Raw genomic sequence first — 111924 nt, 5'->3', positions numbered from 1 at the left:
TTTGAAATCAAGTCCTCGAGACGTAGCGTCTCTTGGTGAATCATCCCTAAATATTGATCGGTGCGTTCGGCAGGCATCGTTCGATAACGCAACAGCTCGGTGAAGCCGATGATGCTCGTGAGCGGTGTGCGCAGTTCATGCGACACGGTCGATACGAGCTCTGTCTTCAATCGGTCGACCTCGGTCTCTTGTGTCACGTCCCGGAAGACGAGCATCGTGCCGTGCCGGGTGCCGCGCAAATGGATTTTCTCCGCGTACATCTGGATGAATCGTGCGTCTTGATTCATCGAGAACGTCACGCTTTCTTCCATGCTCTCGCCCTCAAATGCACGGCGCATGAATGAGAAGAACGAGTCTTTCTGATCGACTTGAAGACCGAGTTCTTCTAAATCGGCGTCCAAGCGGTACAAGTCCATCTCGTTCCGTTTCGTGGCGGCTTGATTGAACATGATGAAGAGGGCCTGGTTGGCGAACTTCTCATGTGTCGTATGCTCCACATAAATAACTGCATCACGAATGGAGTGCAGGAGCCGCGCCGTTTTCTCGCGTTCTTCCTCGACTTGGTTGCGTTGTGTCGCAAGCGAAGAGGCCATTTGACGGAAGGAGTTCGTCAATTGTCCGACCTCGTTTCGCGAAGATACGGCCGCTGGAATCGGAATGATCCGTTCATCCGCCAATCGATCACTGTTGATGATCAGCTCATGAAGTTGACCGGTCAGGCGTTGGACGTAAGGTCGGGCGGCGATAAAGAGGACGAGCAAGACCGCTAGGAGTGAGAGGAGCCATAACACTTGGGCCCACTTCGTATGTGTGGCCAGTTGTTCGCGTAGCTGATTCTCTTCTTCGTTCAACGAGTTGCGATATTCCGTGAACACCGTCTCCATGTCGACGATGCTCGCGCTCATGTCAGCCGCACTTTTCGAGTTGATCTTGAATTTGCGCTCAGCAGGTGGTTCCGCTTGCGGATTCACTTTACCGAGCGTCGGCATTTTCAAGAACGGTTCGGTGACCGTTCCTTCGCGTTTGGCGACGACGTAACGCTCAAGGCTCGGCATGACGCGTTGTTGATAGGCCGAGAAGAGCGTCCGGGCGTCACTGGCATACGTTTTTTCTTTTTCCGTGACCGCGTTCGTCTCGAACCAGGCGGTCTGCGTTTCAATCAATTCTTGTTTATCTTTGACGCGGGCGAGCATCGCCTCGTCGCCGAGGATGACGTACCCGCGCATTTCATATTGCATCGACTGCCATGTCTCGAATAGCTCGGTCGCGTTCGTGCGCCGTTCGCTAATGTTCTCGAGCGATGACGTCGTCTGCTCGATTCGGTTTTCCGTATACATATAGACGGCGAGCGAGGTCAGGAGGATCAGTCCGATGAATAAATAGAAGACGAATAAAAACTGTCTTCCGATCCGCTGGTCAATCCATGCTTTCATAAAGACCGGTCCTTCCCGGAACTGCGTACATTCCTACTGTGACAAATATCCTGCGAGTGTCGTTCTTTCATTGTACAGATTTGAACCAGTTGTTTCCACCAATCAAGAAATATGCGGAAATTCACTATTATTTATTGAATAATAGTGAATGATAAGCTATTGTTTAATATATAGTAGAGGAGGCGAGGGAATGAATCCTCAATTTAAGAAAGGCGTGCTCAACTTGTGCGTGCTCGCACTTGTCGAGACACATGATCGCTACGGCTATGAGCTCGTGCAAGCCATTTCGGCGAAAGTCGCCATCTCGGAAGGGGCCGTCTATCCGCTCCTCAGGCGCCTCACGTCAGACGGATACTTCACGACGTACTTAAAAGAGTCGGCAGAAGGACCACCGCGGAAGTATTACGCGATCACGGAGCAAGGGAAGGGCCATTTGGCGGAATTGCGCGCGGAGTGGGAGGTGTTCACGACCGGCGTCAACGAATTGATCGAAGGGGGAACGGACAAATGACAGAAGAGCAGTATTTATTGGAACTCGAACGGTTGCTGATGGGGATGAGCGTCATCGACCGGGTCGATATTTTACGGGATGTGTCGGAGTACTTTGCGAGCGGGCGACTCGATGGGAAAAGTGACGCTGCGATGGTCGAAGAGCTCGGGACGCCGGATGCGCTTGCGAATGAGTTACTCGGCACGGTCGAGCCACTCATTGAAGAGCGTAAAGAACCGGCTATGGTGAAAAGTCCAAACGTGGCGTTCCGTAACGTCTCCATCAACGTCCTGCAAGCGCACGTCAAAGTCGTTCCATCTGATGACGGTTTTGCCTACGCGACGCTTGAGACAGAACGAGATCACGGGGTGACGATGGAGATTGTCGGGGACACCCTGGAGATTCGAATCGAATCAGAGCGCCGGTTCGGTCTGTCGAACTTGTTCGCCTGGGCAGTGACAAAGGCACCGGTGTTACACGTCGAGCTACCACGCCATGCATATGAGCAAGTCGTCTTGAAAAATCGTCTCGGCTCCTGTGATGTGCGCAATCTCGAGGCCGCATCGATCGAAGTTGAGAGCGAGAACGGGACCATCACGGCCCATACCGTTAGCGCCAAGCGAGGCTCGTTCCGCTCTTCGAACGGGAAAGTCAGTCTCACGTCGATGACAGGCCAGGACCTTGACGCGCAATCTTCGAACGGACGCGTGGAAGTTCTTGGCTCGACTGTGGATCGTCTCGAGGTTCAGTCGTCGAACGGCCGTCTCGATATCCATGACGTGACAGGGGCAGTCGAGGCGAAGACATCGAACGGACGCATCGACTGTGTCATCGATGTGCTCGAGCAACCGGTCCGTCTGAAAACGAACAACGGGCGCATCGATGTGCGTCTGAATCGAGATCCGCGTGACGCCGTCATCCGGGCGAAGACAAGAAACGGCAAAGTCGAGTTGTTCGGCGATCGGGCGAACGAGCGGACGTTCGGAGACGGAACGGTCGAACTCAAACTGACGAGCTCGAACGGGAGTATCACCGTCGAATAAGCAATAAAAAGACTCGCGCGTGAGCCATTCACGTGCGAGTCTTTTGGTTTACAAATCGTGGACGAGCAAGTAGGCGACACGGACTGGTCCGTGCACCCCGACAATCAAATTCATCTCGATATCGGCCGAGTTCGATGGGCCGGAGATGAAATTAACGCCGTTCGGCGAGTTGAGGTCACCGGTGCGGTCAAGTTCGGCTAATTTTTTAGCTGCCTGTGTCATCCGCGGCACGAGCACCGATTTCGGGATGATGGCGATATGGTCGCGGGGCAATAAGCTGATCGTGCGTGACTTCCCAGGAGCCGCGTATTGGACGATGGTCGCACTCTCAGCGAGCGCCTGATCGGCGATGGTGATGCCGATATCCGCCTTTACGGCGAGGGCACGGCTGTCTTCCGGCCGCTCCGCATCCCACCAGTCGAATGACTCACTCGTCTGTGGCGCCCACGCCTGAATGCGATCGTCATGTTCGGCGATGATGGTGCTCCCGTCATACCGTTCAATCAACAGCCGGAGCGTATCGTCGAGGTTGGCGGATTCGCATTCGATGACGTCGGTGTGGATGCGCGTCGCGACCATCCGGAACGTCTCGAGCAGCTCCTCATCAGAGGCGTCCTTCAACACCTCGTCTTGCGGTCGGTGCTTGTAAACGCGTTTCGGCGGCGTCAAGTCGACGTCACGTCCGAGCTGTCCCGCGATTCGTTTTAGAAAATCTTCGCGATTGGTGATCGTTCCTGGATTCATTTTGCATTCCCCCGTTTCTTGAACCAATCCCGTACCGTCTGCTTGGCGGGTTGTGGCAAGTTTTTCGAATCCGTCCACGCCGGCAACCCTTTGTCGATTTGTCCCGCTTTCGTGAACGGGGACGATGCGAACGGCGCGATGTGTTCGGCCGCTTCGAACAAGAACGGACTCGACGACGTGACCGCGAAGCCTTTCATGGCGATGCGCTCGACGAACGGTGACTGTTTTCTCTCTTCGACGATGACACGGCGATGTTCGATCAATAGCTCGTGGAGCGGAATCTTGACCGGGCAGGCTTCCGTACAGGCACCGCATAGACTCGAGGCGTACGGCAACTCTTTATAATTCTCGTAGCCGTCGAGGAGCGGGGCGAGCACAGCGCCGATCGGACCCGGATAAATCGAGCCGTAGGCATGACCGCCGATGTGGCGGTACACGGGACAGACGTTAATACAGGCCGCACAACGGATGCATTGGAGCACAGATTGGAACTGTGTGCCGAGGATGCCGGAACGTTTGTTGTCGACGATGACGAGATGGAACTCCTCGGGTCCATCGACTTCGCCGTGGCCGCGCGTGCCAGCGAACGTCGTGATGTACGAGGTGAGTCGTTGACCGACAGCGCTCCGGCACAACATATTGACGAGCACCTCGAACTCCTCGTATGACGGGACGATCCGTTCCATCCCCATGACGGAAATGACCGTGTCCGGAAGCGACGTCACCATGCGGCCGTTCCCTTCGTTCGTCACGAGCCCGACGGCACCGCTCTCGGCGATGGCGAAGTTACAGCCGGTGATGCCGACCTCCGCTTTCAAAAAGTCTTTCCGCAACTCACGGCGTGCATAGCGCCCGAGCTCGGTCGGGTCGTTCGATCCTTCGTAGCCGTGGGCTGTGAACGTCTCGTGGACGGCGTTCCGGTCTTTATGGAGGGCCGGGGCGACGATATGCGACGGCGGGTCATTATCGAGTTGAAGGATCCATTCCCCGAGGTCGGACTCGACGACCGTGCAACCTTCCTCATGGAGCGCCTCGTTCAAGCCAATCTCTTCTGTCACCATCGACTTTGATTTGACGACGTGTTTGGCATTCTTAGCGCGCACGACTTCCCGGATATAGCGGTTCGCTTCTTCCGGTGTCTCGGCGAAGAAGACGTTGCCACCTCGTTTCGAGATGTTCTCGCTCAATTGATATAAGTAATAGTCGAGATGTTCGAGCACGTGTTGGCGAATCTCTTCCGAATGGTCCCGGAACGCTTCCCAATCCCCGAGTTCACCTGCCGCGTTTAAACGACCGTCACGCAGACGGTTTTGCGCCGAACTGACAGCCTGACGCATGAACGGATTGTCGATTCCGTCTTTGCGTCGATCCTGAAACTTCTCATCTAACCGAATCCCCATACTCATGCTTGTCTCACCCCTTCGTTCAACACTTCCGCGATATGCATCACTTTGATTGGGTGCCCTTGTTTATGCAGACGCCCCCCGATATTCATCAGACACGACGCGTCAGCCCCAATCAACACCTCGGCCCCCGAGTTCAAGATCGACTCGACTTTCTCATCGACCATCTGCACCGACACATCTGGCATTTTGACGGAGAACGTTCCCCCGAAGCCGCAACAGTTATGGACGTTGTCGAGCGGGAGCATCGTCAAGCCGTCGACATTTTTGAGCAACTGGCCTGGAGCCGCCTCGATCCCAAGCAACCGTGTCATATGGCACGAAGCGTGATATGTCGCCTTGGCCGGAAACTTGGCCCCGACGTCCGTCACTTCAAGTACGTCGACGATGAACTGCGTCAACTCGAACGTCTTCGCCGCATGAGCCTCGGCCCGCGCCTTCCAAGCGGGATCATCTTTAAATAGATGTGGATAGTCGCGCATCATCATGACACACGAGCCGGACGGACCGACGATGTACTCGGCATCCGCCTTCTCGAACGTCTCAATCATATGCTTCGCAATCTTTTTCGTCTCTTCATGGTAGCCACTGTTGTAGGCGGGCTGCCCGCAACATGTTTGCTCAAACGGAAAACTGACGTCACAACCGAGATGTTCTAATAGTTCGACCGTCGCTTGTCCTACCGATGGGAATAACGTATCAGAGAGACAAGTGACGAACAGCGCCACGTTAGGCATGTCCATTCCTTCTTTCCTGTTCATTAGTCAAATTCGAAAACGGTTTCACAGTTATTATTCCATAACAAACAAGGTCAAAACAGAAAAATGGAACGATTCTCTCAAAAAATTGTCAAATCCTGTCTAATTGAGAACGGAATGATAATGAATCAATATTCAGAAGACAACTGCTATAAAACAGCATTACCCTGCTTGATAACAGAAAAACCCTCGTCGGTCGACGAGGGTTCGAATCTAACTTATAAGAAAAACATTTCCAGTATGAATAGCGCGCCGAACAAGTAGATGAGCGGGTGGACCGTCTCTTTGTTCATCGCTTTAAAAATCGGATACAGGATGAACCCAAAAGCGATTCCGCGTTCGATACTGCCTGAGAGCGGCATGATGAGAATCGTCATGAACGCCGGGAAGTATTCGCTGAAGTCGGTCCAGTCGATGTAACGGACGTTCGTCAACATGAGCGCGCCGACGATGATCAAGGCCGGTGCCGTGATGGCAGCAACGCCAGAGATGGCACCAATGAGCGGACTGAAGAACAACGTCAATCCGAACAAACCGGCAACGACCGCTGTCGTGAGACCGGTCCGTCCACCTTGAGCGACACCGGCAGCTGATTCAATGTAAGCCGTCGACGGGCTCGTTCCTACGAGCGAACCACCCATCGTCGCGAGTGAATCGGCGAACAATGCGCGGTGCCCGTTCTCGATCGTCCCATCTTCTTTCAACAGGTTGGCCTGTTTTCCGACTCCGACGAGCGTCCCCGTCGTATCGAACAACGTGACGAGGAAGAACGACAAGACGGCACCGAACAAACCGTATTGGATGACGTCCGAGAACGCCGTGAGCGGATTGACCATGAGTCCTTCCGGCAACGTCGGCATCGCCGTCACGCCTTCAATCTTCAATAGACCCATGAAATAGGCCGCGATGCCCGTGAGTACCATCCCGATGAGGAGTGAGCCCGGGACGTTCCGTGAGAACAAGAGGGCCGAGACGATCAACCCACCGAGGACGAGCAGGACGCTTGGCGACGATAAGTCCCCAAGACGAACGAGATTCGCCTCATCGGCGACGATGAGACCTGATAACTTCAACCCGAGCGAGGCGATGAACAAGCCGATGCCGGTCGTGATTGCGTGCTTGAGTGACGCCGGGATCGCTTGAATCAGTTTCGTCCGAATCGGTGACAACGACAAAATCAAGAAGAAGACCGACGACACGAAGACGACGCCGAGCGCTGCGGACGGCGTGATCTGTTGCTGGGCGACGAGCGTATACGCGAAGAACGCGTTCAGTCCCATCCCTGGGGCGACGGCAATCGGAAGGTTGGCGTAGAACGCCATGAGCCCGGTACCGATCAAGATGGCGATGATGGTCGCCGTGAACGCCTGGGCGAACGGGATGCCGGCATCTGACAGAATTGCCGGGTTGACGACAGAGATGTACGCCATCGTCACGAACGTTGTGATACCCGCCATCACTTCTTGTTTAACGTTCGTTCCATGTTGTTTTAATTGAAAAAAGTTCATGAATAAAACTCCCTAATCTATTTAATTTCCGAACATTATTATTCGTTAATCGTTGAATAAACGTTATCAACCTGATGACTATACAAAATGAAGCGGCTATCGTCAATGATTTCGAACGAAAAAACCTGAAATTTTATTATTTGACTATTGAATGTTCGGAATTAGACGAAATGAAAATAGTACTTGCTCTGAAACGCGTTTCAGACTGTACGGTTAAGTCAAAGGAGGGATTGCTCATGAATCCGACAACGTGGAAAACATGGTGCGGTGGGGTCGTCTACGAACTCGTCATCAATCAGTTGTATACGCCGCTCGGAAGAATGTTGTGCGCCCGTTTCCAAGACGAGTTTCTTCATTTACCAATCGAAGAACGGTTTCGTCTCGTCCAAGCCATCCGGAAACAAGTGATTGCGAAAGGTGACAGTCAGGAGGCAGAGTGGGTACACTATATGCAAAGACTGACAGATTGAGGTGAAACGAGATGGCGAACATTCGAGATATCGCAAAATACGCAGACGTATCCGTGACGACGGTGTCGCGCGTGCTCAATGAGCACCCGTACGTGTCGAAAGAGAAGCGGGAACGGGTGCGACAGGCGATGGCCGAACTCGGCTATTTACGGAATCAGCAGGCGCTGACGTTATCGACCGGTCGCACGCAGCGTTTCGTCGTCGTGTTGCCGTATTTGGATCATCCGTATTATGGACTGTTCGTCAACGGGCTCGCGAAAGCTGCCCTCCAAAGAGATTACCGACTCGTCATGTGGCAGACCGAGTATCAACTCGACCAAGAACGGCAAGCGCTTGATTTATTGAAGCACCGTGAAGTCGATGGGGCGATTCTGTTATCCCATACGATGTCATTCGATGAAATGGAAATGTATCGGCAGTTCGGCCCAATCGCGGTCGCGACCGTCGGGGCACCAGAGACGATTTCTTCGGTTCACGTCGATCACTATGCCGCCTTCGTCGCCGGTTTAAATGTGCTGGCGCAAGCTGGATATATTGAAATCGGCATCGTGTTGTCACGACAAGACAGTCCAAGCTCCATCGCGCGTCAGCAAGCGTACTTCGATGAAGTCGAACTTGCGCGTGAGCGATGGGTCTGGACCGGCTACTTGACGAGCGAGGACGGAATCCGGCTTGCCGATGAATTTCTGCGTCAACAAGAGCGTCCTCGAGCGCTCTTTTTCTCGTCAGATTATGTGGCGCTTGGTTTTTTAGGAGAGTTGCGCCGTCGCTGTGTCCGCATCCCGGATGAAGTCGCCATCCTCGGCTTCGATGGCCATCCGATCGGTCAGGCGTTCGGGTTATCAACGATGTATTCGCCAAACGAGGACATCGGCCGGACGTTGTTCGATGTGACGTTCGAAGAGATGAACGGGGCCACTTCTATCACGAACAGTTTGACGGTCACCTACTTACCAGGTACGACGCTCTAGGCAACTTCCTCGCTCGGTTTTTCTGAAACGATTAGAATGAAGACAGAAGTCGAGAGGAGGATGACAGATGAAGATTAACGTGACAGATGAAGCACTCCAGTTTTTCAAAGATGAGATGGAGGTCGAGGCAGGCCAGACGGTGCGCCTATTCGCCAAATATGGGGGTTCGACCGATTTGACGCACGGTTTCTCGGTGGGCGTCATCACAGAAGACATCGACAACGCGGCCGTTGAAACGGAAGCGGACGGCATTCGCTTCGTCGTGGCTGAACAGGACGAGTGGTTATTCCAAGGACAAGACGTCAACGTCGAAATCCGCGGTGACGAGGTCGTCTTCGTTCAAGCCGACTGATATGACAGTTTGTTTACGGATGAGAGACATCTGTTTGGCTAGAGCGCGCTCAGGGAACAGTCTACGACAAGACTCAGTACCGAAAGGATGAGACAGATGTCAGAACAAGATAAAAAACGTGAACAAGAAGAACAAGAGAAGTTAAAACGAGACCAACCGGATATTTCGCATGAAGAAGATTCAAAAGGCGATCATTCGGACCTCGAAGAGACGGACGAAGACGAACAAGCATAAAGAGCCCTTGCTGGCTCTTTTTTGTTTGGGAATTGAAAGAATGAGTAGAGACGGTATAATGGATAAGGGAAAACTATCATAGTGAGGAGAATGTATCATGAGTACAGTACTAGTCTTCGGACATAAAAATCCAGACACGGATACGATTTGTTCGGCGCTCGCTTACGCGGAGCTGAAGAAAAAGTTAGGGATGGACGCTGAAGCGGTTCGACTCGGCGAAGTGAACGGAGAGACGCAATATGCGCTCGACCACTTCCGTGTCAAAGCACCGCGCCTCGTAGAACGCGTGTCAGACGAAGTAGAATCTGTCATCTTGGTCGACCATAACGAGTTCCAACAAAGCGCGGAAGACATCGCAGACGTGCGTATCCTCGAAGTCGTCGACCACCACCGGATCGCCAACTTCCAAACAGCGGATGCGCTCTATTACCGTGCGGAGCCGGTCGGTTGTACGGCAACGATCTTGCTCAAACTCTATAAAGAGCACGGTGTCGAAATCGCGCCTGACATGGCAGGATTGATGCTATCGGCCATTATCTCGGACTCGCTCTTGTTCAAGTCACCGACGTGCACGGACGAGGACATCAAGGCGGCAAAAGAACTCGCAGCCATCTCGGGCACAGACATCGAGACATACGGTCTTGAGATGTTGAAAGCGGGAGCGGATCTTAGCCAAAAAACAATCCCAGAACTCATCTCGCTCGACGCGAAAGAGTTTGCGATGGGCGACTACCGCATTGAGATTGCTCAAGTGAACACGGTCGACGCAAACGATGTGTTGAGTCGTAAAGACGCTGTTGAATCGGCGATGGCAATCAAGATGTTAGATAAAGAGCTCGACTTGTTCGTCTTCGCCATCACGAACATCTTGACGAACGACTCGGAGGTTCTCGTTGTCGGTAAGAAGACGGACCTATTCGAGCAGGCGTTCAACGTCAAATTGGTCGATGGTCTGGCGACACTTCCTGGTGTCGTTTCACGCAAAAAGCAAATCGTACCGGTGCTCACAGCAGCGGCGACGAACTAAGAAACGAGAAAGGCCCGAAGCAGACGCTTCGAGCCTTTTTTTGTGGTTAAGATGCTTGTTTTTGTCGTCCATACGTTCCGATGCGCCATAATTTCTCGAACGGACCGTATCGATGCGATTTCAGCCACCACATCGAGAAGAACGCTTGGGCGATCAAAATCGCGATACTCAAGAACAATCCTTCCGTCAACGACAGGCGACCGTAGTAGCCGAGGGCGATGACCGGGATGACGACGACGAGCGTGTGCGTCAAATAGTTCGTCAGTGCCATACGGCCGAGCGCCTGCAACGGACGGAATGCGCGCCCGTTACGGACGGCAATCGTAAAGAGACAGACGTACGTCGTCGCGAGCAGTTTGCCGGAGACGAGGACGGCCGCAGAGTTCGTCGCCGAGTACTCGGCACCGCCACCGTAGTGATGCCAAATAATGACTGCGAAGAACGGCAGGGCCGCTACCGTACAGATGATGGCCGTCCGCGTCAATCCTCGGATACTCCACGTGAGGAGTTTCCGTTCACGTCCGATATAAAGTCCGAACAAAAACAGGCTGAAGATTTCAAAACCGGCGAACAACGAGTTTTGGAACATGTCAAAAATCTCATTATCCAAGCGATAGTCGAACCAGGGTCCGAATCCGAAATTGAATGCGGTCGGGAATGGTCCTGCAATAGACGTATAACCTAACGCCCATTCCAGATAGATTGATGAGCCATAAAACAATACATAGCTTGTGATCAACAAACCCCATGCCCACGTTAAAATCGCCCGGTTGCTTAATCCATAAAACAACGGGAGCAACAAGCCCCACATCGCATACGTATGTAAGATGTCACCCGACCAAATGGCCAGGTGAGCGAGTCCGAATAGAAACAAAATGGCGATGCGGCGGATATAACGGCCGACCGAATCCCCGCGCGCGTACGAGCGCTCGAGGAAAATCGAGAAGCCGATTCCGAACAAGAGCGAGAAGATCGTGTAAAACTTCGTCTGGACGAACAAATCGAACAGCGTCCTGACGAAGAGGTCGCTTCCTTCATATATCGGATTACCGAAAATCCAGTCGCTCCCGAGCATGCTTGGGATGTTGACGAGGAAGATGCCGCACAGGGCAAACCCTCGAATGATGTCATATAGAACAATGCGTTCATTTAATTGAATCGGGCCAGCCATACGCCACTTCCTCTACACGGATTAGAATACTTTTGTCGTCCACGATTCACAGTTCCAGACGTCGGTGACGATGTCTTGATAGAACTCCGGTTCGTGACTGATGAGTAGGATACTGCCTTTATATTCTTTCAATGCGCGCTTCAACTCTTCCTTCGCGTCGACGTCCAAGTGGTTCGTCGGCTCATCGAGGAGGAGCAAGTTCGATTCGTTGTTTTGGAGCTTACAGAGACGGACCTTCGCTTTCTCTCCACCACTGAGGACCGCGATTTTACTCTCGATATGCTTCGTCATGAGACCGCATTTCGCGAGCATGGCCCGGACTTGTTGCTGGTTGAGTGATGGGAACTCGCTCCAAATCTCTTCGATACACGTGTTGTTGCTGACGGCCGCTTCTTGTTCGAAGTACCCGATCTCCAAGAACTCACCGCGTTCGACGGTTCCTTCAAGCGGGTTGATCATGCCGAGAAGACTCTTCAACAGCGTCGTTTTCCCGATCCCGTTCGCACCGACGAGGGCGATCTTCTGACCGCGCTCCATTTGGAGGTCGAGCGGGCGTGAAAGCGGCTCATCGTAACCGATGACGAGATTTTTGGCGTCAAAGATGAGACGACCTGACGTGCGTGCCTGCAAGAACCGGAACTCTGGTTTCGGACGTTCCGCACTCAATTCGATGACGTCCATCTTATCGAGTTTCTTCTGGCGTGACATCGCCATGTTCCGCGTCGAGACACGGGCCTTGTTGCGGGCAACGAAGTCTTTCAGGTCGGCGATTTCAGCTTGTTGGCGTTTATAAGCCGATTCGAGCTGCGAGCGTTTCATCTCGTACACTTCCATGAATTTGTCGTAGTCCCCGACATAGCGTGACAAGTCTTGGTTCTCCATATGGTAGACCAAGTTGATGACGCTGTTTAAGAACGGGATATCGTGCGAGATCAAGATGAAGGCGTTGTCGTAGTTTTGGAGATAACGCTTCAACCACTCGATATGGGCTTCGTCCAAATAGTTGGTCGGCTCATCGAGGAGAAGGATGTCCGGCTTCTCGAGAAGCAATTTCGCGAGCAATACTTTCGTCCGCTGACCACCCGAGAGGTCCGTGACGTCACGGTCGAGTCCGACGTCTAAAATACCGAGACCGCGTGCGACTTCTTCGACTTTCGCGTCGATGATATAGAAGTCGTTCGAATCGAGCATCTCCTGAAGTTCGCCGACTTCGGCGAGCATGTCGTCCATCTGTTCAGGCGTCGCATCGCCCATCTCCATATAAAGCTCACCGATTCGTGTTTCGGTGTCAATCAAGTATTGGAACGCGCTCTTTAATACGTCCCGAATCGTCATCCCGCGCTCGAGGACGGCGTGCTGGTCGAGGTAACCGACACGGACGTTTTTCGCCCACTCGATTTTGCCTTCGTCCGGCTGGAGCTTACGCGTGATGATGTTCATAAACGTTGATTTTCCTTCACCGTTGGCTCCGATGAGACCGATGTGTTCGCCTTTCAATAGACGGAAAGACACATCATTCAAAATGGCGCGGTCACCGAAACCGTGGCTTAAGTTTTGTACTGTTAATATACTCATAATTCTTATTCGTTCCCTTCAAAGTTGACTATCCGATATTGTAGCATGGAATCCAAAAAATTAGTACGCCAGTCCGATCGATTGGCGGATGAAGAGTTGGTCTTCGACGGCGTTCAGCATGAACTGGGCAACATCGGCCCGTGAAATCTGTTTTCCGTTGTCTGGAATGCTGTCGAGGGACGTGCGATACACGGAAGTCCGGGGACCGTCCGTCAATTGCATCGGCCGCACGATCGTATAATCGAACGACGAGTTGCGCCACAGATCGACCGCGGCCCGGTGGTCACGGAGTGGCTTCCGAAGCATGAACGTCACGACCGTACCAGCAAGGCCCGGAATTTCTTTATCAATCCCAGCCGAGGCGAGATAGACGACGCGGGTGATGCCGTTCGCTTTCAGTGCCGGGACGAGCGCATCGGTGACACGGGCCAAGAAGTCCGAGTCGCTCAAGTCAGTCCCGAGACAGCTGATGACGGCATCATGACCAGCTACAGCGTCTGTCAAAGAGGCACTGTCCGTGACATCGCCTTCGATGATTTCAAGTTGCGGCGTCGGAATCAATTTTTTCTGTTCCCGCACGAAAGCGGTCACGTGGTGGCCATGCTCGATGGCCTGGTCGATAAACTGATGACCGGTCCGACCGGTGGCACCTAAAACGAATAGCTTCATAATGGACGTGGCTCCTCTCGATTTTCCAGTATCTTTAGTATACAGCAGTTTCAGAAAAATCGAACTTTTAGCCGTCTTTTCGGAAACGGGTTGCATTTTACGAAATATCGTCTAGAATAAGTCCTATCTTATATAAATAAAAGATTCGCACTCGTATATCAGCGGGAATATGGCCCGCAAGTCTCTACCGAACCACCGTAAATGGTTCGACTACGGGTGACGCTTGTCGTGTGCATTCGTTTTGTTTCCATGCGGTTCGTCGTCCCCGGGTTGGGGTGACGAATCGCATTTTTTTGTTGGAGGGAAAACAATGAAGCAGCTAGAAGACAAAATCAGAAATGAAGGACAAGCGTTGTCCGAACACGTATTGAAAGTCGATGCCTTCTTGAACCATCAAGTCGATCCTGTCTTGATGCAGGCGATTGGTCGTGAGTTCGCGGACCGGTTCCGTGACGCCAGAATCGACCGCATCGTCACATTGGAGTCGAGTGGGATCGCTCCGGCGATGATGACGGCACTTGAGATGGACATTCCGTTCGTCTTCGCCCGCAAACGCAAATCACTCACGCTTCAAGACGATCTCGTCGAAGCCGACGTCTATTCGTTCACGAAACAAGAAACGAATCGCATCAGTTTGAGCCGTCGCTTCGTCCAACCTGGGGAGCGCGTGCTCGTCATCGACGATTTTCTCGCCAACGGCGAAGCAGCACTCGGTTTGACACAACTCGTCGAGTCGGCTGGTGCGGTCGTCGCCGGTGTCGGCATCGTCATCGAGAAGTCGTTCCAACCAGGACGGGACAAGCTGCTCGAGCGAGGCTATCAAGTCGAGTCACTCGCCCGGATCGCCAAACTTGAAGCGGGTGAGATTTCCTTCGTGGAGGTGGTCCGATGAATACGTTCAAGACAGCCAGCCTCGGATTCCAACATTTACTCGCCATGTACACGGGCGCGGCCATCGTCCCGCTCATCGTCGGCGGAGCCATCGGGCTCGGTCCGACAGAACTCGCTTACCTCGTTGCGATTGATTTGTTCATGTGCGGCGTCGCGACACTGTTGCAAGTATGGACGACTCGTTTCACCGGTGTTGGTCTGCCAGTCGTACTCGGTTGTACGTTCACCGCGGTCGGTCCGATGATTGCCATCGGTAGTTCGAGCGGCATCACCGCTATTTACGGGGCACTCATCGCGAGCGGAATCATTGTCATCTTCATTTCAGGCTTTGTCGGGAAACTGGCCCGTTTCTTCCCGCCGGTCGTGCTAGGCTCGGTCGTGACGATTATCGGTCTCTCGCTCATCCCAGTCGCTGTCAATGACATCGGTGGCGGGATGCCGGGTGAGCCCGGCTTCGCTTCGATGCAAAACTTAGCGCTCGGTGGCTTGACTATCGGTTTGATTCTCATCTTGAACCGAATCGGTACCGTGTTCACGCGTGCGGCAGCTGTCTTGTTTGCCGTCTTGATCGGCACAGGTGTCGCCGCGTTCTTAGGTCTCGTCGACTTCAGCCCGGTGCGTGAGGCGGGCTGGTTCCAAATGGTGCAACCGTTCTATTTCGGGATGCCGACGTTTGACGTCTCGGCCATCCTCGTCATGACGCTCGTGGCCATCATCTCGATGATTGAATCGACGGGTGTCTTCTTGGCATTGAGCGATATTACGAAAAAACCGATTGGCTCGAACGAGTTGACGAAAGGGTATCGGGCCGAAGGTGTGGCGACGATTCTCGGTGGGATTTTCAACAGCTTCCCATACACGACGTTCAGTCAAAACGTCGGACTCGTCCAATTGTCAGGCGTCAAATCGCGTCGCGTCATCTTCTGGACGAGTGGACTATTGATTTTACTCGGCTTCTTGCCGAAAGTCGCGACGTTCACGACATTGATCCCGAAACCGGTACTCGGTGGGGCGATGCTCGTCATGTTCGGTACGGTCGCCGCGTCAGGGATTCGGATTTTGAGCCAAGTCGATTTCGCGAAAAATGAGAACTTGATTACAATCGCCTTGTCAATCGGTGTCGGGCTCGGCATCACGGCCAACCCGGCCATCGTCGCAAATATGCCGGAAGCGGTGCAGTTGTTCACGGACAGTGCCATCGTCGCTGGCTCATTCACAGCCCTGTTCTTGAACGGTTTCTTCCGTCTCGTCGACCGGTTCCGTCCGGCCGAGGTCGTTGCCGATAACCGGCAAGTCAGCTAGACTGAAAGGAACTACGTAACTAGGGGGAACAAGCATGGGGAAAACTGCATTAGTCGTTGGCGCCACCGGATTGATTGGACGCGAACTCGTCGAACAGTTACTCGAACAGGAACGGTATGATCAAGTCTGGATTGTCGTCCGTCGCTCGAAACGATGGAGTCACCCGAAACTGCATGAAGTCGTCGGGTTCGAAGGGATGGACGAGGCGTTGCCGCACATTGATGACGTCTACTGTGCACTCGGGACGACGATTGCCGTCGCCGGCTCACGTCAGGCGTTCAAACACGTCGACCTCGAGTTGCCGCTCGAAGTGGCGCGCGTCGCGAAGCAGCACGGTGCGACACGTTATGCCGTCGTCTCGGCACAAGGCGCGTCACTTCGGTCACCTTTCTTCTACAACCGGGTGAAAGGAGAGCTCGAGAACGGGCTCAAAGTGTTCGGCTTCGAACACTTGATTATCGCCCGTCCGTCGCTCCTGCTCGGAGATCGGGAAGAGTTCCGTCTCGGCGAGAAAGCGGCCGAAGTCGTCAGCCGTCCGCTCCAACCGTTGTTACTCGATAAACTACCAGATGCCGCACCGATTCAAGCGCTCCACGTGGCGCGTGCCTTGATCATGGCCGCGGAAGAAGGACAAGGCATCGAAGTATTGACGTCTGGCATGATGCAGAGGATGAGCCAATGAAGCGACTAACGAAAAAGCGGACGCAAGCCGTGTTGATGGATAGCGTCATCGCTGGATTGGTCAGTTACGGTGTCGAACAGATTGTACGTAAGAAAGTGAAGAGCGAGTTCGTCCATACCGTCATCACGCCGATGCTCGTCGCCTATGCGCTCGAGGCATGTCAGATGCGTCGCGGCGGACAGACGCTCGGCTATAAGCTGATGGGTCTCGAGTTGACGAACGACGACGGGACACCAGTCACGGCCGAGCAAGCGTTCAAACGGGCACTGCACCGCGATACGCGCTCGATTGTCGCCTACGTCAAGGACCGTGCGCATTTCGAGGCCGAAGCCGGTGCCGTCTTGCCGCACGATGCAGCGTTCCATATGCACGTAATCGAAAAAAACTGACCTCGCGAGGTCAGTTTTTTTAGTCTTTGATGCGGCTGAGAATGGCCGTCGTCAAGGCGACGATCGTTCCGAGGACGAGTCCGTTCGAGAATACGGTCGCCAAGAGCGGTGGCAAATCGTTCATTGCCCCAGGTGGGAGCAACATCGCGCCGGCTCCGATCACGAGCGGGAGACCGACAGTGAGTGACGCCGTCTTTTGGTTCAATTCGAACGCCGCCTCGTTGATTCCGATGATGATCATCGTCGCGATGAGCGGGGTGACGATGGCGTATCCGACGGCGGCCGGGATGCTCGCGATGAGCGAGACGAACGGACCGATAAGGGCGAGCACCATCATCACAGCGTGGGCCACGAGATGTGGTGAGCGATGGACGCTCTCCGTCGAGGATAAGAAACCAGCCGTTCCAGAGATGGCGACCGGTCCCGGTGTCCCGAACATGCCCGCGACCATTTGACTGATGCCGCTGACGACACCGGACGCCGGGACGTTGCCTTCGATTTGACGCTTCTCGCGCGAGCTGACGATGCGTTCAATCAACTTGATATTGGCGAGGACGTTCGTCATGAGCAGGAGCGTGATGACGAAAGCCGTCGGGAGCAAGTTCCAATCCCACACCCACGTTCCGAACGGGAATAGTTCAGGTACGAGGAAGAATGACTCGGAACGGACGATCGGGTTGCCGAGTCCGAGCAGGTTGAACAACCAAAATCCGGCGATGAGCGTCATGACGAGTCCGTACTGTTTGAACCGGCTCCGCTCGAGCGTGAGCGCGAACAAAACGAGACCGGCCGTCGCGACGGCCTGAACGACGTTAATGCCGTCCTCGGTCACGCCGAAGCCACCTTTAATGACGGCGCCCGACAGTTGCAAGACGAGCAGAATCATATAGACGCCGAGTACTTGTGGGGTGAACAACGACAGCATCCGTCGCAACAGGCCGGTGACGGTCATGACCACACCGAGCACACCACTCAAGAACAACATGAAACCGAGCGCTTGGAGTGTCTCTTGTCCGCTACCGTAAAGCGCCGGACCGATGGAGGCATAGAGTGTGAACACGCCCCACCATATCCCGGCCGGTCCTTCTAAAATCGGTAGACGGTGGCCGAGCAGTGTTTGGATGATGCTGAAGAGGGCGAAGATGAACAGCGAGCGCGAGATGAACGTCATCGTCTCGGCTGGTGACAGTTCAAATAAGGCAGCGATCGAGAGCGGTGGTACAATGTTTGTAGCTAAAATAAAAATAAACCACTGAATCGTCGTGGTTACAGAACTTTTCGTCATGGTGTCCCCCTGATATTTCCCTTTTTTACTACTAGTGTACCGTGATGGGGAAGTGGATGCAAATGGAGGTCTTATAATGAAGAAAAAATTGAAGTGGATTGGCCTTGGCCTAGTAGGAATCATCTTGGTCGCCATCATCGGATTCCTTGTGTGGACACAACTGACATACGGACCGACGGATGAGGCGCTCAGCTACGCGGCGGAGGCGACGGAAGTGGACAATCGTCTCGAGTTCGGGCAGACGGACAGCGAGGTTGGGTTCATCCTGTATCCGGGAGCGAAAGTCGAGAAAGAGGCATACGCCTATTATGGCACCAGACTGGCAGAAGAAGGTGTCTTCGTCGCCATCCCATCGTTGCGCTTAAATCTTGGGATAGCAGATATCGATGCAGCAGAAGAGATCATCGCCGCCCATCCAGACATCGAACGTTGGGTCGTCGGGGGGCATTCACTCGGTGGCTCGGCTGCGTCCGGTTACGCGCTTGAGCATGAGGAGCAAGTCGACGGGGTCATCTTCCTCGCATCGTATCCAATCAGTACGATGGCGGACAGCGATTTACGTGTCTTGTCCGTCTCCGGGGAAATCGACGGTCTCGCCACACCGGCTGATATCGAGGCGAGTCGTGACAACGTGCAGGATGACGCCGTCTTCCATCAAATCAAAGACGGCAACCACGCTAACTTCGGGATGTACGGACCACAGGACGGGGACAACGACAGCCCGCTCAGCGCCAAACAACAACTCGACGAGACGATCGATCAAATCTTGGATTGGTTATAAAAACAGCGTGCCCACATCAAGGGGCACGCTGTTTTAACGTTGGTCGAGCTGATGACTGACCGCGGTCAGCAAAGCTGTCACGAGCGCGACGGCACCACCGACGAGGGCGAGCGTCATGACGGGTGCGTTGGCATAGACAAGACCACCAAGCGCCGAGCCCATTCCGATCCCGACGTTGCTTGCGACCGGCATGAGCGATGAGGCCAGGCCTTTGGCGTCAGGATTGAACTTCTCGGCCAAATCGATCAAATAGATTTGCGTCGACGTCGTCAGTAGAATCGCCATGAACGACATGAGCGCGATATTGATCAGACCGAGCGTCACGCTCGATGTCGTCACATACAAGGCCGCTAAGATGAGCGCTTGGATGAGAAAGACGAACCGTAGCCGTCCGATTGGATTATGGCTCGCGATCTTTCCAGCCGCCAGATTGCTGAAGATGGAGATGAACCCGTAAGCGAACAAGATCGGGCTGACCCAAGCGACAGGTACGCCGAGGACATCTTTTAAGATTGGGACGAGATATGTATAGACGACGTACGTTGCACCGAAGCCGAACGCGGGGATGAAGAACGCGATTAAAATCCGCGGGTTCGTCAAGAGGCGCAATTGATCGGCAATCGACGTTTTGACGCTCGTTAAATGGCTCGGCACGACACGGTAGACGGCGAGAAATGCGACGACGCCTAAAGCGGTCGTCAACAGGAATGTCGTTTCCCATCCGGCCCGTTGCCCGATGAACGTACCGAGCGGGACGCCAAATACGTTCGCCATCGTGAAACCGCCGAAGATGAAGGAGACAGCGATGCCGCGCTTCCCGGTTGGTACCGATTCACTGGCGACGAGCATGGCGAGTGAGATGAGTACGCCGGTCACGACGGCGGTCATCATCCGGAGCACGAGCAATATCCCGTACGTCGGAGCGAGGCTGCTGAATAAGTTGAAGACGATGAACCCAGCTGTGAGCGTGAGCATCAATTTTCGTTTCGGCAAATGGCTCGTGAACGACATCGTGAGCGGGGTCCCAATGGCAAAGGTGATGGCGAACGCCGAGACGAGCGTTCCGGCCGTGGCAATCGAAATCGATAGGCCATCGGCGATATCGGGTAAAATCCCGACGATGACAAACTCACTCGTTCCGAGCACGAACGTGAGCAAGGCGAGCGATAAGATCAGCGTCCAGTCGGTCCGACTGAGCGATGGGGTGGTCGTCAAAATAAATCACTACTTTCAGAAATATAGTCATTAGACATCAGTCGTTTCCAACCATACCGAATTTTCGCCAAAAGCAAAACCCTTTTCTCTCACATTGTGAAAGAAAAGGGTTAAATTAACGCCAGAATGCAGTCGCTTCGACACCGGCATGATCCGAGACGATCGGACCGTTCTCGCCGTCAAAGACGACGGCATGGCGCGAGACGTGAATCGGGGCGTTCGTCAACATCAAGTCGATGCGAAGCGCCTGCTTGTTCTCGTCCCAGCCGGCAATCTTGCCTTGGACGGTCGCATCGCCTTCACGCTCGGTCGCCAAGTGGAACAAGTCTTGGAGACCGTGCTCGATCAAGTAATCATACCCTTCGCCACGAATGAACGCATCGTTATTGAAGTCGCCGAGCAGTAAGGCGCGATCGTCATCTTCGACGCGACGAAGTAGTTCATCGAGCTGATGGCGTACCGGTTCATCGGCATCATGCCACCAACCAAGGTGACAGGAGTAAATCGCCATCGGTGCGTCCATACCGTCTACGACCGCCTTGACGATTTTCCGAGATTTGTAATCGTTCGGGTCGGTCGTCTGGGAGACGAAGAACGATTCGGTCGACACGAACGGAGTGCGCGATAAAATCGCGACGCCTTCTTCGTAGATATCATAGCCATAATGAGCAAAGTCCCACGTCATGTAGTAATCGACGCCTTGCTCTTTCAAACGCTCGACGAGCACGTAGGCGAAGTTGTTCTCTCGAATCAAGCCGTCGATGTGTGGGGCCTCTTTATGTTGATTCACTTCTTGGAGTGCGATGATGTCGTATTCCTCGCTCGCGATCCGTTCGACGATCGAGTCGATTTTCTCTTGTTGACGGTCTTCTAACCAGGCGTGACAGTTCAGCGTTAAAATATTCACGATAGTCCTCCTTTAGAAAAAACAGGCCAACTCGTACGAGCTGGCCTGTTGATTATGCACCGATGACGTCTTGAATATCAGACTTCAATACGTCGGCTTTCGGGCCGTAGATTGCCTGGACACCACGGTCTTTCAAGATGAGACCCATGGCGCCGTTCTTTTTCCACTCGCTCTCTTCTGAGACGAGCGACATGTCTTTGACTGTGACACGGAGACGCGTCATGCAGGCATCGACGTCCTCGATGTTCTCTTCCCCACCGAGTAGCGCGATAATCCCCATGACCTGCTCGTTGCCTGTCACGTTCGATTTCTCTGTCACTTCTTCCATATAGTTCCCGTTACGGCCAGGCGTCGGGAGGTTCATCTTCTTGATGAAGAAGTTGAACACACCGAAGTTCAAGAAGAAGAAGGCAGCCGAAACGAGGAAGAAGTTAATCAAGTCTTGCAACAGTCCCGCTTTGACGATCATCGGGATGCGTGTGAGTAATTCAATCGCACCGAACGCGTGGACACGAAGGTCGATGACATCCGCTAAAGCGAAGGCGGCACCGGCCATGAGCGCGTAGACGACGTAAAGGACTGGAGCGACGAACATGAACATGAATTCGATTGGTTCTGTGACACCCGTCAAGAAGACGGCGAGACCAGCCGACAAGAACATCGGCTTGTATTGTGCTTTCTTGTCTTCGTCGACGTTGCGGTACATCGCGTAAGCGGCACCGATCAAGGCAGCGAATGACAAGATGACTTGACCGACTTTGAAACGGGCCGGTACGACGTCAGCGAGCAACGCGTTGTAAGCAGCCGTATCACCCGCAGCGCGCAGGTTAACGAGGTCAGTGACCCAAGCCAACCAGAGCGGATCTTGACCCGCAACGACCGAACCGGCTGTCGCCCCTGTCAAAATCGTGTACGTGCCACCGAGTTCCGTGTAGTTCATTGGTACCGTCAACATGTGGTGAAGTCCGAACGGCAAGAGGAGACGCTCGAGTGCACCGTAGATGAACGGCGCGAGAACCGGCGCCGTGTTGCGCGACGTCGCGATCCATTCACCGAAGCTGTTGAGCGCGCCTTGAATCGTCGGCCAAATGATGGACAACGCGATGGCGGCAACGACCGAACCGAGGATGACGACGAATGGCACGAAGCGCTTCCCGTTGAAGAACGAGAGGGCATTCGGTAATTTGTTGAAGTTGTAGAACTTGTTATAGAGGGCACCACCGAGGAAACCGGCGATAATCCCGACGAACACGCCCATGTTGAGGGCAGGTGAACCAAGTACAGATGTGAAGTAGTCAGCGACGACAAGGTCAGCTCCGAAGAGTGACTGGACTGTCGCTTCCGGGTCTTGGAGCATCGTTCCGTTGACGGCGAAGATGGCGCCTGTGACACGGTTGATCAAGATGAAGGCGATCAGCGCAGCGAAGGCACCGCCGGCTTTATCTTTCGCCCATGAGCCACCGATGGCGACTGCGAACAAGATATGTAAGTTGACGATGATTCCCCAACCGAGGTCTTCAATGATGCGGGCCGTCGTGAGCAAGATGCTGACGTCTCCGGCTGACATGCCAATCAATTTACCAATCGAAATCATGAGACCTGCGGCTGGCATGACGGCGATGACGACCATTAAGGCCTTACCGAGTTTCTGCCAAAAGTCGAACGAGATGAGTTGTTTCATGTGATACGCTTCCTTCCTATACGGAACTTTTTATCTGTCTATGGCGACTGTCAATGCAATCGCTTGCATAGATGATTGTAATCGATTGCATAAATTTGTGCAACCGTTTTCCTAATTTTCATAGATTTTCATACCGAGAGGATATTCGAGTCGTTTCTCGCCCAACTTGTCAGTCGGAACGAATCTCGCTACAATACTAGAGGTTGAAAGGGGCGAGAACGATGGGATGGAGACAGACGACATCGGCATTATCAAAAGAAGAGCAGGCGGCACTACTCGATGAATTGTTGCAGTCGGGCCTGTTATTAGAAGAGGACCGACTGCTGTACAGCATGTTGATGCCTGACCGCGTCAAGCGCATGCAGGAAGTGCTGGATTTACGAACGAACCATATCACGATTTTGACGGAAGGGGTCGATGACCCGCACAACCAGTCGGCCGTGCTCCGTTCGGCGGACGCGTTCGGTGTCCAGACGTTGCACGTCGTCGAGGGACGGGCCAAGTTCAAGCCAAACTCGATTATCGCCAAAAGCGCCGATCGTTGGGTCGACGTGGTCGAACACCCTTCCATCGAGGACGCGATCGATCGGTTGAAGGCGGACGGTTACCAAGTGCTTGCGACGGCACTTAGTGAGAAGGCGGTCCCGCTTGAGAATCTCGACGTGTCGAAACCGACTGTACTCTTGTTCGGGAATGAACATCACGGCGTATCGGAACGGGCGCTCGCCAAGGCGGACGGCAATTACTTGATCCCGATGCAAGGATACGTCCAAAGCTTGAACATCTCGGTCGCTGCCGCCATCTCGTTGTACGATGTGACGACGCGGGCGCGCCACGTCGTGACGGACGGCTATGGACTGAAGGTGGAAGAGAAGCAGCGCATCTTAAAAAATTGGATGGTGAAGAGCCTTCCGAAGCGGTCGCTCGGCGTGTATAAGCAAAAAGGTTTGACCGCTTTTGCGCGCGAGACAGGAAAAACGGAGTAAACGGCGAAAGGTACAGGCGTACGAACAACTTGTCCATATACTGAAAGGGGATGGAAAGATGAGTACGACCAGTTCATTTATCGTGAAAGATGTGACGACGAATTTCAAAGACTATGAAGAGGAATTCTTTAATCTGTACCGGACGCTTTACGGGGACATCGATCAACTGCGTTTTAAAGAACGGCTGTATCGTCATGCGAACCCGCTCGTGTTGCTCGCGTTTTCAGACGAGCGTCTCGTCGGTTTTAAAATCGGTTATGAGGCCGAGCCGTATCGCTTCTATAGCTGGGCCGGCGGTGTCCACCCTGAGTTTCAAAAGCATGGCATCGGCCGCAAGCTGATGGACACGCAACTCGAATGGGTGAAGGCGCAAGGGTTCCACTCGATTCGAACGAAGGCACGCAATACGAACAAAGGGGTCATCATCTTGAACCTGTTGTGCGGATACGACATCATGGGGGCGTATACAGAGGATAACGAGCCTCGTATCATGATGGAGAAACAATTGAACTGACCGAAAAGCCGTGGCGAATGCCACGGTTTTTTTATTGGCATGAAACCAAATGGGGCTACATTCGTATGATAGAAAAAAGGGGGAGACATTATGGTCCATGCGTTTGCATTTGGAGAAGAAGTATACATCGATTCGGGAGGAATGGGGGATTCATTTTTTAGTGGCGTGCCCATCATTTTTCCGATTTTCTTTTTCTTGATTATCGGTATTATCGTATTCGCTGTTATCGGGGGGGTCGGTAAGCAAGTAAAGACGAACAGCCTGTTGAAAGATATGCAACAGTTCGCGTCAGACTTGGCCGACCATCCGAGTGACGAGTCGGCGAACCGTCTCGCTGACTACTTGCGAGACGTGACGTCGTTCCCGGTCGAGCGGACACAGATGGAGCCGTTCCGGGTCGCGCTTGGCAGTTACCATTTGGTCATGGAGTCGCCGCACGTGCACGACGAGACGAAAGAGCGGGTCGACCGCCAATATAAACGGCTCGGCATCTTGGACGGGGAGAAGTTCGCCGATGAGCCGGTCCCGCGACGCCGTTCGAGCTCACATCATCACGACCACCATAATCATCACATGTAAAAACGCGCCGGGAAAAATCCCAGCGCGTTTTCGTTACATATAACGACTTGCGTCAAACTCGATCTCGGTTCGATGATTGGCGGAGTCGATGGCACTTCTGATGCGGGTAGCTCGTTTCTCGACGTCGCGGGCTTTCAAGCGATACAGTTCCGGGTCATAGAGCGCATGCTTGATGATGGTCGTCGCTTCACCGTAACCGGTTTGAAATTCACGTTTCGGGCGTTCGGCCAAATCTTGATACATCCGGGCTTGAGCCCGTAATTGAACGGCGAACTCCATCGCTTCGACGAGTGGGAGCGGTCCGTCATTCGTCTCGATGATGGTATGCAGGTTCGCCTCACAGACGAGGCGGTCGAGGCGACGTAAATCGGTCCGAATCGCCTCGAGCTCAACTTCGATGTCTTCGAGTGAGCGGGATTGAATCGTCGGGAGTGGTTCGTCTTTCTCGAGTTCGATGAACGCGACACGTTCGATTTCTTCAACAAGTTTATCAATCTGCTTGATGAGCAGGCTCTTCAGTTTAATGGCATCTGCCAAGTACATAGGGATTCCTCCTTCTGCTTTTTCTAACCGTACCATAATGTGATTCCTAAAAAAAGGAAGGCGTTACTTTTCCAAGAGGAGGCGATATGATGAAAGAAAGAGAGGTGGTCGACCGATGAACAAGTGGAAAACGCAGTGGATTATTGCCATCGTCTTGCTCGTCTTCGGTATCGCGACGTTCCTTTATCAGTGGATTGATTTGCGACCGGGTGAGATTCGCGATTATATCGTTCAATTCGGTTGGCTCGCCCCGCTCGTCTACATTTTACTGTTCACCGTTCGTCCGTTGATCTTATTCCCGACGTCGGTCTTGTCCGTCGCCGGTGGGTTGGCGTTCGGGACGTTGCCTGGTGTCGTCTATACGGTCATCGGGGCCACACTCAGCGCGCTCGTCGCTTATTATATTGCGATTCGTTTCGGCGACCGTTTTCTCCACCATTTCGAGACGAGTAGCTATGAGAAGGTGCAACATAAGATTGAAGAGGACGGGTTCTTCTACGTCTTGATTTTGCGCTTGATCCCGCTCGTCAACTTTGACTTGGTCAGCTATGCCTCAGGTTTGGCGAAAGTGAAACTCCCGGGTTATGTCTTTGCGACCATGGTCGGGATGATTCCAGGAGCGTTCGCCAACAACTTCCTCGGCAGTAGCCTCGCGAGCGGAGACGTTAAGCTAATCATCCTCGCCCTCGTCGTCTTTGTCGTCCTGACGCTCGTGGCGACCGTGTTCCGCGAACCGATTAAACGACAAATTAATCGCTACAAAAAGAAGTAGGCGTTCCTAGGAAGGGACGCCTACTTTTTGGTTAACGGTTGTCGACCGTCTCCGGATACAAGTCGTGATTGAACAAGCGATGCTCCGCCATTCTTTCGTATTTCGTGCCCGGCTTGCCGTAGTTGTAATATGGATCGATCGAGATGCCGCCGCGTGGCGTGAACTTGCCCCACACTTCGAGATAGCGTGGCTCCATCAATTTGACGAGGTCTTTCCCGATGACGTTGATGCAGTTCTCATGGAAGTCCCCATGGTTACGGAAGCTGAACAAGTACAGCTTGAGTGATTTCGACTCGACGAGTTTCTCGTCTGGGATGTATGAGATGTAAATCGTCGCGAAGTCCGGTTGGTTCGTGATCGGGCAGAGTGACGTGAACTCCGGTGCGTTGAACTTCACGAAGTAGTCGTTCTCCGGGTGACGGTTCGGGAATGCTTCGAGGACGTCCGGTGCGTATTCAAAAATGTATGGGACGCTCTTCTGTCCGAGGAGCGACAAGTCTTGTAAGTCTTCTGGTCTCATAGATATTCTCCTTAGACGCCACGTTCGTTGGCGTATAGTAATGTGTGCAGTTGCGGCAGGACACGGACGCTTTGCCATGACGGGTCACGGGCGACGTCCTCCCACAATTCTTTTAAGCGACGGAGCTGGGCGTCGGTGATGTCACCGTCCGCACCGGGCTCAGGATTGCCGGCCGATAAGTACATGACGTCCGGCGTGTAACGTGCCTGGACTGATTTCGCATAGGCGAGGTCAATCTCGTCAAAGACGGCGACTTTGAACGTTGTTTGTTCGGGGCGCAGCCGTTCGACGATGACATCGAGTTTCTCCCAGTCGGTCGCCATGCCGGAAGACGGTGGTTTCGGACTGAGCGTCACGTCGTCGATATCAGCGAGCCAGTCCTGATAGCGACTGCCTTGCGTCTCGACGGCGAGTTTGACGTCGCGCGCCTTCAATTTCGTCACCAAGTCTTTCATCGCGGCAATGAGGAGCGGGTTGCCTCCCGAGATGGTCACGTAGTCGTAACTACCTAGGGCGTCGAGCCGTTCGATGATCTCATCGGCCGTGAGCATATCTGGTTTCTCCGAGCCGTCCCACGTGAAGGCGGAGTCGCACCATGAACAGCGATAATCGCAACCGGCGGTCCGGACGAACATCGTCTTTTGCCCGATGGCACGACCTTCACCTTGAAACGTCGGGCCGAACACTTCGAGAACAGGGATTTTCATCAGTCCACCAACCATTCGCGTCGGAACTCGGCGTACGATGTCGGCGTCTCGTACAATTTGACGAACTCGACACGGACGTCACGCTCGTCAGGTAAGTGTTTGGCGAGCTGCTCGAAAATCCAGTAGCACATATTTTCAGCGGTTGTATTCATATAAGGTAACGACTCATTCAAATAACGATGGTCGAGGTATGGTTCGAGTTCTTCTTTAAAGATGGCTTTTAAATCGCCAAAGTCGAGCGTCATGCCACGGTTATCGAGAAAACCGCTGATGCCCATTTGCAATTTATACGTATGTCCGTGCAGCGCGCGGCATTTACCGTCGTAATCGAACAAATGATGCGCGGCATCGAATGTCACTTCTTTGACGATTTGGACGCGGTGCGGACAGTAGATGAGCGAGCCGTCTTGTTTGGCTTCGACACTCGTCGGGGCGAGGAATGGAGCGTTCTTCATACGCGCACCTCCTCATAAGCGGCGAGGCCGTTTTGACGGAGCACGCACGCCGGACATTCGCCACAACCTGATCCGAGGATACCGTTATAGCACGTGAGCGTCCGTTCTTTGATGAAGTCGAACGCACCGAGTCGGTCCGCGAGTTCCCACGTCTGTTTTTTGTCGAGCCACATGAGTGGTGTATCGATGACGAACGGATAGTCCATCGCCAAGTTGAGCGTCACGTTCAGTGATTTGACGAATTGGTCCCGGCAATCCGGATAACCAGAAAAATCGGTCTCACATACGCCCGTGACGATGTGATGCATACCGAGCTGTTTGGCCATGACGGCCGCAAAGGATAAGAATAAGTGATTGCGTCCATCGACGAACGTGTTTGGGACGTCCGCATTGTCGATGTCGAGATCGTGTCTCGTCAGCGCATTGGAGGTGAGTTGTCCGAGTAAGGACAAGTCGAGGATGTGGTGCGGGACATCGAGTTCGGCCGCAATTTCTTTCGCGACCTCGATTTCCGCGTCGTGGCGCTGCCCGTAGGCGAACGTCACCGCTTCCACATGAGAGAATTGTTGTTTTGCCCAGAACAGGCAAGTGGTAGAATCTTGACCGCCACTAAAGACGACCAATGCTTTTTCGTGTTGCAACGTGCACACTTCCTTTTTCGCTAGTTTTGATGTCGGAGGAGGTTACGAACTCCGGAGGTCACCCTCGAGCGTTTACTTTACCATAAAAAGACGTTTGACAGGGAAAAGAGAAGCAGGTATAGTAAAGAACATCACTGAAACACTTTCGCGCATAAAAGCGTTTAAGCGGTTAGGTAGAAAATAATGGAACTGAAAGGAGGGGACGTCGATGCAGATGAAAGGAAAAGAGGCTGTATTCGTCGTGCTGCTGAGCGGTATTTCCCTGCTCGCACTGATGTTTTTGGCCAAAGCGACGCCACATATGGCGATCTTTGGCACAATGGTATTAATAGGAGGTTACGCGTATTATCGCACGCGTGATTTCAAACGAATCGAAGCCGCGATGATTAGCGGGATTCGCGAAGCCATCATGCCGGTCTTGATTTTATTGTTGATCGGGATGTTGATTGGCGTATGGCAAATGTCTGGCACGGTGGCGACAATCCTCTCCATCGGTTTAGATACAATTTCAGCGCAATGGTTCTTGCCGAGCGTCCTGCTCATCACGATGATCGTCTCGTCGTTTACGGGTAGTGCCTTCACGACAGTCGGTACGGTCGGGGTCGCCTTGTTCGGAATCGGGATGGCGCTCGGGATCTCTCCGGCGCTTGCCGCCGGGGCAATCGTTTCGGGTGCATTGTTCGGCGATAAAATGAGTCCATTGTCAGATACGACGAACTTTGCGCCGGCCGTGGCCGGTGTCAAACTGTTTGATCATATCCGCTTCATGATGGGAACGACCGTCCCAGCCTTCCTCATCACACTCGTCTTATTTACGATTCTCGGTCGGAGCGGTCAAGCAGCGGATACGGCCCAAATCGCTGAAGCACAGGCGGCACTCGCCGGGCGATTCAACTTATCTTGGTTGACACTCCTCGCACCTGTTCTCGTCGCGGTGCTTGCGTTCCGCCGGATGCCGGTCTTGCCGACGATGCTCGTCGGGATGTTCGCCGGTGTGTTGACGGCAGGGTTTGTTCAAGGTAACTGGAACGTCACGAACTGGTTCGGCGTCATGCAGGCCGGCTTCAAGTCGGGCGTCGAGAACGAGACGATTGCGGCCGTACTGGACCGTGGTGGACTCGAGTCGATGCTCTGGTCGGTCAGCCTCGTCTTGATTGCGCTCGCCTTCGGTGGGTTGCTCCGTGAACTCGGTGTGTTCCAAGCGATTGTCGACGCATTGCTCGAACGATTGAAGTCACCGGGCAGTTCCGTGCTCTCGGTCGTCCTCAGCTCGATTGGTGTCAACTTGCTCGCGGGCGAGCAGTACTTGTCAATCTTGCTCCCAGGTCAGGCGTTCAAGCAAGGGTTTATCGACCGCGGCATCGATCCCCGTTACTTGTCACGTGCCCTCGAAGATGGCGGGACGGTGATCAACCCGCTCATCCCATGGGGCGTGTCGGGTGCGTTCTTCGCGGCCACGCTCGGTGTGCCGGTGCTTGAATACGCACCGTTCGCCTTCTTCCTCTGGCTCAGCCCGATCTTCTCGATTATTCTCGGATACGTGAAGTTGGGAAAGCAACGTGAGGCGATGCGAATCGCATCTTAATCGAATGATTCCAAAAAGACCATCCAGGACAATTAGCTGTCCTGGATGGTTTTTGAGTGTCTCAGATAAAAGAGTTCTCGAGTTGCCATAACGCATCCCCGAACTGGTCGATGAGCGCCTGCGCTCTGGATTCGATATCCGTCGGCAAATCAGCTCTTGAGAAATACTGCAAGTCCAGACTTTCTCCGTCGTTCATGGCTAACGTCCCTTGCACGCGCTTCGCATGGAAGAGGTTGATGACACTGTGCGTCTCATCCCCGTTCGGGTACTTGAAGTAAAACTTCGGCCCCGAACAGACACCGACGAGTTCAAATTGATCGGTTTCAAGCCCTGTCTCTTCATTCAATTCACGAGCGGCCACTTCTTCTAACGTCTCGTTCAACTCCATCGATCCCCCAGGCAATCCCCAATCATGCGTATCGGAACGATGCTGAAACAATAGCTCATGCCTGTCATTCAAGACGAGCACGGTCGCCCCGACAGTGATTAATGGCCTGTTGCCGACTGTCTTTCTTAATTCTAATAGATATCCCACCTTGGTTCGCCTCACTTTCCTGTACATACATTCCGGTCATACCCTTGAAACTCCTGCCTGAGCCGACTTGATTGTCATCGGGCATCTTCTTTGTGTCACCCCGTCTTCATTTGAGAAAATAAACCGAGGGAGGGATGATGATGAAACGACTCGATCCATCATTTTATGAACAACCGACGCTCGAACTGGCCCGGTCACTACTCGGTCATTATCTCGTCCATGATCATCTCGACGGTCAAATTGTCGGGAAAATCGTCGAGACGGAAGCGTACCTTGGTGCCATCGATCGAGCGGCCCATAGCTTCGGGGGCAGGCGGACGAATCGGACCGAGGTCATGTTCGGGTTACCGGGACATGTCTATACGTATCAGATGCACACACATACACTCTTGAACGTCGTGAGCGGTCCGGTCGGCACGCCGGAAGCCGTCCTCATCCGAGCCATCGAGCCGATTGAAGGACAGGCCATCATCGACATGAATCGACCTGGCATCAAACGGTTCGATCAGACGAACGGTCCCGGCAAGCTGACGAAAGCGCTCGGGATCACGATGGACCTGTATGGGCATTCGCTTCAACATGAACCGCTTTATATCGTCGAAGGGAGCGCCATCCCGGATATCGAGGCCGGTCCGCGGGTCGGCATTCCGAATACGGGCGAAGCGCGTGACTACCCGTACCGCTTCTTCGAACGAGCCAATCCGTACGTCTCAAAGTTCCGCTGAATGTTTAATGGTCCGTTACGGGTGGAACAGTCCTTATGTGCATAAAACAAAAACTAAGGAGTGTTTCCGATATGGCAAAAGTAGCAACGCTAATCACAGATATGTTTGAAGACGTAGAGTTTACAGGTCCACGCGACGCATTGGTGGAAGCGGGGCACGACGTTGTCACGATCGAGAAGAAAGCCGGCAACACGGTCGAAGGCAAACAAGGGGAGTCGAAGGTCACAATCGACAAAGCCATCGATGACGTGTCACCGGAAGATTTTGACGCACTACTGTTACCGGGCGGATTCTCACCTGACTTGTTACGCGAAGATGACCGTTTCGTCCAATTCGCCAAGGCGTTCATGGACGCGAAAAAGCCGGTATTCGCCATCTGTCACGGCCCACAGCTGTTGATTACGGCGAAGACGCTCGAAGGACGCGACGCGACCGGCTACAAGTCGATTAAAGTCGACATGGAATATGCCGGTGCGAAGTATGCCGACAAAGAAGTCGTCGTCTGCCAAGAACAGCTCGTGACGAGCCGTCAACCGGATGACATCCCGGCGTTCAATCGCGAGATGCTCAATCTGCTTAAATAATGTGCAAGCCACGGAATTTTCCGTGGCTTTTTTTGTGGAAGCGGGAATAGGTGAATAAGGAGGAGATTCAGATGAAACGAGCACGTTCACCTAGTTAAGTCGGTCGAAACGTCGTGTTGCTCGGCTGGATGCGTTGGTTCGATGCGCTCATCCCAGCCTACACGATTGAACGTCTGTTTTGGGAGTCGCGGACGATCACGCTTCAAGAGGTTGTCTATCTCGAGATGATTTATGCCGTCCTCGTCGTGATGCTCGAAGTGCCGACAGGTGTGTTGGCTGATCGCTTGGAACGCCGACGTCTGTTGCAAATTGGGACTGCACTCGAGTGGGGTTCCTTTGTCGTGTTGCTTGTTTCCTTTTCGTTTGGTGGTTTCGCATTAGCCATCGCCTTATCAGGCATTGGGGCGGCGCTCCGGAGTGGGGCGGAGAACGCACTGCTCTATGAGACGCTTGAGCAAGATGGGAAGACGGAGACGTTCGAGCGCTCGGTCGGCCGATTGAATGTGATTGGAATCGTCGCAGCCGTTCTCGCTGCCATCAGTGGTAGTCTGCTGGCCACACGCTTCCCGTTTGAACTGAACTATGTGCTGTCGATTGTCAGTTTGTTCATCGCGACGTGTTGCAGTTGCGGGCTCGTCGAACCGAAACGAGTCATGTCAGACGAACGCTTGACGTGGGCGGATATCGAGGCCGGTTTCCGCTTCGTCTGGCAGCTTCGGCAATTGCTCATCATGACGTCGATGTTTGTTGTGACGTTTGCCGCCTTCAATTTCATCGATGAGTTTTGGCAGGTATATGCCCGCGACGTTGAGGTGCCCATCTATTGGTTCGGAATGATATCGACCGTTCTGTTGCTCATTCAAGTACCGGGGCAACTGCTCGCACCGATCTTGTTACAAATCGCGACGGCCGATCGCTGGTTGAACGGAATCGGCTGGGGCATCGGCATCGGTTTCGTCCTACTGGGCCTTTTCCCGGGACAAGCCGGTCTCGTCTGGATGGCAGGCATGGCGTTTCTTGTCGGCATGGTCGAGCCGCTCTATCTCGGCGTGCTGCATCACCGTGTCCCGTCCGTCATCCGGGCGACGACCGAGTCATCCGTCTCGATGTTGCTACACGGGAGCATCATTCTCATCGGACTAGTGTTTATTGTTGGAGCTGGTATGACGCTATTCATCGCATTTTTGTTCATCGGTGTGGTCGTCTGTATGCATCAGCTGGTCGTCATATTCATAGGATGGAGAGGGGATGCGTAAGCGAGCATCCTCTTTTTTACGCCTCAAGACCGAGGCGGGCGGAGAAGCAACCGTGTATGATAAGAAACAATACAGAAGTAGGAGACAGAAGATGGAATGGTATGAACTACTGATTGGGTTTTTGTTAGGTGTCGTCGAAGGACTGACAGAGTTTGCTCCGGTATCGTCAACGGGACATATGATTCTCGTGGACGACCTATGGCTCAACTCGAGTAGTTTCCTCGGTCAAGAGGTGGCGAACACATTTAAGATCGTCATTCAGCTCGGTTCGATTTTAGCGGTCATCGTCGTATTTCGAAATCGGTTCAAAGAGTTATTGAATCCGAAGGAGTTGCTCGCGATTCGTAGTAGCGGACCGACAAAGAAACTGAACTTGCTACATATCTTCATCGGTCTGCTCCCGGCAGGCGTGCTCGGGCTATTGTTTGAAGACTATATCGATGAGAACTTGTTCTCGATCAAAACCGTCTTAATCGGACTCGTCATCGGGGCATTCTTCATGATTGCCGCGGACTTGTCAGGCGTAAAGCGTCAAACGACTGCAACGCTTGATGAGATTACGTATAAGCAGGCACTCGGTGTCGGCCTGATTCAATGTTTCTCGCTCTGGCCAGGTTTTTCACGCTCAGGTTCGACCATCTCGGGAGGTGTCCTCTTAGGGATGAGTCACCGGGCAGCGGCAGACTTTACATTCATCATGGCTGTACCGATTATGTTCGGTGCTAGTGCGCTGTCGCTCTACAGCAAATGGGAGTACTTTACGATGGCGACCCTCCCGGTCTTCGTCGTCGGATTCATTAGCGCGTTCTTATTCGCGCTGTTGTCGATTAAATTCTTCTTGAAGTTGATCAACAAAGTGAAGTTGACGCCGTTCGCGGTGTATCGCATCGTGCTGGCGGCTGTGATTTACTTCTTGTACTTCTAAGCAAAAAAGCGCATGTCAGCACATGCGCTTTGAAACCAATGATCCATCAAGTTCGTATAACCAAGTAGAGGTGAGAACATGGAACATATCGTTGTCGTATTGGGAACGTTGATCGGCCTCGGGGCTGTCGGTGCACTATTGTACATGACACGTCTCGCCTACGAATCATGAGAACGGATAGTGATAGAAGCGCTCACGTTGGAGTAACTCCATGACGTGGGCGTTTTCTGCGTTATCAATCGCACGGAGCAGGCCTTCCGTCTGGGAGCGGTGGGCGAGCAACGCCTCGCGTTTCGCGGCGCTCTCGTCACCGACTTCGATGATGACGTGCGGTTTTCCAAGTTCTGCTTCGGTGCGGTGGTCGAACGCGACCCCTAAAAACTCAGGACGATTCGCTTCATCCATCTCTTGGAGCGCTCGAACGACCGCCCGTGCCGTCGCCTCGTGATCGGGGTGGACGGCGTAACCCGGGTAGAACGAGATGACACGAGCAGGATTCACTTCTTCAATCAAGGCACTAAACCGTCCGGCAAGTTCCGCTTCGTCTTCGAATTCGACGGTCTTGTCGCGGAGTCCCCACATGCGGAGGTCGTCGATGCCCATGACGGCACACGCTTCCTCGAGCTCATGCTTGCGAATCTTCGGTAACTCTTCTCGCGTCGTGAAAATCGGCGAACCCATATTGCGGCCCATCTCACCGAGCGTCAAGCAGACGTACGTGACCGGGAATCCGTTTTTTTGATGTTGGATGATCGTCCCGGCGGAGCTGAACGCTTCATCATCGGGATGCGGAAAAATGACGAGTAATGGTCCATTCATTGGCTTTCCACCTCCGAGGCTCCTTGCGGGAGCGGTTTGATGTCTAAGTGTAAGGCGCAGGCGAGACGACCGAGGCGGTCGTGACCGGCGAGCAGGAGTTGATCCCCATGCTGTTCGTAGTCGGTCAAGCCTTCGACGTAAAGCCACCCGTGATCAAGCTTCAAGCCGACCCGGTATGGGCCGTTGCCTTTGATTTGGCCGATGCTATATTCGATGACGACGTTGCGAATAAACATGCCGGCGTTATGGAAATCAGGGTCGTTATGCGTCGCATACGCCCCGTTCGTCGTCTCGACATGGACATAGAGCGGCATGGATACATGCGCGTCTAAGTAGGTCTGGATGGTTGTAGGTTGAATCGATTTCACGCGGTTCCCTCCAATGGAAACGATGACCCGAGACATGCGTCCCGGGCCACCCGTTAAGATTGTGTTGCTAATTTTTTACGGTACCCGGTATGGTTCGTCGGACCAACGTATTGGTTGAGACGGAACGAATGACGGACCGCTTCCGTGATGAACTCTTTTCCGATTTGAATCGCCTCGTCGACAGAGTGACCGTTCGCGAGTGATGCCGCAATTGCTGATGAGAACGTGCAACCCCCACCATGTGTGAAAGCTGGTTCGATTTTCTCACTCTCAAGGAGACGGTACTCGTTGCCGTCGTAAAGCACGTCGAACGCTGTATCGAAGCCGAGCTTGCCACCGACTTTGACGATGACGATTTCAGCGCCGAGTTCATGGATCAAGCGTGCGGCCTCTTTGATTTCTTCCATCGTTGAAGGTGTTTTATCAAGGCCAGCGAGCATACGCGCCTCGAACAAGTTTGGTGTGATGATTTTAGCGACCGGCACGAGGTGCTTGCGCATCGCGACCGCGACGTCCGGATTGAGAATTTCATCAGCACCTTTGCATGCCATGACCGGATCGACGACCGCGTTTTGGATGCCGTACTCTTTAATTTTACGAGCGGCGAGTTCGATGATCTCTGGCGTCGGGAGCATGCCGGTCTTGACAGCATCAACCCCGATTCCGGCGAGGACCGTATCGATTTGTTTCTCGATCAACGTCGTGTCAATCGGGAACACTTCGTGGTGCCACGCGTTATGCGGGTCTTGCGCTACGATGACTGTGAGTGCGGTCATCCCGTAAACACCGAGCTCTTCCATCGTCTTCAAATCAGCCTGGATGCCTGCACCGCCGCTCGTATCCGAGCCGGCGATCGTTAACGCTTTTTTCATTGTCATAGTCGTTCAATCCCCTTTGTCTGTTTGGATAGTTTCACTATAACGACTTTTTGACGATACGACAAATCCCGAGGTCGCATCGAGACAGGAATAAGTTTTGAAATTTGGTGGCAGGATTTCAATCATATTTGGGGAATAGTAATGAATAGGGTGTAGACCACTTTCAATTGGCTAGGAGGAAAACCGCATGTTAGTGCATAGCTTATGCATTCCGAAGAAAGATGTCGTCACAATCAGTGAAAAGGCGACATTACGCGAGGCGCTCGACACGCTCGAAAAGACAGGCTACCGCTGTGTCCCTGTGCTCGATGAGACGGGAACGTTTTTCCGCGGTAATATTTATAAAATGCATATTTATCGCCACGGGATGAGTGGGGCGAGCCTAGACGATAACGTCATGGAGCTCATCAAGAACACGCAAAAGTACGTCCATGAATCGGACGGCTTCTTCAAAGTGTTCTTCTCGATCAAAGAATTACCGTATATCGCTGTTTTGAAAGATGAGAGCAACGAATTCTACGGGATTTTGCCGCACGGGAAGATGCTCGGCATGCTCGAAGAGGCATGGAGCCGTGATACGGGGAGTTATGTTGTCACAATCGCACTTAGTGAGCAGGCGGGGGCGCTTGAGAAAATCACGAAAGTCATCAGCAAATATTCATCGATCGCTAGTCTCATGACGCTTGACGCCAAGAGTAAAGTCTTGCGCCGGGTATTGATCACGTTGCCACCGGACTGTGACGAGAAGACGAAGGACAAAATCGTCGCGAAACTTGAACAAAAAGGGTTCCGCGTCGTCGAAGTCGAAAACTTGAACAACTGATTAAAGACCTTCCTCGTGCTTGAGGAAGGTCTTTTCAGTCCAATCGTTTTTCCATTCGAATATCTGGCCAAAACCGGCCGTTCCAATAGGTGAACGCCTCGATGCGGGCAATTTCCGTGTAGCCGACCTTTCGATAAAGGTGATGAGCCGCTTCATTGAACCCAAACACACCGAGCTCGATGCGAGGCACGCCTTGCGCACGCAGTCGTTCTTCTAACAGGGCGAGGGCCGTTGTGCCGACACCTCTCCCGCGACCGCTCGGTTCTCCAATCACAAGCCCGAGCCAAGCGCTTCCGGGCTCTTTGTCGTAAAGATGCGGGGCATCATAGATCACGTTCACCTCCCCAACGAGCGTGTCGTTTGTGTAGATGAGGAAGATGTCATGTGTCTGGAGGCGGTTCGTCAAATCGTGTACCGTCATGTACTGTTCGGCGACGAGCTCTTCTTCCGACCGGGCCGGACGAATCAAATGGACGATTGTCGGGTCATTGTTCCAGCGATTAAACGTCGCGACGATGGCGTCCGACGCTTCTTGTAAAGGGACGAGCGAGATGGTCATCATTTCCCCTCCTTTCCGTAACATGCTTTCGCGCTTGAGAGGAAAAGTCCTTGTCTCACTCGATCGGTTTCAAGACGTTCAAATGGCTTGGGAGCACTTCAAACGTGAGCGGGAGCTTGCCACCTGTGTCGCCGTCGGCATTGACTGGGAGTGACTCTGGTGAGTCGACATGGATTCGTTTCGTCGTGAACGATGTGACGCTGTCCGTCTCTTTCAATTTTCCTGTGAACAGGGCCGGGGCAAGTTGGACCGCGTCTTTGAAGCCGAGGTTTTCAAATAAGTAAACGTGAAGCAAGCCATCGTTCAGTTCAGCATCCGGTTCGAAGTTCTCAAATCCGCCGACCGAGTTCGTGAGGGCGATGACGACCAAATACGCGTCTCCGTCGAACGTATGCTCGTCCGATTGGACCGACAGCGCGTATGGACTATGTTCGCGGAACGCTTTGATGCCTTCAATCAAGTAGGCGAACGGTCCCCATTTTGTTTTCTCCTCGACACTGACCTCATCGACCGCCTCGGCGATGAGACCGATGGCGATGACATTCATAAAGTAGCCATTCTCATATTTGCCGATATCCATCGGTGTCGGTTGCGCGGTTTTTAGCGCCTCAATTGCCGCCTCGGGATCGCTCGGGACTCCGAGGGCGCGGGCGAGATCGTTGACGGTACCGAGCGGGATGATCCCGAAATCGGGACGGTGGTCGGCTTCGGCGAGACCGGTCACCGCCTCGTTCAACGTTCCGTCGCCACCCATCGCGATGACGGCTTGATAGTGTTTCGCTGCCGCTTCTCGGGCGAACTCGGTCGCGTCATCTGCTTTTTTCGTAAAGCGGACATCGACGTTGCCGTACCGTTCCCGCAGCACTTCTTCAGCGAAGGCAGCGTGCTCGTTTCCTAACTCTTTCCCAGACGATGGGTTAACGATTAACATGACTGTATCCATCTAACAACATTCTCCTTTTCACATTCGGATATTGTCATCTATTCCCGTCATGTGACTCGACTAGTCATAAAAAAAACAACACAGACGTGTTGTTCAGTAGTGCCGGAACGCCGACATATCGAGATGGCTTGCATCCGACTCGTCGACGGCGAGTTCGATTTTCAAATGTTCATGGAACGGTGAGTCGAACGCGCCCATACAGGCGACCGGTTCATGGTCAGGGACGGGAGACTTACGTTTCGTTTTGACGAACAAGTAGTCCTCACGTGATAACGTCAACAAGAAACGTTCGACCGCGTGGGGCTCGCGTGTGACGTTTGGCCATGGTAAGTGGTTGAACAATAAAAAGACCGCTCCTTCTTTTTCGAGCGCATAATCTGGAGCAATCCCTTCCCGGTTCAACAACTCGATGACCGTACCCAAATAGGCTTGTTTAATCGTCAATGAAATTTCATAATACTCGCGCATACCGTCCATCCTTTCTAAAAATCGCAATAATTCCATTCTAAACGTTTCAGACAGGGGCGACAATGAAGAAGTTTCTTGACGAAGTGTTTTTCCCACCGTATACTGCTCATGTCCTGCTATACTAAAGATAAATGATGAACGAATTGAGGTGAAACCGACATGATTGAATCACTCGAATTGAAGGCATGGATCGTTTTGGCACGGACAATGGACGCAATCAGTGACCGTGTAAAAGACGACCTGAGACGCCACCAATTGAATTCAACAGAGTTCGGTGTTTTATCCGTATTGTATAAACGAGGGGATACCCCGCTCCAGCAAATCGGAGATCAAATTTTGATTACGAGCGGCAGCGTCACATACGTCATTGATAAGCTTGAAAAACGTGGCTTGATTGAGCGTGTGGCTTGTCCGTCTGACCGACGTGTCACGTATGCCTCGCTGACCGAGGAAGGCAAGCGCTTGATGGACGTCGTCTATCCGGAGCATATTGAAATCTTTAAAGATATTTACGGTCCACTCAGTGAAGAGGAGACGGAAATGCTGATCGACTTATTGAAACGGGTCGGTTATAACGCGGCAGGCAAATGACGCCTGCCTGTTTTTTACCAATTTATCTTGAAGTTAAAATAATTGACTGTGAGATATACAGGTGATATAGTTCATACTGTTGTTACAAATAGAGATTACATTCATGGAGGAACCCATTATGAAAAAGGTATTATACGTATCGGCTAACCCGAAACCGACAGAATTGTCATACAGCAAACAAGTCGCTGAAACGTTCATGACGACACTCACGAACGAGAACGCGTCACTCGAAGTCGAAGCGATCGAACTTTACGATGTCGATGTCCAAGAAATCGACGGCGACGTCCTCAGCGCATGGGGCAAATTCGCATCAGGCGAAGCCCTCACAGACGTTGAAGCGTCTAAAGTCGCGACGATGAGCGGCATGCTCGAGAAGTTCATGGAAGCTGACATGTATGTGTTCGCGACACCGATGTGGAACTTCTTCTTCCCAGCACGCATGAAGATGTTCCTCGATAGCGTCTTGACTGCCGGTAAAACGTTCCGTTACACAGAGCAAGGTCCAGTCGGCCTTCTCGAGAACAAACAAGCGATCCACATCCAAGGTACGGGTGGTATCTACACAGGTACGGACCTCAACTTCGCAGACGCTTACCTCCGTCAAGCACTCGCATTCGTAGGCGTGACAGAAGTGACGACACTTCCGGTTGAAGGCATGAACCAATACCCAGACAAAATCGAAGAAATCGTTGCTGACGCAAAAGCGAAAGCCGAAGCACTTGCGAAAGAAGTCGCAGGCGCAATCACAGTATAATCATCAAGGCGAGTCCAATCGGGCTCGTCTTTTTCTGTGCCATCGATTCGGGTATGATAAGACGGAAAGGGGAGAAGAACATGGGAGAAACGTTATCAGATCGCTTGCTCGGCGATTGGAGCGACATCATCGCGACCGAGATGAGCGAGCCATATTTTGCTGACTTAAAGACGTTCGTCGATGAGGCGTATGCCACATCGACCGTGTATCCGGTCCGAGAAGACATTTGGAACGCATTCGTCTACACGAAGTTCAAGGACGTCAAATGCGTCATTCTCGGACAAGATCCATACCATGGGCCGAACCAAGCGCATGGACTCAGTTTCTCGGTCCAAGACGGCGTCCGCCTTCCACCGTCACTCCGTAACATTTTTAAAGAATTGCAGGACGATATCGGTTGTCCAGTGCCGACTAGCGGGAATTTGGAAAAATGGGCCCGACAAGGTGTGCTGTTGCTCAACACCGCGCTCACGGTCGAAGCGGGTAAGGCCGGGTCACATCGCGGGCAGGGATGGGAGCAGTTCACTGATTCCATCATCGAGCGACTCGGGCAGCGGGAAGAGCCGATCGTATTCGTCTTATGGGGCAACGACGCGAAGAAGAAACAGAAATGGATTGGCCCGCAACACGCCGTCTTGACGTCGGTCCATCCGAGTCCGCTCTCGTCCCATCGCGGCTTTTTCGGATCGAAACCGTTCTCGCAAGTGAACGCCAAGCTGAAGGTGTGGGGACAATCGGAAATCGATTGGTGTTTGTAACAGTCTGCAGATGCGGACTGTTTTTTTGTTGACGGCGTCCGAATCGTCTGTTATTGTTACTAGCAACAAGACGCTTTAGCACTTAAAAGCGAATGTGCATAGAAGCATAACTGTATAACAGTATAAAAGCAACGACCAAACCGAAGTAGAGACATCTTCCCTGGCCCAGAGAGCGTGTGGTGCTGTGAACACGCCCAAAGGATGAATCGAATTACAGTTTGCGAGCTCTCACTTGTTGAGCGGTCCCCCGTTATCGGATTAGAGTGACTAGACTCCGTCTAGTAATCAGGGTGGTACCGCGGCAAAGTCGTCCCTATCGAGTAACTCGATAGGGACTTTTTTACGTTCAGTCAATCAAAGGAGGAAACATCATGCTCACACAATCGATCCCACGCCATTTGGCCCCTCATATTTCACCACAGTTCTACGACGAGTACACGCCGACCGACCATGCCGTCTGGCGCTTCGTGCTACGCCTGAATTTGCATACGCTCGAAGGAAAGGCCCATCCGTTCTACATCGAAGGCCTAAAGAAGACAGGCATGGGGCCAAATCGCCTTCCCGACGTTGAAAAAATGACCGAGGAGATGCGGACGGCCGGTTGGTCGACGGTCGCGGTCGATGGACTCATTCCAGGCGTCGCTTTCTTTGATTTCCAAGGGAACGGGATGTTGCCGGTCGCGACCGACATTCGGAAAGTCGAGAATATCTTGTACAGCCCGGCGCCGGACATTATCCATGAGGCGGCCGGTCACGCACCGATGTTGATGGATCCGGAGTTCTCACAAATTGTGAAGCGGTTCGGTCAGCTTGGGGCGAAAGCGTTCATGAATCGGGAAGAACACGCCTCGTTTGCAGCACTAAAACGATTGACCGTCGTGAAGGAGAATGCGAACTCGACGGATGAAGAGATCGCGGCAGCCGAAGCGGCGGTCCATGCGGCCAAAGCGCAAGTGACCGGTTTCTCTGAAGCGCAACAAGTGGCCCGCATCTTTTGGTGGACGGTCGAGTTTGGTCTCATCGGTGATGTGGACAGTCCGCTCATTTACGGGGCCGGCCTGTTATCTTCGGTCGGAGAGAGCCGTCACTGTTTGACTGACGCCGTCACGAAACATCCGTTCGACTTGGAGCACGCACTTGAGACGAAGCAGGACGTGACGAATATGCAACGTGAACTGTTCGTCATTCCAGACTTTGAGGCATTGAAGGACGCGCTGGATGAGCTCGAGTCACGGATGGCGGTCAACAAAGGTGGCATCGCCTCGCTCGAGAAGGCGCTCGCCTCGGGTAGTCAATCGACCGTCCGACTTGAGGACGGGACAGACCGCGTCGGTGTGATTCGTCATGTGACGCGCTCTGGGGCGCACGCGCTCGTCCAATGGGACGACTGCGTGAACGTCAACCACGGTCAATTGACGAACTTACACAATCACGGCCTACTCGTTCTCGACGGACCGCTTCAAGAGGTGTTGGCGACAGCGGGAATCCAGTTAGATGGTCAAGTCGTTAACGAGACGGCAGAAGCGTTGCAGCTTGAAGACGTCGTCGTGACCATCGAAGGTCGACAGATTAAACTGGCCACACTTGAAGTGAGACAAGATACGCTCCCATCGATTTTCCCGGGCACCGAGATTGACGAACTCGTCATCTTGGAGAAACCGGTCCACATCGAGCGTGACGCACGTGTCTGGACGAAGGATGACCCGATGTTCAATCAAGTTCGTAATATGCGGGAGCAAGGTGAATCGATTGATGAGCTCGTACCGACGATTCTGGCCGACCATCCCGATGCATGGCTGCTCCACATCGAATGCTTGGAGCTCGTCGAGTCCACCGAACTTCGACAGGCGTTGACAGAACGCCTTCACGCGTTACGCGAGACGTCACCGTCGCGGCATGAGTTGATTGGCCGCGCGCTTCGCTTACTCAACTGACAAAAAGAATCCCCGCCCTGTGATGGGCGGGGATTCTTTGTTTAGCGTGTCGTCTCACGCAAAAACGTGATCAAACGGCGATACGTCGCACTAGCGGCTGGTTGATCCATCTCGAAATGGTAGTCATGGCCAAGTGTGTGTTCGTTTCGGTCGTAAAAGACGCTCGTGACGTCAGTACGACCTGAAAGAATCGTCGCGAACTCTTTCGCTTGAATCTCGAACGACCCGCTGTTGCCGTCAGTGATAAACGTCGGAACGAACGTGGCCGGGATGTTCACGAGCGGCGACGCCTCGGCGACGACCGGCAAGTCTTCCCAGTTGTATGTCCCAAAGTAAGCCCAACCGATCCGTTTGAACAAGAAGCGATTGAGCGCCTTCGATGACTCGACGATGCTTCGTTTCAAGTCGTACGGCCCCGACATGAGAACCGTGCCGAGGATGGACGATTTCGGGACGACTTGATTCACTTCGGCAGACGGCGCGTAGTCGTCATTCAATTGAATACCGACGAACTGGGCGACGAGTTGTGCACCGTTCGAATCGCCCGCAAAAAAGACGCGGTCGAGGTCGAGCCGGAAGCGGTCATTGTTTTCAGCGATATACGTGTACGCCTCTTCGAGTTGTTGGAGCGGTACCGGGTACGTGACGTCAGGGGCGAGCGCATAATTGACGCTAACGACGTTATAACCGTTGCTCGCGATCGATGTCGCATACTTGAAGACGTCGGCCTTATCGCCACCGACGAACGAACCACCGTGCACCCAAAAGATGGTCGGGACAATCTGTTTCTCGCCTTCATAACGAATCAAGTCGAACGTCCCGTGCTCATAAGCAGAATGGTAGTCGATGTCTTTCCGGACCGACGTTTTTTGAACGACCTCCTCAAACCCTTTGATGGCCACTTCGTTCCCGCCGGCAAATGAGGTCTTGACGAGGCGTGAGGTCGGTTTCGGGGACAAGAATACATAAGCGGCACCGGCGACAGCCGTCCCGATCAGTCCAAGTCCTGCTCGTTTCAATCCTTTATTCATCGTAATTCCTCCTTCAGTTCAACCTAAGCTGTCCGCTTACCGATCGGCGAGGACAGTTCCCATGAATGTTTCGACGACGTGCGCGATCCCGTCTTCATTGTTTGATTTCGTGATGAAGTCGGCTTTGCCTTTGACCGTCGCGTTGGCATTACCCATCGCGACACCGAGGCCGGCCCATTCGATCATCGTCAAGTCATTGTTTCCGTCACCACAAGCGATGACGTGGGCTTGCTCGATCCCGACGTGTTCGGCGAGGAAGGCAAGACTCGTCCCTTTGGTCACACCCGCTTCTGTGAACTCCAGGAAGAACGGCTTCGATCGTGCGACGGCGAGTTTTCCTTCGAGCTCGACTTGAAGTTTCGTTTCAATCGGGGCGAGCGTGTCTCCGTCACCGAGCATAAGACACTTGACGACAGGCGTCGTGACCGCTTCTTTGAAGTCATCGACATGGATGACCGGCATACCTGTCAACTCACCTTCGATATCGGTATATGGGTTCGGTTGATCGGTTACGATTTCGTTACCGATGTACGTATGAATCGCGATTTCTTCCCGGACACTGATATCATGGAGATGGGCGACCGTTTCCGGAAGCAACGTACTCGAAAAGATTTCTTCATTTGTCTCCCAGTTGATGATTGAGGCACCGTTAAATGAGAGAATATAGCTGCCGTATTTGGCGAGCTCTAGCTCTCGGGCTGCTTCCCACATCGCGTACGTCGGACGTCCGCTCGCGAGCACGACCTTGTGTCCACGTTCTTGTACATCCAGCAATGCCGCTTTCGTCTTGGCGGAAATCGTGTGATCGCTCGTGAGGAGCGTATCGTCCATATCTAAAACAATCATCTTGTAACTCATAATGGTAAGGAGTCCTCCTTCAGAATCTAATGACTCCATCCTAATACGATTTGAGGTCAATTGACAACCTTGTCGCAAAAACGTAACTATTAAGAAGTAGTGAACTTCAGAAGAGGTGGAATGATGAATCGAATATTAGTAGCCGAAGATGAGCATGCGATTCGCAGCTTTATCATCGTTAATTTAAAGCGAGCCGGATTTGACGTCTTTGAGGCGACGAACGGACGCGAGGCGGTCACGGCGTTCGATCGTGAACCGTTTGATATCGTGTTATTGGATGTGATGATGCCCGAGATGGACGGGTTCGAAGCTTGTGCGGCCATTCGCGACTTAGATGAGAACGTCGGCATCATCATGCTGACGGCGCGCACACTCGAAGAAGATAAAATCGAGGGACTGGGCAGAGGGGCGGACGACTATATCGCCAAGCCGTTCAGTCCGGGTGAGCTCGTCGCACGGATTCAAGCGCTCCTCCGACGTGTCGAGAAAGTGAAACGTAAAGAGAAGAAACGATTGAAGTCAGGGCCGTTCGCGATCGATTTGGCGGCGAAGCAAGTGACGAAGTATGGACAGTCCATCGATTTGACCCCGACCGAATACGATTTGATTTGTCATCTCGTTCAAAACGAGGAAGTCGTCTTATCGCGTGACGCGTTGTTGGATGCTGTTTGGGGCATCAATTACTTCGGAGACAGAAAGACGGTCGACGTCAATATTCGTCGTCTCCGTCAAAAAATTGAAGACGACCCGAGTCATCCGGCTTATATCGAGACGCTTTGGGGACACGGGTACAAATGGCGGAGACATGACGGATGAAGCAACAGCTCGTCATTCGGATTATGCTCGTCATGACGCTCGTGCTCGTCTTGCTCATGAGCGTCTTGTCGTACGGAACGTACCGCTACTACTATGAATATGAATCAGAGGCCTTACTTAGCCATGCGACGACGAGTGCCTATCTCTATCCGCAGGCGCAGGTCGGTTTTGAGACACCGAGCGCGTTCTCGGTTCTCGTCCGGACGTTCGGGTATCCCGGCACCGATTTGACGATTGTCGACCGCGCCGGTCAAATTATAAAAACGACAGGACAGCGGGTGCAACAGTCGGCTTTCACGCCGGAACAATTGCAAGACCTCGCACGCGGCGAGTCCGTCGTCCAAGATTACGATGCGGAAGGGAACCACTACTTGTCGGTGACGAGTCCCATTATGACGGACGGCACAAGTGAGTTCGCCATCAGCTTCACGCGACCGCTCGCCGATCTCGACACGTTAATCCGTGAGATTTGGATGGCTGTTGTCATGATTGGGGTTTTGATTTGGCTGGTCGCACTCTATGCCGTCATTCGGATTGCAGACCGCTTCGTACGACCGATTCGGGACATCATTGAAACGGCCGATGAGATGGCGCAAGGTGATTTCGACGTCGAAGTCTATTCCAATGAAAAACATGAGCTCGGGGCACTGGCTCGGACACTCACGTATTTAGGGGCAAAAGTACAGCAGCACCAGTCGACGCGAAATGAATTTCTATCAAACGTGTCGCACGAGTTGCGGACACCGCTCACTTCAATCAAAGGATGGACCGAAACGATTCGCGGCGGGGACGAGAAAGTATCGGATGAGACCGAACTCGGTTTGAGCATCATTCACTCGGAGACAGAGCGGATGATCGGGCTCGTCGAGCAGTTGCTCGATTACACAAAAATCGAAGAGAGCCGTCTCGTCTTGTATCGGCAAGAACTCGATCTCGTATCGCTGTTACGGAAAGTGACAATTCAGTTGAAACAGTCGCTCGAAGACAAACAGATCACGCTCATCGAACGGTACCCGCAAAAATCGATCGGTCTGTTTGATGAGAACCGGTTGAAACAAGTATTTTTGAACTTGCTCGAGAACGCGATTCGCTTCTCGCCGGAAGGTGGGACGTTGACGGTACGCTTTGTTCAGTCGGAACGGGTCGCGTTCATCTCAATCATTGATGAGGGGCCTGGTATCTCACGGGAGCATCTGCAGCGCATCACGGAAATGTTCTATCAGGCACAAGTGACGAAAGGAAGCAGTGGTCTTGGTCTCGCCATCGCCAAAGAGTTGATTGAGGCGCACGAAGGGAAGCTCGTCATCGAAAGTGAAGTCGGTCATGGGACGACGGTGACCGTTTTATTACCACTTGACCCGAGTGAACTGCATTAAAAGGGTTAAACTTCCCGAATTCAGGATACATGTAATTGTATGTAGAATGAGGGAGGTTTTTTTGTGGCAACGAAACCGTTGAAACCGTTAAAAGGTAGTCCGAACGCTGTCTCGACCGAAACAACAATCGAAGCGCTGCGCATGGACCCGCTCCCATACAGGGGAGACCGCGCTGAGAGCATCGAGACAATAAAGATGGTCATGGGGCAACTGCCTCGGACCGAGCTCGTCAAGGAGACCGATGACACGCTCCATTATGTCGTCACGTCGAAATTGATGCGCTTTAAGGATGACGTTGAATTCCGATTCGACGATGAGACGAGACAAATTGAATTTCGCTCGGCATCACGACTTGGCCATTCTGATTTTGGGGTGAACCGGAACCGGATGCAAGATGTAAGTGAACGCTATCGGAGGTTGATGAGATGAAGGATTATCAGTTGATTGTGATCGGTGGTGGCGCGGCTGGAATGACGGTCGCGGCTGGTGCCGCCAACTTAGGTGCAAAAGTCGCCTTGGTTGAAAAGAAAAAGCACCTTGGTGGTGACTGTCTACACGTCGGATGTGTCCCGTCGAAAGCGCTGATTGCCGCTTCGAAAGAAGCGAGTAGCATGATGCAGGCTGCCCGTGTGCTCGGAGCTGAGTTTGACGGCCGCGACCATTACCAGACGACGAAGGCGCGTGTCGATCGTGCTCGTGCCATCATCCAAGATCATGACGGCACGGAGCGTTTCGAAAAACTTGGTGTCGATGTGTATATCGGCGAGGCGTCATTCCAAAGCCCGTATGAACTTAAAGTCGGAGACGACTTATTGATTGGGAAAAAATTCGTCATCGCGACCGGGTCGAAACCGACGGTGCCGCCGATTGATGGCTTGGACAGTGTGCCGTACTTAACGAATGAACAAGTCTTTGAAGAAGAGACGTTGCCAGAAAGTATTATCGTTATCGGTGCCGGTACGGTCGGACTTGAACTTGCCCAATCGTTCGCTCGTCTCGGAAGCCAAGTGACCGTGCTCGAGGCACAGGACACATTTTTGCCGAAAGAAGACGAGTCTGTCAGCAAGTTGCTCCGCTCACAGCTCGAGATGGCGATGCGCCTTAAAATCGGGGTGAAGGTGAAGCAGATTGCAGAAGCGGGAGGACGTATTCACGTCACGACTGAAGTCGATGGCGAGACCGTAACGTATGAGGCCGACAAACTGCTCATGGCGACGGGGCGTAAACCGCGAATCGATGAATTACGGCTCGACCGGGCCCATGTGAATGTGAAAGACGGATATATCGATGTCTCTTCGACATATCGGACGTCCCAACCGCATATTTTTGCGATTGGCGATACGATTAAGACGTTACCGTTCACCCACGCGGCCGGAGAAGAAGGGAAGGCGGTCGTGGCGAACGCCTTGTTCGGACTTTGGAACAAGGTCGACTACACGAAAATGCCGTGGATCACGTTCACCGAACCGGAAGTATTCCACGTCGGCATGACCGAGGCCGAGGCACGTGAGCGTCACGGCGACGACGTCGAGGTGTTTGAAGCAAAACTGTCCGATGTCGATCGGTTCGTCGCGGATCGTCAAGAAACAGGATTCGTCAAAATCATCACCCGGAAGAACGGCAAAATCATCGGCGGACACGCGGTCGGGATGACGGCCGGGGATTGGATGCAAATTGTCGTCTATGCGATGCAGCGGGGCGATAAGATCGGCAAACTATCACGCATGATTTATCCGTATCCATCGCGGAGCGAGGCCGTGAAAAAAGTGTCCGACCTTTATTGGCGGAAGCGTTTATTCAACAGCCCACTCACAGATTTGTCCCGCAAATACTTTGAATGGACCCGTTAACGAAAAATCCCACTCTCGATAGAGTGGGATTTTTTTATGGCAAGACGATGGTTTCAATCATTTTAGGTGATCCTTCTGACAAATCGACGAGTGGTTTAATCAACACTTCGACGCGGCGGTTTTTTGAACGTCCGTCTTCCGTGTCGTTCGTCGCAATTGGTTTATATTCTCCGTAGCTCGCAAGTGTGAATTGGCCAGGGTTCAAGGCGTCGTTCGTCAACAAGCCACGCATGAAAGCCGTGGCCCGGGCCGAACTGAGTTCCCAGTTCGACGGGAAGCGGGCCGTGTTAATCGGGATGTTATCCGTATGACCCGATACGACGATTTCACGATTGCCGGCCTGTTCGAGAATCCCGCTGATAGAACGGGCGACCGCTCTAGCATCGGCGTCGAGTGTCGCTTCCCCCATACTGAACAGAGCCCGGTCCTGAATCGTTAAGACGAGACCGCTCGAGTTGATGGTCGCTTTGATTTCATCCTCGAGTCCATTCTTTTGAATGTATTGATTGACCTCTTCTTTCAGCTCATCAAGTTTGGCGAGTTCGTATGTCCGTGGGTTCGAAGTCGTGTCCGTTTTAGTCGTGCGGCTAATATCGCTATTCGAGGCGGTTGAGGCTTGAAACACGCTCGTCCCGCCCGAGAACACTTGACTAAAAGACTGGGACATCTTTTCGAGTTTTGTCTGGTCGACGTTACTTGAGGCGAACAAGACGATAAACAAAGCGAGCAGAAGCGTCAGGAGATCGGCATAAGGGATGAGCCAGCCTTCAGGGATATGTTCTTCATGATCATGCTTCTTTTTGCGCTTCATAGGTCGCTCGCTCCTTTGGAGACAAATACACGGCTAACTTATCTTCTAACGTCTTTGGTGATTCTCCGCCTTGGATGGATAAAATCCCTTCAATCATCATTTCTTTGACGACGACTTCGCTCTTCGAATATTGCTTTAACTTGTTGGCGAATGGGAACCACAAGACATACCCACTGAAAATACCGAACAACGTCGCGACGAAGGCGGCTGAGATGGCATATCCGAGTTTATCGATGTCCGATAAATCTTTTAGTGCGGCGACGAGTCCGATTACGGCCCCGAGTACTCCGAGTGTCGGGGCGTAGGTACCCGCTTGCGTGAACACATCGGCGTTCGCTTTATGACGTATTTCCATATTCTCGATATCACGAGACATCACTTCGGCGATGTACTCGGACGGTTGGCCATCGATGACCATCATCATGCCTTGTTTCAAGAATGGTTCTTCGACTTGTTCTAAGGCAGTCTCAAGCGATAACAGTCCTTCTTTACGTGCTTGCGTCGATAAATCGACGAATTGTGTCAACAGTCCAGCTTTACTCGGCAACTCTTGCTTCTTGAATAAGATTTTAAAGAGTTGCGGTACCGTTTGTAATTGTTCTTTTGATACGGCGATACTGACCGCGGCGGCTGTACCGACAAAAATGATGACGAGTGCTGCCGGGTTGATGAGCGGTGCGACCCCCGCGCCTTTCAAAATCATTCCACCGATAAGCGTGAAGAAACCGAGTAAAAGTCCTATTAAAGTGACGACATCCATGTCTATGTTTTCCACCTTTCTAAAGAGATCGGGAGACAAAAAAAGCGAGAGACTTAACTCGTCTCCCGCAAATGCGTTCCCGATGGTTAAGCGCCGTTTTCGTCAATCAGCAGTTGAATGCTGATATTTCGTTCTTCACGCTCTATATCGGTTAACACGTCGTATTTTTTTAATAATGCGTACAATTGATTCACAACTTCTTGATCGAGTGACCAATGCAGCAGTTCTTCAAGTTGGAAATAAAGATGGGCGGGCATACATTGTGACTGACGCTCCAACCTTCGCGAGACATCCGTTAGCGAATGATCCACCGTACTAGGGTCCACGGTTTCATTCAACCTCCTCAACTATCTAAAAGTCTATCTCTCATATTACCAAAAAATCGAACGAACAGTTAGTGATTCATTTTTCTAGTTGGCAATTTTAAACGTGAGGAGTAATATGAGCCTTAGAAAACTTGATGCGAAGGAGATTGCGAGATGCGACATCGATTGACCGTGCGTGAGATGCGCTTAAAGCGGATTGAAGCGCTGTACCGGCTTGTGTTTGAGAAGCCGGCCCGTTTTATCGCGACAGGATTTTTGCTCGCCATCTTGACGGGGGCGACATTACTTTATATGCCATTTGCACAGACGCAGCCCGTGTCGTGGATTGACTGTCTATTTATCGCAACGTCGGCCGGCACAGTAACAGGATTATCGACAATTGATATCGGTTCCTCCTTCAACACGTTCGGGGAGCTCGTCATCGTCGCGTTGATTCAAATCGGCGGGTTAGGTTTCATGACGGTCGCCCTCATGTTGCTCAGTGTGCTCGGCAAGAAAATCGGCTTGAAACAGCGGATCCTTCTCCAAGAGTCGCTCAACTTGTCGGGGCCCGGGGGCACGGTCCGTCTCGTCCGCAACATCGTCTTTACGACACTTATCGTCCAATTTATCGGCATGCTGTTTTTGACATTCGAACTGTACAGCACCGGTGATTATCGTTTTGGTGAGGCGCTTTATTATGGCTTCTTCCATGCGGTGTCGGCGTTCAACAACGCCGGGTTCGCGCTTTGGCCCGACAGTTTGATGCAGTTCGAACAAAATACTGCCATCGTCGTCACGATTGCCGTCCTTTTGATGATCGGAGGGCTCGGCTTCACGACGATTGCGGATGCGACCGAGGTGAAACGTTGGAAACGGCTCGCGCTCCATTCGAAAATTATGATCGCCTCGCTCGCCATCGTCAACGGGATTGCCTGGTTCGCACTTATGCTGTTCGAGTGGGTATCGGTTGAAGGGAGCTTATATGGTCGCCCGTTCGGTGAAGCGTTGCACGTCACCTTTTTCCAGGCGGTGACGACACGGACAGCCGGCTTCAACACGATTGATATCTCGATGATGGCTCCTGTCTCCATCGGCGTCATCTTGATTCTCATGTACATCGGAGCGGGGGCCGCTTCTACCGGGTCCGGAATCAAAGTGACGACTGTGGCCGTCATCTTGGCGGATATGTGGGCGTTCATCGTCGGCAAAAAAGAGACGGTCATCTTGGAGCGGACGATTGATGCGTTCCAAATCAAAAAAGCATATATGGTGGCCATTACAAGTTTCTTCTTTATCTTATTGATCACCGCGCTGACCATTTTGACGAACGGGCACATTCCGGCAACGGCACTCTTGTTTGAGACGGTGTCGGCGTTCGGGACGGTCGGGTTATCGCTCGGGATCACAGCGGAACTGAACGGTGCAGGGAAGAGCTTCATCATGTTCATGATGTTACTCGGACGCGTCGGGTCATTGACGATTCTATTCACGGTCGCGCGACAAATGGACCGGAAGATTCGCTATCCAAAAGAGAAGCTGTTAATCGGATAACACACAAAAAGCCCTATTAGGGCTTTTTGTGTGTCTCGTAATAGGACACGACCTTCGGCAAGTAGTCTTTCAAGTCGGGACAGACGATATCTGTCCCACTCAGTGCGCGGAGCGTCTGGGTCGTATCGAAATGGACTTGGTGTCTGAAGTAGGCGAGCAGCTCGCGCGGAACACCGTAACGTTCTGATAGGTGTAATGCCGAAAAACCGGTCTCGGCGACCGTATGCGGGATCGTCCCGCGTGGTGGCCGATCGAACATCGCTTCGTGAATCATGCGGTACACTTCGCGTGCGCCGTGTGGGAACGGGTCCGTCAAATGGAACGTCCGCTTTAAACCGACCGGAGCGTGGGCGAGATAAGCGGTCGCCTCGACGACGTAATCGTACGGGACGAGGTTCACTTCGATGTTTTGGCGACCGATGTACGGCAGCGGCGCCGCTTGGCGGAGCTGGTCCATCAGTTTCAAGACGAAGTAGACGCCGTCAAATTTTTTCGTCTCGCCCGTCTGGCTATGGCCGATGACGATGCCGGGACGGATGATGGTCACAGGCATCGAGCCGAGCTCGCGCGAGACGATGGCCTCGGCTTCATACTTCGTCGCCTCATAATGGTTTTTAAAGCGGACGCGGTGCCACAACTCATTCTCGTAGACGGTGCCTTGACGCCGCCCGGACACGTAGGCGGTGCTGAAGTAGACGTAGCGCTTCAAATGCGGGGCCCGTTTCGCGAGCGAAGTGATGTGTTTCGTCCCGAGTAGGTTGATGCGATACCCGACGTCATACGGGATGCTCAAATCGTAGGCGGCGGCCAAATGGAACACATAGTTCACTTCACGCTCGATGACAGAGCGCATGATTGGATCGAGCACGACTTCCGGCAGTGTGATATCGGCCTCGACGAGCACGAGCTGGTCGTCTCGTAACGACGTGGTATCCAATAGCTCCTGTTTTAAAGCGAGTGCACCAGAACGTTCGGTCGGGAGGTGGAGCGCGTAAATCGTCCCGATTTGATGCGGCAATGACGCGAGATGCGTAATCATCTTCCCGGCTAAAAAGCCGGGGAAACCGGTGAAAGCGTAATGGTTCATGGTGTCTCCTCCGCTAAGTCCAACGTGAACGTGAATGTCGAGCCAACTCCTACACTCGACTCGACCTCGATACTACCGCCGTGTGATTCGATAATCTCCTTACAAATCGATAAACCGAGTCCGGTTCCACCGATTTGGCGCGTATCTGAGTTATCGACGCGATAAAATTTCTTGAATAATTCGTCAAACGCATGCTCGGGAATCCCGATGCCGAAGTCTTGAATGGAGACGTGGGCTTGGTTCTGTTCACGGCGGACCCGTACCTCGACTTCATGGTGATGAGGCGAGTATTTGATCGCGTTCGAGAGCAGGTTGATGATGACTTGCTCGATGCGATCTTTGTCGGCGATCAGGTGAAGCGATTCATCGGCATCATCGAAATGAATCGAGTGATTGCTCGTCTCGCGGAATCGTTCGACGACCTCACGGACGAGTGCGTTTAAGATAAAGTGATCTTTTTTATACTCTTGATTGCCGTCTTCCATCCGTTGAATGTCGAGAAAATCGTTCAACAGGTCGGTCAGGCGCTTCGCTTCTTTCGCCATTGTCTTTAAGTAGCGCTCGCGCTTCTCTGGGTTCAAGTCGCGAGTGAGCATCAATTCGATATAGCCTGACAGCGACGAGAGTGGGGTTCTCAGTTCGTGTGACACGGTGCTGACCAATTCGTTTTTGATTTGGTCCATCCGTTCTTCCTCGGTCCGGTTACGGAACACGAATAAGAAGCCACTGTCCATTCCGATTTGGCGTTTCGTGTCCATGCCCGTCCCATACATCTCGTAATATTGTTCGTCCCGGTCGTTCGGTTGCGGGATCGAGAAGCGCATCGACACTTCGCGAGCCGAGCCGTCGAGCAACAAATCGATTTTTTTCAACATCTCGGTCCGATCGCGCGCATGGAACGTCGTCAAGAGTGGGATTCGCTCTTGCATCTTATTCGGGGCGATACCCGGTAAGTCGAGCAGACGACGGGCGTGTACGTTCATGAACAGGACGCTACCGTTCGACTCGGTCAACACGAACGCTTCATTCGATGCCTGTAAAATCGATTGGATGATATCCCGTTGCCGAGCGATGGCATTCTTCTCCCGTTCAAGCATCCGCTCGACTTTCTTCCGATCGCTGATGTCACGCATGACGGCGACGCGGAGCGTCTGGCCTTGGAACGTCACTTCTTTCGGGTACACTTCCATCTCGAGAAACGTCCCGTCCTCACGACGACCGATGACCTCATACGGTGTTTGGATATGGTTCCGGATTCGGCGCAACACGTCGGCCCGGTACCCTTCGGCGATAAACTCGATTGTTTGGCGACCGACCATCTGTTCGGCCGGGATTCGGAAAATCGTCTCGGCGGCCTTGTTTGCGTCTAAGATCGTCCCACCTTCGTGGAAAAGGACGGCTTCGATGACTGATTCGGCAAACATACGATAACGCTGTTCTTTATGAAGCAACTCGCCTTTCAGCGCCATCTCAGGACTGACATCGAATACGAAAAAGAAAAAGCCGATGACACGTGCTTGTTCATAGACAGGGTGCATGAACAGTTTTCCGACGAAATGGGTCCGGTCTTTTCGTTGGAACTTCCATTCACGGTCGCCTCGATCTAACGCCACACGAAGCATCTGTTCAAATGACAACAATCGCTCCGTCTTGTCTTGGTAATAAGTCCGCTTCTCGCTCAGTTCTCTTGACTCGAATAGACCGAACGGGGTCATTTCATAAAGTACTTCGTGCGGCGCATACCCGAATAGCTCGGTCGCGCCTTTATTGAAGCGACTGATTAACAGGTTCGCATCGGTCATGATCATCGCCATATCAAGTTCGGTGTGCATCATCGCCTCGAACGCGTTGTGTTGCACCGTCACACGTGTATCGAGCGGGAGTGGCTCGATTGAGAGGATGTAGACGTCGCCGTTCGGGATGGCATGAATCCGGATTGTCGGCATCTCATACGTCCAGGAGCGTCCTTGCTCCATCCGTCGTGACAGTTCCATCGTGATGGGTGACTGGTTCACCATATGAAAGATGTTTGATCGCGTTTGTAAGTCTTCAGGGAATTGCTCTAAAAACGGACGGTTTGCTTGCACAATCGTCCCATCCGTCGTGATTAATGCTACACCGTAAGGCAAGGCGTGCAGCAGTTCGCTTTGGAGATGTCCTCGGTTCTCCATTAACGATGATCCCTCCTTCTCTATATCAAACGGGTACATCTTCAATACATTCGACAGCTCCCCCTTTGTTTTCCTGCCTTCAAACGGTAAAGTGAAGACAAGCACACATAGAGAGGACGATGGACGTGAAAGGAATGGGGCTCAGCTTGTTGATTGCCCTCGGATTATGGTGGTGGGACGCGCCGATTTGGAGCATCATCGTATGCGTAGTCGTCGGTCTGCTCTGGCTCATTTGGCGGATGCGTCTCTCGACGATCGATCGCATCGATCGGATGGACGGTCGTGAATTTGAATTATTTTTAGAGGAAGTGTTCACCGCACTCGGTTACACGGTGACGGTGACACCGGCGTCACGTGATTTCGGGGCGGACTTGCTCCTTGAAGCAGAAGACGGATGGACGATTGCGGTCCAAGCAAAACGGTATGAAAAGGCGGTCGGACTCGAAGCGGTCCAGCAAGTGGCGGCGTCCGTTCCGTACTACGGTGTGAACGAAGGCTGGGTCGTGACGAACTCTTCTTACACCGACAGTGCGTACGAATTGGCAGAACCGAATCAAGTTCGTCTGATTGCAAGAATGGAGCTCGAACAGCTGCTGAAAGAGGCCGGTTTCAAGCGATAACATGAGGCGTGTTCACAACTTTGACAGAATGGCGGATTGTGTCGAAGAAAAAGGGGTTGTCTTTTTCATCAATCGATGCAATAATCATCTTCGTCATATGAAATATGTAGTCGCTGAAACGAGAAAAGGCGGCTGACAGTACCAATTTGGGGGTTTCATAGAAAGACCAACCAAACACACACAAATTCAAGGTTGGAACGTATTAGGAGGAAAAGCGGTGCGCAAATTAATTTATGTAAAAGGTTGCGTCTTTACGCAAGGCGAAGCAACCATTTATGACGAGACAAATGATGCGATCGGATCTGTTCACCGCGACGCGGAGGGCAGTGTTCAAGTGCACAACTTGTCAGGCCGTCAAATCGCTCACGGGAAGTACATCCCGAACTGTCAAAAGTGGGTCGTCATGAACCACGACGGGCAAGCGATCGGTCAATTGAAGGACAAATTCTCGTTATTCGGGAAAAAGTGTGAGTACAACGTCTATGAACGCGGTCTCTATACGATTCAATACGATGTCGAGCGTTATAAGTTTAGCGTTCGGGACAAAGCGGGCAAGCTTGTAGCGGAACTTCGCAAACAAGAGGATGACTGCTTCTGTTTGACGAAAGAGGCCGATCAACTCTCGATGTTCGAGTTGTTGTCTGTCCTTAAAACGTTAACAGTCAAATCACGGATGCCAATCGCGGTATCGGTGTAACCAATATGACGAACACCAGTCACCGAGACTGGTGTTTTTTTATAAAAAAAGCTCCATTCGACGAGGTCAAATGAAGCGGTTCAAATAATGTTTGGCCTCAATCTCGAGCGTCGTCACGCGGTGCGCGTATAAACAGAGTTTAAGGACGTGCAAGATGTTCGGGTGGGTGTAGCCTATCTTCTCGATCGAACGCTTCGCACGGGTGTCTAGGAGCTCGATGGGGCTCGTTGATTTGGCGTACTCGGCGTAGAGGCGATAAAAGTCGATTGGTGAGATGAGGTCGTCTTCATCACGATCAGGGTTGTTGAAAATGAGCGCGAGGAGCGAACTCGTCTCTTCTAGCGAGAACAAGTGCTTCAAGTCATCCAGTAAATAAATGATGGCCGCTTGTTGGAGCGAGTATTTTTTGCCAACCCGAGGCACGCCGATGATTTTCCGGACTTCTCGTTTCGTCCAGTTTTGAATCGTGGTGGCGGATAAATGTTCCCCCGTCAACGTGTTCGCCAAAGCGACGATTTGATTGATCGACAATCCGTTCTTTTCAATATGAAACAAATGGATTTTACGCAGTTCTTTCGGGAAATGCTCACGCACGTCCTCGGGGAAGAGGGAGATGGCCCGGTCTACATCGCCAACCCGCATATAGTGAAGGCAATCAGCCAAAGTTTGAATCGAAATTGCGTCGCGCATACAGGCATCCTTTCTATAGCCACCTACGTCCGTTGGCTATACAGTCATTTGACCTCATTCTACCAAATGTTTGAAAAGGAAGCTAGGCTATCGCCTGATTAAGGTATAATGGAAACGTATAAAAAATTGTAGATAAAGGTGGTGCTACGATGAATGAATGGGTCAGTTCCATCCTGTCCATCGTCATTGTCCTAGTGTTTCTCGTCGGTCTTGAACAGATTGGCAAACGCCTCGGCTGGACGGATGAGACAATTCGTAAGAGTGTACATATCGCGGTCGGTCATTGGTCGCTGCTCGCAGTCTGGTTAATGGAGACATGGTACATCGCTGCTGTTCCGCTCGTCTTTTTCACGTTCGCGAACGCGTTCCTTCTTTATAAGAGTCCGTCACCGGTTCACCAGACGGAGCGTAAATCACTCGGTACCGTCTATTATCCGATCGCCTTGCTCGTCATCCTGTACTTTTTCTTCGAATCCGAGCCGCTCGCCTTTTTAGCGGGATCACTCGTTTTGGCTTGGGGCGACGGCTTGGCCGCTCTGATCGGACGCAAATACGGTACAGTGACGTACGACCTATACGGACAGAAGCGATCGTTTCAAGGCAGTATGGCCATGTTCCTCAGTTCATACGCTGTCCTCTTTTTATTATTTTTGTGGGATGATATTCCACTGTGGCAAGTGGTAACATATGGATTTATTATCTCCATTATCGCTACGCTAACAGAAGCGATTTCATATCGGGATTGGGATAACTTTACAATTCCGATTGTCGTAGCGGTAGCGACATCACTATTGCTCTAAACTAATTGCTTTATTGTAAAGAAAACGTTGCTTGTCACCCCTGTCAAAGATTTGTATACTGTGTTTCGTACTGAAATCATTCAGTGACGTGCCTGCCTCTCTCTTGACGAACCGAGGCATGCTTTAAAATTGAACGTAAAGGATTGAGGCAACGCATGAGCTTTTTAGATCAACTACTCACTATCATTCCGGCCGATCGCGTGAAGCAAGATGAACCGCTGTCGGCACACACGTATACAAAATTAGGTGGGCAGGCCGATTATTTTGTGGCCCCGCACACGTATGAAGAAGTTCAAGCCGTGCTTGAGCTCGCCCATCGCGAGAGCGTGCCGTTCATGATTCTTGGCTTTGGATCGAACTTGATTGTCCGTGACGGAGGCCTTCGTGGCATCGTCTTAAACTTGAACGAGTTGAAAACGATTCGTCGAGACGGGAATCAACTGATCGCTCAAGCTGGCGCGGCCATCATCGACGTCTCGCGTCAAGCGTTGACGGAGGAGTTATCAGGCTTAGAATTCGCCTGCGGCATCCCGGGAACGGTCGGTGGAGCGGTGTATATGAACGCAGGTGCTTACGGCGGAGAGACGAAAGACGTCATCATAAGCGCGGTCGTGTTGTCGCCTGAAGGCCAACTCATGACGCTCACGAAAGATGAACTCGATCTCGACTACCGGACGAGCCGGATCTCGAGAGAGGGCTTGATCGTACTTGAAGCGACGTTCGAACTCGAACCGCTCGGCTACGAGGCGATCAAAGAAGTGATGGATGACTTGACGTACAAGCGCGAGTCGAAACAACCGCTCGAATATCCGTCATGCGGCAGCGTCTTTAAACGACCGCCGGGTTATTTCGCCGGTAAGTTGATTCAAGACTGCGGCCTGCAAGGGAAGCGGATCGGTGGAGCGGAAGTCTCGCTCAAACATGCCGGATTCATCGTTAATATCGACGAGGCGACGGCGACCGAGTACATCTCGCTCATTCGTCACGTCCAAGCGACCGTGAAGGAGAAGTTCAAGATTGAGCTTGAGCCTGAAGTGAAAATCATCGGTGAGGACATCGCCGTCGAGAACGCATAAATACGCAAAACGCTCGAACCGATCGGTTCGAGCATTTTTAATGGGGTGACGACATCAAAAAGCCGCCAGCTACGATGCTGGCGGCTTGACGTTTACGCTTGTAATTGCTTCGTGATCGCTTCAGCAGGCGCGACGAACGTGTAGCCGAGGTCACGCGCGACGGCCTCGTACGTGACCGTCCCGTCGATGACGTTCAAGCCTTTGAGCAAGGCGGCGTTTTCACGGAGCGCCGGGAAGATTCCTTTTTGTGCACACTCGACGATATATGGCATCGTCGCGTTCGTCAAACCGAGTGTTGACGTACGTGGGACGGCGCCTGGCATGTTGGCGACCGCATAGTGTTGTACCCCGTAACGCTCATACGTCGGCGCGTCATGCGTCGTAATATGGTCGATTGTCTCGCAAATCCCGCCTTGGTCGATGGCGACATCGACGATGACCGATCCCGGTGACATCTGTTGGACCATTTCTTTTGTGACAAGCTTCGGTGCTTTCGCGCCCGGGATGAGGACGGCCCCGATGACGAGGTCACTCTCGGCTACTTGTTTGGCGATGTTGTAGCTGTTCGAGATGAGCGTGTTGATCGTATTGCCGAACTGGTCATCGATTTGGCGCAAGCGGGCCGGGCTGATGTCCATGATTGTGACGTTGGCACCGAGACCGATGGCGATGCGAGCTGCGTTCATTCCGACGACGCCGCCCCCGATAACTGTGACATTCGCACGAGGTACGCCAGGCAGGCCAGACAACAGAATCCCTTTTCCGCCGTGTGGCTTTTCAAGGATTTGCGCTCCGATTTGGGCGGCCATCCGTCCTGCGACTTCGCTCATCGGTGTGAGGAGCGGTAACGTCCGCTCGACTTCGACCGTCTCGTAAGCGATCGCCGTCATCCCTGAATCGACGAGTGCTTTCGTGAGTTCTGGTTCGGCCGCCAAGTGCAAGTACGTGAAGAGCGTCAAGTCCGGACGGAAATGACGGTATTCAGATGGTTGCGGTTCTTTTACTTTCAACGCCAATTCGACGTTTCCCCAAACATCCGCGGCTGTATCGACAATCGTCGCCCCGGCATCGATATATTCCATGTTCGTGAAACCGCTCCCGACTCCGGCTTCGGTCTCGACGAGTACCTCATGTCCAAGTTCTGTTAACATGGATGCACCCATCGGCGTCAAAGCGACGCGGTTCTCGTTATTTTTAATCTCTTTCAATACCCCGATTTTCATGTATAGCTCCCCTTTCTCTCTACTGACACAATTTGTTCACACTTCTAGTATAGACCCATCCGAAAACGCTGTCTTTAGCATGGATTCTAAAAATGACAACGTCCACTTTGTGAAAAAACACAAAGTGGACGTTAATCGTCTTGTCGGTATTGGCCAGCCTTGATGGCGAGGTAGACGGCGGCTCGTTCGGGAAGGGAGACTTGCGTAATGTTCGTCAGCTCCTCGATGCGTCGAATCCGATAGAGCACGGTGTTCGGGTGGATATGAAGATGAGATGCGACACGTTTGACGTTCCCATCAAAATAGAAATACCATTCGAGCGTCGTGACGAGCTCGGTATGATGGGCGACATCATATGTTTGCAAACGTTCGATGGTCGGATGCGTCTCGAGTCGCAGCCCGATGCGGCGAGCGAGATCTGGGACGAGTTGATAGATGCCAATCTGTTCGAACGTGTGCGTCGTGGCAAGTTCATACGGAAACTTCCGGCGAAGCGATGTGACCCGTCGTGCCTCTTCCATCGCGGCATACAGCATGTCGCTCTCAAAGAAACGACGGCTGACTCCAAGACGCGGCTCCACCTCGTTAAATTTATCTCGCAGCTGGGTCTCGAAGCGGATGGCCCATTGCAAGAGGGCCGTCTCTTCCTCGGCCAACTCCGATTTCATATAATGCCAGACGAGTAACTGTTGACCATCGATTGCGTGCAACACGACCTCAATCGCTTGTTGGGTCGCAAGGACGTAAAACAATCGTTCCGCCAGCTGTGGGGTGATCGGTTGACTGCACTCGATGATCGTGAGTCGACTGGCGACGGCAATCGGGGCGAGTTCATCTAAGCGCTCGCGATGAGCGGACGACAAGTTAGGGGTGGCCAACACTTCTAAAAAGAAACGCTCGAGCTCGGCATCGATGCGTCGTTCATGCATGGCGATGGTCATCAGCAGCTTTTTAGCGATACTTGCCCCTTCTTTCAACACGGTGAGCTCTTGGTCAGAAAACGGGGTCGTTCGGGCGAGACTCCAAATATAACCGAGCACATCGTCCTGTTGCTTGATAACGACAGCGGCACGTTCCCCTAAACCGACGGCCATCCGGGCCGGGATGACGACCGGTTCGTCGCGATCGATCACTTCTTGCAGGATCCCACTTTCCCATAAATCCTCGATGACGGCTTCCGGGACGCGGCGACCGATAATCGTCGCGATTCGTGCCGGATCGGTCGAGTCGGGATGGGTGCTATAGGCGAGTAACTGGTGGTGGCGATTTTCAATCGTGATCGGAGCCCGAATCGCCTGTCCGATGGCTTCGGCGAGCGTATCGAGCGATTCGTAAGATTTCTGCAAAAAAGGCATGTCGATTCCTCCTCTCTCTCACTATACCGTCTCTGTTGTGAAAGTTCACAAAAAGATGAGGTGTTTGGAGAAGAAGGGGCGACATGCCTCCACAATTCATATTAAATCGGGAAAAACAATCCGATGACGAGACCGAGCAAGGCACCGACAATGACTTGGAACGGGGTGTGACCGACCAACTCATTTAAGATCGGCGTCTCATGTTTGATGCCTTTGAAATAGTCATTCAATAAACGAGCCTGGAATCCGACCGCTTGCCGGACGCCTGTCGCGTCGTACATGACGATCGTTGCGAAAATCAAGGCGAGGGCGAACATACTGGAGTCGAGTCCTTCGATGCGCCCGATGACGGTCGTCAATGCGACGACGGTCGAGGAGTGGGAGCTTGGCATCCCACCTGAGGCAAACATGATTTCGAGTTCAAAATCTCGTGTTTTAATGAGTTCGGTTACGAGCTTGGCCGCTTGGGCGATGAACCACGCGAGCAAGGCGGCGAGTAAAGGTTCGTTAAAGAGCAATCGATTCACTTCCTGTCTGACAATGGTATCTACACTATACCCGATTCTGTCAGGCACTAGACGTAAAGTTTTTGTCAAAAAAAGCACCCCGAGCATAGGCTCGAAGTGCTTCTCGGTCGATTTTTGTTACCCGACGACGCCTTCAGTCTCCTGAAGTTTGTCCGCGATATTCTCGATGATATAGCGGTTACGTGGATGCTCCTGGCACTCTTTCGAGCATGAACGCATTTGCTTCGGTTCACACGCTTCACAGCAGAAATGTTGAGCATTACACACCGGGTTGGCACAATTAACGTAACGGACCGTCTTTGTCCCGCAGTGCATGCACTCAGAGACGACCGACGGGTTGACCGTGTTGACGGGGACGTTGATGCGCTCGTCAAAGACGTAAAGCTCGCCTTCCCAGTCTTCGCCTTTCGTCGCGTCGTCTTTGCCGTACATGGCGACGCCGCCTTTAAGGTGGAAAATGTTGTCGTGACCTTGGTCACGCATATATGCGGTAAATTTCTCGCAACGGACGCCTCCGGTACAGTACGTGAGTAACGTTTTCCCTTCGTAGAGGTCCTTGTTCTCTTCGAGCCAATCTGGCATGTAACGAGAAGCCTCTACATCGATTTTGATCGCATTTTTGAAGTGACCAAGATCGTACTCGTAGTTGTTACGAACATCGAGGATGACGACATCGTCGCGATTCATCATCTCTTTCCATTCTGCCGGTTCGAGGTACGCACCGTGCTGTTTAGGCACGTCGAATTCCCCATCAAAGCGCCACGTCACAAGTTCTTTTTTATGACGGACAAAAATTTTCGAGAACGCATGCTCTTCGACTTCATCGATTTTGAACTCGATGTCGCTGAAGTACGGATTCGCTTTCAAGTCGTTCATGTACTGCTCGGTCTGTTCCCAAGTCCCAGAGCACGTGCCGTTGATTCCTTCGGAAGAAATCAAGATGCGTCCTTTGATTCCAAGGTCCTTGCAATACTTCAGATGCTCTTGTGTGAGCGTTTCTGGGTCTTCGATATTGACGTACTTATAGTACAGCAAGACCCGCATTGGTTTTGTTTCCATTTGTGTTACTCCCCTGTGTTCAGTTTTTTGCAGGAAAACGAACGTTGGGTTGTGTCGTTCGACAAACGGACTTGCCTGCAACCACAAGTCCATATTATATGATAGATATCACAGCGGAATTTCGCAAATACTTTTTATTTTTTTTGAAGGCGTGCAGGGGGATGCGTCTTCCTGAGCGAAATCGGGTAAAAAGGTATTAATGAAAGTCGAAGGTGGAAACTGATATGCTCACATCACTCCAACAATGGATTATCCAATTGATTGAATGGCTTCAAGAACTTCCGGGAGGCCCATGGGCAGGACTCGGGGCACCGTTTCTTGAAGCGATCTTCCCATTTCTTCCGCTCGTGCTCATCATTTCAGCGAATGCAGCCACGTACGGGTTCTTGCTCGGGACGTTATTGTCTTGGGTCGGCAGTTTACTTGGGACCATTCTTGTCTTCGCGGCCGTGCGCTACGTATTCCGAAAACCGATGACGCGGTGGCTCGAGAGGCACAAACAAGGAGTATACTGGCTTGAACGAATCAATCATATGAGTCCGATCTCACTTGGCTTTTTATATTCACTCCCGTTCATCCCCGTCAGCTTGATCACGTACTTACTCGCCCTCATTCAAATGCCGCTCCGGACGTTTATCATGGCGGCCGGGTTTGGGAAATTGCTTGTCGTCTTGATTTTCTCCGTCATTGGCGACCAGTGGGAGGAGTTTATTCAAAGTCCGCTCCGCTTATCGATGCTTGGGCTGTTGCTGTTCGTCCTTTGGGCGATCAGCCGTGGTCTCGAAGAACTGCTCAAGCGGCGCGCCTTCAAAAAACGAAACGAACAACTAAAACGTGAACGTGACGCAAAACGTCAAACGACCCTTCGAAGCTAATGCTTCAAAGGGTCGTTTTGGTTAGGCGCGCTTTTTGAAACGCGGGAAGTTAAAGACAATCGCCAATCCGCCACAAATGAAGAGGAGGAACGGATAGAACATATACGGGACGAGTGCCGGTGACGCCGTGTTCGTCAGTTCGGCGGCGATGAGGAGCTGCGCGCCATAAGGCAACAGGCCTTGGACGCCGCACGAGAAGATGTCGAGTACACTCGCTGACTTTTTACGCTCGATGTCATAATCGTCGGCGATGTTCGCCGCGAGCGGTCCGGCGACGAGAATCGAAATCGTGTTGTTCGCCGTCGCGACGTTCGTCGCACTGACGAGCCCGGCGATGCTCCATTCGGCGCCGGCCCGTTTTTGAATCCGCGACGTGAGCGCGTCACGCAAATAAGTGAGTCCGCCGTTATGCGAAATCAGTCCGACGAGTCCGCCCATGAGGAGCGTCAAGATTGAGATTTCGGCCATACCCATCATCCCGTCGGCCATAGCCGTGACGTATGACGTGACAGCCAAACTCCCATCGATCAACCCGATGATGCCGGTCAAGGCGATGCCGCCGAGCAAGACGAGGATGACGTTCAACCCGGTCAAGGCGAGAGCGATGACGGCGAGATAGGGAATCAGCTTGTACCATTCAAACGCGGCCACATCGACAGTCGATTCACCGCTCGACAAGATGGATAAGAGCACGATTGTGATGAGTGCGGCCGGTAGGACGATCCAAAAGTTGGTCCGGAATTTATCACGCATATTTGTGCGTTGGGTCCGGACGGCGGCAATCGTCGTGTCCGAGATGAACGACAAGTTATCCCCGAACATGGCACCGCCGACGACGGCTGCCGCCGCGATGGCGATATTGACGCCGCTCTCTTCATGGATACCGAGTGCGATTGGGGCGAGGGCGGCAATTGTGCCCGTCGATGTTCCCATCGCCATCGAGATGAAAGCCGCGATGACGAATAGACCGCTCAGTAAGAGCGAGGACGGTAAAAAAGTCAGTGCCGCATTGACGGTCGCATCGATGGCGCCGATTGCTTCCGCGACGTTCGAGAACGCCCCGGCGAGCAAGAAGATGAAGACCATGATCAAAATACTAGGGTTCCCCGCACCTTGGGCGACACGTTCAACCGTCTGGGTGACGCTACCTTTCGTCATCATCGCCGCGACGATGACCGCGATCAATGCCGCGATCAAGACCGGAAATTTATAAAAGTCGTCATAGTAGATGCCTGCCCCAATAAAGAAGACGAGGAAGACGAGTAAAGGCAAGAGCGCCCATTTGTTAGCTGTTGGTTGTTCCAATCGATTCACCTCATTTGATTAAAATAAAAAGAGAGCCTTCTGAAAAAAGGCCCCCTCTACAAGAAAACACTTTTTTCATCTTTCGAGCAGACTGCTCGCTGGATTTGGCACAGGTTACCCGCTGCCGAGACGTCACTGGGCCAGTCCCTCAGTCTCTCTTGATAAAAAAGTTGTGATATTCAGTTATTAGACACGTTCCCTAACGTACCTGTTTCACATCCGCTTGTCAATAGCAAACCCCCACGCGGTGAACGTGGGGGATGCGTCAAGTCGTCAAGAAATTGTAATGGGCGACACGGTTGCGTCCGGCGTACTTGCCGCCGACGTAGAGGGCCCGGTCAGCGTTACGAATCGTATCATCGAGGCGTTTATCACCGAACATCAGAATCGTATCAACACCGATCGAAGCGGTTACCGAGATGTCAATCCCGTCGACATGGAACGGTTTGCTCTCGATTTGTTGACGAATCCGTTCGGCGATTTCGATGGCTTGTTCGACATCGCATCGGTTCAACAGCAAGATGAACTCCTCGCCGCCGTAACGGGCGGCAAAGTCGTCGGTACGCAATACTTGGCGAATCCGTCGCCCGAACTCTTGGAGCACACGATCCCCGACTTGATGTCCATGCGTGTCGTTGATTTTTTTGAAAAAGTCGATATCGAGCATCGCGACCGAAATCGGATACATCGACCCATCCGAGATTTGTTGAATCCCGTATTCATAAAAAGCCCGCGCATTGGCGAGAAGCGTCAAACTGTCCGTCCGGCTCTCCGTGTAGAGACGGTCGCGTTCGTGGCAACGACTGATCGTCCGGTTGAACGACTTGAGCAGTTTGACGATCTCGCGTTGAATGATCGGAGGATAGCCGTAGACGTGCTCGCCGGTCATGACGAGCCACGTGCGAATTCCTTCAATCTCCTCGGATCGGACCGAGATGAAACTGTGATAGTCGTCGTTAAATTCCTTCGACAGCGGTGCGTCCCATTCGAAGCGCATCTCATACTCGACTGAGGCTTCGTTCGGATAAGCGTGATCAAGCAAATCAAACACGAGGTGACGGTCAATCGGCTGACGCGTCTTCAAATCAAAGTACAGCGTGCGGTCGAACAATTTAAACTCGACGAACCCCTCGTCATAGTGATTGAGTCGCTCGCATTGACTGAGAAACACTTCGATGGCTTGGGCCTCGCTCTGCGAGAGCGAAACGGCTTCTTTCGCTTCATCATACTGCTCAATCAATGACTTGAAAGCGTCTTGTCGACCTTTTTGGATGACGAGCCGCTTGATCAAAAACGTGAGCGCGGCGGCGATGCTGCTGACGACGAGCAAGTTCGTCTCTCGGAAGAACGATGCCGCCAAAATGAAGATGAGACTGACGATATACGTATAAAACGCGATGTTCAAAAAATCGCGGACCGGGATATCGACCCGGAACCACCAACCGACTTGATACTTTTGGATCACCGTATTCAAAATGATGGCAACAATCAAACCGGCGAGCGGGAGAAACGAGTCTTGGGAATAAAAGCCGAGACCGGTCTCACCGCCGAGTGCAACATACACGCTGGCGGGGATCGCGATTTCTAAAAACGATGTGATCGCGTTCCACGGATACGTGAAGCGGAAGCGCCGAAGCGCGACGCGTGGTTTCAAGTTGACGAACTGAAAGACGAGTAGGCCGATTTGGTTGACGAACAGGGCCGTCTCGAAATCGAAAAACAAGAAAATGATGAGGACGATACTTTCTGAAAATGTGAAGTAGACACCTTTCCGTTCGATGGAGTCCATTTGAAAAATGATGACGAGCAACGCGATTAAAAAGAAATGCAACGGCTCGATGGCCGGTATGTTCAATACGCCTGTCGCGAACAAGGAAATCGTCAAGATGAATAAAGCACTCCAAATACTCCAACCGAGGACGGACATCTTGCGAAAATAGTTCATGGTTCCCTCCTATGTGGGAAAAATTCAATTATGTATGGTAGAAGATTCGGCACTAGCGCGCCATAGTCCTGCCTATCCACCATAATGGCGGAATTCTAGCATTGAGTCTATATGAAATTTCCTCTATAATGAAATTGCTTTTCAACCACATAGACGAAAGTCGATGAAAAAGAGAGTAACGATCGTTCCGTCAACAAAGCGACCTAGGAATTGGTGAGAGCCTAGGCTGACAAACATCGCGAAACGCACTTTTGAGATGCTATCCGAAGCGAGTAGGCGTAGCCGGGGGACCCCCGTTATCACCGATAAAGCGGTCTGCGTCAAGCAGGCAAGAAGAGTGGTACCGCGGGTCATCCCGTCTCTTTGCATCTGTGCAAAGGGCGTTTTTTTTATGAAGAATTTATTAAGGAGGAATTGTAATGAGTTATGAACGCAAATATGCAGAAGCCTTGTCCCGTGTCATCGGGGACGAGTTGACGCTCGACCAGATTGAAGCTTTGATTGAAAAACCAAAACATGAGGCGCACGGGGACCTTGCTTTCCCTTGTTTCCAACTTGCGAAAGCCTACCGGAAAGCGCCGGTCATGATCGCGACGGATATCGCAAACGACTTGAACGACGAATTGTTCACGAAAGTCGAGGCGGCCGGCCCGTACGTGAACGTCTTCTTGAGCCGTGACGTCGTATCACAAGAAATCATCAACACCGTGCTCGACGAAAAAGCGGACTATGCGACGCACGCGACCCGCAACGAGACAATCGTGACCGACTTCTCGTCACCGAACATCGCTAAGCCGTTCTCGATGGGACACCTCCGTTCAACTGTGATCGGGAACGCCATCAACCAAATCGCCCGTAAGAACGGCTACGATGTCGTCGGGGTCAACCACCTCGGAGACTGGGGGACACAGTTCGGAAAACTGATGGTCGCCTACAAAAAGTGGGGCAATGAGGAAGCAGTCCGTGAGAATCCGATTGCTGAGCTCTTGAAGCTTTACGTCCATTTCCATGAAGAAGCGAAGACGCAACCGGAACTTGAGGATGAAGGCCGTGCGTGGTTCAAGAAACTTGAAGACGGCAATGAGGAAGCGACAGAGCTTTGGACGTGGTTCCGCGAAGAATCACTCAAAGAGTTCCAAAAAGTATATGACCTCCTCGGTGTCGAATTCGATAGCTTTAACGGGGAAGCGTTCTATAACGACAAGATGGACCGCGTCGTCACTATGCTCGAAGAGAAAAACCTTCTCGTCGAAAGTGAAGGGGCGATGGTCGTCTCACTCGAGGACGAGAACTTGCCACCATGCTTGATCAAAAAGAAAGACGGCGCGACGCTTTATGCGACACGCGACTTGGCAGCTGCCGTCTATCGTCATGAGACGTACAACTTCGTCCAAGCGAACTACGTCGTCGGCGGCGAGCAGGCGCTTCACTTCAAACAATTGTTCTCAGTTCTGCGCAAGCTCGGCTATGACTTCGTCGATGGCATGCATCACGTGCCGTTCGGGTTGATTTTGCAAGAAGGGAAGAAGATGTCGACACGTAAAGGTCGCATCGTCTTGCTCGAAGAAGTGCTGAAAGAAGCGATTGAGAAAGCTCAAGGCAATATCGCCCAGAAGAACCCGGAACTTGCGAACGCGGACGATGTGGCACGCATGGTCGGTGTCGGCGCGGTCATCTTCCACGATTTGAAGAACGAGCGCATCAACAACATCGAGTTCGACCTCGACAGCATGCTCAAATTCGAAGGGGAGACAGGGCCATATGTGCAGTATACGAATGCGCGTGCGAACTCACTCCTCCGTAAAGGCAACTACGACGGCTCGACGTTCACCGGTGCAGACGACGACCACACATGGGGTGTCGTGACGATGCTCAACGCGTTCCCACATGTAATCACGCGTGCCCATGAGCGCCGTGAACCATCGATCATCAGCCGTTACGTCCTCGACTTGGCGCAAGCGTTCAACAAGTATTACGGTCATGTCCGTGTCCTTGAAGAAGATGCAGGCAAACAATCGCGTCTCGCCCTCGTCAAAGCAGTGACGATCGTATTGACAGAAGGACTCCGTTTGATTGGCGTTCAAGCTCCAGAAGAAATGTAAGCACAAAGAAGGGACCCTTTTAAGGGGGTCCCTTTTCTTACGCCTTCATTCGTGTGACCGTCCGGGCTTTCGTATCATACAAACACCATTCCCGGTCGAAGATGACGGCACCGACGTTAATGACGTAACGCTTTTTCTTTAACGTGAACGGCTTCCCGATTTCCCAGGGGATCGAGCGGCCTTTCCGGTAAATTCCCGGGATGTGGCTGTGTCCGATAAAGACGAGCGGATACTTGCCCTTCTCGACGATCGGTTCCCAGGCTGGGCTCCAGTTCACTTGATGACCATGTAAGAACAACGCCTCATCGAGCGTCGTCTGTTCCGGTAATAACGAAATCCGGGTCTTGATCGGATGCGACACGACGAGCACCTCATCAATTCGTTCCTCTTGATTGCCACGCAGGCTCGGGAACGTGAGCAGCGCCTCGTAGTCCGGGTCGTACGACACGACGTCGGGTACTTCGTGGAACCGTTCGTTCCGTCGCTTCTTGCCGATATGACATTCATACAAATCGCCGAGGCAGAGGATATGTTCCGTCTCACGCCGGACCGAATCGAGGACGGCCTTCAAATCATCAAACGAACCATGCGGGTCACTGATGATGGCGAGTTTCATCGGTAGTTCGTGAATTGGGCATCGACGGACAATTCGAGCTCACGAACGAGTTGCATGACGGCTTGAAGATCGTCGCGTGACTTGGCCGTCACTCGGATTTGATCGTCTTGGATTTGCGACTTCACTTTCAATTTCGATTCTTTAATGGCGTTGTTAATCTTTTTCGCATCGTCTTTATCGATGCCGCTCTTCAGCTTGACGCGTTGGCGTACGGTGCCACCGAGGGCGCGCTCGACTTTTTGATAGTCGAGGTTTTTTGTCGGCACGCCGCGTTTGATCAGTTTCGTGATCATGACGTCCTTCAATTGCTCGAGCTTATAGTCGTCATCTGAGACGAGGACGAGATCGCCGTTGTCGAGTGACATCTCACTCTTCGATCCTTTAAAGTCGTAACGGTTTAAAATTTCTTTCTCCGCGATTTGAATCGCGTTCTTTACTTCTTCGAGGTTCATTTCTGACACGATATCAAAAGAATTGTCTTTTGCCATGTTTCATCCATCCTTTACAAGGGTTTTGTTATAATGATAGCAGATTTGAAGTAGTGAAGGAGTGAAAGAGATGGAACATACTATCGATCAACAGACAAATGTAGATTTAGACCATATGGCGTATCACGGCAAAGACCTTGGGGTGACGTTTAAAGGTGATATCATCCGGTTGCGGGTCTGGTCGCCAGTCGCCGAAGCGATGACCGTAAAATTATACCGGACGCCGCGAGCACGAAAGTTCGAACGGATTGAACTCGAACGGGCTGAGAAAGGGACGTGGGTCCTTGAGCTCGACCGCGCCTCATTCGAAGGATATTTTTACGTGTTTGAAGCGGTCGTCGCCGGCAAGCGCGTCGAGTCGCTCGATCCGTATGCGAAAGTCGTTGGTGTCAATGGGAAGCGCGGGTGTCTGCTCGACCCGTCAGCGCTCAACCCGGACCATTGGGTCAAAGAACGTCCGCTCTTCCACTCTTCACAAGAGGCGGTCATTTATGAGGCGCACGTCCGTGATTTGACAAGCCATCCGGATAGCGGCGTCATGCATCGCGGGAAATTCCTCGGGATGACCGAGGTCGGCACGAAAACGTCGAACGGTTATCCGACCGCACTCGACTATATCACCGCGCTCGGTGTCACCCATCTTCAACTTATGCCGTTCTTCGATTACGGTTCAGTGAACGAGTCACGCGAGAGCGAGGCGAATTATAACTGGGGCTATGACCCGGTCCATTACTTCGCTGTCGAAGGGTCGTACGCCTCGTCCGCCGATGACCCGGCCGCTCGCATCATCGAATTGAAGGCGATGATTCAGGCACTGCACGACCGTGGCATCCGTGTCATCATGGACGTCGTGTTCAACCACACGTACGACGCCTTGACGACACCGCTCGGCCAGTTCGTACCGGATTACTATTACCGGTTGAACGAGGACGGGACGCTGGCCGATGGTTCGGCGTGTGGAAACGATACGGCGTCAGAACGCGCGATGATGCGTAAATTGATTGTCGAATGCGTCTCATACTGGGCGAAAGAGTTCATGATTGATGGCTTCCGCTTCGATTTGATGGGTCTCCATGACGTCAAGACGATGAATCAAGTCCGGAAAGCGCTCGACCGCATCGACCCATCGATTCTCGTCACCGGGGAAGGGTGGGACCTTGACACGCCGCTCTCGGTCCGCAAGAAAGCGAACCAACATAATGCCCATAAGATGCCACGCATCGCTCAGTTCAACGACGCGATTCGCGACGGCGTGCGAGGGGATGTGTTCATCGAGGACTTGCCAGGTTGGATCAGTGGCAACACGGATTTGACGGCGGACGTCAAGCGCGGTATTGCGGGCGCGGTCACGAGCCAGAGTTTTGCTGATGAACCGAACCAAGTCGTGAACTATGTCGAGTGCCATGACAACTTGACGCTTTGGGACAAGCTTGCCGCCACGAACCCGGACGATGATGAGACGACACGTCGCCGCCGGCATCGCCTTGCGACATCAATCGTGTTGCTCAGTCAAGGTCTTCCGTTCCTGCATAGCGGTCAAGAGTTCTTCCGCACGAAAGATGGGGACGAGAACAGTTTCAACTCGGGTGAGGTCGTCAACCAATTGGATTGGACACGTGCCGAACAAGAGACGCCGAGCGTCGAGTACGTGAAAGGATTGATCAGTCTACGCAAACAATATCCGTTGTTCCGTCTCGAGAACGCGGAGCAGATTCGTAAACACTTGCGCTTCTTCGACGAAGAAGAAGGCGTGATCGCCTTTGAATTGAGCCGCCACCTCGAAGGATACGTCGAACGTCACCTCGTCTACCATAACGGGCTCGAGGAAGCGGTTGAGGTGAAACTGCCGGCCGGTAAGTTCGAGGTTCACGTCGAAGACCATACCGTCAATTTGACAGCGCCGCGCCTGATTGAAGAGCGTCACGTCACGGTGGCACCGCTATCGACGCTCGTCGTGACGGAACGCCGCCCGGATTACAGCAAATATGCGGTCGCCGGTGGGGCTGCCTTGGCCATCCTCGGTCTCTGGTACGTTGCGAAGAAACGCAAGAAAAAACAACAGTAAACAAAAAAGGAGACGTTATTCCGTCTCCTTTTCCTCGTTTGTTTCAGTATTGGCTGCCTCGAGTTCCATCATCTTCTTGACGAGGATGTGTTTTGGCATATGCATGAGCTCCTCGAGCGGAACGTTCAGCTTGTTCGCAAGCTCGACCGCCGTCTCGGGAGAGAGTTGAAGTGGGCGCATGGAGGTCCCTCCTTTCTACTTACAAGTCTGTTACTGCCAGTATACAGGAAAATCAGACGTATTGAGAATGTGTTCGGTGAACACATTCAAAATCGAAAAATACGTCGGGCGTTGCTAAGCTGAAACTAGGAAGTGATCAAATGTACAAACAAGTAGCAGACTATCAATTTCATCAAACGGTTGAATGGTTGGAGCGCGTTGGTGAAGGATGGATGTTGTATTTGGCGCAAACGGGTTTTCTGTTTTTCGATGAGACGTTCCAAATCCGATGGGACCTCGAGTGGAAATGGGCACCGTGCGCACTATATATTGAACCACATGGAAGAAGAGCCATCGCGCTGTTTCGAGATTTACAGACTTACGGAGTCATGGATGTAACAAATGGGACGATGGAACAATATCCGATTCCACGGACGTTTCATGACGATTGTTTCAGTAACCTGTACCATTGGTCAGGAGACGACTTGTATCTTTACTCAGCCGAGTCAGATATCGTCGCCTTGAACTTGAACGACCACACGTTCCGGTATAGCCGTTACGAAGAAGTTCCAGAGTTCGGAAATATCCTTGAGCTTGCTTATCAGCCAACCTATGATTTCGAACGATTCACGGCACCTGGCCTTGTGACCTTGTACGATGAACCCAATCAACAGTTCATGGTCGAAAACGTCACAGCAGGGGAGCGTTGGACGATTCCGTACGGGGGTGACCGCGATTTGGTCATCGTCGATCAAATCGGCGAAACGACCGCGATTACTTCGATGACGTCGTTCCAACTGTTTGAGCGCGATCGTGAAGTGTTCTCATCTGAAGTGTGTGCTGAAACTGAATTACTGAAAGTCGTCTTATTGGACGAACCGGGCGACCGACTTGTCGTCTTGTCAACACCTCGCCACTTTTGCCATTGTTGGCTTCAAGTGTTCGAACGTTGACGCTCCTGGACCAGACCATGGTTCAGGATTTTTTTACGAAGGCTGACAGAATCTCGTCTCAAAACGGGAACAGTCTTCTTAGATGGAGAGGAGTGGACAGGGATGGAACGATTGGGAAAAAACTTGGTTCGATGGCGCTATGCTGTCGTGTTGATTTGGACGGTGTTACTCGCCGTATCGGTTTATTTCGGACTGCAGTTGCCAAGTGAGTTACGCGGTAACGGTTTCGCCATTCAAGACGGGCGTTTCGCCCAAGTGGAAGACAAATTGAACGACCGGTTCGACCGGGCCGGTGCCTCGATGATCGTCTTGCTCGAAGGTGGGGATTTGGACACGATCATTGAACAGCAACGCGATCAACTCGTAGAGGTCGATGGGGTCGACGACGTGATTACGCCTGCCGAGAATCCGGAGGCCCGCGATGGGGACGTCGCTTACTTATTGCTCGAGTTCGAGGACTACGATACGGCTGAGGCGTCGATTGAGGACGTTCGCAGCGCCTTGATTCGCGACACGGATACAGACGTGCGGCTGACCGGAGAGCCGGTCTTCGCCGATGACTTGAACGAGGCATCAAAAAATGACTTGATTCGGGCCGAGTTGATTGGGATCCCGGTCGCGTTGCTCGTGCTCTTGCTCGTCTTCGGGACACCGCTCGCCGCCTTCATGCCTTTATTTGTCGGGTTAATCACGTTCATCGTGGCGGCGGGTTCGCTATTCTTCTTTGCCCAGACGATGGAACTGTCCATTTTCGTGTTGAATGCGGTCGCGATGATTGCCATCGCGCTCGGAATCGACTTCTCTTTGCTGCTCGTCAATCGATACCGGGAAGAACTCGTGACAGGGAAGTCGCGTGAGGCCGCCATCGTCCGAACGGTCGCGACGGCCGGACGTTCGATTTTATTCTCAGGACTTTGTGTCTTCGTCGGACTGGCTGGACTTTTATTCATCCAAGTCGACGTGTTTCAAGCGATCGCCCTCGGTGCGTTGATTGCCGTGGCGGGTGCGGTCTTGTCGGCGCTCACGCTATTGCCATCTGCTCTGTACATCGTTGGGGACGCGATTAATAAAGGACGTCTCGTCAAAACGAACGAGACGCGCTCTGAAGTGCGCTGGCAAAAGTTGGCCCGTTTCGTGATGAGACGTCCCGTCACGATGACACTCGTGGCACTCTTGCTGTTACTACCGAGCCTTTGGTTCGTCCGTGACCTCGAACTGAACATCCCAGATGCCGATGCGCTCCCGACCTCGTATGAGTCGCGGGCCGCCCTTGAACGGTGGGACGATGTATTTGGCGAGACGTCGACCGATGCAGTGCTCTTATTTGAGACGAATGATTTGACCGATCCGATGATTCTCGACGAATTGACGGCGCTCACTGAGGAACTGTCTGCCGATCCGATTGTCGATAACGTCACGACGTTCCTCACTGCTTCCGGGCTCGAACCGGCTGAATTCCAACAGCTCGTCGAAGTGGCACCCGAACAACTAGAGGCGCTCGATCGTCTCGTCACGCTAGAAGGGAATACAGACCTCGCGCTCGTCAACATCAGCTTCGACGTCCCGCCGAGCGACAAGGACGCTCAGGCGTTCGTCCGTGATTGGCGCGAGAACGGCTTCGATGTCGGGGGACCGGCCGCGTTCAACGAAGAGATTTATGAAGAGATTTACGACAGTATCCCGTATGCGGTCATCACTGTCATTTTGGCGACGATGGTCATCCTCATGTGGGCGTTCCGTTCTGTCTTGATCCCAATCAAAGCGATCATCATGAACGTGCTTGGTCTCGGAGCGACGTTCGGACTGCTCGTCATCATCTTCGAATCCGGTTACGTATATGACGCCGAGACGATCAGTATTTTGACCCCAGTGTTCATCTTCTCGCTCGTGTTTGGCCTGTCGATGGACTATGAGGTGTTCCTCGTATCACGGATCGAAGAATATTACCGGGAGACTGGGGATAATGATTACGCGACGGAGATGGGTCTCGCGAAAACGAGCAAAATCATCACATCGGCCGCAGTCATCATGATCGTCGTCACGGGAGCGTTCGCCTTCACCGGCGTCAGCCCAATCAAACAGCTCGGGGTCGGCATCGCGCTCGCCATCTTTATCGACGCGACAATCATCCGCATCTTGCTCGTACCGTCCTTGATGAAACTGTTCGGGAACTGGAACTGGTGGTGGTTCGGGAAGAAAGATTTACCGAAACGTAATCTACACTAAATATACATTTAATGAAATAGTCATGAAAATGTGTTAAAATAGTCTCATGATTACGCGCAATTTGGGAAAGGAAGGTCTTTATGGATACCGAGAGGACATGGCCTCTGTTTCAATTACCGGACTTCTAGCGTTGAGTTTTTTACAGGCGACATCATTGTAAAAAATCAACAAACGGAAGATCGGAGATGGAACAGATGGAACCGCGGCTACGACTGAGGATCCTCCTCTCCGTTGAAAACGGGGAGGACAATCGGAATGAAACGAGTTGCTACCATAGTGCTCGGAACGCTGATCATGGCGTTCGGTTATTATTATTTGAATGAACAGTTTGGTTTGGCAGAAGGGGGCTTTGTCGGGTTAGCATTACTCGGCCGCTATCTATTTGATATCGATCCAGCGATTTCGATGATCGTGCTCGACATCCCCTTCTTTTTAATCGCCCTTTGGTGGAAGGGCTGGCGCTTCGTCGGACAAGCCGTGCTTGCCGCCGCGTCGTTATCGCTCAGTTATGCGATGTGGGACCGCTTGGATTTACTCACATTCGACATCCAAGTCTGGCCGGCGACGTTGTTTGCCGCTATCGCCAGCGGGATTGTCACCGGCTACGGGCTCGGTCTCGTCTTGAAGTCAGGCGGGGCGACCGGGGGCGACGATTTATTCGCTCTCGGCCTATCTAAATGGACCGGCGTATCGGTCGGGACGATTCTCATCATATTTGATGTCATCGTCTTGGCGATCTCGCTCATCTATTTGCCGCTCTCGAACGCGCTCTACACGCTTCTCGCAGTCTCGATCGCGGGTCGTGTCGTCACGAAGATGTTGGCGGACGACGTGGTCGAACAGCCTGCACCGGCAGTGATTAAACCTAAGCTTGCACCAAAAAACGATCTCGCGTGAGATCGTTTTTTTAATGGTGTATGTAAAGGAGCTTGTCATTACTTACTTTTCGATTGAACTCGCAATTTTCAATAACTCTTCTTTTGAAAGACGACTCCCTGAATAGTCGATTGCGTATTCAACATTTTCGTGTTGCCAACTGACCATTTTTGTTTGATCAACCTCTGTATAATGTCCACTCGAGCCATCTAGTAACTCGATAGACTCGTCCCAACTAGTGACGTGATTCCAGCCGAGGTTTGTCGTGGTCCATATCGTCAACGATTCGACGTCGTTCTCGTATACAAGTTTGACTTGACTCAAATTGACAAGATTGGAGTACTGATTCGTTGTTTCGATTGGAAGATAATTAGGTTCATTAACTTTGAAAGGAACGAACGATGTCGTGAATGTGAGTGGTAATGGAGCCCGTCCAGCAATCAGAAGAATAAAAATCAAGCCAAATATGACTTTGAATATGGGACGGCTGGTTCTTTGATTTGTTTGACGGGTCACTGGTCTGTCTCCTCTCATTCTAATCACTTCTAGCATACCGAAATAACATTCTAAATAGACGATTGTTTTATGTAACAGGGACATGAGAAATCAAATCTGCGGAGAACAGTAACAAACGTCACAGCGCTTTCTGGAGCTGTTGCTCTACACTAAACATAGAAGGAGGGAGTCACATGACATGGATGATTCCAAAACAGCACGGTGCTTGGTCGATGCTGATCTTACCGTTCTTACTCGGCGGCATTGTCGGAGGGTGGACGCTCGCGCACATCCCGTTCGCCATCGCCTGGTTGTTCGTCTATATGGGAACATTTTTCTTGTTCCAATACATTAAGCAACGAAAGAAGTCTAAGGGGCTGTTGCGTACGGTCGTGACGTATTTGACGATTGCGACCGTCGCCGCCATCCCGGTGTTTCTGTCCGAGTGGCGTCTCGTCTGGTTCGTCCTCGCCATGATCCCGTTCGGACTCGTCAACGCCTATTTCGCCAAAATCAAGGACGAGCGTAACGTCTGGAACGACGTCAGCGCCGTCACCTCATTTTGTATCGGCGGGACGGCGAGTTATTATCTCGGGGCACATGCCTTGGATGGGACGATGATGTGGATGTTCGCTTTGCCGTACTTATATTTCCTCGGAAGTATCTTTTTCGTCAAGACGATGATTCGAGAGAAAAAGAGTCTATTCTATCGAAACGTATCATGGGGGTATCACTCCTTGCTCGTCGCCATCTTCATCGCGTTCGGCTATCCGATTTTGGCACTCGCTTACGCGCCAAGTCTCGTCCGGGCGGTCGCGTTCTACGGCAAAAAGATCCCTATCATGAAGATCGGGATCGTCGAAATCGCCAACTCGGTGTTCGTGCTCGGTTGTCTCAGTTGGTATTTATTTAGTTGAGAAGGGGAAACCCTTCTTTTTTTAATCGCTCGAAGATGTGCTCGAAATGATAGCCACGGTCGTCGCGGCCGTTGCTGCTTGTTGCATGGCGAGCAGATGAGCGAACGTACCGTGTAACAGTAAATCGCTCGCGTCTTCCTTGATGTTGTTCGCCGCGACGAGTTGCAGGGCGACCGTCAACGCGTGGGCGTGGAACCAGCGATGCTTTTCCTTCTCGGCGTTCGTGATGTCGATCAGGTCACGCTCATCGTTGTCGTTCGGGGCCGCGACGATGGCCAAGAGGGCGAGCGCTGGCAGATGCTCGTTTTTGACGGCGATTGCTTGTCCTTGGAGCCGCGTGCGCCACTCGAGGAGGCGGTTGATGACCTCGTCTGAAGGCAAGTCGCTAAAAGCAAGCAGATGGGAGACGAGTTGGAGCTCGTTTGAGCGGGGTAACTCGGCCTTCAACGCTTCGTAATACGTCTCAATCCGTTGACTCAACGCATCGTGGTCATCGAACGCTTGCACCAGGACGAGGGCGGACAAGAGGTCTTCTTCACTCGTCAGCCAAGGATGGTTTCGTTTGAACGTCTGATAGAGTGCGCTCGCCTCATCGAGACGACGCTCGGGTTCATCAACGTTGATCAGTTGGCTCGCGATGAAGGGACGTAACATACTGAACCGGAAATGTTTTCGGTCGAGCAACGTGTCGAGTCGGAGTGCCTCGTCAATGGCCGGTTCGATGTCCTCGTATTTGGCGTCAAGAAACGACAGCCAGACGAAATTATTGCTGCCGCGAAACTTGGAGAAGGCTTTCGTTTTTCGTTTGACGGCCGCTTGAGCCTGCTCGAATCGCGCTTCATCGAACGGGGTATCGTGTATGGCGTAATTGATGGCCATCAAGCGTCGGAAGTCATCGGTGAACCATTTTGTCGCTCCTCGGATTGCCTCGAGTGCTTCGAGGTAATGCGTATAGCGTGTCATCATCAGCAATTCCTCCTTTTTCTACTTATACGAGCCCAATCGAAAGAATGATTCAAAAAAAGCCGCCCTGGATTCGTCCGGGGCGGCTGCTTGTTATTGGACTTGCGTATACAACTTCTGCATGTACTCGTTCACTTCATCGGCCGCTTGGAACATCATGAATGAATGTTGCAAGATGATCTCTGGCGAGAAACCGAGGTCGAGGTCGAGCGTCGAGGCGAGCGTGACATCACGGTCGCTATCGAGTACGCAACGGAAGTATTTGAACTCTTGGTTGAACTCGTTCAAGGCGTTAAGAATCGGTAGGTCTTCCACGTAGTCCGGCACGTGTGTGACTGTCGCGGCATACAATTCCGCATCCGTCGTCTTTTTATTGAAGGCGATAATCATAACGGGCTGGGCCCCGGATTTAGTCGTTTCACGCGTCAAGAATGTGACGTGCGTTTCAGTCTCGCTCTCTTTGAACGTCATATTGCGTTCAGCGACGAGCGCTTTAAATGATTCTACTTTTTCTTCGAAGTTCACAAACAAGTCCCCCTTAAAAGTCGTTACTCTAACTTTCTCCCATTTGCGGAGGGAAAGCAAGGGGAACTAGCGTTTCATCAACATTTTGATGGCTTCTTCAACGGTTTCTGACGTATCTTCACCATCTTGTTGGGCGGTAATGATACACTGCTCCAAGTTCTTGGCGACGATAATCGTCGAGGCCCGGTCGAGCGCCGATCGAGCCGCGCTCAACTGCGTCACGACGTCGCGGCATTCTTTTCCTTCTTCCATCATCCGGATGATGGCCCGGATTTGACCTTCGACCCGTTTCATCCGGTTCAACACTTTTGCATCGTATTGATACTGTTCCATTAGATTCACCTCTATATTCAAATCGTTCAGTAACCCAACTATTTTATGTGTAGTCTCATCTTAATACGTGGGGGAGTATGTGTCGAGCCACAACGTTTGAAGTGAAGATTTTTAAAAGTTTACCGATTCGACAAACAAATCCCTTGCAATCAAATACCATAGGGGGTATATTAATGACGTGGAAGCGATATGTTCAATGAATCACAAAGATTCCTCGGACGCCCGCTGCCAAACTGACTATGAAACAAGTGAAGCATCATAGATGAAAAGGATGGGTAAACGAACATGAAAGCATCTGCTTTAAAACGTCAAATGGACTTTGAAGTACCGGTGAACATCGTCGACGTTCGTGAACGTGACGAGTTCCAAGAAGCGCACATTGCTGGCGCGACCAATTATCCGCTATCGGAAATGTCGGAATGGATCGAGACACTCGATCCTGAAGCAGAATACATCGTTCTCTGCCGTTCAGGTGCTCGCAGCACGCAGGCAACTTGGCAAATGGAAGCGAAAGGTTATAAAGTGGTCAATATAGAAGATGGCTTGATGAGCTGGCCTGGTGAAGTCATCAAAGGAGGAAATGAGCAATGAGTAAAAAAATCGTAATCGTCGGTGGAGTGGCCGGTGGCGCTTCGGCAGCCGCCCGTCTTCGTCGCTTGAATGAAGAGAACCATATCGTCATGTTCGACCGGGGCGAGTATATTTCGTTCGCCAACTGTGGTCTCCCATATTACATCGGTGACGTGATTCAAGATCGTCAAAAATTGCTCGTTCAAACCGTTGAAGGGATGAACAAACGTTTCCAACTTGATATCCGTAACTTGACAGAAGTGACGAAAATCAATCGTGCCGAGAAGACGGTATCGGTGAAAAACGTCAAGACAGGTGAGACATACGATGAGTCATACGACGTACTCGTCTTGTCGCCAGGAGCGAAACCGATTCGTCCGAACATTCCTGGGATTGAAGAGGCGGAAGACATCTTCACGCTCCGCAACATTCCGGATACGGATAAAATTCGTAGCTACGTCGACGACCAAGCACCGAAACACGCGACAGTCATCGGTGGTGGCTTCATCGGGATCGAGATGGCTGAAAACTTACGGGAACGTGGTGTCGACGTCACGCTCGTCGAGATGGCCGATCAAGTCATGACACCGCTCGACCGTGAGATGGTCTCACCGGTTCACGAACACATGCGTCTTCACGGCGTCGACCTTCAGCTCTCTGACGGGGTCGATTCGTTCTCTGAGAAAGGGAAACGTGTCCACTTGAAGAGTGGTCGCGTCATCGAGACCGATATGGTCGTCTTATCAATCGGTGTCGTACCAGAATCGTCAATCGCAACGGAAGCGGGACTTGAAACAGGCATCCGTGGCGCCATCCGCGTCAACGAGAAGATGCTCACGTCAGATCCGAACATCTACGCCATCGGGGACGCCGTCGAAGTGCTCGATTATATCTTTAAAGAGCCGACGGTCGTTCCACTCGCATGGCCGGCCAACCGCCAAGGTCGTCTTGTCGCCGACATCATCAACGGTCGTGACGTTAAATACAACGGAACGATGGGGACTGGGATCGCCAAAGTATTCGATATGACCGTTGCTTCAACAGGTTGGAACGAGAAACGTTTAACAGCAGCCGGTAAAGAATTCGAAGCCGTTCACGTGCACCCGGGTTCACATGCGGGTTATTACCCAGGATCGACACCAGTATCACTCAAACTCTTGTTCCATCCGACGACCGGTGAAATCTACGGCGCGCAAGGTGTCGGGATGAACGGTGTCGATAAACGCATCGATGTTATTGCGACAGCGATGAAAGGGGGCTTGACGGTCCTTGACCTTCCAGACCTTGAACTCAGCTACGCACCACCGTTCAGCTCAGCGAAAGATCCAGTCAACATGATCGGCTACGTCGCGTCGAACGTCGTCCTCGGCGATAACGAAGTCGTGCACTGGAACGAGATTGACGAGTTGGTCCAAAACGGCGCGACATTGCTCGACGTCCGTGACGAGTCAGAACATGAACTTGGCAAGATTCCTGGTTCAATCAACGTTCCGCTCAACTCGCTACGCGATCACTTGGACAACTACAGCAAAGACGAAACGATTTACGTGACGTGCCAAGTCGGGCTTCGCGGATATCTCGCATCCCGCATCTTGCGTCAAAACGGATTCAAGGTGAAAAACTTGAGTGGTGGCTACAAGACGTGGTCACAAGTAAAACGCGATTTCGATGCCATCAAGGCAGACGCGTCGGCAGCAAATGAGACTGCCGCAACAGTAACGGAGGAGGCACCACCAGCAATGACGAATGAACCAGTCGGGGAACCGATTTTCCTAGATACGTGCGGTCTGCAATGCCCGGGACCAATCTTAGAAGTCAATAAAAAAGTAGCCGAGCTCGGAGAAGGCGAGACGCTTCGCGTCCTCGCGAGCGACCCAGGTTTCTTCGCGGACATCGAAGCATGGGCGAAGAAAACGGGCAACAAGCTCGTCTCGAAACAGTTCGTGAACGGTCGCGTGGAAGCAATTCTTCAAAAAGGTAATGGTCCTGTGGCTGTACAAGCAGGGGCACCAGCGACAGACGGCGCATCGATGGTCGTCTTCAGCGGAGACCTCGACCGCGCGCTCGCTTCGTTCATCATCGCCCAAGGTGCGGCGGCGATGGGCAAAGACGTGACGATGTTCTTCACATTCTGGGGACTCAACGTCATCCGTAAGCCAGATGCACCGGAAGTGAAGAAACAAGGTCTCGAGAAGATGTTTGGCATGATGATGCCGTCACATGCGGGCGAGCTTCCGCTCTCGAACATGAACTTCGGTGGCGTTGGTCAGAAGATGATGAAGAAAGTGATGAGCGACAAAAACGTGCCATCACTTGATGAAATGATCAAATCGGCTCAAGAAGCAGGCGTCAAAATGGTCGCTTGTACGATGTCGATGGACGTCATGGGAATCAAAGAAGAAGAGTTGATTGACGGCATCGATCTCGGTGGTGTGGCAGCATACCTTGGGGCGGCTGAAGGCGGCAACTTGAACCTCTTTATCTAATCAAATGATGGAAGATGGGCGACCGGTCACTTGACCGGTCGCTTTTTCTGTTGTTCGACATCCCACGTGAAATTTGTCGAAAAGGATTGCAATTTTTAGATGTTTTTCCTATAATTCTACTCATGTGAAGAAAGTTGACATAACTTTTTCTTATAACTTATACATACACGGAGGATTTAAAGATGGAGAAATTCGTAGAAGGTCTCGTTTCATCAGCCAACGACTTGCTTTGGTCGTCAGTGCTAATCGTTGTCCTTGTCGCCTTAGGTTTGTACTTCACCGTCCGCATGGGCTTTGTCCAGTTCCGGATGTTGCCTGAAATGTTCCGCCTCTTGTTCAAAGACGGCATGAAACGTGAAAAAGGCCAAGTCTCGTCGTTCCAAGCGTTCGCCATCGGGACGGCAGCACGCGTCGGAACGGGGAACATCGCCGGTGTCGCGACAGCCATCGCGCTCGGAGGTCCAGGAGCCGTCTTTTGGATGTGGCTCATCGCCCTCATCGGATCAGCTTCAGCGTTCGTGGAAAGCACGCTCGCACAAGTCTACAAGATTCGGGACGGACGCACATGGCGTGGAGGTCCCGCTTACTACATGGAACGTGCCCTCGGTCAGCGTTGGCTCGGGATCTTATTCGCAATTCTCATCACGTTCTCGTTCGGATTCGCGTTCAACTCGGTACAATCGAACACAATCTCGCTCTCGATGAGCAACCAGTTCGGTGTGAGCACGACGACAGTCGGTCTCGTCTTGGCCGTGATCACAGCGATCGTCATCTTCGGTGGGATTCAATCGATCGCCGTGCTCTCGAGTATCATCGTCCCGGTCATGGCGGGTGGCTATATCTTACTTGCCGGCTGGGTCATGATCTCGAACGCTTCACTGTTGCCGGAAGTATTCGGCTTGATTTTCTCAGAAGGTGTATTCGGTCTTCAACAATTGTTCGGTGGTGCGATCGGAGCGATGGTGCTCCAAGGAATTCGTCGCGGCCTCTTCTCGAACGAAGCCGGGATGGGTTCAGCCCCGAACGCGGCAGCGACTGCTGAAGTGTCACACCCGGTCAAGCAAGGCTTGATTCAATCGTTCAGCGTCTTCGTCGATACGCTTCTCGTCTGTACGTCGACAGCGATGATCATCTTACTGTCAGGTGTAGCCGGGTCGGAGTCGTTCGCGGGTGTTGAATTGACACAGGCGGCGCTCACGGCTGAAATTGGTCCGATGGCGACATCGTTCCTCACGATTGCGATTTTTTTGTTCGCGTTCAGCTCGATTCTTGGAAACTACTACTACGGCGAGACGAACATCCAGTTCATCTCGGATAAAAAGATTTACGTCACGCTCTACCGCATCGGTGTCGTCGGCATGGTTCTCTTCGGAGCCGTCCGTTCGGCCGGTCTCGTCTGGTCGATTGCGGACGTGTTCATGGGTCTCATGGCACTCGTCAACTTGTATGCAATCTTCCGTCTCGCGAAAGTCGCTCGTCTCGTCCTCGACGATTACTTGGAACAACGCCGCCAAGGTGACGATCCGGTATTCTATGCCGATTCGATTGACGATTTGCCAGGCCGCGAGTACATCGAGGCTTGGGAAACGGCAGAAGAGGAAGAAGTCAAGACAGGCACGATTCGTTCATAAACGCCAAACCGTCTACGAAAACACGTAGGCGGTTTTTTTGCGCCTAAAAGATGGGTAAACTGAAGAAAAGGGGGGCGTTCAATTATGGAGACGACACATTATATACGCATTTCCCCAGAAGTATGGGTCTCGTTCGGGCAAGATCCGGAAATGATTTTAGATTGGCTGTTGCATGTGCACGCTCAACAACGTGACACGTATGAAACGTTGACGCTCCCAAACATTGAACGCTTCCAAAAGATTCTCGGTCAGATCGAGGTGTATATCGATGGAGACGACACGTATAATTTAGAGATGGCCGTCATCGGGGAAGAGTTGATCGTCAACGAAAAGCAGGCGGTCGTCGTCGGCATCTTGACACCGCAACTGCTTCATATCGTCAAAGACGCGATGAACGCGTTCACGAAAGAGGATGTCGCGGATATGGCGTTCGTCGACCATGACGGAATCGATGACGTATGGCTTAAATGGACGCTGTTGAAACGATTCTGCGAAGAAGCGATTAAACGAGACGAACTCGTATTGATTTATTATGAATGACATCGCCTAAATGGTATAATATTGAAAAAATGGCGGTGAAGCTGAGTGGGTAATTTCTTTGTTAATTTAGCTTTGTTTTATATGATGGTTAGCCCAGCGTTTGCGTATCGAATCGGCCAAAAACGCGTCGCAAGGATGAATATGATAACGCTTTTGCTTTATATCGTAAGCTGGGGCTATGTCCTTGGAGCGGGGACGTCTTCCGAACACCCTGTCTCGATCCTTTGGGGTATTTTGCTGTTCCTAAATCTTTTATTGGCTGTGATGACGAGCGCAATGTTTTTATATGACCGTCGGCCGACCCGTTCTTTGTTGCCCATCGGTGCCAGGGCAATCATTTTCTTTTTAGGAAGCTTGCTAGTCACTTATAATCTCGATTCACATGAAGTACTGGGAGAGAAGTTGCTACAAGCGAGTATGATGACAGTCGTTCTTTTTGTCACAAGTGTCATCTGGATTCGATTGAGACAAATCAATCGGCAACCTGACATGTAAAGCCCCCGGCGTCGTAGCGTCGAGGGGTGGGATAAGTTATTTAAATGATATTCTTCTAAAGCATTTATTATGTTATGGGGGTTCGTTGAATGTTATCTTGGTTAGGTATAACGAATGCAGATGAAACAAATCAAACCGAACGTCAGTTTTTTGGGAATGTGAAGAAAAAAACTAGAATCATCATTCTCCTTACGGCTCTACTGGCACTTTATGGTGTGAAGTCCTTACTCACCTATCTAATCCCAGACTCGTATTTGGCCGACCCAATCGTGGCCGTTCTACCAGGTACCGTCGGCGTTTTGGTCTCTGTAGTCTACGTCCTGGTCGCGGAACGACTTCTACAGGACAACGCCAAACGCTAGTCATACCATCTAGACAAAAAACTCGACGCCGCAGCGCCGAGTTTTTTGTCTTATTTCAATGCCGTCTCAAGCGCTTTGACGTTCTCGCGCATGAGATCGAAGTAACTCTTGTCCATCTGTTCTTTCGTGACTGATTCTAAATTGTAGATCGTCACCGTCTCCGCGCCGATTTCGTTTTGAACGACTTGGGCGACTTTCGGTGTCACCGTGTCTTCAAAGGCGATGTATTTCAAATCATGAAGTTGTGCCTCTTCAATGACGCGTTTCAATGCCTGTTGGGACGGTTCTTCTGCAGGTGTGAGACCTGTAATTGGGAGTTGGTCAAATCCGTAGCGCTCTGCCAAGTAACCGTAGGCCGCATGCGTTACGAGCAGCTCTGACTTCGAGCCAGCGTCGACTGCCGCTTTGAGCTCGGCGTCGAGCGTGTCGGCTTCTTCTTTAAAGGCGCTCAAGCGATCCGCGAACTCGTCTTTATAGTCAGGGGCCTGTTCACTGAAGGCCGCTTCGACCGCTTCGGCCATCGAGACAGCATTCATTGGATCGAGCCAGACGTGCGGGTCATACTGACCGTGGTTATGGCCGTCATCTTCACTATGACCGGCTTCTTCCTCGGCATGCTCATCTTCTCCATGACCGTGCTCATCTTCTTCATGACCGTGCTCGTCTTCTTCATGCCCATGCTCATCGTTGCCATGGACGTGAACCGTGTCCTCAGCCGATAAAAGTGAGATATCTTCAGCTGTCTTTACGAACATGACGTTCTCATTGGGCAAGCTCTTCTCCATCGATTCGACGTATGGCTCGAGGTCGTGGCCGACTGTTAAGAACAAATCGGCCTCGGCGATGTCGGTCATCTGTTTCGAGGTCGGTTCATACGTGTGTGGGTCGGCACCGGGTGGGATGACCATCTCGACACGGACGCGGTCGCCCCCGATTTCCTCGGCGAACGATTTCAAGGCGAACGTTGACGCATAGACGGTCAACTGGTCGCTCGTCTCCTCCGTCGCACCGCCTTCTTCATTACTTGCACATCCACCTAATAAGAGTGTGCCGGCAGCGGCGACACTCCATAATTTCTTATTCATGAACTCTTTCACCTGTCCTCTCTATATAAAACCCTTAAATCGTAACCGTTACGTTCTGAGACTGCGTTTTATATTATAGGGGGCGAATCGTTACACGTCAAGTCCGACTTCAGATGGATGGTTTTTCGAGAAAAAGGGAATATGATTAAAAAAAGAACGAGGAGTGGATGTATATGAGAAAGGAGACTGCCTGGTTCGTCGGGGGTGCGGCGCTCGCGGCGGCGACGGCAGCCGGGGCCAGCGTGTGGAGCCAGTATGGATCGCTCGTGCGGTGGCAAGAGCCCGAGTTACCGGTGCGTCCCTCGACCCGGAAACGTCGGACCCACACGTACAAGATTGTCGACGATCGTCCGCTCCAATTTGATGTGTACTACCCGCCCGGTGAAGGACCGTTCCCGGTCGCGATGTACGCGCATGGGGGTGCGTTCGTTCGAGGGAGTCGGGGCATGGTGACGTTGTTCCATCCATTGCTCGACCATTTTCTCGCCAAGGGTTTCGCTGTCATCAGTATCGACTATCGTCTGTTCGAGGACGGCGTGTATTTTCCAGACAACATCATCGACGTCTCGGACGCGCTATGCTATCTCAAGCAACACGATAGTCTGCTCCTTCTCGACATCGACAAGTTGATTGTCTGGGGCGACTCGGCAGGTGCTGCACTCGTTCTCGCGACGGCGCTCGACCGAAGCAAACAGTTCACGGGCGAACTCGGCGACGACGTACCGAAGGTGAAAGGTGTCATCGCCCTCTATCCACCGACGAATTTCTTATTGTTCAAGTTCATCCAGACATGGCTCGCTCATTTGAAATTTTATGAAGGGAGCCGGGAGGCGTGGCGTGAGCTGATGGTGAAGTGCTCCCCGGTCACACATCTGTACGATGATGCACCGCCGATTCTCCTGTTGCACGGCAAAAAAGATCCAATCGTCCCGTTCGGACAAGCTCTTCATTTCGTGGAGCATGCGAGCGAGGTCGGTGCGAACGTACAGTTGATCTCTTTTCCGAACGGCACGCATTCGTTAGCGAGTTTCCTCCAATCTGATAACCCGATCAAAGAAACGCAACTGATGACCCGGATCGATCGTTTCATTGATGACGCCATGATGTGACGTTGCGCTTTTTTTCAAAGATGGTACGATGGGGAAGGATTTAGGAATCAAAAAGGAGTGACTCGCGTGACAGAACTTTGCTTGGTCCGACATGGTCAGACCGATTGGAACTTTCAAGAAATCATTCAAGGACGGGAAGATATCCCGCTCAACGCACTCGGACATCGACAGGCCGAAGAGAGTGCGGCCTTTTTAAGTCAAGAAGCGTGGGACGTCATCGTCGCGAGCCCGCTTTCACGAGCGATGGATACGGCTCGCTACATCGCAGAGGCGTGTGGCATCGACTCAGACGCCATCATTCAAGACGAACGCTTCATCGAACGTGAATTCGGGGCGGCGTCGGGTAAACCGGTGCCTGGCATCTATGAGGCTGTCCAAGCCGATGATCAAAGCCGCGTCCCAGGTCTCGAGTCTGAAGACGAGATGCGGGCCCGTGTTTTGAGCGGCATGGAAGACATCGTTGAGGCGCATGCCGGTAAACGTATCATCGTCGTCTGTCATTCACATGCGATTAAAGCCGCCCTGTCGGCGATTGACGACACGTACACGTTCCGCCATGCCATGCGTAACGCCTGCTCGAACTATATCGCACATCAAGACGGTCAGTTCGTGGTTAAGGCGGTCAATGTCGCCGACCATATTACGAATGTGATCGTCGCAAAGTGAGGAGAAGCTCATGACGACATTGCTCTGGATTTTCATCATCGCATCATTTGTTGTGGCGTTTGCGGGTTTGATCTATCCGGTCATCCCGAGCGTCTTGTTCTTATTCATCGGTTACATGATTTACGGTTTTGGATTTTCATTCGAGCCACTCACGTGGACGTTTTGGGTCTGGCAAATTTTGTTCTTGATCTTCCTGTTCGTGGTCGACTATATCGTCACTCGGGCAACGGTCGATAAACGCGGCGGTTCCGAACGGGCGAAGTGGGGAGCGACGATCGGATTGATTGCCGGTCCGTTCATCTTCCCGCTCGTCGGAGTGCTCATCTTCCCGTTCATCTTCGCGTTTCTAGCGGAGCTCACGCTCGGTAAGTCGACGCGTGAGGCGTGGAGTATCGGTGTCGGTACCGTACTCGCCTTCCTCGGCAGCACGGTGCTTAAAGTCGTCGGAATGACGATGATGGTCATCTTGTTTTTCATCTACATTTGAGGCGCAGAAATTTCTTCGCCTTTTTGGGTTGAGATATTTTAAAAAAGGGGGAAAGAAAAACAAGACCGTTCGATTTATTCGAACGATCCTGTCTTGACGAGCTGGGTGAAGGCGGAGCGGCTGAATGATTGTTGTTGCTCCATTTGTTTTTCGAAGAAGGACGGTTTGAGTTCGGCGTTGGCCACACCTTCGGAAATCAACGAGTCGAGCACTTGCTTCGTGGTGTCTTGTTTCGGCATCAGCATGAGCCCTTCGGCGACGAACGTGTGATGATCGCTGAGCGACCGTTCGCTCGTGAACGTCAGCGCAAGGGCGGCCGGGCGGTTCGATGGAGACGTGATAACGGCTTCGGCGAGGAGCAGGATTCGTTTATTCAAGTAATGATGAAGCGTGACGGCAAATTCAGTCGGGACGAGCATCTCGAGGAGCCATTCGTTGTCGTGCTCTTTTGAGATGATCAACCCATCGAGCAGTTCGACGGGGAGGTTCAACTCGTTGCCATACTCGTCTTGGACGAGGCGAACTTGGACTAGGCGGAACGTTTTCATCGTATCGATCCCTTCCACATTTTCTTTAACTCATCTTAACACAGTCTGATCCGAAGATTGTGTTACGATAGCGGGGAAGAGACGTAAAAAAATAGAGGACAAGGAGGCATCAAGATGAGTTGGGTTGTTGGCATAATCGGGTATATCGCGATTCTAGCAATCGGTTATTATGGTGTCCTTTTCTTCAAAGTAAAGCAGGAGCGGAGTCGGGCCGGATATCGAATCTTCCTCTTGCTCGCGGGATTGTTCTTCGTGAGCGGGAGTGACTATATCATCGCGTTGTTCCAAGGGGATACGGAAGCAACGTTTTGGCAGCGGACCGTGTACTTCATACTGATTTTGATCTCTCTTTCAATCGCCCTTTACTTTCGGAGAAAAGAAGATAAAATCCATGCGAACGAGATGACGACGGCATAAAGACAAGAGGCTACGGAAAAATCCGTAGCCTCTTGTCTTTATTTCGGAATTCGTGTTTGACGAATCATTTCGAGTTTCAAGTCCCAGAGCGGTTTACTGAATGTGACCGAGTACACTTCCGGTAAGCGGAGGCGTTTGTACTCTTCCCACAGACCATTCATTTGTTCGTGATGATACGCGCGAATGTCTTTCGCGTTCGGTAAGTCATAGACGCGTTCGCCATCTTGGAAAACTGGCACGAGCAAACGTTTGACGCTAAAGTTACGTGTCTTGATGCGGAACGCTGGATCGCGCACGTCAATCAAGTCGATCTCGTTATACGTCTCGACCGGTTCGTCAGCTAGGGCGATATAATCCCCTTTGAACTTCCCGGTCTCGTTATCGATGATACGATACAATTCTTTCTTGTGCGGTGTCGTCGTCTTCACTTTCGAAGACGACACTTTGATGACCGGCTTCAGTTTTCCGTCGGCGCCTTCGCGGGCGACGAGCTTGTACACCATGCCGAGCGCGGGTTGCTCGTAGGCCGTGATGCCACGCGTCCCGACGAGGAACGTGTCGGCTTCAGCCCCTTGCATCCGCAAGTCTTGAATGACGTACTCATCGAGGTCGCCCGAGACGACGATTTTGACGTAGTCGAGTCCGGCCGCGTTCAATGCTTTTCGGGCTCGTTTCGACAAGTAGGCCAAGTCGCCCGAATCGAGGCGGACCGACTTCAAGCGATAGCCTTTCGCCTCGAGTTCTTTGGCGACCGTGATCGCGTTCGGAAGACCCGATTTGAGCGTGTCATACGTATCGATCAACAGGCTCGTGTTGTCCGGGTACATCGCAGCGAACGAGCGGAACGCCTCGAGTTCGTCGTCGTGGAACTGGATGTCGGCGTGCTCCATCGTACCGCCGGTCGGAACATCAAAATCACGTCCGGCTGACACTAAGCTCGTCACATCAAAACCAGCGATATAGGCGGCCCGTGTTCCGTAGTACGCAGCATCGACGCCTTGGGCACGGCGGGCCCCACCTTCGAGCAACGTCTCATTCGGCGCGGCTTGACGGATGCGCGCGTATTTCGTCGCGATGAGTGACTCGTGGTTGGCGATGTTCAAGAGCGCCGTCTGGAACAGCTTCGCCTCAAAGATTGTCGATTCGATGCGGACGACTTGTTCGTTTGGGAAGATGACTTCTCCTTCACGGACACTATAGAGTGAGCCCGTAAACTTGAAATTGCGGAGTACGTCCGCGAACTCGTCCTCGAAGTCGAGTTGCTGTTTCAAGTAGCGGATATCCTCTTCCGTGAACGAGACGTTCTCTAAATAATGCACGATGTTTTGGAGGCCGGCGAAGACGACGTACCCTCCGCTGAACGGGTTCGAGCGATAATACAGGTCGAACACGACTTTTTCGTTGTGACGTCCTTGTTTCCAATAAATATACATCCAGCGTGGGAGGTATAAGTCTGTGTGAAGTGCTAGGTTGCGATGTAACATAATCGTTCCTTTCTGTTTTACGTCACTTCCCGGTCACAGTTGCTCCGAGGGTCGTGACAAAATGTTCGAGCGCCCAAGCGTGTCCGACTGGGTTGAAGCTTTGGACGGCATCGGCGTGGACGACGATTGTATAGCCTAAGTTGTACGCGTCGACAGCGGTGTGGAGCACGCAAATGTCTGTGCACACACCGACGAGATGAATCTCCGTGATGGCCCGTTCGCGCAAGCGCAAGTCGAGGTCCGTTCCGGCGAAAGCACTGTACCGTGTCTTGTCGATCCAGTGATCGGCACGGCTTGACACAGTTTTGACGGCACCGTATAACTCACGGCCATCGGTCCCGCGAATGTTGTGTGGCGGGAAGAGTGTCGTCTCAGGATGATATGTGTCGCCAGCGTCGTGGACGTCGTTCGCGATGACGACATAATCCTCGTCTGCGAACTCCTCAATCAACTGGACGATTCGTTCTTCTATGTCTTGCCCTGGTTTTCCACAAGTCAAACGACCCGTATCTGCGATAAAATCAAACGTGTAATCGATAACGATCAATGCACGCATGGGGAGCTCTCCTCTCTCATGTAAAGAATAGTTGGCTATCCTTCTTATTCTAAATCATTTTGCGTGATGCGAAAAAGATTATTTTTGATCGGGGTCGGGTACTAGGTGTAAGAAGAACTGTTTGCGAAAGGGGAATCAGCACATGCTGCTGTCATCAACCGAACTGTCAGAGCAACTATCTCGTCTGAATGGCTGGGAAGTTGTCGAAGGAGAATTACAAAAGACGTATCGACTCGAGACGTTTCCGGAGGCGATTCAATTTGTCCATCTCGTCGCCGATTTGGCGGAGACGCTCAATCATCATCCGAATATCTTGATTGAGTATCGGAACGTCACGTTGACCGTGTCGACGCACGACGAAGGCGGGATCACGGAGAAAGACATCATGCTCGCGAAAGGTTGTGAGGGGTTTGTCTAAACTGTTCATGACGTTCGCCTCAGGGACTGTCGCTGAACGATTGCGCCAACAACCTGGCGTCATCATCGCGAACGGGACCGAGACGATTTTGCTTGCAGAAGGAGACAAATCTCCGTTCCAAAGCGGGAAGACGTTTCAAATCGAAGAAGCGGAAGGACAATTCGCCTCGAAAGGGAATATTGTCTATGCGAACGTTCCGATCGATTCGAACGCCCGGTCGCTCTTGTTCCATCGCTTGTTGAAAGACAAATCACGTCTTGGGTCTGGCCATAGCGGTTTTGCCGCCTATCGGCTCGGTGTCGATCCCGAAGACAACCATGGGATTATCTTCATTCAATTCATCGAGGGCGGAAATCGTTTCCGTGATTCGACCGAGTATGTCTTGTTCCAAGAATGGCTGAAAGAAGCCGTCGAACAAAAAGGAGCCGGTCCAATCATAAAACACTATGTCGTCGATGAAGCGGATGACCTATAATAAACATAACGTCACGTTAGGGGAGGATTTTTTATGAACAAGAACTATTTCTGGTTAGGTATGGCCGCAGGTGCCGTCATCGGAGCCGGGGCATCGCTTCTCCACAAGGAGACGCGCGAGCAACAAGTCAGCCAGCTCAAGCATATGAAATCACGACTCAAGTCACACGATACGTCTACACAAGCTCATTCGGTCGGCCTTCAAGCCTCTTCGAAAGCGAGTTTGAAAGATCGTGTCATGGATTTGAAGGCACTCTATGAAGAGAACCAAGATACGATTCAAAATCTCGTCGAAGACGTGAAAGACTTGGTCGATGCGCTCCAAGACGCTCGTCACAAAAATCAAATCTAATTCATATCCACGGTCTGGTGCTGTTGCACCGGGCCGTTTTTTCATGAGGTCATCGGTACCGCTCTGAATAAATTGTATAAAAATACAATTGACAGTATAAATATACGTATGTTTTAATCGATTTATTCTTTTAAGGAGGTTCGACAGATGATTACTTGTGGAATCGTCGGTGTCACGGGATACGCCGGGATGGAGTTGTTGAAGCTCATCGGGAAACATCCCGAGTTCACGCTCGTCCGGGCGATGAGCGATTCGAGCGCCGGATTGACGCTTGCCGAATTGTATCCGTGGTTAGAAATCGATCACTTGACGCTCGAACCGTTCCGGGTGGACGCGCTAGATGACATAGACATCCTGTTTTTGGCGACACCGAGCGGAGTGTCGGCGCAATATGTGGCGCTGTTGACGGAATATGAAGGGGTCGTCATCGATTTGAGCGGTGACTTACGCCTGCCGGCATCGAGTTACGAGGCGTGGTACGGCAAGCCGGCTGTGCCGGCGTCACTGCAAGCGCAGGCGGTATACGGATTGACGGAATGGCGTCGAGACGCTGTAAAGTCGGCCGATTGGATTGCCAATCCTGGATGCTACGCGACGGCGGTCGCTCTCGGTTTGCTCCCGTTCGTGAATGGTGACTGGATTGATCCCAATCACATCATCGTCTCGGCCTGCTCTGGCATCACCGGCGCTGGGAAAGGGCTCAGCACCAAAACACACCATGCCCGTTCCAACGAAAACGTGCAACTTTATAAAATTCATACGCATCAACACATCCCGGAGATTGAACAGACGCTCCAAGCAGTGAGCGGAAAGCAAGTGACCGTGTCGCTATCGACTCATCTGTTGCCCATCAATCGAGGCATCATGGCCACGATGAGCGTCGTGCCAACAATCGAACAAAGTGAAGCAGATTGGGTGAACGTGTTGCGACAGGCGTACGCCGACGAACCGTTTATTCGCGTACAACAAGGTGAACCAGAGATTCGAACGGCCGTCGGGTCGAACTATTGCGACCTTTGGGTGTATGCCGACCAACGAACGAATCGATTAACTATCATCTCGGTGATCGACAACATGCAAAAAGGTGCGGCCGGACAAGCGATTCAAAACGCCAATGTTCGCTTTGGTTTAAACGAGACAGCCGGGTTGCAGGGACAGCCCCAATATATATAAGGAGGTCAAACGGATGATTGAAACAACGATTAGCCCTGTCGTCCACGTCGTCACACCGAAAGGGTTTCAAGCGTGCGGGGTTCACGCCGGACTAAAGCGGAAGCGTAAGGATTTAGCCCTGCTCGTCTGTGAGCAAGCAGCAAGTGCAGCCGCCGTGTATACGACGAATCAATTTCAAGCAGCCCCGATCCAAGTGACGAAAGAGACGCTACATGCGTCGAGTGGGAAAATTCGCGCCGTCTTAATTAATAGTGGGAACGCCAATGCCTGCACCGGGCCTCAAGGCCTTGATGATGCCTATACGATGCGCGACAAAGCGGCCGAGCATATCGGAGTGAAGCCGGAAGAGGTGGCCATCGCCTCGACGGGTGTCATCGGTCAATTGTTGCCGATGGAGACGTTATTGAATGGGATTGACCTGCTCGAACCAATCCATCATGAATCGGGAGCAGAGGCATTCGCGGAAGCGATTTTAACGACCGATACAGGGACAAAATGTACAGGGGTCAAGTACGCCGAAGGAGAAGCTGTCGTGACGATCGCAGGCGTCGCCAAAGGCTCGGGCATGATTCATCCGAACATGGCGACGATGCTCGGCTTCATCACGACGGATGCCGTCATCGCGCCAGCTGTGTTACAACGAGCGTTGAAGCAGAGCGTGGACGCCTCGTTCAACAGCATCACCGTCGACGGGGACAGCTCAACGAACGATATGGTGCTCGCCTTGGCGAGCGGGCTGACCGAGATGGACGAGATCATCGAAGGGACACTCGCCTATGACCGTTTCCTTCAAGCGTTGACGGACGTATGCACAGATCTTGCCAAAGCGATTGCCCGTGACGGGGAAGGGGCGACGAAACTGATTGAAGTCGAGGTCATCGGGGCGAAGACAGATGAGGCGGCTCGGATGATCGCAAAACAAGTCGTCGGGTCTTCACTCGTGAAGACGGCAGTCTACGGACAAGATGCGAACTGGGGACGTATCATCGCCGCCATCGGTGCCACCGAGCAGCCAATCGATGTGAATCACGTCGATATCCGGATCGGGTCACAGCACGTTCTCATGGAAAGTGCGCCGGTCTGGTTCGATGAGACGCTCGCGACAGAAGAGATGGGGCAAGACATCGTGCCGATTCAGATTCGGTTACAAGACGGGATCGGACAAGGACAGGCGTATGGATGCGATTTGACGTACGACTACGTCAAAATCAATGCGAGTTACCGGACATGAAGCAACGGAAGGTTGTCAAACTCGGAGGGAGCGTTTGGGACACGCTCCACCCAAGCTATTTCAAAGAGTGGGAGGCGTGGCTCGAGGCGGGACATGAACTCGTGCTCGTTCATGGGGGTGGCCCCGCCTTATCGGCCTATTGCGCGCATCAACAAATCGAACCTGTGTTTCAAAACGGTCGTCGTGTCACGACCGCCGACGTGTTGACCGGGGCCGAACGCGTGCTCGCGGGCGAGATGCAGACAGAAATCGTCGCAGCCCTCGGTCGTCATCACATTCAAGCGGTCGGTCTCTCGGGTGTGGACGGACAGACGATGACGGGACGACAACTCGCGGCACTCGGAGCGGTCGGCGAAGTCGAACGCATCGAAACCGATTTGTTCGAGTTATTGCTCGCAGGGCGCTACGTGCCCGTCGTGACGTCGTTACTACACAGTACAGAAAGCACGTTGAACTGTAACGGGGACGATTGTGCGATCGCCGTCGCCGTCGCGCTTCAAGCCGACTGCTTCGAAATGATCACTGACGTCCCAGGCATTCAGATTGACGGGACGTTCCGTCGAACGCTCACGCGTGAAGACATCCAGACGGCCATCGCCACAGGGGATATTTATGGGGGGATGATCCCGAAGACCGAAGCGCTATTGGCTGCTTTGACAGGAGGAATCGATGCCGCCGTCATCCGTGACGGCAAGGACCCGGATCATCCCGGGACAATATTACAGGAGGTGCACCATGCATTCACTACTACCGACATACGGACAACGAGTTATTGAAATCGAACAGGCGAGCGGGTCGTACGTGACCGACACCGCAGGGAAAAGGTACCTCGACTTTGTCATGGGCATCGCCGTCTGCGGGACGGGCCATCGTCATCCGCACGTGAGCCAAGCGCTCGAGACGCAGCTGCAAAAAGTGTGGCACACGTCGAATTTATACAACATCAGCGGGCAGGCGCGTGTCGCCGAAAAACTCGTGTCGGGGACGCACTTGACGCATGCGTTCTTCTGTAACAGCGGGACCGAGGCGAACGAAGGGGCGTTCAAATTAATTCGGAAATGGACGAACAAGACGAAAATCGTGACGTTCACGAAATCGTTCCACGGTCGCTCGTTCGCCATGCTCGGGGCGACGGGACAAGACAAGGTCAAAGCCGGATTCGGCCCGATGGTGTCTGATTTTGTACACGCACCGTTCAACGACATGGACGCACTCGACATGATCGATGATGAGACGGCTGCGGTCTGGCTCGAAATCGTCCAAGGCGAGGGCGGGGTCGTCGTCGCTGACACAGCATGGCTCGAAGCGCTTCAAGCGAAAGCGACCGAGCATGGTGTCAAAATCGTCGTTGATGAGGTGCAGACCGGGATTGCCCGCACAGGTACCCGCTTCGCGTTCGAACAGACACCGCTCCAACCGGACGTCGTCACGCTCGCGAAAGGGCTCGGCAGCGGCTTCCCTGTCGGAGCGATTTTGACAGTTCCTGGAGCTGAACAGGTTTTCACCGCTGGCAGTCACGGTTCGACGTTCGGCGGCAATCCGCTCGCGATGGCCGCGGCTGAAGCGACGCTCGACATCTTGTTCGAGGCGGATGCACTCGCCCACGTCCATGCGATGGGCGCGCGATTACGAGCGGGTTTGGAACAATTTGTCGACGGAGAGACGTTCATCGAAGTCCGAGGGCTAGGATTGATGCTTGGGCTCGTCGCGACGAAACCGGTCGCGTCGTGGATCGAACAGTTAAGGGAGACTGGCCTCTTGGTCGTTGCGGCAGGTCCGGACGTGATTCGCTTCTTGCCGTCTTTACTGCTCACGGAAGAGGAAGTGGATGAGGCGCTCGCGATGATTGGACATGTGATGATAAAGGAGATGGTGTCATGACGGGGACGGTGACGTTACAAAGTGGTCAACAGTTCGATGGGACGTGGGAGACGAGTGCACGCTTCGCGAAAGGTGAAGTCGTGTTCTTTACAGGAATGACCGGTTACCAGGAAGTGTTGACCGATCCGTCGTACGCCGGGCAAATCGTCGCGTTCACATATCCGCTCATCGGGCAATATGGATTGACCGAGGGGGCATCCGAAAGTGCGGACATTCAAGTGGCGGGCGTGCTTGTTCAGACGTTAGCTGGAAACGGGGCGGCAACTGACTTGAAGGATTGGCTGGAGCAGTCCGGTGTGCCGGTACTGTCTGACGTCGACACGCGCTCGCTCGTCCATGCCCTCCGTGAACACGGCGATCAATGGGGGATGATGACATCCGATCTGGATGCATCGTTTGATGGAGATCTTCATCAAATCACAGAGACGGTTTCGACCCCAGAGTATGTGCGTCACGGAGACGGGACGAACGGACACATCGTCTGCCTTGATTTCGGCGTGAAGACGTCGATGGTTCAGGCGATGGTCGAACGCGGTTACACAGTGACCGTCGTACCGTTCGATACGACGGCCGCCCAAGTCCATGAGCTCGCGCCGACTGGCATTCTCGTGTCGAACGGTCCGGGCGACCCGCGTGATTTGGTCGACTACCTCGACAATGTGCGCGAAGTGGCACTGGCGTATCCGACACTCGGCATTTGTATGGGCCATCAATTGCTCGCGCTCGCGTTCGGGTGTGAGATTGAAAAACAGACGTACGGCCACCGTGGGTCCAATCATCCGGTCCGAAACGTCCAGACGGGGGAAGTGTGGATGACGTCCCAAAACCACGGGTACGTCGTCACACGAGACAGTTTGGAAGCGACGCCGCTCGAACTATTGTTTGAGAACGTGAACGATTTATCGGTCGAAGGGACGTTGCACCGCACAGTCCCGATTCTGACGGCCCAGTTCCATCCGGAGGCCAGTCCGGGACCGAAGGAAGCACAAGCCATCTTTGACCGCTTCGACGAAATGATTCAGCAAGGGGTGAACGTCTATGCATAAAAAAGTACTCGTCATCGGCTCCGGTCCAATCATCATCGGACAAGCGGCCGAGTTTGATTATTCGGGCACACAGGCGTGCCAAGCACTCCGGGAAGCGGGCTGTGAGGTCGTACTCTTCAACTCGAACCCGGCCACGATTATGACCGATCCGGGTATAGCCGATCACACGTACATCGAAGCGATGACGCTTGAGAAGGCCGAATGGATTATCCAGACAGAACGCCCGACCCACTTGCTCGCCACGGTCGGCGGGCAGACCGCCCTCAACTTGGCGCTTGCTTTGGACGAGGCCGGCGTGCTCGGTCAATACGGCATCAACCTTCTCGGTACGTCGCTTGAGACGATCCGTGACGGGGAAGACCGCGAACGGTTCAAGCAGAAGATGAACGAACTCGGGGAACCGCTCCCGATCAGCACGACGATTGAATCGATCGACGCCCTGGATCACTTCATTTCCGAGACTGGTGTGCCGCTCATCGTTCGTCCAGCGTTCACGCTCGGCGGTACCGGCGGTGGAATTGCGGAGACGGTGGACGCTGCGTATACGCTCGCGAAGCGTGGTCTCGAAGCGAGTCCGATCTCGCAATGTTTAATCGAGCAGAGCATCGCCGGCTATAAAGAGTTCGAATATGAGGTCATGCGTGACGCCAACGGGACGTGCATCATCGTCTGCAATATGGAAAACATCGACCCGGTCGGCGTCCATACGGGTGATTCGGTCGTGTTCGCCCCGGCCCAAACGTTATCGGATGCGATGCATCAGACGTTACGGAGTGCTTCGTTCCGAATCGTCTCGGCACTCGGTGTCGTCGGCGGGTGTAACATCCAGTTCGCTGTCCATCCGACGGAAGACGCTTATTACGTGATTGAAGTGAACCCGCGTGTCTCACGTAGCTCCGCGCTCGCCTCGAAAGCGACCGGGTATCCGATTGCGAAGATTGCCACCCGCCTTGCCCTCGGGGAACGGCTCGACGATTGCATCAATCCCGTCACGAACGGGACGATGGCGAGCTTCGAACCGGCCCTCGATTATGTGACGGCGAAAGTGCCAACGTTCCCGTTCGACTTGTTCAATGGGACGGACCGGACGCTTGGGCCGCAGATGAAAGCGACCGGGGAGAGCATGGCGATGGGCAAAACGCTCGAAGAAGCGCTTCAGAAAGCGTGGCGTGGTGCCGGCGTCGAGCAACGTCCGCTCTATCCGAGTTGGATGGCGACAGCTGATGCCGCCGCGCTATACGCTGAAATTTCGGCACCGACCGATCGTCGTCTTCTAGCGTGCCTCGCGCTACTCGACCGGGGAATCGCCACGGCGTCACAACTTGAAGCAATGACCGGCATCGCCCCGCACTTCATGACGATGTTCGAACGTCTCGTGACGACAATCAAGATGGACCTGTCGACGAAAGGGAACTTGCTACAAGCGAAACGGTTCGGTTTCACCGACGCTCAGATTGCCCAGCAGATGAACGTCACGGCCGACGCGGTCGCAGCGATGCGGATCGAACACGACATCACGCCGGTCTATCAGATGATTGACACGTGTGCCGCCGAGTTCGAGAGCCGCACCCCGTACTTTTACGGGACGTGGCACGGGACGTCTGAAGTCGTGCCGGGCGAGCGTCCAAAAGTCGCCATTATCGGGTCGGGACCGATTCGGATCGGGCAAGGCATCGAGTTCGACTATAGTTCGGTGCACGCCGTCTGGGCGCTTCAAAAGCTTGGGGTCGAGACGATCATGATCAACAACAACCCGGAGACGGTGTCGACCGATTTTACGGTCGCCGACAAATTGTATGTCGAACCGTTGACGATTGAAGATGTCGTGCATGTGTTGGAGGCAGAAGGCTGTCAGGACGTCTTGATCCAGTTCGGCGGCCAGACCGGCATCTCACTCGCCCATGCACTAGAAACCAAAGGCTATCACTTGCTCGGGGCGACGGCAGACGTCATCGATCAAATGGAGGATCGGGATCGGTTCTATCAATTCCTCGACGAAATCGGGGTGGCCCACATCCCTGGCGAAGAGGTCAGATCAGTTGATGATTTGACGTCTGCGATCCATCGCCTCGGCTATCCGTGTGTCGTCCGTCCTTCCTACGTTATCGGTGGAAAAGGGATGTATATCATCCGGACCGCGGCAGATTTACACCAAATTGAGCCGCAATTGACTTATCCGCTCCTCGTCGATGCGTATGTCGAAGGACGCGAGCTTGAAGTCGATTGTGTGACAGACGGAAAGACCGTCTACGTCCCGGCCTTGCTCGAACAGATTGAGGCAGCCGGTGTCCATTCGGGCGATTCGACGATGATTCTGCCGCCAGTAAAAACGTCATTCGCGCAACAAACGAAGATTGAAGCCATCGTTCAAACGATTGGTCAAGCGCTCGCCTATAAGGGGGCGCTCAACATCCAATTCGTCTTGAAAGGTGACATCATTTATGTGCTCGAAATCAATCCTCGTGCATCTCGGACCGTCCCGATCGTCAGCAAAGTGACGGGCGAACCGCTCATCGAATGGGCGACGCTCGCTGCGGTCGGCCAGGAGTTGGCAACCATCGTCCCAGACGTACGTCCGGTATGGAGTGGCTATGCCATCAAGACGCCAGTGTTCTCGAGTTTGAAATTACCGGGCGTCGACCCGCTCACTGGACCCGTCATGCGCTCGACCGGAGAAACGCTTCAATTCAGTATGACCCCGTACGTGTCCGAACGGTTCTGTTATGATGCGACGACGACACGCGTCATGAATCGGACTGAGATTGTAGCCGGACAAGGTTGGTCGTCATATAGTGATCAAGCGCTCGATGAGACGACCGAGTTCCAGAACGTGTCGGTCCTATTCTCGAACGTACCAGAAGAACAAACGGCACGTGAGGCGGCGGTCCGGAACGGCGTCCACGTCATCTCAGAGATTCATCTAGCCGATTACTATCAACAAGCGATGCAAGCGGAACCGATGTCGGTCCGTTCACTTCAAACGATGCAGACAGGAGAGGGACTACCATTATGACGACGCAAACAATCAACCATCTACTGACACTCGAGGAACTGACTCCGTCCACCCTCGACGACTTGCTCGGACTCGCGGCCGAGGTGAAACGAAAGCCGGAAGCGTTCCAATCCGCACTCGCCGGCAAGAAAGTGGCGCTCTTGTTCGAAAAGGCATCAACCCGGACCCGGATGTCGTTCGAGGTCGGGGTCGTCGAACTCGGCGGTTACCCGTTGTTCTTGAGCAGCAGTGATTTACAGATTGGACGCGGAGAACCGTTGACGGACACGATTCAAGTCATGAGCCGCTATGTCGACGCGCTCATGATCCGGACATACGCCCATGAGACGGTCGAGACGCTCGCTTCGGCAGGCTCGATTCCAATCATCAACGGATTGACCGATTCCCATCACCCGTGCCAAGTGCTCGCCGACTTGTTGACGGTCGAAGAAGTGTTCGGCACGAGAACAGGGAAGACGTTGACGTACATCGGCGACGGGAACAACATGGCCCATTCGCTCATGATCGGCGGCGCGCTCAGTGGGATGCACATCCGCATCGCCTCGCCAGAAGCGTATACGGTTGAGACCGACATTTTCGAACGGGCGAATGAACTCGCGGCAACGACAGGAGGCAGTGTCACCTTGTGGCAAGACCCGGTCGCTGCGGCTAAGGGAGCTGACGTCGTCTACACAGACGTGTTCGCGAGTATGGGGCAAGAAGCGGAAGCGACGGAACGGTTGACGCAGTTCGCGGCGTTCCAAGTCGATGCTTCGCTCATGCAGCATGCAAAGTCAGATGCGATTTTCCTGCACTGCCTCCCGGCTCATCGCGGCGAAGAAGTGACGGCCGACGTCATCGATGGCCCGCAATCGGTCGTGTTCGATCAAGCCGAGAATCGCTTACACGCGCAAAAGGCACTTATGCTCACCTTGCTTGCCTAAACAAAAGAGAGGATTCGCCGCTTTGGCGAATCCTCTCTTTTTACTCTCATAGGAAGCGGGCGAACAGACCGAACACGGCCAGTCCGACGATGACGTAGAAAATCCATTTGCCTTCACCTGTATGGATGATTGGCGGCGAATACTTACGTGGCTTGTACTTCCCGTAACGGAGCGGGCGCGAATAGGGCACCGCGAACCGGGAGAGCGGGATCGCGAGCACAAATCCGGCCAGGAAGCCGTACACATGTCCCCACAGCGATACGTTCGCCCCGATGAGCGTGAACACGGCGCTGATGGCGACGAAGATATAGACGAGTCGAGCATCTTGGCTATAGATGAGCGTTCGGCGGAACCGACCGATGTACACGTAGAAGCCAAAAATCGCTAAAATCGCACCGGACGCACCGGCTTGCAGATAAAATAGTTCACTCACTGTGAAGAACGTGAGCAGGTTGGCAAGCACACCGGCCACGATATAGAACACGGCGAATTTGATGTGACCGACCATGCGTTCCATCGCAGGTCCGAAGATGATCAAAGCGAACGAGTTGAACAACAAATGACCGAGGCCTAAGTGGATGAAGTTGGCCGTCAAGAGACGGTACCACTCCCCTTGGGCAAGCGCGAGATGGAATGACCCGCCGAGTGCGACGATTCGGAGGCCAGGGACCAAAGAATCGATGACAAACACGAGCAGTTGGATTACAATGAACAGCGTTACGAGCGGATACGCTCGGACGAACGTTTGAACATTCTCAGTACGACTAAACATAGCATCACCTCTTTCTTTAATTGTATAAGGAAATGAGTGAAAAAGGAAAGGAGCGAGTGTCCTGTGATTGTGGGAATCGGAATCGATATTGTCGAGCTCGTGCGGGTTGCCCGCTCGAGCAAAAATGAGCGTTTCGTCACGCGTCTGTTGACCGAAGCCGAACGGGCGCTCGCGGACGCATACCCGGAACAGCGCCGCGTCGAATTCATCGCCGGACGATTCGCGGCGAAAGAAGCGTACGCCAAAGCGGTCGGGACCGGGATTGCCCGTGGCCTGTCGTGGCAACAAATCGAAATCTTACCGGATGAGACCGGGCGACCGCATATGACGGCGCCGTTCTCAGGCCGAATTCATATAAGTATCAGCCATAGCGAGCAATACGCCGTGGCACAAGTCATCATTGAAGAGGAGGATCACGATGTTTCGTCCAAGTTGGATTGAAATTGATCGGGCGGCGATCAAGCATAACGTAATCGAAATCAAAAAACGGATCCCGCAAGCGCTCATGGCCGTCGTCAAAGCCAACGCTTACGGACATGGTGCTGTCGAAGTGGCGAAGATCGCGCTCGAGAACGGAGCGACGATGCTCGGTGTGGCTTTGCTCGAGGAAGCCATCGAGCTCCGAGAGGCCGGGATTAAAGCGCCGATTCTCGTCATGGAAGCCCAGTTCCCAGAATATGCGGGCGTCGCAGCCGAGCACGATGTGACATTGTCTGTCTTTTCGGCCGACTGGTTACGTGAGGCGCGCACGCATCTATCTGACCGTCCGCTCACCGTTCATGTGAAAGTCGACACCGGGATGGGACGCCTCGGTCTGCGGACCCGGGCTGAACTTGATGCGCTTCTCGAGGCGGCCGATGACCGCTTCGTCGTGGAAGGCATCTATACTCATTTCGCGACGGCGGATGAGCCGGACAGCCAGCTGTATTATGAGCAACAGGAGAGGTTCCGTCAGTTGATGGACGGACTCCACTCACGTTTCCGCTACATCCATACGTCAAACTCGGCCGGGGCGATCCGTATGGCCGGGGAAGATGTGCCGTACAACTTGGTACGGGTCGGAATTGCGATCTATGGTCTCTACCCGTCTGCTGAGATGGCTTCTTTCTATACATTCCTTCGTCCTGCCTTCACCTTGAAGAGCAAGCTCATGCAGGTGAAGCAACTCGAAGCCGGACAGACGATCAGTTACGGGGCGACGTATACGACGACTGAAGATGAGTGGATCGGTACCGTGCCGGTCGGATATGCCGACGGCTGGATTCGTAAAGCGAGCGGCTTCGAAGTCGACGTCAATGGAGAGCGCTGTCCAATCGTCGGTCGTGTCTGTATGGATCGCTTCATGGTAAGGCTTCCTAACGAGCTGCCGGTCGGGACGACCGTCACGCTCATCGGCGGACCGGTCGCGATTGACGAACTGGCCACGCAACTCGAGACGATCAATTATGAAGTCGTCTGTCAATTGACGAGCCGTCTTCCACGACGTTATGTGTAAAGCGGAAACCGTGTGAAATTATCTGAATTCTTTTAGGAATTCTCTATATTTTCCCAAACTCGCGTGTTATATTGGTAAAGAACGCGGGAAGATTTCCGCCAGTCATTGAAACGATTCTGGAGGTGTAAGATGTTGAAACAGCGAACTGCGGGTGCTTTAGCGTCCGTTCCAGATCGGTTCTCGCAGCATGTGGGTCCGATTTCGATGAAAGACCGTGAATCATTGTCATTGAACGATGTAGTGACGTACTTGTCCAAAGAAATTGCTGATCGACAACAAACACTGCGCGAAGAATTGGCGAAAGGCTATCAAGAGATGGCCGCGTTTAATTTGAATATGGCAGAAGAGATGCTGATGATTGAGACGGAAGCCGAACATGCTCTCTTACGTCAAGTAAGCGGGGTGTGAGCGGAGTGATCGTAAAGCGTGGTGACGTGTTTTATGCGAATCTGTCGCCCGTAGTCGGTTCAGAGCAAGGTGGAGTTCGTCCGGTTCTCGTCATTCAAAACGATATCGGCAATCGCTTTAGCCCGACCGTCATTGTCGCTGCGATTACGGCTCAGATCCAAAAAGCAAAACTGCCGACTCATGTAGAGGTATATCAAGTCAAACATGGTCTCGAACGAGATTCCGTGATTTTGCTTGAACAGATTCGAACGATTGATAAGCGTCGTCTGACGGATAAAGTCACTCATCTCGATGATGAGACGATGCACAAAGTTGACCGAGCGCTAGAGATTAGTCTGGGATTAATCCCTCTCTAGCTTACATATAAAAAAACCGATACATGGGTATCGGTTTTTTTTCAAAAAAATCTTTAAAAGTAGTTTAGAATTCTGTAAAACGGGAATTTAGTTTAATCGTACTCAGTTTTTCTGTACGCACATTAGGAGGGAATATACGATGGATTTAGCGATTCGCGAGCAAGTCATTGGAGAACAATTACACCTTTACGTATCCGGAGAAGTGGATACATATACCGCACCAAAATTGAAGGAAGTCTTGCACCCGGCCATTACGGAACAAGATGTTACCGTTCATTTGGATGAAGTGGATTATATGGATTCAACTGGTCTCGGCGTATTTGTCGGTGCCCTTAAAATAGCTAAACGTAATGAGAAAGAGTTGTCGCTCGTCGGCGTGACCGACCGCGTCAATCGTCTCTTTGAATTGACAGGACTGCACAAGTTGCTTTCAATCAATACAAACGTAAGAGGTGGCACGCAATGAGTAACATCGAACAGACGGTGATGACGTTCCCGGCCAAACCGGAGTATGTCGGTGTGGTCCGTTTAGTCGTCTCAGGAATCGCTAACCGTATGGGATACACGTACGACGAGATCGAAGATATTAAAATCGCGGTCTCGGAAGCCTGTGGCAATGCTGTTCAACATGCTTATGAAGACCAAGAAGGTGAAGTGAAACTCACGTGTGGCGTCCATGACGATCGTCTCGAAATGACTATCGAGGACTCTGGCAAAACGTTTGCCGACGACGTGAAACGCCAAGCGGCGCCAGTCGAAGAGACGGCTGAAATCGAATCGCTTCACGAAGGGGGACTCGGTCTTTTCCTCATTGAAGCCTTAATGGATGACGTCTCGATCAACAAGGACAATGGTGTCAAGGTGACGATGACGAAACTCCTTAATAGGGACGAGGTGGATCAGAGTGCCAGCAAAATCTCAACAACGCCATCACAGTGATGATGAAGTATTAGAGTGGATTGAGCGTTATCAACAGGACGATCAAAATGAAGAAGTCCAGATGCTCCTCATTAACCGATACTCGGACCTCGTTGAGGCACTTGCACGAAAGTTTTCACGCGGCCGTGCCATCCATGACGACCTCGTTCAAGTCGGTATGATCGGACTTCTCGCTGCCCTTCGTCGTTTCGACCCTGAGTTTGGACGCAGTTTCGAATCGTTTGCCGTTCCGACGATCATCGGTGAAATCAAGCGTTTCATCCGTGACAAGACGTGGAGCGTCCACGTTCCACGCCGGATTAAAGAGCTTGGACCGAAAATCAAGAAGACGGTCGAAGAATTGACGACCGAACTGCAACGTTCGCCACGCATCGATGAGATTGCGGATCACCTCGGCGTTTCTGACGAAGAGATTCTCGAGACGCTCGAGATGGGTAAGAGTTATCAAGCCCTCTCTGTCGATAGTTCAATCGAAGCGGACAACGAAGGTTCGACCGTCACACTTCTCGACCTCGTCGGGAGCCAAGAACGTGGCTACGAGTCGGTCGACCAGCGCCTCATTCTTGAAAAAGCGTTCAGTGTGCTGAATGAACGAGAACAGGCAATCTTAGAATGTGCTTATTATAAAAACATGAGCCAAAAAGAGACGGGTGAACTCCTCGGAATTTCACAGATGCACGTATCGCGCTTGCAACGACGTGCACTCGAGAAATTGCGTGAAGCCATCAAAGTCCCGCTCAATGAAGTATTCTCGAACGATGACTAAACGGTCATCGTTTTTTTGTCGTCCGCGCGTGAGTTTGCTACACTTCTAGAGAGAAGAGAAAAGGAAGTGATTCGATTGATTACGAAAGTTGCCAAAGAGTTGAAGTTGAAGACGAGTCAAGTTGAGACGGTGCAACAGCTCGCCGCAGACGGAGCGACGATTCCGTTTATGGCCCGGTATCGTAAAGAAATGACCGGTAATCTCGATGAAGTGGAGATCAAAGCGATTCTCGACGCCTTACAATATGAAGAGAGTTTGCAGAAGCGTAAGTCGGATGTCCTCGCCAAACTCGAAGAGCTCGAGAAAGCGACACCGGAATTAGCGCGGGCGCTAGAAGCGGCGACGACCCTGCAACAAGTCGATGACATTTACCTTCCTTATCGTCCGAAGCGACGTACGAAAGCTGAACAAGGACGGGAAAAAGGGTTGCAAGCCCTCGCCGACTGGTATCGTCAACCGACACCCTATTCACTGAAAGAAGCGGAGTCGTTCGCGGGTGACCTTTCGCTAGAAGAAGCACTTCCGTTCGTGCAATCGATCATCGGGGAGGAGTGGGGCGAAGTGGCGACACTTCGACAATCACTTCGAACGCGAGTCCGAAAAGAGGCGCTCCTTCGTTCACAGAAGAAGAAACAGGCAGAAGACGAGAAAGAAGTGTTCGCCCAGTATTATGAATATGAAGAAAAAATCGCGGGAATTGTTCCGCACCGCATCCTCGCATTGAATCGAGGAGAGCGCACGGATGTGTTGCAAGTGAAGGTCGTCTTCGACGAAGCGGGCTTCATGCGCCAAGCGCTCGCCAAGTTTGACCGTTTGCCGACGGAAAAACGTGAACTCGTCACGCTCGCCGTGAAGGACGCGTTCAAGAAGTCAGTATTCCCGGCCATCGAACGCGAGATTCGTAGCGAGTTGACCGAGACGGCCGAAGAACAGGCAATCGATGTGTTCTCGAAAAACTTGAAGCAGCTCTACATGCAGCCACCGCTTCGCGAAGTCGTCGTCCTCGGGATTGACCCGGCTTACCGTACAGGATGTAAATGGGCGGTCGTCAATGAGATTGGAAAAGTCGAAGAGGTCGGTGTCTTCTATCCGACCGCACCGAAACACGATGTTGCCGGTTCGGAGAAAGTGTTGTCATCGCTCGTGAAACGTTATCCGGTTTCAGTCATTGTCATCGGAAACGGGACCGCTTCACGTGAGACGGAGCAGTTCGTCTCGAACTGGCTGAAGAAAGCTGAACGAGAGATTGCCTACGCTATCGTCAACGAGGCGGGGGCGAGTGTCTACTCGGCGTCAGAGATCGCCCGGTCTGAATTCCCGGAATTGAAAGTGGAGGAACGTTCGGCTGTCTCGATCGCGCGACGCATTCAAGATGCGATGGCTGAACTTGTTAAAGTCGACCCGCAGTCTGTCGGGGTCGGACAGTATCAGCACGATGTCAGTCAGAACAAGCTGAAGGGATCGCTCGAGTTTGTCGTCGAAAGTGTCGTCAACATGGTTGGGGTCGATGTGAACCGGGCTTCCGAATCACTGTTGACATACGTATCCGGGTTGAATAAGACGACGGCTAAAAACATTGTCGCGTATCGGGATGAGTTCGGGCGCTTTGATACACGAAAAGAGATCAAGAAAGTACCGCGTCTTGGAGCCAAGGCGTATGAGCAAGCGGCCGGCTTTTTACGAATCACAAACGGGAGTGATGTACTCGACCAAACCGAGATTCATCCGGAGAGCTATAAGTTGACGCTCTCTCTATTGAAGGAACTCGGTGTTTCGAAGCAAGCGGTCGGTACAGCTGAACTGCGAGATCGATTGAAGACGGTCGACGCCAAAGCGCTGAGCGAGAAAATGGACGCCGGATTGCCGACAGTCGAAGATATCTTGAAGTCGCTCGCAAAACCAGGACGTGATCCGCGCGAAGATATTCAAAAGCCGTTACTTCGGACAGACGTCATGAACTTAGAAGACCTTCAAGTCGGTATGGAGTTCCAAGGGACGGTACGGAACGTCATCGACTTCGGGGCGTTCATCGATATCGGAGTGAAGCAAGATGGGCTCGTCCATATTTCGAAGTTGTCGAATCGCTACGTCAAACATCCGCTCGATGTCGTCGCGGTCGGCGATATTGTCACCGTATGGATCGAACAAGTCGATGCCAATCGTGGCAGAATCAGTCTCACGATGCTTGAACCACGCGCTTAAATAAGAAGAAACTAGCATCGAGCAAAATGTTTTTCATTTTGCTCGATTTTTTTATGAAAAAGTGTTGACGGTCTTTTCTACCCGTGCTATCTTATAGAAGTCGCCGAGAGACGGCATGGAATATTAAAGCTTTTCTAAAAAAGTGATTGACAGGTTTCTGGTTTGCGGTTACAATTTAAATCGTTACTTCGATAAATTCAAGCAACGTTCCGCAATAGCTCAGTGGTAGAGCAACCGGCTGTTAACCGGTAGGTCGTAGGTTCAAATCCTACTTGCGGAGCCATTTTATTTTGGAGACGTACCCAAGAGGCTATAAGGGGCTCCCCTGCTAAGGGAGTAGGCTGGGAAACCGGTGCGAGGGTTCGAATCCCTCCGTCTCCGCCACTTAATTTTTAGAAAACACACACATCTGGCCCGTTGGTCAAGCGGTTAAGACACCGCCCTTTCACGGCGGTAACACGGGTTCGAATCCCGTACGGGTCACCATCATATGGAGGATTAGCTCAGCTGGGAGAGCACCTGCCTTACAAGCAGGGGGTCGGCGGTTCGATCCCGTCATCCTCCACCATTTCAAATTTAAGCACGTATAACGGTCTTGTGGTGTAGGGGTTAACATGCCTGCCTGTCACGCAGGAGATCGCGGGTTCAAATCCCGTCAAGACCGCCATTTACGTTGGGCCGTAGCCAAGTGGTAAGGCATCGGATTTTGATTCCGACATGCGAAGGTTCGATCCCTTCCGGCCCAGCTTATAATTTGAGTCATTAGCTCAGTTGGTAGAGCATCTGACTTTTAATCAGAGGGTCGCAGGTTCGAGCCCTGCATGACTCACCATTTTTATTCCCTCGTAACACCTTAATACGCTGCGGTCGTGGCGGAATCGGTAGACGCGCTAGGTTGAGGGCCTAGTGGTGGTTAACACCGTGGAGGTTCAAGTCCTCTCGACCGCACCAATATGCACCCTTAGCTCAGCTGGATAGAGCGTTAGACTACGAATCTAAAGGCCGGGAGTTCGAATCTCTCAGGGTGCACCATTTTCATTATGGGCCTATAGCTCAGCCGGTTAGAGCGCACGCCTGATAAGCGTGAGGTCGGTGGTTCGAGTCCACTTAGGCCCACCATTTAAACTGACGAACTTTGAAAACTGAACGATGAGGCAAAAAATGTTTTACAATTTTTGAATGAAGCGCAAGCTTCGTCATTTTTAAAGAGCTATATCAAATTCTTTGGAGAGTTTGATCCTGGCTCAGGACGAACGCTGGCGGCGTGCCTAATACATGCAAGTCGAGCGCAGGAAATCATCTGAACCCTTCGGGGGGACGTTGATGG

119 protein-coding genes, 10 tRNA genes, 1 rRNA gene, 2 riboswitches and 2 other annotated features (1 of these 134 only partly in view) are annotated in these 111924 nt (G+C 52.5%); of the genes, 80 read left to right on the top strand and 50 right to left on the bottom strand.

What is annotated here, in order from left to right; translation table 11 throughout:
* Window positions 1–1433, bottom strand: partial view of a HAMP domain-containing sensor histidine kinase gene (locus EVJ34_RS11435; protein ID WP_131485700.1) — the 5' portion only. 523 nt of this gene lie to the left of the window's left edge; only the first 1433 of its 1956 coding nucleotides appear in the window; its start codon is at window positions 1431–1433; its stop codon lies off the left edge, out of view.
* Between the two features lie 190 nt (window positions 1434–1623).
* On the opposite strand from EVJ34_RS11435, the gene EVJ34_RS11430 reads away from it, so the two are divergent.
* Together EVJ34_RS11430 and EVJ34_RS11425 are read left to right on the top strand one after the other, a co-directional pair.
* A complete protein-coding gene (locus tag EVJ34_RS11430; protein WP_131434643.1) occupies window positions 1624–1944 on the top strand; it encodes a PadR family transcriptional regulator in 321 nt (106 codons plus the stop codon).
* A complete protein-coding gene (locus EVJ34_RS11425) occupies window positions 1941–2966 on the top strand; it encodes a DUF4097 family beta strand repeat-containing protein (RefSeq protein ID WP_131485699.1) in 1026 nt (341 codons plus the stop codon). Before EVJ34_RS11430 ends, EVJ34_RS11425 begins: the two co-directional genes overlap by 4 nt.
* A 48-nt stretch (window positions 2967–3014) precedes the next feature.
* On the opposite strand, the gene EVJ34_RS11420 is transcribed toward EVJ34_RS11425, so the two are convergent.
* The 4 genes from EVJ34_RS11420 to EVJ34_RS11405 form a co-directional block, all read right to left on the bottom strand.
* Window positions 3015–3710, bottom strand: a complete 696-nt coding sequence (locus EVJ34_RS11420; protein WP_131485698.1) for a LutC/YkgG family protein — start codon at window positions 3708–3710, stop codon at window positions 3015–3017.
* Window positions 3707–5110 (bottom strand): LutB/LldF family L-lactate oxidation iron-sulfur protein, encoded by a 1404-nt coding sequence (locus tag EVJ34_RS11415; RefSeq protein ID WP_483297330.1) that lies wholly within the window; start codon window positions 5108–5110, stop codon window positions 3707–3709. Before EVJ34_RS11415 ends, EVJ34_RS11420 begins: the two co-directional genes overlap by 4 nt.
* A 2-nt stretch (window positions 5111–5112) precedes the next feature.
* Window positions 5113–5850 carry a (Fe-S)-binding protein gene (locus tag EVJ34_RS11410; protein ID WP_131434836.1) on the bottom strand — a complete coding sequence of 246 codons (738 nt, stop codon included), beginning with the start codon at window positions 5848–5850 and terminating at the stop codon, window positions 5113–5115.
* A 239-nt stretch (window positions 5851–6089) separates the two neighbouring features.
* Window positions 6090–7379 (bottom strand): NCS2 family permease, encoded by a 1290-nt coding sequence (locus EVJ34_RS11405; protein ID WP_131434651.1) that lies wholly within the window; start codon window positions 7377–7379, stop codon window positions 6090–6092.
* A gap of 236 nt (window positions 7380–7615) precedes the next feature.
* On the opposite strand from EVJ34_RS11405, the gene EVJ34_RS11400 reads away from it, so the two are divergent.
* The 5 genes from EVJ34_RS11400 (at window position 7616) to EVJ34_RS11385 (ending at window position 10433) form a co-directional block, all read left to right on the top strand.
* Entirely contained in the window at window positions 7616–7849 is a 234-nt protein-coding gene (locus tag EVJ34_RS11400; RefSeq protein ID WP_131485696.1) for a hypothetical protein, read from the top strand.
* Window positions 7850–7860: 11 nt separating this feature from the next.
* Window positions 7861–8820: a LacI family DNA-binding transcriptional regulator gene (locus EVJ34_RS11395; RefSeq protein WP_131485695.1), complete on the top strand. Its 960-nt coding sequence runs from the start codon at window positions 7861–7863 to the stop codon at window positions 8818–8820.
* Window positions 8821–8887: 67 nt separating this feature from the next.
* Window positions 8888–9172 carry a HesB/YadR/YfhF family protein gene (locus tag EVJ34_RS11390; RefSeq protein WP_131434656.1) on the top strand — a complete coding sequence of 95 codons (285 nt, stop codon included), beginning with the start codon at window positions 8888–8890 and terminating at the stop codon, window positions 9170–9172.
* Between the two features lie 96 nt (window positions 9173–9268).
* Window positions 9269–9406, top strand: coding sequence for a hypothetical protein (locus tag EVJ34_RS15830; protein WP_021068076.1), 138 nt, complete (start codon window positions 9269–9271; stop codon window positions 9404–9406).
* A 97-nt stretch (window positions 9407–9503) separates the two neighbouring features.
* A complete protein-coding gene (locus EVJ34_RS11385; RefSeq protein ID WP_131434658.1) occupies window positions 9504–10433 on the top strand; it encodes a manganese-dependent inorganic pyrophosphatase in 930 nt (309 codons plus the stop codon).
* A gap of 46 nt (window positions 10434–10479) precedes the next feature.
* Here the strand turns inward: EVJ34_RS11385 and EVJ34_RS11380 are convergent, their stop codons facing one another.
* Genes EVJ34_RS11380 through EVJ34_RS11370 form a run of 3 tightly spaced genes read right to left on the bottom strand, consistent with a single transcriptional unit; the run spans window position 10480 to window position 13848 of the window.
* Window positions 10480–11604 (bottom strand): DUF418 domain-containing protein, encoded by a 1125-nt coding sequence (locus EVJ34_RS11380; protein ID WP_131485694.1) that lies wholly within the window; start codon window positions 11602–11604, stop codon window positions 10480–10482.
* Between the two features lie 21 nt (window positions 11605–11625).
* Window positions 11626–13179, bottom strand: a complete 1554-nt coding sequence (locus tag EVJ34_RS11375; RefSeq protein ID WP_021068083.1) for an ABC-F family ATP-binding cassette domain-containing protein — start codon at window positions 13177–13179, stop codon at window positions 11626–11628.
* Between the two features lie 60 nt (window positions 13180–13239).
* On the bottom strand, window positions 13240–13848 hold the full coding sequence (locus EVJ34_RS11370) for an NAD(P)-dependent oxidoreductase (protein ID WP_131485693.1): 609 nt from the start codon (window positions 13846–13848) through the stop codon (window positions 13240–13242).
* A gap of 131 nt (window positions 13849–13979) precedes the next feature.
* Window positions 13980–14081: riboswitch (purine riboswitch) on the top strand.
* A gap of 77 nt (window positions 14082–14158) precedes the next feature.
* Between EVJ34_RS11370 and EVJ34_RS11365 the strand changes: the two genes are divergently transcribed.
* The 4 genes from EVJ34_RS11365 to EVJ34_RS11350 are packed head-to-tail and all read left to right on the top strand — an operon-like array spanning window position 14159 to window position 17112.
* The gene (locus tag EVJ34_RS11365; protein ID WP_131485692.1) at window positions 14159–14740 is read left to right on the top strand and encodes a xanthine phosphoribosyltransferase; all 582 of its coding nucleotides are present in this window, start codon (window positions 14159–14161) and stop codon (window positions 14738–14740) included.
* The gene (locus tag EVJ34_RS11360; RefSeq protein ID WP_131485691.1) at window positions 14737–16041 is read left to right on the top strand and encodes a nucleobase:cation symporter-2 family protein; all 1305 of its coding nucleotides are present in this window, start codon (window positions 14737–14739) and stop codon (window positions 16039–16041) included. The genes EVJ34_RS11365 and EVJ34_RS11360 overlap by 4 nt, the downstream gene beginning before the upstream one ends.
* Before the next feature lie 34 nt (window positions 16042–16075).
* Window positions 16076–16723: an NAD(P)H-binding protein gene (locus EVJ34_RS11355; RefSeq protein WP_131485690.1), complete on the top strand. Its 648-nt coding sequence runs from the start codon at window positions 16076–16078 to the stop codon at window positions 16721–16723.
* A complete protein-coding gene (locus EVJ34_RS11350) occupies window positions 16720–17112 on the top strand; it encodes an RDD family protein (protein WP_131485689.1) in 393 nt (130 codons plus the stop codon). The genes EVJ34_RS11355 and EVJ34_RS11350 overlap by 4 nt, the downstream gene beginning before the upstream one ends.
* A gap of 19 nt (window positions 17113–17131) precedes the next feature.
* Here the strand turns inward: EVJ34_RS11350 and EVJ34_RS11345 are convergent, their stop codons facing one another.
* Window positions 17132–18397: a purine/pyrimidine permease gene (locus tag EVJ34_RS11345; RefSeq protein ID WP_131434671.1), complete on the bottom strand. Its 1266-nt coding sequence runs from the start codon at window positions 18395–18397 to the stop codon at window positions 17132–17134.
* 76 nt (window positions 18398–18473) lie between these two features.
* Here EVJ34_RS11345 and EVJ34_RS11340 point away from each other — a divergent pair, with 76 nt between their 5' ends.
* A complete protein-coding gene (locus tag EVJ34_RS11340; RefSeq protein WP_131485688.1) occupies window positions 18474–19178 on the top strand; it encodes an alpha/beta hydrolase in 705 nt (234 codons plus the stop codon).
* 33 nt (window positions 19179–19211) lie between these two features.
* On the opposite strand, the gene EVJ34_RS11335 is transcribed toward EVJ34_RS11340, so the two are convergent.
* The 3 genes from EVJ34_RS11335 to EVJ34_RS11325 all read right to left on the bottom strand — a co-directional run bounded on the left by EVJ34_RS11335 (window position 19212) and on the right by EVJ34_RS11325 (window position 22981).
* Window positions 19212–20396, bottom strand: a complete 1185-nt coding sequence (locus EVJ34_RS11335) for an MFS transporter (RefSeq protein WP_131485687.1) — start codon at window positions 20394–20396, stop codon at window positions 19212–19214.
* A gap of 112 nt (window positions 20397–20508) precedes the next feature.
* On the bottom strand, window positions 20509–21300 hold the full coding sequence (locus EVJ34_RS11330; protein ID WP_131485686.1) for an endonuclease/exonuclease/phosphatase family protein: 792 nt from the start codon (window positions 21298–21300) through the stop codon (window positions 20509–20511).
* Between the two features lie 52 nt (window positions 21301–21352).
* Window positions 21353–22981 (bottom strand): PTS transporter subunit IIBC, encoded by a 1629-nt coding sequence (locus EVJ34_RS11325; protein WP_058765444.1) that lies wholly within the window; start codon window positions 22979–22981, stop codon window positions 21353–21355.
* Between the two features lie 221 nt (window positions 22982–23202).
* Here EVJ34_RS11325 and EVJ34_RS11320 point away from each other — a divergent pair, with 221 nt between their 5' ends.
* From EVJ34_RS11320 to EVJ34_RS11310, 3 genes are all read left to right on the top strand, one after another.
* On the top strand, window positions 23203–23967 hold the full coding sequence (locus EVJ34_RS11320; RefSeq protein ID WP_131485685.1) for a TrmH family RNA methyltransferase: 765 nt from the start codon (window positions 23203–23205) through the stop codon (window positions 23965–23967).
* A 58-nt stretch (window positions 23968–24025) separates the two neighbouring features.
* Window positions 24026–24481, top strand: coding sequence for a GNAT family N-acetyltransferase (locus EVJ34_RS11315; RefSeq protein ID WP_021068095.1), 456 nt, complete (start codon window positions 24026–24028; stop codon window positions 24479–24481).
* 90 nt (window positions 24482–24571) lie between these two features.
* Entirely contained in the window at window positions 24572–25060 is a 489-nt protein-coding gene (locus EVJ34_RS11310; RefSeq protein ID WP_131485684.1) for a hypothetical protein, read from the top strand.
* Window positions 25061–25093: 33 nt separating this feature from the next.
* On the opposite strand, the gene EVJ34_RS11305 is transcribed toward EVJ34_RS11310, so the two are convergent.
* Window positions 25094–25603: a hypothetical protein gene (locus tag EVJ34_RS11305; RefSeq protein ID WP_131485683.1), complete on the bottom strand. Its 510-nt coding sequence runs from the start codon at window positions 25601–25603 to the stop codon at window positions 25094–25096.
* A gap of 115 nt (window positions 25604–25718) precedes the next feature.
* Here EVJ34_RS11305 and EVJ34_RS11300 point away from each other — a divergent pair, with 115 nt between their 5' ends.
* A complete protein-coding gene (locus EVJ34_RS11300) occupies window positions 25719–26375 on the top strand; it encodes a TVP38/TMEM64 family protein (protein ID WP_131485682.1) in 657 nt (218 codons plus the stop codon).
* Window positions 26376–26406: 31 nt separating this feature from the next.
* Here the strand turns inward: EVJ34_RS11300 and queF are convergent, their stop codons facing one another.
* From queF to queC, 4 genes are read right to left on the bottom strand one after another with little or no spacing between them, the layout of a single operon-like run.
* Window positions 26407–26895, bottom strand: coding sequence for a preQ(1) synthase (gene queF, locus EVJ34_RS11295; protein WP_021068099.1), 489 nt, complete (start codon window positions 26893–26895; stop codon window positions 26407–26409).
* A gap of 11 nt (window positions 26896–26906) precedes the next feature.
* Window positions 26907–27602 carry a 7-carboxy-7-deazaguanine synthase QueE gene (queE, locus tag EVJ34_RS11290; protein ID WP_236636699.1) on the bottom strand — a complete coding sequence of 232 codons (696 nt, stop codon included), beginning with the start codon at window positions 27600–27602 and terminating at the stop codon, window positions 26907–26909.
* Window positions 27602–28057 carry a 6-carboxytetrahydropterin synthase QueD gene (gene queD / locus EVJ34_RS11285; RefSeq protein ID WP_021068101.1) on the bottom strand — a complete coding sequence of 152 codons (456 nt, stop codon included), beginning with the start codon at window positions 28055–28057 and terminating at the stop codon, window positions 27602–27604. The genes queE and queD overlap by 1 nt, the downstream gene beginning before the upstream one ends.
* On the bottom strand, window positions 28054–28698 hold the full coding sequence (queC, locus tag EVJ34_RS11280; RefSeq protein ID WP_131485680.1) for a 7-cyano-7-deazaguanine synthase QueC: 645 nt from the start codon (window positions 28696–28698) through the stop codon (window positions 28054–28056). Before queC ends, queD begins: the two co-directional genes overlap by 4 nt.
* A 208-nt stretch (window positions 28699–28906) precedes the next feature.
* On the opposite strand from queC, the gene nhaC reads away from it, so the two are divergent.
* Complete coding sequence (gene nhaC, locus EVJ34_RS11275; RefSeq protein ID WP_131434694.1) at window positions 28907–30283, top strand: Na+/H+ antiporter NhaC; 1377 nt, start codon at window positions 28907–28909, stop codon at window positions 30281–30283.
* 61 nt (window positions 30284–30344) lie between these two features.
* Here nhaC and EVJ34_RS11270 read toward each other — a convergent pair whose 3' ends face one another.
* The gene (locus EVJ34_RS11270) at window positions 30345–30818 is read right to left on the bottom strand and encodes an NUDIX hydrolase (RefSeq protein WP_131485679.1); all 474 of its coding nucleotides are present in this window, start codon (window positions 30816–30818) and stop codon (window positions 30345–30347) included.
* Window positions 30819–30955: 137 nt separating this feature from the next.
* On the opposite strand from EVJ34_RS11270, the gene EVJ34_RS11265 reads away from it, so the two are divergent.
* The 4 genes from EVJ34_RS11265 to EVJ34_RS11250 all read left to right on the top strand — a co-directional run bounded on the left by EVJ34_RS11265 (window position 30956) and on the right by EVJ34_RS11250 (window position 34308).
* Window positions 30956–31543, top strand: coding sequence for a DNA-3-methyladenine glycosylase (locus EVJ34_RS11265; protein WP_483297327.1), 588 nt, complete (start codon window positions 30956–30958; stop codon window positions 31541–31543).
* Between the two features lie 71 nt (window positions 31544–31614).
* Window positions 31615–32127, top strand: a complete 513-nt coding sequence (locus EVJ34_RS11260) for a type 1 glutamine amidotransferase domain-containing protein (protein ID WP_114164876.1) — start codon at window positions 31615–31617, stop codon at window positions 32125–32127.
* A gap of 113 nt (window positions 32128–32240) precedes the next feature.
* Window positions 32241–33383 carry an MFS transporter gene (locus EVJ34_RS11255; protein ID WP_236636698.1) on the top strand — a complete coding sequence of 381 codons (1143 nt, stop codon included), beginning with the start codon at window positions 32241–32243 and terminating at the stop codon, window positions 33381–33383.
* A gap of 91 nt (window positions 33384–33474) precedes the next feature.
* Entirely contained in the window at window positions 33475–34308 is an 834-nt protein-coding gene (locus EVJ34_RS11250; protein WP_131485818.1) for an undecaprenyl-diphosphate phosphatase, read from the top strand.
* A 165-nt stretch (window positions 34309–34473) separates the two neighbouring features.
* On the opposite strand, the gene bshB2 is transcribed toward EVJ34_RS11250, so the two are convergent.
* From bshB2 to pdxK, 3 genes are read right to left on the bottom strand one after another with little or no spacing between them, the layout of a single operon-like run.
* A complete protein-coding gene (gene bshB2 / locus EVJ34_RS11245; RefSeq protein ID WP_131485677.1) occupies window positions 34474–35127 on the bottom strand; it encodes a bacillithiol biosynthesis deacetylase BshB2 in 654 nt (217 codons plus the stop codon).
* On the bottom strand, window positions 35124–35495 hold the full coding sequence (locus EVJ34_RS11240; RefSeq protein ID WP_034780768.1) for a YojF family protein: 372 nt from the start codon (window positions 35493–35495) through the stop codon (window positions 35124–35126). Before EVJ34_RS11240 ends, bshB2 begins: the two co-directional genes overlap by 4 nt.
* A 53-nt stretch (window positions 35496–35548) precedes the next feature.
* Window positions 35549–36373, bottom strand: coding sequence for a pyridoxine/pyridoxal/pyridoxamine kinase (pdxK, locus tag EVJ34_RS11235; RefSeq protein ID WP_131434707.1), 825 nt, complete (start codon window positions 36371–36373; stop codon window positions 35549–35551).
* Window positions 36374–36560: 187 nt separating this feature from the next.
* On the opposite strand from pdxK, the gene cbpA reads away from it, so the two are divergent.
* Complete coding sequence (cbpA, locus tag EVJ34_RS11230) at window positions 36561–37196, top strand: cyclic di-AMP binding protein CbpA (RefSeq protein WP_021068112.1); 636 nt, start codon at window positions 36561–36563, stop codon at window positions 37194–37196.
* A gap of 34 nt (window positions 37197–37230) precedes the next feature.
* Here cbpA and EVJ34_RS11225 read toward each other — a convergent pair whose 3' ends face one another.
* The 3 genes from EVJ34_RS11225 to EVJ34_RS11215 all read right to left on the bottom strand — a co-directional run bounded on the left by EVJ34_RS11225 (window position 37231) and on the right by EVJ34_RS11215 (window position 39166).
* Window positions 37231–37755, bottom strand: coding sequence for a GNAT family N-acetyltransferase (locus EVJ34_RS11225; RefSeq protein ID WP_131434709.1), 525 nt, complete (start codon window positions 37753–37755; stop codon window positions 37231–37233).
* A gap of 55 nt (window positions 37756–37810) precedes the next feature.
* Complete coding sequence (locus tag EVJ34_RS11220) at window positions 37811–38698, bottom strand: diacylglycerol/lipid kinase family protein (protein WP_131434711.1); 888 nt, start codon at window positions 38696–38698, stop codon at window positions 37811–37813.
* 93 nt (window positions 38699–38791) lie between these two features.
* Entirely contained in the window at window positions 38792–39166 is a 375-nt protein-coding gene (locus tag EVJ34_RS11215) for a hypothetical protein (protein WP_131434713.1), read from the bottom strand.
* 159 nt (window positions 39167–39325) lie between these two features.
* Here EVJ34_RS11215 and EVJ34_RS11210 point away from each other — a divergent pair, with 159 nt between their 5' ends.
* The 4 genes from EVJ34_RS11210 to EVJ34_RS11195 all read left to right on the top strand — a co-directional run bounded on the left by EVJ34_RS11210 (window position 39326) and on the right by EVJ34_RS11195 (window position 43203).
* Window positions 39326–39757 carry a MarR family winged helix-turn-helix transcriptional regulator gene (locus EVJ34_RS11210; protein ID WP_131434715.1) on the top strand — a complete coding sequence of 144 codons (432 nt, stop codon included), beginning with the start codon at window positions 39326–39328 and terminating at the stop codon, window positions 39755–39757.
* A 118-nt stretch (window positions 39758–39875) separates the two neighbouring features.
* Window positions 39876–40511, top strand: coding sequence for an FMN-dependent NADH-azoreductase (locus EVJ34_RS11205; protein ID WP_131434717.1), 636 nt, complete (start codon window positions 39876–39878; stop codon window positions 40509–40511).
* Window positions 40512–40591: 80 nt separating this feature from the next.
* A complete protein-coding gene (locus EVJ34_RS11200) occupies window positions 40592–41269 on the top strand; it encodes a uracil-DNA glycosylase (RefSeq protein ID WP_236636697.1) in 678 nt (225 codons plus the stop codon).
* Between the two features lie 122 nt (window positions 41270–41391).
* Window positions 41392–41587: a binding site (T-box leader), on the top strand.
* 53 nt (window positions 41588–41640) lie between these two features.
* The gene (locus EVJ34_RS11195) at window positions 41641–43203 is read left to right on the top strand and encodes an aromatic amino acid hydroxylase (protein WP_131485675.1); all 1563 of its coding nucleotides are present in this window, start codon (window positions 41641–41643) and stop codon (window positions 43201–43203) included.
* A gap of 41 nt (window positions 43204–43244) precedes the next feature.
* On the opposite strand, the gene EVJ34_RS11190 is transcribed toward EVJ34_RS11195, so the two are convergent.
* Window positions 43245–44234, bottom strand: a complete 990-nt coding sequence (locus EVJ34_RS11190; protein WP_131434723.1) for an alpha/beta hydrolase — start codon at window positions 44232–44234, stop codon at window positions 43245–43247.
* A gap of 36 nt (window positions 44235–44270) precedes the next feature.
* Window positions 44271–45092: a Cof-type HAD-IIB family hydrolase gene (locus EVJ34_RS11185; RefSeq protein ID WP_131485674.1), complete on the bottom strand. Its 822-nt coding sequence runs from the start codon at window positions 45090–45092 to the stop codon at window positions 44271–44273.
* Between the two features lie 123 nt (window positions 45093–45215).
* Here EVJ34_RS11185 and EVJ34_RS11180 point away from each other — a divergent pair, with 123 nt between their 5' ends.
* From EVJ34_RS11180 to EVJ34_RS11165, 4 genes are all read left to right on the top strand, one after another.
* Entirely contained in the window at window positions 45216–45908 is a 693-nt protein-coding gene (locus EVJ34_RS11180) for a response regulator transcription factor (RefSeq protein WP_131434727.1), read from the top strand.
* On the top strand, window positions 45905–47284 hold the full coding sequence (locus tag EVJ34_RS11175; RefSeq protein ID WP_131434729.1) for a sensor histidine kinase: 1380 nt from the start codon (window positions 45905–45907) through the stop codon (window positions 47282–47284). Before EVJ34_RS11180 ends, EVJ34_RS11175 begins: the two co-directional genes overlap by 4 nt.
* Before the next feature lie 63 nt (window positions 47285–47347).
* Window positions 47348–47713 carry a DUF1499 domain-containing protein gene (locus EVJ34_RS11170; protein WP_131434730.1) on the top strand — a complete coding sequence of 122 codons (366 nt, stop codon included), beginning with the start codon at window positions 47348–47350 and terminating at the stop codon, window positions 47711–47713.
* A complete protein-coding gene (locus tag EVJ34_RS11165; protein WP_131434731.1) occupies window positions 47710–49134 on the top strand; it encodes a dihydrolipoyl dehydrogenase family protein in 1425 nt (474 codons plus the stop codon). Before EVJ34_RS11170 ends, EVJ34_RS11165 begins: the two co-directional genes overlap by 4 nt.
* 34 nt (window positions 49135–49168) lie before the next feature.
* On the opposite strand, the gene EVJ34_RS11160 is transcribed toward EVJ34_RS11165, so the two are convergent.
* From EVJ34_RS11160 to EVJ34_RS11150, 3 genes are all read right to left on the bottom strand, one after another.
* Window positions 49169–49945 carry a flagellar motor protein MotB gene (locus tag EVJ34_RS11160; protein WP_131485673.1) on the bottom strand — a complete coding sequence of 259 codons (777 nt, stop codon included), beginning with the start codon at window positions 49943–49945 and terminating at the stop codon, window positions 49169–49171.
* Window positions 49923–50705 carry a flagellar motor stator protein MotA gene (gene motA / locus EVJ34_RS11155; RefSeq protein WP_131434733.1) on the bottom strand — a complete coding sequence of 261 codons (783 nt, stop codon included), beginning with the start codon at window positions 50703–50705 and terminating at the stop codon, window positions 49923–49925. Before motA ends, EVJ34_RS11160 begins: the two co-directional genes overlap by 23 nt.
* A gap of 86 nt (window positions 50706–50791) precedes the next feature.
* The gene (locus tag EVJ34_RS11150) at window positions 50792–51043 is read right to left on the bottom strand and encodes a hypothetical protein (RefSeq protein ID WP_236636696.1); all 252 of its coding nucleotides are present in this window, start codon (window positions 51041–51043) and stop codon (window positions 50792–50794) included.
* A gap of 141 nt (window positions 51044–51184) precedes the next feature.
* Here EVJ34_RS11150 and EVJ34_RS11145 point away from each other — a divergent pair, with 141 nt between their 5' ends.
* Window positions 51185–52564: a TrkH family potassium uptake protein gene (locus EVJ34_RS11145; protein ID WP_131485672.1), complete on the top strand. Its 1380-nt coding sequence runs from the start codon at window positions 51185–51187 to the stop codon at window positions 52562–52564.
* A 16-nt stretch (window positions 52565–52580) separates the two neighbouring features.
* Here EVJ34_RS11145 and EVJ34_RS11140 read toward each other — a convergent pair whose 3' ends face one another.
* Complete coding sequence (locus EVJ34_RS11140; protein ID WP_131485671.1) at window positions 52581–53651, bottom strand: SDR family oxidoreductase; 1071 nt, start codon at window positions 53649–53651, stop codon at window positions 52581–52583.
* Window positions 53648–55822 (bottom strand): PAS domain-containing sensor histidine kinase, encoded by a 2175-nt coding sequence (locus EVJ34_RS11135; RefSeq protein WP_161568914.1) that lies wholly within the window; start codon window positions 55820–55822, stop codon window positions 53648–53650. Before EVJ34_RS11135 ends, EVJ34_RS11140 begins: the two co-directional genes overlap by 4 nt.
* 119 nt (window positions 55823–55941) lie before the next feature.
* Here EVJ34_RS11135 and EVJ34_RS11130 point away from each other — a divergent pair, with 119 nt between their 5' ends.
* Both EVJ34_RS11130 and EVJ34_RS11125 read left to right on the top strand, forming a co-directional pair.
* A complete protein-coding gene (locus tag EVJ34_RS11130) occupies window positions 55942–56442 on the top strand; it encodes a restriction endonuclease (RefSeq protein WP_236634527.1) in 501 nt (166 codons plus the stop codon).
* Between the two features lie 217 nt (window positions 56443–56659).
* Entirely contained in the window at window positions 56660–57139 is a 480-nt protein-coding gene (locus EVJ34_RS11125; protein WP_034780813.1) for an LURP-one-related family protein, read from the top strand.
* A gap of 66 nt (window positions 57140–57205) precedes the next feature.
* Here the strand turns inward: EVJ34_RS11125 and EVJ34_RS11120 are convergent, their stop codons facing one another.
* Window positions 57206–57829: a DUF1836 domain-containing protein gene (locus EVJ34_RS11120; RefSeq protein ID WP_131434737.1), complete on the bottom strand. Its 624-nt coding sequence runs from the start codon at window positions 57827–57829 to the stop codon at window positions 57206–57208.
* Between the two features lie 149 nt (window positions 57830–57978).
* Here EVJ34_RS11120 and EVJ34_RS11115 point away from each other — a divergent pair, with 149 nt between their 5' ends.
* Together EVJ34_RS11115 and murB are read left to right on the top strand one after the other, a co-directional pair.
* The gene (locus EVJ34_RS11115; RefSeq protein ID WP_131434738.1) at window positions 57979–58629 is read left to right on the top strand and encodes a diacylglycerol/polyprenol kinase family protein; all 651 of its coding nucleotides are present in this window, start codon (window positions 57979–57981) and stop codon (window positions 58627–58629) included.
* Between the two features lie 155 nt (window positions 58630–58784).
* The gene (gene murB, locus EVJ34_RS11110; RefSeq protein WP_131485669.1) at window positions 58785–59705 is read left to right on the top strand and encodes a UDP-N-acetylmuramate dehydrogenase; all 921 of its coding nucleotides are present in this window, start codon (window positions 58785–58787) and stop codon (window positions 59703–59705) included.
* 92 nt (window positions 59706–59797) lie between these two features.
* Here the strand turns inward: murB and ald are convergent, their stop codons facing one another.
* The 4 genes from ald to trhO form a co-directional block, all read right to left on the bottom strand.
* Window positions 59798–60928, bottom strand: coding sequence for an alanine dehydrogenase (ald, locus tag EVJ34_RS11105; RefSeq protein WP_131485668.1), 1131 nt, complete (start codon window positions 60926–60928; stop codon window positions 59798–59800).
* A 131-nt stretch (window positions 60929–61059) separates the two neighbouring features.
* Window positions 61060–62283 carry a PucR family transcriptional regulator gene (locus tag EVJ34_RS11100; protein WP_131485667.1) on the bottom strand — a complete coding sequence of 408 codons (1224 nt, stop codon included), beginning with the start codon at window positions 62281–62283 and terminating at the stop codon, window positions 61060–61062.
* 101 nt (window positions 62284–62384) lie between these two features.
* Window positions 62385–62810, bottom strand: a complete 426-nt coding sequence (locus EVJ34_RS11095) for a divergent PAP2 family protein (protein WP_131434844.1) — start codon at window positions 62808–62810, stop codon at window positions 62385–62387.
* Between the two features lie 117 nt (window positions 62811–62927).
* Window positions 62928–63869 carry an oxygen-dependent tRNA uridine(34) hydroxylase TrhO gene (gene trhO / locus EVJ34_RS11090; RefSeq protein ID WP_131485666.1) on the bottom strand — a complete coding sequence of 314 codons (942 nt, stop codon included), beginning with the start codon at window positions 63867–63869 and terminating at the stop codon, window positions 62928–62930.
* A gap of 224 nt (window positions 63870–64093) precedes the next feature.
* Here trhO and EVJ34_RS11085 point away from each other — a divergent pair, with 224 nt between their 5' ends.
* Window positions 64094–64744: a TVP38/TMEM64 family protein gene (locus EVJ34_RS11085; protein WP_131485665.1), complete on the top strand. Its 651-nt coding sequence runs from the start codon at window positions 64094–64096 to the stop codon at window positions 64742–64744.
* Between the two features lie 21 nt (window positions 64745–64765).
* Here EVJ34_RS11085 and EVJ34_RS11080 read toward each other — a convergent pair whose 3' ends face one another.
* Both EVJ34_RS11080 and EVJ34_RS11075 read right to left on the bottom strand, forming a co-directional pair.
* The gene (locus EVJ34_RS11080; RefSeq protein ID WP_131485664.1) at window positions 64766–66049 is read right to left on the bottom strand and encodes a Na+/H+ antiporter NhaC family protein; all 1284 of its coding nucleotides are present in this window, start codon (window positions 66047–66049) and stop codon (window positions 64766–64768) included.
* A gap of 72 nt (window positions 66050–66121) precedes the next feature.
* Window positions 66122–66217: riboswitch (SAM riboswitch) on the bottom strand.
* A 97-nt stretch (window positions 66218–66314) separates the two neighbouring features.
* On the bottom strand, window positions 66315–67994 hold the full coding sequence (locus EVJ34_RS11075) for a GGDEF domain-containing protein (RefSeq protein WP_236634528.1): 1680 nt from the start codon (window positions 67992–67994) through the stop codon (window positions 66315–66317).
* Between the two features lie 154 nt (window positions 67995–68148).
* Window positions 68149–68360, top strand: a binding site (T-box leader).
* 53 nt (window positions 68361–68413) lie between these two features.
* On the opposite strand from EVJ34_RS11075, the gene argS reads away from it, so the two are divergent.
* On the top strand, window positions 68414–70096 hold the full coding sequence (argS, locus tag EVJ34_RS11070) for an arginine--tRNA ligase (RefSeq protein ID WP_131434748.1): 1683 nt from the start codon (window positions 68414–68416) through the stop codon (window positions 70094–70096).
* Window positions 70097–70133: 37 nt separating this feature from the next.
* On the opposite strand, the gene EVJ34_RS11065 is transcribed toward argS, so the two are convergent.
* Both EVJ34_RS11065 and EVJ34_RS11060 read right to left on the bottom strand, forming a co-directional pair.
* Window positions 70134–70712, bottom strand: coding sequence for a metallophosphoesterase family protein (locus EVJ34_RS11065; protein WP_131485663.1), 579 nt, complete (start codon window positions 70710–70712; stop codon window positions 70134–70136).
* Window positions 70709–71200 carry a YajQ family cyclic di-GMP-binding protein gene (locus EVJ34_RS11060; protein ID WP_021068146.1) on the bottom strand — a complete coding sequence of 164 codons (492 nt, stop codon included), beginning with the start codon at window positions 71198–71200 and terminating at the stop codon, window positions 70709–70711. The genes EVJ34_RS11065 and EVJ34_RS11060 overlap by 4 nt, the downstream gene beginning before the upstream one ends.
* Before the next feature lie 70 nt (window positions 71201–71270).
* Between EVJ34_RS11060 and pulA the strand changes: the two genes are divergently transcribed.
* Entirely contained in the window at window positions 71271–73265 is a 1995-nt protein-coding gene (gene pulA / locus EVJ34_RS11055) for a type I pullulanase (RefSeq protein ID WP_131485662.1), read from the top strand.
* Between the two features lie 15 nt (window positions 73266–73280).
* Here pulA and EVJ34_RS11050 read toward each other — a convergent pair whose 3' ends face one another.
* Window positions 73281–73445, bottom strand: coding sequence for a YycC family protein (locus EVJ34_RS11050; RefSeq protein WP_131434755.1), 165 nt, complete (start codon window positions 73443–73445; stop codon window positions 73281–73283).
* A 140-nt stretch (window positions 73446–73585) separates the two neighbouring features.
* Here EVJ34_RS11050 and EVJ34_RS11045 point away from each other — a divergent pair, with 140 nt between their 5' ends.
* The 3 genes from EVJ34_RS11045 (at window position 73586) to EVJ34_RS11035 (ending at window position 77500) form a co-directional block, all read left to right on the top strand.
* Window positions 73586–74377 (top strand): hypothetical protein, encoded by a 792-nt coding sequence (locus EVJ34_RS11045; RefSeq protein ID WP_131434757.1) that lies wholly within the window; start codon window positions 73586–73588, stop codon window positions 74375–74377.
* 102 nt (window positions 74378–74479) lie between these two features.
* Window positions 74480–76603: an MMPL family transporter gene (locus EVJ34_RS11040; protein WP_131485661.1), complete on the top strand. Its 2124-nt coding sequence runs from the start codon at window positions 74480–74482 to the stop codon at window positions 76601–76603.
* Window positions 76604–76858: 255 nt separating this feature from the next.
* The gene (locus EVJ34_RS11035) at window positions 76859–77500 is read left to right on the top strand and encodes a YitT family protein (protein WP_131434761.1); all 642 of its coding nucleotides are present in this window, start codon (window positions 76859–76861) and stop codon (window positions 77498–77500) included.
* Window positions 77501–77542: 42 nt separating this feature from the next.
* Here EVJ34_RS11035 and EVJ34_RS11030 read toward each other — a convergent pair whose 3' ends face one another.
* Entirely contained in the window at window positions 77543–77995 is a 453-nt protein-coding gene (locus tag EVJ34_RS11030; protein WP_161568913.1) for a DUF4367 domain-containing protein, read from the bottom strand.
* A gap of 173 nt (window positions 77996–78168) precedes the next feature.
* Between EVJ34_RS11030 and EVJ34_RS11025 the strand changes: the two genes are divergently transcribed.
* On the top strand, window positions 78169–78891 hold the full coding sequence (locus tag EVJ34_RS11025; protein WP_131485659.1) for a YwiC-like family protein: 723 nt from the start codon (window positions 78169–78171) through the stop codon (window positions 78889–78891).
* A 21-nt stretch (window positions 78892–78912) separates the two neighbouring features.
* On the opposite strand, the gene EVJ34_RS11020 is transcribed toward EVJ34_RS11025, so the two are convergent.
* The 3 genes from EVJ34_RS11020 to EVJ34_RS11010 form a co-directional block, all read right to left on the bottom strand.
* Window positions 78913–79857 (bottom strand): DUF4003 family protein, encoded by a 945-nt coding sequence (locus EVJ34_RS11020; RefSeq protein ID WP_236636695.1) that lies wholly within the window; start codon window positions 79855–79857, stop codon window positions 78913–78915.
* Between the two features lie 90 nt (window positions 79858–79947).
* Window positions 79948–80379: a type III secretion system chaperone family protein gene (locus EVJ34_RS11015; protein ID WP_016509669.1), complete on the bottom strand. Its 432-nt coding sequence runs from the start codon at window positions 80377–80379 to the stop codon at window positions 79948–79950.
* A 66-nt stretch (window positions 80380–80445) separates the two neighbouring features.
* Window positions 80446–80712, bottom strand: a complete 267-nt coding sequence (locus tag EVJ34_RS11010; protein ID WP_021068154.1) for a metal-sensitive transcriptional regulator — start codon at window positions 80710–80712, stop codon at window positions 80446–80448.
* Window positions 80713–80997: 285 nt separating this feature from the next.
* Between EVJ34_RS11010 and EVJ34_RS11005 the strand changes: the two genes are divergently transcribed.
* The 5 genes from EVJ34_RS11005 to EVJ34_RS10985 all read left to right on the top strand — a co-directional run bounded on the left by EVJ34_RS11005 (window position 80998) and on the right by EVJ34_RS10985 (window position 86434).
* Window positions 80998–81303, top strand: coding sequence for a rhodanese-like domain-containing protein (locus EVJ34_RS11005; protein WP_131434769.1), 306 nt, complete (start codon window positions 80998–81000; stop codon window positions 81301–81303).
* Window positions 81300–83768 (top strand): CoA-disulfide reductase, encoded by a 2469-nt coding sequence (locus EVJ34_RS11000; RefSeq protein WP_131485658.1) that lies wholly within the window; start codon window positions 81300–81302, stop codon window positions 83766–83768. The genes EVJ34_RS11005 and EVJ34_RS11000 overlap by 4 nt, the downstream gene beginning before the upstream one ends.
* Window positions 83769–83950: 182 nt before the next feature.
* Entirely contained in the window at window positions 83951–85399 is a 1449-nt protein-coding gene (locus tag EVJ34_RS10995) for an alanine/glycine:cation symporter family protein (RefSeq protein ID WP_131485657.1), read from the top strand.
* An 84-nt stretch (window positions 85400–85483) separates the two neighbouring features.
* Window positions 85484–85939 (top strand): DUF1877 family protein, encoded by a 456-nt coding sequence (locus EVJ34_RS10990; protein WP_131434775.1) that lies wholly within the window; start codon window positions 85484–85486, stop codon window positions 85937–85939.
* A gap of 45 nt (window positions 85940–85984) precedes the next feature.
* Window positions 85985–86434, top strand: coding sequence for a hypothetical protein (locus tag EVJ34_RS10985; protein ID WP_131485656.1), 450 nt, complete (start codon window positions 85985–85987; stop codon window positions 86432–86434).
* Between the two features lie 412 nt (window positions 86435–86846).
* On the opposite strand, the gene EVJ34_RS10980 is transcribed toward EVJ34_RS10985, so the two are convergent.
* Complete coding sequence (locus tag EVJ34_RS10980) at window positions 86847–87881, bottom strand: metal ABC transporter solute-binding protein, Zn/Mn family (protein WP_131485655.1); 1035 nt, start codon at window positions 87879–87881, stop codon at window positions 86847–86849.
* Window positions 87882–88054: 173 nt separating this feature from the next.
* On the opposite strand from EVJ34_RS10980, the gene EVJ34_RS10975 reads away from it, so the two are divergent.
* The 3 genes from EVJ34_RS10975 to EVJ34_RS10965 all read left to right on the top strand — a co-directional run bounded on the left by EVJ34_RS10975 (window position 88055) and on the right by EVJ34_RS10965 (window position 90143).
* A complete protein-coding gene (locus tag EVJ34_RS10975; RefSeq protein WP_131434781.1) occupies window positions 88055–88990 on the top strand; it encodes an alpha/beta hydrolase in 936 nt (311 codons plus the stop codon).
* A 66-nt stretch (window positions 88991–89056) separates the two neighbouring features.
* On the top strand, window positions 89057–89656 hold the full coding sequence (locus EVJ34_RS10970) for a histidine phosphatase family protein (protein ID WP_131485654.1): 600 nt from the start codon (window positions 89057–89059) through the stop codon (window positions 89654–89656).
* 10 nt (window positions 89657–89666) lie between these two features.
* Entirely contained in the window at window positions 89667–90143 is a 477-nt protein-coding gene (locus EVJ34_RS10965; protein WP_131434785.1) for a DUF456 domain-containing protein, read from the top strand.
* A gap of 74 nt (window positions 90144–90217) precedes the next feature.
* Here EVJ34_RS10965 and EVJ34_RS10960 read toward each other — a convergent pair whose 3' ends face one another.
* Window positions 90218–90691 (bottom strand): YwpF-like family protein, encoded by a 474-nt coding sequence (locus EVJ34_RS10960; RefSeq protein ID WP_131434787.1) that lies wholly within the window; start codon window positions 90689–90691, stop codon window positions 90218–90220.
* A gap of 114 nt (window positions 90692–90805) precedes the next feature.
* Between EVJ34_RS10960 and EVJ34_RS10955 the strand changes: the two genes are divergently transcribed.
* Window positions 90806–91108 (top strand): hypothetical protein, encoded by a 303-nt coding sequence (locus tag EVJ34_RS10955; protein WP_021068165.1) that lies wholly within the window; start codon window positions 90806–90808, stop codon window positions 91106–91108.
* Between the two features lie 38 nt (window positions 91109–91146).
* Here the strand turns inward: EVJ34_RS10955 and EVJ34_RS10950 are convergent, their stop codons facing one another.
* Both EVJ34_RS10950 and EVJ34_RS10945 read right to left on the bottom strand, forming a co-directional pair.
* Window positions 91147–92592 (bottom strand): nicotinate phosphoribosyltransferase, encoded by a 1446-nt coding sequence (locus EVJ34_RS10950; protein WP_131485653.1) that lies wholly within the window; start codon window positions 92590–92592, stop codon window positions 91147–91149.
* Window positions 92593–92614: 22 nt separating this feature from the next.
* Window positions 92615–93148, bottom strand: a complete 534-nt coding sequence (locus EVJ34_RS10945; protein ID WP_131434792.1) for a cysteine hydrolase family protein — start codon at window positions 93146–93148, stop codon at window positions 92615–92617.
* A 142-nt stretch (window positions 93149–93290) separates the two neighbouring features.
* Between EVJ34_RS10945 and EVJ34_RS10940 the strand changes: the two genes are divergently transcribed.
* The 10 genes from EVJ34_RS10940 (at window position 93291) to argF (ending at window position 103659) form a co-directional block, all read left to right on the top strand.
* Window positions 93291–93566 carry a 4a-hydroxytetrahydrobiopterin dehydratase gene (locus tag EVJ34_RS10940; protein ID WP_131434794.1) on the top strand — a complete coding sequence of 92 codons (276 nt, stop codon included), beginning with the start codon at window positions 93291–93293 and terminating at the stop codon, window positions 93564–93566.
* Window positions 93559–94041, top strand: a complete 483-nt coding sequence (locus tag EVJ34_RS10935) for a hypothetical protein (protein ID WP_236636694.1) — start codon at window positions 93559–93561, stop codon at window positions 94039–94041. The genes EVJ34_RS10940 and EVJ34_RS10935 overlap by 8 nt, the downstream gene beginning before the upstream one ends.
* 33 nt (window positions 94042–94074) lie before the next feature.
* A complete protein-coding gene (locus tag EVJ34_RS10930; protein WP_131485652.1) occupies window positions 94075–94392 on the top strand; it encodes a hypothetical protein in 318 nt (105 codons plus the stop codon).
* Between the two features lie 147 nt (window positions 94393–94539).
* Window positions 94540–95565: an N-acetyl-gamma-glutamyl-phosphate reductase gene (gene argC / locus EVJ34_RS10925; RefSeq protein ID WP_131485651.1), complete on the top strand. Its 1026-nt coding sequence runs from the start codon at window positions 94540–94542 to the stop codon at window positions 95563–95565.
* 13 nt (window positions 95566–95578) lie between these two features.
* Window positions 95579–96796 (top strand): bifunctional glutamate N-acetyltransferase/amino-acid acetyltransferase ArgJ, encoded by a 1218-nt coding sequence (gene argJ / locus EVJ34_RS10920; RefSeq protein WP_131485650.1) that lies wholly within the window; start codon window positions 95579–95581, stop codon window positions 96794–96796.
* Entirely contained in the window at window positions 96793–97572 is a 780-nt protein-coding gene (gene argB / locus EVJ34_RS10915) for an acetylglutamate kinase (protein WP_131485649.1), read from the top strand. Before argJ ends, argB begins: the two co-directional genes overlap by 4 nt.
* The gene (locus EVJ34_RS10910; protein ID WP_131485648.1) at window positions 97532–98677 is read left to right on the top strand and encodes an aspartate aminotransferase family protein; all 1146 of its coding nucleotides are present in this window, start codon (window positions 97532–97534) and stop codon (window positions 98675–98677) included. The genes argB and EVJ34_RS10910 overlap by 41 nt, the downstream gene beginning before the upstream one ends.
* Window positions 98674–99723, top strand: a complete 1050-nt coding sequence (locus EVJ34_RS10905; RefSeq protein WP_131434805.1) for a carbamoyl phosphate synthase small subunit — start codon at window positions 98674–98676, stop codon at window positions 99721–99723. The genes EVJ34_RS10910 and EVJ34_RS10905 overlap by 4 nt, the downstream gene beginning before the upstream one ends.
* Entirely contained in the window at window positions 99716–102736 is a 3021-nt protein-coding gene (gene carB / locus EVJ34_RS10900; RefSeq protein WP_131485647.1) for a carbamoyl-phosphate synthase (glutamine-hydrolyzing) large subunit, read from the top strand. Before EVJ34_RS10905 ends, carB begins: the two co-directional genes overlap by 8 nt.
* Window positions 102733–103659 (top strand): ornithine carbamoyltransferase, encoded by a 927-nt coding sequence (gene argF / locus EVJ34_RS10895; protein WP_131485646.1) that lies wholly within the window; start codon window positions 102733–102735, stop codon window positions 103657–103659. Before carB ends, argF begins: the two co-directional genes overlap by 4 nt.
* 46 nt (window positions 103660–103705) lie before the next feature.
* Here argF and EVJ34_RS10890 read toward each other — a convergent pair whose 3' ends face one another.
* On the bottom strand, window positions 103706–104431 hold the full coding sequence (locus EVJ34_RS10890; protein ID WP_131485645.1) for a rhomboid family intramembrane serine protease: 726 nt from the start codon (window positions 104429–104431) through the stop codon (window positions 103706–103708).
* Between the two features lie 63 nt (window positions 104432–104494).
* Between EVJ34_RS10890 and acpS the strand changes: the two genes are divergently transcribed.
* The 19 genes from acpS to EVJ34_RS10795 all read left to right on the top strand — a co-directional run.
* Window positions 104495–104872 (top strand): holo-ACP synthase, encoded by a 378-nt coding sequence (acpS, locus tag EVJ34_RS10885; protein ID WP_131485644.1) that lies wholly within the window; start codon window positions 104495–104497, stop codon window positions 104870–104872.
* Entirely contained in the window at window positions 104850–105926 is a 1077-nt protein-coding gene (alr, locus tag EVJ34_RS10880) for an alanine racemase (RefSeq protein ID WP_131434814.1), read from the top strand. The genes acpS and alr overlap by 23 nt, the downstream gene beginning before the upstream one ends.
* Window positions 105927–106055: 129 nt before the next feature.
* Complete coding sequence (locus EVJ34_RS10875; RefSeq protein ID WP_114164815.1) at window positions 106056–106334, top strand: hypothetical protein; 279 nt, start codon at window positions 106056–106058, stop codon at window positions 106332–106334.
* Between the two features lie 5 nt (window positions 106335–106339).
* The gene (locus EVJ34_RS10870) at window positions 106340–106690 is read left to right on the top strand and encodes a type II toxin-antitoxin system PemK/MazF family toxin (protein WP_029596222.1); all 351 of its coding nucleotides are present in this window, start codon (window positions 106340–106342) and stop codon (window positions 106688–106690) included.
* A 139-nt stretch (window positions 106691–106829) separates the two neighbouring features.
* Window positions 106830–107156 carry an STAS domain-containing protein gene (locus EVJ34_RS10865; RefSeq protein WP_021068183.1) on the top strand — a complete coding sequence of 109 codons (327 nt, stop codon included), beginning with the start codon at window positions 106830–106832 and terminating at the stop codon, window positions 107154–107156.
* The gene (gene rsbW, locus EVJ34_RS10860) at window positions 107153–107629 is read left to right on the top strand and encodes an anti-sigma B factor RsbW (protein WP_131434816.1); all 477 of its coding nucleotides are present in this window, start codon (window positions 107153–107155) and stop codon (window positions 107627–107629) included. The genes EVJ34_RS10865 and rsbW overlap by 4 nt, the downstream gene beginning before the upstream one ends.
* Window positions 107595–108395 carry an RNA polymerase sigma factor SigB gene (sigB, locus tag EVJ34_RS10855; RefSeq protein WP_021068185.1) on the top strand — a complete coding sequence of 267 codons (801 nt, stop codon included), beginning with the start codon at window positions 107595–107597 and terminating at the stop codon, window positions 108393–108395. Before rsbW ends, sigB begins: the two co-directional genes overlap by 35 nt.
* Window positions 108396–108461: 66 nt before the next feature.
* The gene (locus tag EVJ34_RS10850; protein ID WP_483297326.1) at window positions 108462–110597 is read left to right on the top strand and encodes a Tex family protein; all 2136 of its coding nucleotides are present in this window, start codon (window positions 108462–108464) and stop codon (window positions 110595–110597) included.
* Between the two features lie 208 nt (window positions 110598–110805).
* Window positions 110806–110880, top strand: a tRNA-Asn gene (locus EVJ34_RS10845).
* 9 nt (window positions 110881–110889) lie between these two features.
* A tRNA-Ser gene (locus tag EVJ34_RS10840) sits at window positions 110890–110981 on the top strand.
* A gap of 27 nt (window positions 110982–111008) precedes the next feature.
* A tRNA-Glu gene (locus EVJ34_RS10835) sits at window positions 111009–111083 on the top strand.
* Window positions 111084–111089: 6 nt separating this feature from the next.
* Window positions 111090–111165, top strand: a tRNA-Val gene (locus tag EVJ34_RS10830).
* Window positions 111166–111188: 23 nt separating this feature from the next.
* Window positions 111189–111264 (top strand) — tRNA-Asp (locus tag EVJ34_RS10825).
* A gap of 7 nt (window positions 111265–111271) precedes the next feature.
* Window positions 111272–111343: transfer RNA gene (locus EVJ34_RS10820), tRNA-Gln, on the top strand.
* A gap of 10 nt (window positions 111344–111353) precedes the next feature.
* Window positions 111354–111429 (top strand) — tRNA-Lys (locus tag EVJ34_RS10815).
* A gap of 31 nt (window positions 111430–111460) precedes the next feature.
* Window positions 111461–111548, top strand: a tRNA-Leu gene (locus tag EVJ34_RS10810).
* Between the two features lie 4 nt (window positions 111549–111552).
* Window positions 111553–111629, top strand: a tRNA-Arg gene (locus EVJ34_RS10805).
* 10 nt (window positions 111630–111639) lie between these two features.
* Window positions 111640–111716: transfer RNA gene (locus tag EVJ34_RS10800), tRNA-Ile, on the top strand.
* A 102-nt stretch (window positions 111717–111818) separates the two neighbouring features.
* Window positions 111819–111924: ribosomal RNA gene (locus EVJ34_RS10795) — 16S ribosomal RNA — on the top strand; the annotation flags it as partial.

It is taken from the genome of Exiguobacterium sp. SL-9 (assembly GCF_004336985.1).
GTDB lineage: Bacteria > Bacillota > Bacilli > Exiguobacteriales > Exiguobacteriaceae > Exiguobacterium.
Note: the sequence above shows the minus strand (reverse complement) of the source record. Positions and strands in the feature narration are given on the sequence as shown.

Coding starts and splice junctions, on each gene's coding strand:
- EVJ34_RS11430 (WP_131434643.1), top strand. CDS start 1,624: ATGAATCCTCAATTTAAGAAAGGCGTGCTCAACTTGTGCGTGCTCGCA.
- EVJ34_RS11425 (WP_131485699.1), top strand. CDS start 1,941: ATGACAGAAGAGCAGTATTTATTGGAACTCGAACGGTTGCTGATGGGG.
- EVJ34_RS11420 (WP_131485698.1), bottom strand. CDS start 3,710: ATGAATCCAGGAACGATCACCAATCGCGAAGATTTTCTAAAACGAATC.
- EVJ34_RS11415 (WP_483297330.1), bottom strand. CDS start 5,110: ATGGGGATTCGGTTAGATGAGAAGTTTCAGGATCGACGCAAAGACGGA.
- EVJ34_RS11410 (WP_131434836.1), bottom strand. CDS start 5,850: ATGCCTAACGTGGCGCTGTTCGTCACTTGTCTCTCTGATACGTTATTC.
- EVJ34_RS11405 (WP_131434651.1), bottom strand. CDS start 7,379: ATGAACTTTTTTCAATTAAAACAACATGGAACGAACGTTAAACAAGAA.
- EVJ34_RS11400 (WP_131485696.1), top strand. CDS start 7,616: ATGAATCCGACAACGTGGAAAACATGGTGCGGTGGGGTCGTCTACGAA.
- EVJ34_RS11395 (WP_131485695.1), top strand. CDS start 7,861: ATGGCGAACATTCGAGATATCGCAAAATACGCAGACGTATCCGTGACG.
- EVJ34_RS11390 (WP_131434656.1), top strand. CDS start 8,888: ATGAAGATTAACGTGACAGATGAAGCACTCCAGTTTTTCAAAGATGAG.
- EVJ34_RS15830 (WP_021068076.1), top strand. CDS start 9,269: ATGTCAGAACAAGATAAAAAACGTGAACAAGAAGAACAAGAGAAGTTA.
- EVJ34_RS11385 (WP_131434658.1), top strand. CDS start 9,504: ATGAGTACAGTACTAGTCTTCGGACATAAAAATCCAGACACGGATACG.
- EVJ34_RS11380 (WP_131485694.1), bottom strand. CDS start 11,604: ATGGCTGGCCCGATTCAATTAAATGAACGCATTGTTCTATATGACATC.
- EVJ34_RS11375 (WP_021068083.1), bottom strand. CDS start 13,179: ATGAGTATATTAACAGTACAAAACTTAAGCCACGGTTTCGGTGACCGC.
- EVJ34_RS11370 (WP_131485693.1), bottom strand. CDS start 13,848: ATGAAGCTATTCGTTTTAGGTGCCACCGGTCGGACCGGTCATCAGTTT.
- EVJ34_RS11365 (WP_131485692.1), top strand. CDS start 14,159: ATGAAGCAGCTAGAAGACAAAATCAGAAATGAAGGACAAGCGTTGTCC.
- EVJ34_RS11360 (WP_131485691.1), top strand. CDS start 14,737: ATGAATACGTTCAAGACAGCCAGCCTCGGATTCCAACATTTACTCGCC.
- EVJ34_RS11355 (WP_131485690.1), top strand. CDS start 16,076: ATGGGGAAAACTGCATTAGTCGTTGGCGCCACCGGATTGATTGGACGC.
- EVJ34_RS11350 (WP_131485689.1), top strand. CDS start 16,720: ATGAAGCGACTAACGAAAAAGCGGACGCAAGCCGTGTTGATGGATAGC.
- EVJ34_RS11345 (WP_131434671.1), bottom strand. CDS start 18,397: ATGACGAAAAGTTCTGTAACCACGACGATTCAGTGGTTTATTTTTATT.
- EVJ34_RS11340 (WP_131485688.1), top strand. CDS start 18,474: ATGAAGAAAAAATTGAAGTGGATTGGCCTTGGCCTAGTAGGAATCATC.
- EVJ34_RS11325 (WP_058765444.1), bottom strand. CDS start 22,981: ATGAAACAACTCATCTCGTTCGACTTTTGGCAGAAACTCGGTAAGGCC.
- EVJ34_RS11320 (WP_131485685.1), top strand. CDS start 23,203: ATGGGATGGAGACAGACGACATCGGCATTATCAAAAGAAGAGCAGGCG.
- EVJ34_RS11315 (WP_021068095.1), top strand. CDS start 24,026: ATGAGTACGACCAGTTCATTTATCGTGAAAGATGTGACGACGAATTTC.
- EVJ34_RS11310 (WP_131485684.1), top strand. CDS start 24,572: ATGGTCCATGCGTTTGCATTTGGAGAAGAAGTATACATCGATTCGGGA.
- EVJ34_RS11305 (WP_131485683.1), bottom strand. CDS start 25,603: ATGTACTTGGCAGATGCCATTAAACTGAAGAGCCTGCTCATCAAGCAG.
- EVJ34_RS11300 (WP_131485682.1), top strand. CDS start 25,719: ATGAACAAGTGGAAAACGCAGTGGATTATTGCCATCGTCTTGCTCGTC.
- queF (WP_021068099.1), bottom strand. CDS start 26,895: ATGAGACCAGAAGACTTACAAGACTTGTCGCTCCTCGGACAGAAGAGC.
- queE (WP_236636699.1), bottom strand. CDS start 27,602: ATGAAAATCCCTGTTCTCGAAGTGTTCGGCCCGACGTTTCAAGGTGAA.
- queD (WP_021068101.1), bottom strand. CDS start 28,057: ATGAAGAACGCTCCATTCCTCGCCCCGACGAGTGTCGAAGCCAAACAA.
- nhaC (WP_131434694.1), top strand. CDS start 28,907: ATGCAGATGAAAGGAAAAGAGGCTGTATTCGTCGTGCTGCTGAGCGGT.
- EVJ34_RS11265 (WP_483297327.1), top strand. CDS start 30,956: ATGATGAAACGACTCGATCCATCATTTTATGAACAACCGACGCTCGAA.
- EVJ34_RS11260 (WP_114164876.1), top strand. CDS start 31,615: ATGGCAAAAGTAGCAACGCTAATCACAGATATGTTTGAAGACGTAGAG.
- EVJ34_RS11250 (WP_131485818.1), top strand. CDS start 33,475: ATGGAATGGTATGAACTACTGATTGGGTTTTTGTTAGGTGTCGTCGAA.
- bshB2 (WP_131485677.1), bottom strand. CDS start 35,127: ATGAATGGACCATTACTCGTCATTTTTCCGCATCCCGATGATGAAGCG.
- pdxK (WP_131434707.1), bottom strand. CDS start 36,373: ATGACAATGAAAAAAGCGTTAACGATCGCCGGCTCGGATACGAGCGGC.
- cbpA (WP_021068112.1), top strand. CDS start 36,561: ATGTTAGTGCATAGCTTATGCATTCCGAAGAAAGATGTCGTCACAATC.
- EVJ34_RS11225 (WP_131434709.1), bottom strand. CDS start 37,755: ATGACCATCTCGCTCGTCCCTTTACAAGAAGCGTCGGACGCCATCGTC.
- EVJ34_RS11220 (WP_131434711.1), bottom strand. CDS start 38,698: ATGGATACAGTCATGTTAATCGTTAACCCATCGTCTGGGAAAGAGTTA.
- EVJ34_RS11215 (WP_131434713.1), bottom strand. CDS start 39,166: ATGCGCGAGTATTATGAAATTTCATTGACGATTAAACAAGCCTATTTG.
- EVJ34_RS11210 (WP_131434715.1), top strand. CDS start 39,326: ATGATTGAATCACTCGAATTGAAGGCATGGATCGTTTTGGCACGGACA.
- EVJ34_RS11205 (WP_131434717.1), top strand. CDS start 39,876: ATGAAAAAGGTATTATACGTATCGGCTAACCCGAAACCGACAGAATTG.
- EVJ34_RS11200 (WP_236636697.1), top strand. CDS start 40,592: ATGGGAGAAACGTTATCAGATCGCTTGCTCGGCGATTGGAGCGACATC.
- EVJ34_RS11195 (WP_131485675.1), top strand. CDS start 41,641: ATGCTCACACAATCGATCCCACGCCATTTGGCCCCTCATATTTCACCA.
- EVJ34_RS11190 (WP_131434723.1), bottom strand. CDS start 44,234: ATGAATAAAGGATTGAAACGAGCAGGACTTGGACTGATCGGGACGGCT.
- EVJ34_RS11185 (WP_131485674.1), bottom strand. CDS start 45,092: ATGAGTTACAAGATGATTGTTTTAGATATGGACGATACGCTCCTCACG.
- EVJ34_RS11180 (WP_131434727.1), top strand. CDS start 45,216: ATGAATCGAATATTAGTAGCCGAAGATGAGCATGCGATTCGCAGCTTT.
- EVJ34_RS11175 (WP_131434729.1), top strand. CDS start 45,905: ATGAAGCAACAGCTCGTCATTCGGATTATGCTCGTCATGACGCTCGTG.
- EVJ34_RS11165 (WP_131434731.1), top strand. CDS start 47,710: ATGAAGGATTATCAGTTGATTGTGATCGGTGGTGGCGCGGCTGGAATG.
- EVJ34_RS11160 (WP_131485673.1), bottom strand. CDS start 49,945: ATGAAGCGCAAAAAGAAGCATGATCATGAAGAACATATCCCTGAAGGC.
- motA (WP_131434733.1), bottom strand. CDS start 50,705: ATGGATGTCGTCACTTTAATAGGACTTTTACTCGGTTTCTTCACGCTT.
- EVJ34_RS11145 (WP_131485672.1), top strand. CDS start 51,185: ATGCGACATCGATTGACCGTGCGTGAGATGCGCTTAAAGCGGATTGAA.
- EVJ34_RS11140 (WP_131485671.1), bottom strand. CDS start 53,651: ATGAACCATTACGCTTTCACCGGTTTCCCCGGCTTTTTAGCCGGGAAG.
- EVJ34_RS11135 (WP_161568914.1), bottom strand. CDS start 55,822: ATGGAGAACCGAGGACATCTCCAAAGCGAACTGCTGCACGCCTTGCCT.
- EVJ34_RS11130 (WP_236634527.1), top strand. CDS start 55,942: ATGGACGTGAAAGGAATGGGGCTCAGCTTGTTGATTGCCCTCGGATTA.
- EVJ34_RS11120 (WP_131434737.1), bottom strand. CDS start 57,829: ATGCGCGACGCAATTTCGATTCAAACTTTGGCTGATTGCCTTCACTAT.
- EVJ34_RS11115 (WP_131434738.1), top strand. CDS start 57,979: ATGAATGAATGGGTCAGTTCCATCCTGTCCATCGTCATTGTCCTAGTG.
- murB (WP_131485669.1), top strand. CDS start 58,785: ATGAGCTTTTTAGATCAACTACTCACTATCATTCCGGCCGATCGCGTG.
- ald (WP_131485668.1), bottom strand. CDS start 60,928: ATGAAAATCGGGGTATTGAAAGAGATTAAAAATAACGAGAACCGCGTC.
- EVJ34_RS11100 (WP_131485667.1), bottom strand. CDS start 62,283: ATGCCTTTTTTGCAGAAATCTTACGAATCGCTCGATACGCTCGCCGAA.
- trhO (WP_131485666.1), bottom strand. CDS start 63,869: ATGGAAACAAAACCAATGCGGGTCTTGCTGTACTATAAGTACGTCAAT.
- EVJ34_RS11085 (WP_131485665.1), top strand. CDS start 64,094: ATGCTCACATCACTCCAACAATGGATTATCCAATTGATTGAATGGCTT.
- EVJ34_RS11075 (WP_236634528.1), bottom strand. CDS start 67,994: ATGAACTATTTTCGCAAGATGTCCGTCCTCGGTTGGAGTATTTGGAGT.
- argS (WP_131434748.1), top strand. CDS start 68,414: ATGAGTTATGAACGCAAATATGCAGAAGCCTTGTCCCGTGTCATCGGG.
- EVJ34_RS11065 (WP_131485663.1), bottom strand. CDS start 70,712: ATGAAACTCGCCATCATCAGTGACCCGCATGGTTCGTTTGATGATTTG.
- EVJ34_RS11060 (WP_021068146.1), bottom strand. CDS start 71,200: ATGGCAAAAGACAATTCTTTTGATATCGTGTCAGAAATGAACCTCGAA.
- pulA (WP_131485662.1), top strand. CDS start 71,271: ATGGAACATACTATCGATCAACAGACAAATGTAGATTTAGACCATATG.
- EVJ34_RS11050 (WP_131434755.1), bottom strand. CDS start 73,445: ATGCGCCCACTTCAACTCTCTCCCGAGACGGCGGTCGAGCTTGCGAAC.
- EVJ34_RS11045 (WP_131434757.1), top strand. CDS start 73,586: ATGTACAAACAAGTAGCAGACTATCAATTTCATCAAACGGTTGAATGG.
- EVJ34_RS11040 (WP_131485661.1), top strand. CDS start 74,480: ATGGAACGATTGGGAAAAAACTTGGTTCGATGGCGCTATGCTGTCGTG.
- EVJ34_RS11035 (WP_131434761.1), top strand. CDS start 76,859: ATGAAACGAGTTGCTACCATAGTGCTCGGAACGCTGATCATGGCGTTC.
- EVJ34_RS11025 (WP_131485659.1), top strand. CDS start 78,169: ATGACATGGATGATTCCAAAACAGCACGGTGCTTGGTCGATGCTGATC.
- EVJ34_RS11020 (WP_236636695.1), bottom strand. CDS start 79,857: ATGATGACACGCTATACGCATTACCTCGAAGCACTCGAGGCAATCCGA.
- EVJ34_RS11010 (WP_021068154.1), bottom strand. CDS start 80,712: ATGGAACAGTATCAATACGATGCAAAAGTGTTGAACCGGATGAAACGG.
- EVJ34_RS11005 (WP_131434769.1), top strand. CDS start 80,998: ATGAAAGCATCTGCTTTAAAACGTCAAATGGACTTTGAAGTACCGGTG.
- EVJ34_RS11000 (WP_131485658.1), top strand. CDS start 81,300: ATGAGTAAAAAAATCGTAATCGTCGGTGGAGTGGCCGGTGGCGCTTCG.
- EVJ34_RS10995 (WP_131485657.1), top strand. CDS start 83,951: ATGGAGAAATTCGTAGAAGGTCTCGTTTCATCAGCCAACGACTTGCTT.
- EVJ34_RS10990 (WP_131434775.1), top strand. CDS start 85,484: ATGGAGACGACACATTATATACGCATTTCCCCAGAAGTATGGGTCTCG.
- EVJ34_RS10980 (WP_131485655.1), bottom strand. CDS start 87,881: ATGAATAAGAAATTATGGAGTGTCGCCGCTGCCGGCACACTCTTATTA.
- EVJ34_RS10975 (WP_131434781.1), top strand. CDS start 88,055: ATGAGAAAGGAGACTGCCTGGTTCGTCGGGGGTGCGGCGCTCGCGGCG.
- EVJ34_RS10965 (WP_131434785.1), top strand. CDS start 89,667: ATGACGACATTGCTCTGGATTTTCATCATCGCATCATTTGTTGTGGCG.
- EVJ34_RS10960 (WP_131434787.1), bottom strand. CDS start 90,691: ATGAAAACGTTCCGCCTAGTCCAAGTTCGCCTCGTCCAAGACGAGTAT.
- EVJ34_RS10955 (WP_021068165.1), top strand. CDS start 90,806: ATGAGTTGGGTTGTTGGCATAATCGGGTATATCGCGATTCTAGCAATC.
- EVJ34_RS10950 (WP_131485653.1), bottom strand. CDS start 92,592: ATGTTACATCGCAACCTAGCACTTCACACAGACTTATACCTCCCACGC.
- EVJ34_RS10945 (WP_131434792.1), bottom strand. CDS start 93,148: ATGCGTGCATTGATCGTTATCGATTACACGTTTGATTTTATCGCAGAT.
- EVJ34_RS10940 (WP_131434794.1), top strand. CDS start 93,291: ATGCTGCTGTCATCAACCGAACTGTCAGAGCAACTATCTCGTCTGAAT.
- EVJ34_RS10930 (WP_131485652.1), top strand. CDS start 94,075: ATGAACAAGAACTATTTCTGGTTAGGTATGGCCGCAGGTGCCGTCATC.
- argC (WP_131485651.1), top strand. CDS start 94,540: ATGATTACTTGTGGAATCGTCGGTGTCACGGGATACGCCGGGATGGAG.
- argJ (WP_131485650.1), top strand. CDS start 95,579: ATGATTGAAACAACGATTAGCCCTGTCGTCCACGTCGTCACACCGAAA.
- argB (WP_131485649.1), top strand. CDS start 96,793: ATGAAGCAACGGAAGGTTGTCAAACTCGGAGGGAGCGTTTGGGACACG.
- EVJ34_RS10910 (WP_131485648.1), top strand. CDS start 97,532: ATGCATTCACTACTACCGACATACGGACAACGAGTTATTGAAATCGAA.
- EVJ34_RS10905 (WP_131434805.1), top strand. CDS start 98,674: ATGACGGGGACGGTGACGTTACAAAGTGGTCAACAGTTCGATGGGACG.
- carB (WP_131485647.1), top strand. CDS start 99,716: ATGCATAAAAAAGTACTCGTCATCGGCTCCGGTCCAATCATCATCGGA.
- argF (WP_131485646.1), top strand. CDS start 102,733: ATGACGACGCAAACAATCAACCATCTACTGACACTCGAGGAACTGACT.
- EVJ34_RS10890 (WP_131485645.1), bottom strand. CDS start 104,431: ATGTTTAGTCGTACTGAGAATGTTCAAACGTTCGTCCGAGCGTATCCG.
- alr (WP_131434814.1), top strand. CDS start 104,850: ATGTTTCGTCCAAGTTGGATTGAAATTGATCGGGCGGCGATCAAGCAT.
- EVJ34_RS10875 (WP_114164815.1), top strand. CDS start 106,056: ATGTTGAAACAGCGAACTGCGGGTGCTTTAGCGTCCGTTCCAGATCGG.
- EVJ34_RS10865 (WP_021068183.1), top strand. CDS start 106,830: ATGGATTTAGCGATTCGCGAGCAAGTCATTGGAGAACAATTACACCTT.
- rsbW (WP_131434816.1), top strand. CDS start 107,153: ATGAGTAACATCGAACAGACGGTGATGACGTTCCCGGCCAAACCGGAG.